Genomic DNA, 115343 nt, shown 5'->3' with positions numbered 1-115343 from the left:
TTTGGATGATATTTCGCAGCTTCTGCACTGCCGGATCGTTATTCAGCTCATCCTTTCCCAGCAGGACGGTAACAGACGTGATCAGATACGCTACACTCTTCTGCACAATGGCAGGAATGGAAATCCGCCCGGCAGGACCTTGTGTCCCAAAGCTTCCGAATACACCCGCGAGAAGACTAAACTGCTGCGTAAGCTTGTCGGCCTGCCGTTTATTCTCCTCCTGGAGTCCTGCGACTCCTTTCAGGGCAGTTCGGATAATATCCTCCAATTTCTCCGCTTCTACGGTTAATTCATTGATCATGACCTGGGCCTTCACGAGGTGGTCTCCCAGGGGAATCCCGCCCCAGCCGCTGGACTGGCCCTTCAGCTGCAAATACAGCCGGTTGGTGTCCTGGCTTACCTGGCCTACTCTGGTCTGCAGGCGCTGGACTTCATCTCCGTTAAAGATAAGCTTCCTGGAAGACAATATCATCCCTGCTTCCTTATCAATATGGGGATGGTAAACACTTCGGCTATTGATCTATTGACGCAGACAGTACTTTTTGCTGATTACGGTATTCTACCGGACTCACGCCTTCACTTTCTTTAAATACGCGGTTGAAGTTCTTGGTGTTCTCGAACCCGGATTTCTTGGCGATCTCGTAAATCATATCATCTGTGGTTTGGAGCAGCTGCTTGGCCTTACCGATCCGGTACTTCTTCAAGTAGGTTACAAAGTTCTCTCCCGTGTAATCCCGGAAGGCCTGGCTGAAATAAGAATAGTTATAGGACACTAGATTAGAAATAATGGTCATATTAATATTCTGCGCATAGTTCTCATGAATGTACTGGATCGCCTTCTTCATTTCTTTATTATCGATCTGCACGGATTTCAAGGTTTGGAGGTTGCCATCCAGCAGCAGGAGCAAGCTCTCTACTTCACGGTAATAGTCTTGGAAACAGCTGAACTGATATAAATCGCTAACCTTGCTGTACTGTTGGAGTATTTCTGATGATTCTTCTTTACCATAAGATTGCTTGATTTGATCAAATACAATTTCGTTCAAGGCTCTGCTGATTTCCTCAAGATACCCGATATTCTTCGGGCTAATATCCGCAGCGTCTAATATCTCATGCAGCAGGCCCAGCATCTCCTTCTCCCGCCCTGAACCCAGCATATTCGCAACCCTTTTGATTGTATCTGCCGGCACCTGATAGCCGTTATCCTTAAGGCAAACCTCTTCGAATGTTACGATACCGGGTGCGGGCAGCATGAAAGTATGCTTCAAAGAAACAACCGCCTCCTCATAAGCAGAGTACAGCTTCTCCATCCCATAATTCAGCCCGCTTACGGCGATGTTCAGGTGAGAATCTGCCTGCGTCAGCAGTCCGGTTACTATCCGGGCAGCATGCATCCCTTCCGTCAGGATAACAGCCTGCGTATTCCGGTCAAAAAAACGTACAAAGCGAAAATGAAATGAAGGCTGAAGCTGTTCTATTAACGCTTGAAACTGCGCCTTAAAGGTCATCGACCCTAGTGCCTGCAAATCCCCGGCGTAATTAATCATCACTGCATGAAAACCGTGATCCATCCAGTCCAGCTCCAGCTGGGTCAGCCGCTCTCTAACCTCTTCCGGCTCCGCTGATGGATAGCCCGCGTAGTAATTCAGCTGGCTCTCCATGTACTCCTCCCGCTGCTCAGAGGACGCGGACAGTGCATCTATCAATTCTTCTCTTCGTCCAAGCTCCTCTTCAGCGCGCTTAATTGCAGCAGCCAATTCCTCGCGGATCACCGGTTTGAGCAGATATTCCTTCACTTCATAGCGGATAGCCGCTTTGGCATAAGAGAAATCATCATAGCCGCTGACTATTACAATTACAGGCTTCAGATGGAAGTCTTGAATCGATTTTATTAATCCGATCCCATCCATCTCCGGCATACGAATATCTGTAATCAGAAGGTCTATATGCACAGCTTTCAGTATATCCAGCGCCTCAAAAGCATCGCAAGCCAAGTGAATGTCATATACATCTGTATATTCCCGCTCAATCATGGCCTGAAGCCCGCGGCGGATATTCTTTTCATCATCCACAATCAGGAGCTTTCTCATATAATCTGCGTTCCTCCTCTATCTGATGTTAATAAAGGCAGCTTAACGGTCACTTGGGTATAGCTTCCCCGCTTGCTCTCTATCCGGAGTCCATGTTCATTACCGTACACCATCTGAATCCGCTGATTCACATTTCGCAGCCCGATGCCGCTGCCCTTATTCAGCTCCGTTATTTCCGCCGTCTCCGGGGGCAATGCATTGAATTCCTCTTCACTCATAATCAGCTTACGATTCAGCTCCTGCAGCTTATCCTCTGCAATTCCGATACCGTTGTCAGTCACCTCAATATAGAAGAACCCCCCGTCTTCGAAAGCATGGATAGCCACAATCAGGCCGTCACTTTTCATCAGAGCGGAATAAACCCCGTGCTTCAAGGCATTCTCCACAATAGGCTGCAGCGACATCTTCAATATCTCGTGATCCCAAAATCTGTCCTCCACCTCAATCTCCAGTTTCAGCTTCTCATCATAACGGATGCTCATAATTGCTATGTAATGCTGAATATGCCCCATTTCATCTCTCAACTGCACCCGGTCACCTGACCATCGGAGATTGTAACGCATCATGCTGCCCAGGGAAGTGAGCGCATCCGATACCGTATATTGTCCCTCAACCTCTGCAAGCATCTTCAAATTTTCCAGAGTGTTGTATAAAAAATGGGCATCAATCTGATTGTGCAACGCCTGGAGCTCGGCTTCTTTCGTGGCTGCGCTGCGCTTCACCGCATCGGCGATCATTCCATTGATCGTGTTCAGCATCTGCCGGAAATGGTGGGCCAGCTCTCCGATCTCATCGCCGCCTGTGACATCAATATCTACGCCAAAGTCACCACTGCGCACTTGCTTCATGGAATCCCGCAGAATATTCAGTTTGTTCAGTATGATGGACTGCATGAAGAAGGTTGTAATGGCCAGAAGTATCAGCAGGATTAGAATGACCACAATGACGGTGTTTCGGGTTTGATCTATCTTCGAATATGTAGTGTGTAATGAAATCACATTGATAAGCTCTGCATTTATTTTATCGATATGTTCAACAAGGTATATGAAATCCTCCCCTTTGTGGGAGAGCAGCAATGATGACTTGCCTGCTTGCTTGTACTTAGCGACGGCCTGCTGAATATCAGCTTCATCCAATCCCGGTAGCGGGTCTGTGCTGTTGGCATGCAGATTGCCCTGCTGATCAAGTATGTAGAACCGGGAATCACGGTCACTGCTGTTGTTATAAGCCTTTTTGAAGAAATTCCCGATGGGCATATCGACTTTGACGATTCCAAGATGCTGGATAAGATTCTGGCTGTTCATTTGATTAACTCCCGCCATCAAGGAGACTATAGAGCTTGAGCTTGGGTTCACAGCATCGTTGCTGTCCTGTAATAGTGCATCTTCAGATTGAATCTCCCATAGATCGTTTCTGGTTTGATTCATCATTTTAGTATAAAATGACTTGTCCTTAATCCTTTCTTCATGATAAATGATTGGCCAGAGCTCACTAATCCATGGATTGTTCACGAAAAAGTGAATATTTGCGATATCCGAATTATTGAACAACACGGTTTGTAAATAGGTGAAGGAGTATTCCTGAAACCGCTTGATATCGTTCAACCCGGGCTCCGATTCAACGGTTACATACTCCCTCAGCTGCCGATCCGAAACCAGTAATCCGATTGACTGCTCCATGACTCCAATCTTGCTCATAATCTCTTGTTTCTCATTATCGGTCTGGTAACGATTCTCCTTGATGATGTCTTGGATCGTATTCTGATAGAACCCGGTAAACAAATAGTTGGAAATCACAATAACCGGAACCAGAATAATCACGATATAAGCCCCAATCAGCTTGATTTGGATGGATAGATCCGCAAACCACCTCTTAAGCTGCTCTGCTGTGCTCCTAACCCTGGCCATCTCCCGCCCCTTTTCTTCAACAGCTTCCGTTCTCTCAATTATATTTCATCATGTTTGAATTCATAAGGCAGCAAATTTCAGTCAGGGTTGCAGAATTTTAGTTATATTCGTTTAATGCTGGCACCAATCACGGCTCTTTCCTTCCCCACCTGTAAAAAACGCAACGTTTCCTGCAGATTTAACGCCTAGCTGTTCATTAGGAGCAATTCCGCTAACATGTGCGGTGCTGTCATCCACTTATAACCTTTAACTGAGTAGCTTGATTGCCCCGAACAAAGCAAGATCTGCGTTATCTGATTGTCGCGCCAGCCGTAATCGTTTTATCATAGTTGTATTTCATTTCTTCGCCCAGATATTCTTCAGCCTCTGAAATTTTGTTAAAATATACTAATTAATCATTGCTATATATTGGAATATATGATTCAATATATAAGTAAAATGAATTATTTTCCATTAATATATTTTAAGAAATTAGGAGGAGTTTTCATGAGGTTAAAATCATTTGTTTCTGGCGTTTTAATGGTAACGATTTTATCTTTTGGTCCAAACGCATCTGCTGCTTCAGAACAATCAGTTTATGAAGGGGTTGCCTACAGTAAAGTTGATTTAAGTGAGGTTGGAAGCTTATCTAAGATTGCACTCATCCAAGAGAAAGAAAAGTTATCTGTAAGCTTCGAGCTAAACGGTAAAGAATACGATATTGATGCTGTAAGCTTCGGGAAGGATGAAAATGGAAGGAAATATGCTACAACTGAAACTGCAGATGGTGTTTCTTTTAACCTTCTCGAATCTAATGGTTCTGTTACAGGTGTAATTTCAAATACAAAAATATCACCAATTAATCAAACAGTTGAAGAAAGTTTTGGTTTTGTTATTTCTAAAAGTGTGAGCCAAGCGGAACTGGAACAAACAATACAACAAGCACAAATCGAAAACAGCGAAATTCTAGAATCATCCGTACAGAGTATTCATACATTGCCAGCAAAGAAGTCTTTTAGCGACTCTCGTCTTCTAGCGAGTGATCTTCATGTTTTAGCAAGCGGGACTAGCATTCCTTTCTTACTATCTAGCGGAATGTCGGAAGGATGGGTTTTCTCTACACATACAACGCAACAATACTTTAGAGTGAGTAACCTACGTTATAATATCGCTTACAACTGGCCTTCTGATGGCGTTTCGTTATGGTATGACTATATGAACAGTACTCAAGCATATCATTCACCAGCATGGCCTGCAGCCGGTCAAACGAGCGTTAGTGGACAATGGGATATTGATGCGACCAAAGGTAAATTTGTAGCTCAAACTTCCGTGACAGCCCTTGTAAAAAATGTACCATTGGGCTATACGGTATATGATACAGTTGATGTTGGTAACTAATCACTCTTAGAAAATTCCAAATTAACCCCCTTTGTATTAGGTCAACTAGAAATTACTAGTGGGCCTTTTTTTATATCTGTTTTGAATAATTTCACTGAATGAGGTTCCAATCCACTGCGACGAGCGCCCTATTGGGAGATGACATGAGCGTTTAGGGGAGAACTTATCCTCGGACATAGTGTTTTATGGCAGAAGAAAAGAGTGAAGGAAATCCCGATAAAATAACCGTAATTCCTTGTTTCAAGAAATCACACCATCACGTGTACGGCTATAATTATAAGAGGGGGAATCTTCACTCTTTAATTGAATCCAATTACCTCCATTTTAGTGGAGGTTTAATAGCGTGTTTTTTAAGTATTCCTAATGGATACGATCGGCTTTCGTTAGAGAACTTTCGATAGCAACACAATACCAATTACAAGAAAGATAAACCCTCCCAATCGATAAAAAATCAAAGAGCCAGCACTTGGTTCAACCTCTCCTTCAAACCTCCACCAGTTTGACATATACCATGAACTTCGCGGGCTAATAAGAGCTACAATCCCCAACACTGTGAATACAACTATGAAAATCCACATTATACACCTCCATAATTATATATATATTCCCATATTTCCCTGGTTATTTATATTGTAACGTAAAAGAATTAATTTTGTATGTTTCTGTTTCATGTAACTGATCCTTTTCCATAATTCCCGCCGTTTGTTCCTTCAAGTGAACTGGTAAACCTCCTCCTTAAGGGATTAACCCCCTGGTGAAGGTCTGTACACTCTCCTTAATGAATGCATCAAGTGAGATTGTGCCAATATCCAGATTGTTGGCGAAAACCCCGTAATTCATCGAGATGAAGGAATAGGCCTGAATCTCCGGATTGACATCGGTCAGCTTCCCCTTGCCGGCCATCACCGTGAAATAATTCGTCAAAATACTTATAAATTGTCTGGGATGCTTCAAAGTTCTTTCACTGAACCCCGGTAAATTATCCGCTTCCTTCACGCTGATCATAATCATCTTCCGGTTGCGGTTCATGATTTCATGGTAGGTCCGGCTGATCAGCAGCAAGTCTGTCTGCAAATCCCAGATCAGTTTCTCATCAAACAGCCTGGTCATTTCTTCAGCATAATGAAAACGGTCAAAGGCAGCTTCGAGCAGGTTCTGTTTACTTCCAAAGTGGCGGAACAATGTTTTCTCACTGAATCCGGCTGCGGCAGCTATTTCCTGGGTAGTTACCCCTTTATACCCCTTGCTTGCAATTAAATCGATTGCTGCGAGCAGCAATTTGTCACTGTTGCTTATACTGCTGTCTTCGCTCACTTAATCCACCTCCGCTTTGTATTTTAGCACTGCGCCCGAATTGAAGGAAGAAGAGCAAGACCATTACAGCAACCAATAACGCGAGCGCCAGGAAAATATTGCTGTATACGAAGGCAGTGCTATTGTGCGGGAACGGGTTCAGATGAATAGCAGTTGTGCCCATATCAAGGATCTTCCCGAAGACAGCGGCAGAGACCGCCCCGGCAATGAAATTAAACATGGACAAGAGGCCCATCCCAATTCCGATCTGCTCCTTCGGCAGCGTCCGTGAAACGGTGTTCGTCAAAGCAATCTGCATCAAAGATTGACCGAGCACACTGAAGATAAGAAAGACCGAGATAAAGACCGGTGACATCCCCACAACAGAAGACAAGCATAAGAAACCAAAGATAAGAATGCTGGCCGCTGTATATAGAAGAAAAGGATTGCCTTTCTCATCCGCCAGCTTGCCCCCTTTGCGTCCCATAAATGCAGTGACAAGAGCCGACGGCAGCATAATGATCCCCGTAACGGCTGGTGAGAGCTGGTTTACCTGGGATAACATTTGAGGTGTAGTGAACGGAGTCCCGAAGCCTATAGCCGCCGTTACAAAGTATATTGCTAAACCGAAGGTAAACGGTCTGTTGCGGAACACAGCAGGTTTGACGAACGGATCAGCAGCATAGCGGATACGCACCATGAACAGGATCAGCATAACAACCCCTGTCACAGCATACCCCTTCCCTCCGTTAGTCAACGCAAGCAATAAGGCAGCAATCGTTCCTGCCAACAGAACTCCGCCGATGAAGTCGATTGTGCTGTCACTGCCTTTCTCATCATCCAGATATTTGCGGTACAACGGCAGTGTAAACAGCGACAATAGAGGAATCACAAACAGCACCTGCCAGTTCCAGGCAGTGGACACGAAGCCGGCAATAATCGGGCCTAGTGCAGCGCCAAGAGAAGTCCCGATTACGTTGGTGCCTAACATCCGGCCGCGCTTTTCCGGTGCAAAATAACGGATGGGAATGATCATGGCCAGCGCAGGAATGACCGATGCTCCAACAGCCTGCAGAATACGGGCGGCGATCATCATCCAATACTCGGTAGCCAGGAGCCCCACTATGGAGCCGGCAGAAAGGAACAATAGACCGAATGTCAGCAGATTCTTCAAGCTGTATTTGTCCGTCAGTTTGCCGAAGGTCACTGTGCCAATGGCGTATACAATCAGATAACCGGTCACGATCCAGCTCACCTGCGATGGCGAAAGCTGAAACTGTCTGCTGATCACCGGAAGAACCACATTGAACATCGTTCCATTCATCACGGAGATGATCAGTGTGAAAACAAGAATACGCATTAATGGCATACCATGATTGGTCCGCATACTATCCTTTGATTGAACGTTATCGTCCATTACATTCATTCGCCTCGTTTCTACTTTCATTAATGACTGTCAGTGCTTACTGACATTTAAATAGATAATAGCTTACTTTTTTATAAATTGTCAACGGATAGCGGCTAGTTCAAGAATATCAACTTAAAAAGGCATACGATGGAATCATCGCATGCCTTCGCACAGTAACTGTTATTCTGCCGGTACAGCAGACACCTGTTCACTTGTGACAGGCCTTCTGGATGGCAGTTTTAATAGAAGAGAAACCAGGAATCCCAGGAATATAATTGACCCCAAAATCCCGAAGGAAAGCGGGTAGTTCTCCGTCTTTAATAATTTCAGGGCTAACAAGGGTCCCGTGCTGGCGCCTAAGAACAAAATAAAAGCGTTAAATGAAATTGCCGATCCGCGCGCACTCCCGCCCAGCTGGCTGACGATGGAAATAACCACGGGTGTTACCAGGGCAATCCCCGCCACAAAAACAACACTCATCAGGACAATAACCGGCAGGCCCGGGTTTAAGGCTAAAGCAAGCAGCCCTGCTGAAGCTAAAGCTAATCCGCCCCGCAGAACGGCAACCATCCCCAGCCGCCCGGCAATTCTTCCCGAGAAGGGTGACAACAGCATTCCGGCGATGCCCGCTGCACGAATCGAAAGGATTGCCTGTGCGGAGAGTCCAAACTTGGCTGAGCTTAAATAACTTCCTAATACGGTATACATCCCGACCAAGGCTAACAACAGCACAAAGGTTATGGCGAAAGCCAGCAGCAGCTGTGTTTGTTTGAGCAGCCCGGCCATCTGCTTGAACTTTAGCAGCACATTTTCTTTCGGGCGGTGCAATTCATCCTTCGGGAGAAAGCGAATGACAATGACTGCCGTAATCCCGTACACCCCTCCGAGAATGAAGAAAATTTCGTGCCAGCCCCAATATTCGTTAACCAGCCCGCTGAACACCTGGCCTACAATGCCTGCCATCAGCAGCCCGGAGCTTATAAATCCGAGAGCTGTGAGTCTTTTATGGGGAGGAAACATTTCCCCGGCATACACGAGTGAAATCGGCGCGAATGCAGCGGCAATAAGCCCCTGAACCCCTCTGAGGACAATAAGCCCGTAGAAGCTATCCACAAATCCGATCGCAACGGTGACTAAAGTTAACCCGATAATACTTGCCGCCAGGAATATTTTACGTCCGTATCTGTCTGAGAACGGTCCATAGAGCAGACAGCCCAGCGCATAACAGAGTGAGAACGAGCTTCCGATCCAGGCGGCCTCACCCGGGCTGATCTGAAAGGCCTGCGTAAATACATCGGCCAAAGGAATTGTGATATACATGCTGGTTAAGATGACCAATCCGCACCAGAATAATATGACCGTCATTAAAGAGTAGCTTGAATTGCCGCTCTGCTTGCTTATCGTCTGATTCATGAAGTAAAGCTCCCCCGGTTTTAATAGTTTGTTTAATTTGCCGTAGCAGCAGCGATTCCATTCATCACATGGATCAGCAGATCGTTGATGTAATCCTCATCCGGGATTTTTTTATAGATCAGAATCTGAAAGTAAATGGGACCATAGAGCAGATCCAGGACGACATCCAGGTTAAGCGCCGACTTCACTTCACCTTTATCGATGGCTGCCTGAAGCGCTTGTTTGGCTGTATTTCGCTTAGTGATCAAGAATAGGTTGTAAAAATCTTTCGCAATCTCATCATTCTCCGTAACGATGGTTAAGGTGGACTTCCCGATCGGGCTGTTCAGAATACGCGCCAAAGCTTCAAGCTGCTGCCTGAAGTTATCCTGAACCGGTTTATCGGCGTCAAAATCAAACTCGGATTCCGCGGTCATAAGAAACGCATCCAGTACAAGACGCGCTTTATTGTTCCACCATCTGTAAATGGTTGATTTGCCTACTCCGGCCTGTGACGCCACTGCCTCAATAGTTAAAGAGGAATAATTGTTTGCAGCGAGCATCTCAATCGTCGCCTCCAGAATCCCCTGTTTGCTGCGGGCTTCCTTGTGCTTCACATTTATGTGTATGTCCGTGTTCAATGGTTCACCCCCTGAATCGCTGTTATTGCCTATGAATAAACGATACGATACGTTTCGTTATATTATCTAATAAAAATTCATATTTGTAAATTTAAAATAATATTCATGAGGAGTAGAATAGCCGGCGGAGTGCAAACGAACGCGTCCTCCCGCAGAGCTATCCGGAATCAGATGACCTTTTTTCGAGGAAAAACCTGTTTCACTGCCTGTTGCGGACTCAGGAGCCGTTATATTGCTCTCTCGGGCTTAAAATGAGGGAAGCCGAGCTCTGATAAGTGAGTCCGCATAACCTGCAAAAAGGCCTGGTTTGGTGAAATAACGGCCCTTCAGTCCGCAAAGGTTCTGCCGCTGATGGACCGCAGGGAGTGTGAGGGGTACCCATACACAAAGAGATGCCCCGGCCAGCCATGCAACGGCTCGGAGGACACCTCTGATTACTCTGATTACTCTGATTACTCTGGTTACTCTATTAAGCTACACCGTTAAATTCTGTTCTACAGCAGCAGGAATAGTATATCCACTTATCTGCCAGCTTCCTCCTCAACCCAGACGGACATTTCACCAGCTCCGCGGTTGGCCCAGGCAAAGTAAGGGATGAATTTCAGCTGCACCTCCCGGCCGGTCCAGGAGGCTCCGCTGCTGTACAATCCCTCCGCTGCCCACTCCCCCTCCGGCTGTGCCCTGATCCCCGGGACGCTCAGCGTCTGAATGTCCGCCGGGAATCCCGGTTCTTCGGCAAGAGTATAGGCTTGCCCGGCAGGCAGACGCAGCTGGTACAGCCGCTTTCCGTTATCTGCCTCCTCCAGACAATAGACGAACGGACCGCGCTGCAGGGCGACTTTGGAGAAAATCTGGCGGATATGCGGATGTCCCTTCATCCGGTGCACCGGCATCGCGAAGCACACCTCAATGGCGTCGCCGGACGCCCAGCTGCGGGTGAGATGAATATACCCGTCAGCACTTCCGCCGCTGTATGTACGGGCCTGGCCTTGTATGGATACTATCGCCTCATTGCTCCACTCCGGCATGCGCAGGGCTATGGTGAATTCCCGCTCCTGCTCCGGATCGACCACAAAGCGGACCTTGCCATCCGTAACGTAACTGGAATGCTGTTCGAGCCTTAACGGCAGCCCGTTCACCACCGTTTCCAGCTGTCCGCCGATATAGAGCTCCACGTATAAGGTATCCCCTTGCGCAGAATACATGTAATCTCCCAGCGAAGCCAGCAGACGCGCGACATTGGGCGGGCAGCAGGCGCAGGTGAACCAGCCCTGGCGCTCTGCTTGTATATGCTTATAATTCTTGTTCTTGCCCAGAACATCCGGGTACACCTCCAGCGGATTCACATAGAAGAACTTGGTCCCATCCAGCGACATGCCGCTGATTACGGTATTGTAGAGGGCTCTCTCCAGCACATCCGCATATTTGCGGTGATGATCCAGGGCCAGCATACGCCGGGCAAAAAAGATCAGCCCTACAGATGCACAGGTCTCGGCATAAGCCAGATCAGGCGGTAAATCATAATCGGCCGTAAAGGATTCCCCTTGTTCCATGGACCCGATGCCGCCCGTAATATACATCCTTCTATTCACGATGTTATCCCACAGCTTCCGGCAGGCGGCAAGCAGTCCCGCGTCCTTCGTCTCCAGGGCGATATCAGCCATCGCTGTACACATATACACCAGGCGGACCGCGTGTCCCTCTGCAGTGGCTTGCTCCCTGACCGGAACATGGGATTGGTTGTAGAGGGGATCATGCACTATGTCGAGTTCCGGGAAATGCAAGGTACGGCCGCGCCGCTCCCATTCCTCTTCGAAATAAGATGGCTGCTGCCCCCGCTGCTCCAGGAAATAACGCCCCAGCTCCAAATACTCCCGCTTCCCTGTCGCATGGAATAATTTCACGAGTGCCAGCTCGATCTCCTGATGCCCGTCATACCCGTGCAGCTTGCCGGGTCCGGTTCCGAATACGGAAGCTATGTAATCGGCATAGCGGCTGACCGCATCCAGCAGCTTTCTTTTCCCCGTAGCCCGGTAGTAAGCTGTTGCCGCTTCAATCAGATGTCCGGCGCAATATAATTCATGGCATTCCGCCAGATTGCTCCATTCCTGCCCCGGTTCCTTCAGCAGAAAGTAGGTGTTCAGATAGCCATCAGCCCGCTGGGCGGCAATCAGGAGTTCAATCACCTCATCGGCAATGTCCTCAAGCGCGGAATCCCGCCGGGTCTCCAGCAGATAAGCAACCGCTTCGAGCCATTTGCCGACATCGCTGTCCTGAAAGACCATTCCGTTGAACCCGCCCTCCTCCCGTCCGGCAGCAATCTTGAAATTGCGGATCGCATGGCTGGGAACAGCCCCCTCAATACGGTCATTCAGCGCTTCCCACTGATAAGGAACCATAACTTCGCGGACCAGACGGATATATTCGGACCAGAACACATCTTGGATCTGAACCTTGCCGGATGCGGCTGTAGTAATTTCATTCATTATATGGAACGCTCCTCTCAGGATTCATCAATTATTGCCGAGCCCTTTCCTTTCATCTTTCCAACTTCAAAGAAAGCGCTTTATTAATAATAATACATGTTGTATCATGAGAAAAAACGAGGATTTCCAACCTTATTTTTCATCATTTCAACCTACTGGAGGCTTATCAAATGCTCTCACCGATACTCCATTTCATTTCCCCGCCGATTCCTTACTTCATAGATTGCGGACACGCCACTTATACGGCTGGTGATTATCACATCGACCGCAACTGCATCGGGGTATTCGATTTGATTGTTGTGCTGAAGGGAACCCTGCCGGTCGTTGAGGACGGGAAGGAGTGGCAGCTGAAGGAAGGCGAGATCCTCATTCTCCGTCCGGACGGGCATCATTACGGCAGCGCTCCCTGCACCGGGGATACGAAGATTATCTGGATTCATTTCCAGACCTTTGGCAGCTGGAAGGAATGTGAGAGCATGGATGAATGTCTCGACAACCAGAGTGCCTTAATTGAGAGCCATAAGCAGAAGGCCTACCTCAATCATGCCGATGTCTGTTCCATTTACATCCCCAAGCATATGAAGATTACAGCCAAGGCAATGGAGGTGCTGAACCTGTTCTTCGAGCAGGAGCATGAGCCGCAGTCCCTGCGGAACTGGAAGCGCCAGGCTTCCTTTCAGTCCTTCCTCCAGCATCTGGACCGTGACCTCGCCTCCCCCTCTGATGCTACCGCCATCCAGCTTGCCGAACGCATTGAGCTCTATATCCGCCGCAATTATACCCAGGACATCAACAATCCGCTGCTGCAGAAGGAATTGAATTACCACTCCAACTATCTGGCCAAAAGCATGCTGAAAGCTTACGGCATGACGCCTATGGCTTATCTCCAGAACTACCGGGTCGAGCAATCGAAGCGTCTGCTGCTGCAGACCTCCTGGTCTGTGACCCGGATTGCCGAAGAGGTCGGCTTCCATCATGTCTCCCATTTCTCCTCCTGCTTCTCCAAGAAGGAAGGCCTGTCCCCGTCGGACTTCCGCAGCAGGTTTATCCGGAAACGCTGAGCGTGCACAGACGGCCCCATTCCAGGACAGCCGTTCAGTCCGCCTCATAAACACCAAAGAGGGAGTCCCCTATCTCAAGGGTTCTCCCTCTTTGCGATATGCATTTCTCCTGGAAGACTTCCGTAGATCAGCTTACAGGCACTTCAGGTGTTACCGGTGCTTCAGGTGTCACAGGAACCTCCGGTGCACCTGGATCAGGAGCACTGCTATCCGGCAGCGGAGTGACTTCGCCGTCCGGCTGCTGTCCATCCGCTTCGTCAAGCGGCGGCAGGGCAAGCCCGGAATCCGGCTGCAGCGCATCCAGTTCCTCCATGGAAGCGGAAGCCGACAGCGCAGGCATCGTCCCTCCGAAGAGTGCGGTAATCTCCGAAGCACTGAGGGCACGGTTAAAGATGATGAAATCATCGACAGCGCCGTTCAGATTCGGATCACCGTATTGTGATCTGCCGATATAATTCTGCGTGGTATTGCCCAGGCTGGAAGGCTTCAGTGTCATGCCCGTGTTGACGGCAACCTGTACGCCGTCCAGGTAGAGACGGCCTGTCGTGCCGGACAGGCTCACAACGACATGCTTCCATGCTCCGGTGGCCAGCGGTGCAGTTGCTGTAAGCTGCTGCTCGGTGCTGTTGCCGCCGGTGGTGATGGCAAAGCGCATCCCGCCGCCGCCAATCTGGGGTGCCAGGAACATATTAGCGGTTGTTCCCGTGCCGAAATCAAAGATTCGCGCCCAGTCACTATTAGACGTAATCTTAACCCAGGCGGAGATTGTAAAGTCGTTCAGCTGGCTGACCACGCCTGCCGGCAGTGAGGCATAAGCGCTGGTTCCGCTGAGATTCAGCGCGTTGCCTGCGCCTGTGCGGCCGGTAACCCAGGTGGAAGTTCCGGTCAGCACCGCATGGTTCAAGCCGTAAGAGGAATCCGTAACCGTTGTTCCGGAGGACTGGTTCATGTTGTAGTTGACAACGATGGAGGAGACCGGGGCGGCAGTTCCCTGCTGGATCTTCACTTCATAGGAAGACCCCGTGCCGATATTCAGGCTGGCGGTTGCAGTCTGCCCGTTCACTGCCGTGAAGCTGCCGGATGCCACATTGTTCACCGTTACGTTATAAGTTCCGGGGGCAAATCCGTTAAAGGCCACCTTCGTAACATGTGCGGTCCCCGGTGTTGCATTGCTGAGCGTGAAGCTGGCACTGGTCTTCGCCTTAGCGACGGTTGCCAAAGTGTATTTGTCCCGCTCCAGGCTCATGCCCCATTTCTCCGTGATCAGATTCAGGCGCTGGTATACGCCGTCCTTGGGTGTAACGATGTAGTTCCCGCCGCTCTCCGTAACCTCGCAGCCGTAGCCGTACAGCCCGAAGATCGGGTCTACTGCCACATCGGAGCTAAGCAGCTTGATCGCGCCGAACAGGCCGAGATCTGCTTCGCCGGACATGCCGCGCCAGCCATTGAACAGCGGTCCGCCGTCAAGGCCCAGTGCGCCGTTGTTGCCCTTCATCGCCTGATACGTCCACGATACGGCCCCGATATCTGCCGGATCGGAGCTGATCTGCCCCGAGTTGATCGCGGTCAGATTCGCGAGCTTGGCGGCATAGGTTAAGCGCTGCTCTACTTCCGGAGCAGTGGAATTATTTCGCACCCAGTCATCCATTGCCGTTCCGGCAAGCGCTGCGGTGTATTGGAATTGCCACCATGGCTCTCCGTTGATCGTTACCGGATCGGAGTAGAAGTACCATACCGGCATTTTTCCGCGGACGGCACGGGTTTTGGTGTTGATTTTACTCTTAATTGTATTGTTGTTATTCATCTTCGCCAGCATGTACACGGCTTCTTCGCCGGTATTGTCATAGTTGTATTCGGAGCCGTAAGGATAGGTTGTGCTGGCAAAGTTGTTGTATTTGGTGTTCATTTTGGCAATGATATCGTTGGCCTGGGTAGTATAGCCCTCTGCCTGCAGAGCCTTGATGATCTCCGGAGTAGTCACCTCTCCCATGAGGCCCGTGTTCCAGTTGTAAGCTACAGGACCGTCATAGAGCGCTTTCATAATGTTATATGCCCGCAGCAGATAAGTATTGCTGGGCTGCGTATAGGTGATCAGGCCGGGGTACAGCCTGGAAATCTTGTACATGCTGAAATACGTATTGTAGATATGCGGGTAAGCGTACCCCCGGTAGGTCGGTGTAGTGTTCGGCGCGGCCATGAGGAAGTCAGGCACCAGGTAATCGGTATGATGGCCGGCCATCAGGTTCGTCCAGATCGTGGTCTCCAGATACTGGTCGAGTGCGGTTATTTCTGAGGTTACAGGCTTCTGGACGTTCTTCTCGGCGAGGAATTGGGCATGTGTATATCCCCAGTCATCCCCCCAGCCCCAGTACCCGGCAAAATTATTGCGTTTGCTATTGGTCTGCATCATCCAGTCATCGAAGGCCTTGTCCCGGATATCCCCAGGCACGTTCCACTGCTGATTGTTCACCATGAAGGTGGCATGGCGCTGGAGCGCCGTATCTACCGGTTCAATGGCGTAGAACTGCAGGGTCGTCTTTTCTCCGCTGCCATAATTGACTGTGATGTTGTTAGGGCCCAGATGATTCATCTGCAGGGAGTACAGCTTGTGATCCCCCGCCGTTGTTCCCAGGGAAGTCACCGTCGTTTCGGACGGATACTGCGCAGTTACGGAAGTGATAGTCTTGGACGTGCGGAGGTCGAATTTGGCCGTCTGGTTAGTTGGCACGACTAAGCTCGGTACTACCGTGGTATCAATCAGCCCTTCCGAGTACAGCCGGTCCTTGGTAGCCTGCTCACTGGCTGATTTGAAGAATTTGAAGGCATAGGTTTTGCTTGCTCCCGGGGCAAGTGTCAGGCTGCTGTTCGGCAGGTAGCCGCGCCCCGTACTCTTAATCACATTAGAGTGGATGTAGTAGACCGAGAGACCTTCCACCCAGCCGCCCTGATCGCCCGCCCATTTGCTGCCCGCATGATCCTGGATGCGCCAGTTATCCATATACTCGAAGCCTGCGCCGGTGGTGGCATCCGGCACCAGCAGGAGGGAAGGGCCAATGCCGCTTGGGCGCTGTGCAGTCACATAGGAGCTGTTATTGCCGATGAAGGATTGGGTAACTACCCTGGATTCATAAATCTGCTCATTGCCTCCGCCGGTCCAGAATTCGTTGAAGGGCAGCGGCAGGCCGAAATCACCGATCTCCAGAGTCTGTGTGCTGGTGTTGGTCACTTGAATCTGCCACAGCAAGTAATCGCTTAAGAGAGAATAGCTTTCATTCACCCGGAAATTACGGATGCCCTCGGCATTCGCGGAATTCTGGTAGATGATGTTGACCGTATTGCCGGTCTGGCTCTGCGTGCGGCCGTCGGCTGATTTATTGGTTAAGGCTTTGGTCCAGGCGCCATTGTTCAGCCGGTAAGTGAACATCAGCTCTCCGAGCCACTGGTGGTCTGCCGTATTCTGGTTGGGGGCATTGGTGGCATTCATGACATAGTTTGTGGGGAAGTTATCTCCGGTCAGCTTCAGGCTGGTAATGTCGCCGTTGGTACCGGTACTGACCTGAAAATTGCTGTTCGACAGATCATAAGCAAAGGCGGGCTGGGCAAACCACAGTAAACTTAAGGCTGCTGTGGTGAATACGGCGCTTAGCAGCGTCTTTTTCACGAATGGGGATTTCATTCTTCCCGGCATTGCGGTTCCTCCTTGAAAAGCGGAATGTACAGTATGTCTCTTCCTCCACTTTACTGGAATTCCTCTATTAATCTTCGAATTTGCGGACTCTTCCTCCCCTCCCGGCCAGGCCTTGCACCCGTCGATGTATTTCAAAATTATAGTAATTCACCTACAATAATACATGCTATCCGGCGAAAAAAAATCGCGGATTACAACCTCATTTTTAACCATTTCAACCTGCTTCACAGGGATTGACGGCCGTTACCGTAGTTCCCGTTCCCACCCTCCGGCTGAATCTGCAGTAAGGGGAAACGCTGATTTCCTCAAATTCCATAAATGAAGACAATAAAAACCAAATAGATTACATATATTGGTTTACAGTTTGCAGATATACTCTTATGTAAGCGTTAACAATTATAGTCTGACGGAGGGGATTGTATTCGTGTATACCCGTATCATCACCCTGATGAACAATCTGAAGCTCAGGACCAAGCTCTTTCTATCCTTTGGCTGTGTGGTCCTGATTCCGGTGCTGATTGTGGGGGTGTTCCTGACGAGTGAACTGCGGAATATGGCTCTGGACAACGCACTGGAGCAGATTACAGCCAATGTAGACCGGGTGAAAAAAAGAACCGGCGAGATGCTGAATGTCCCGCTCGATATCGCCTACCGGCTGTCCAATGACAGCCGGCTGGAGGAAGCCGCCAACCACCGTTATGAATCGGTCTATGATGTGGTGCAGGCTTACTGGGACTATCCGGACTTCCGGGAATTCGTCCGGCTATACAAAGAAATCTCGAGCATCCGGCTGTACATTGACAACCCGACGGTGCTGGACAACTGGGAGTTCCTCCAGGCAGATGCCGCAGTAACGCAGGAGTCCTGGTATCAGACCGCCCTTGCCCAGAAAGGGCTGGTCTGCTGGAATTATATCCGCGACAACCGTAACGGCAAGTATTATCTCAGCCTGATCCGCAAGATCGATTTCCTGAAGCAGCGGACGACCGGCGTGCTGATTGTGAATGTGAATACGGAGAGGCTCAACTCCATTCTGGATCAGGAGACCTTCGAGACAATTATCGTTGATGAGAACGACAACATTGTTGCCTCGAACCGTGCAGATACGCTGGGCAAGACGCTGGAGGACATCGACTTCAAACCGCTGTCTCCCCTTCCCGGACAAGGGCCGGCCGATGTAAGAATTGACGGCAAGCCCTCCAAAATGCTGATCGATGACTGGCATCCCGGGGGCAGCCTGAACAGCCTGCGGATTATCTCCATCTTCTCGGTAGAGAGCATTGTGGGTGAGCCCAACCGGATTATCTCACTGGCGTCTATGGTCATTATCTCGGCTCTGATTCTGGCAATTATCCTGATCTATTACTTCTCACGGCTGCTCACCGGACGCATGCTGCACTTAAGCAAGCATATCTCCAAGGTCGCGTCCGGGAATCTGGAGGCGAGGCTGGTGATAGACGGCAAGGATGAGATCGGCCAGCTGGCAAGGCAATTCAATCATATGGTAAGGAATATCAACGATCTGATGAGCGAGGTGCAGGAATCGAACCGCCAGAAGAACGCCACCCTGCTGAAGCAGAATGAGATTAAATTCAAGATGATGGCCAGCCAGATCAACCCTCATTTTCTGTTCAACGCCCTGGAATCGATCCGGATGAAAGCCCATTCCCGGGGCCAGACCGACATCTCCCAGGTGGTAAGGCTGCTGGGTAAGATGATGCGCAAGAATCTGGAGGTAGGCAACGGGAGAATAGCGCTGCAAAGTGAGCTGGAGACCGTAAGCTGCTACCTAATCATCCAGAAATTCCGCTATAATGACCGGCTCGCCTATGAGCTGTATGTAGATCCGGCAGCGAATGCCATACAAATACCTCCGCTGATTATTCAGCCGCTGGTAGAGAACTGCGTCATTCACGGACTGGAAAACCGGATGGACGGCGGAATGGTCAGAGTAGACATCAGGGTCGAGAATGCCCTGCTCAAGGTTGAGGTATCGGATAACGGAATAGGGATCTCAGCTGCCCGGATCGCTGAAATCCGGCAAATGCTGGACAACAAGGATGATTATGAAACCAATAATATCGGAATGCGCAATATCCACCTGCGTCTTCAGCTGACCTATGGCCCGGAATGCGGCCTGAACCTGGCCAGTCAGAGCGGATACGGCACGCAGATCAGCTTCGCCATCCCCCTAAGGAGTGATTCTTATGTATAGTGTATTAATTGTTGATGATGAATTGTCTATCCGTGAAGGGCTTGTCACGCTGCTGGACTGGGAGAGCCTTGGCTACCGGGTGGTGGATACGGCGGCCAACGCGATTGAAGCGCGGTATAAGGTTGAGCTGTATTCCCCGGATCTGATGATTATCGATATACGCATGCCCGGGAAGGACGGACTGGAGCTGATCCGGGAGCTGCGGGAGGATGACGAGGCGGATATGCATATGGTCATCCTGAGCGGCTATGCCGACTTCAGCTATGCCAAGCGTGCGCTGTCTTACGGCATCGATAACTATCTGCTTAAGCCTGTCGATGAAGATGAACTGCAGCAGTATCTGTCCAGCCTGTCTGACGTGCTGAATGCACGGACTATAGACCGCAGGAATCATGCCGCCGTCAAGGTATGGAGCCGGGAGATGCTCGTCCAGTCCCTGCTGATGGAGAGCCGCCTGCACCCAGCAGCGCCAGCACTGATGGACCCGGCAATGGAATCCGGCCTGCTCTGGGATTCCTATCAGGTAGTCCTGATCCGGCTGCTGCTCCAGGATCATGCGGATAACGGACCTTCCACCGCCGTCAAGGCCAGGCTGACGGCAAGCTTCGAGAACAACAGCTGGGGCATTGTCTTCTCGCTGGATTCTTATCTGGGCGTGCTGCTGCAGCCCTCTTATCAGAAGGAGCTGGTCCGCAAATTAATCGTGCAGAATATCCGCGAAGCATCCGCCGCCGAGGGACTGGAATGTATTATTACCGCCGGAGACATGGTGGACAGCCTGGATGAGCTCTCCGTCTCCCATCAATCGGCGCTGGCCCGGATGAAGGATCATTTCTTCTATGATGAGCCGGGGATGATCGGTCCGGACTCGCTGAAGATGAAGACGGGACTTCCGGCTAAGCTCCCGGATGCGGAGAGCAGCCTCGCACCGGTGATGGACCGGCTGTATTTTGCCATGGATACCGGGAACCTCACCGTAATCCCTTCCCTGATCCAGGAAGCCGGGGATATCATGACTGCCGCAGGCTTATCGGAGATGGCTGTGAAATCCTATTACGTCCGGACGGTTACGGCACTTTTCAATAAGCTCTCTCTGGAATTTAAGGAGCTGGGCCAGGCGCAGAGCCGGGTGGACGGGCAAATCCAGCAAATCTACAGGCATACCTCGCTTCCCCAATTGCAGCGCTATATCACGGATCTGCTGGAGCAATATGCAGGCGGAATTATCCGCGATGAGATGGATGTATTAATGAAGCGGATGCTGGACCTCATTCACCGGCATTATGACGAGAATCTGAAGCTGGAAACCCTGGCTGACGTGTTCTCTTACAGCAGTGCGTACCTCGGCAAGCTATTCAAGAGCAGTACAGGCAGCTCCTTCAACAGTTATCTGGACAAAGTACGCATCGGGAGAGCCAAGGAACTGCTGGATCAGGGCTGCAAAATCCATCAGGCCGCAAGCGAAGTCGGGTTCAGCGATGTGGATTATTTCCGTGAGAAGTTCAAAAAAATCACAGGCCTCTCCCCCTCTGTCTACCGCCGGAAGGATTCACTGCAGGAGGATGATTTTTCAGAAAGCGCTTACGAAAAGAACTGATTTCCCCCTGTTTTCCCGCTTAAATCTTCGGGTGTTTCCCCGTTTCCCGGAAGATTATGATAAAGCCATATCGAAGGAGGGACATAAATGAAAGCGATTACCCCCGCAATGAAGCCGGAGCTCAAGAAACCCGCTTCACGCTTCTGGGCCAAATTCCGGCAGCAGAAATATCTCTATATGATGGCGGTTCCTTTTGTCCTGTGGGCCTTTGTCTTCAGCTATCTGCCGTTATGGGGATGGATGATGGCCTTCCAGAAGTACAAGCCGGGCAAATCTTTTTTTGAGCAGAAATGGGTCGGCCTGCAGTATTTCAGGGAGCTCTTCCAGGATGAGCAATTCTTCAATGCCCTGCGCAACACTCTGGCGATGAGCCTCATGGGGCTGCTGGCCGGATTCATCATTCCTATCCTGTTCGCCATTCTCCTGAATGAGGTCAGATTGCAGGTGCTGAAACGGTTCGTCCAGACGGTGTCTTATCTGCCCCACTTTGTGTCCTGGGTGGTAGCCGCCGGGATCATTACCAAGATGCTCTCCACCGACAACGGCGCAGTGAATGACCTGCTGCTGAGTCTCCATATTATTAGTGAACCGGTCCAGTTCATGGCCAAAGGCAATCTGTTCTGGGGAATCGTGACCGCCTCTGATGTCTGGAAGGAAACGGGCTGGAACACAATCATCTATCTCGCCGCAATATCGGGGATCGGCCCTGAGCTGTATGAAGCCGCCAGAGTGGACGGGGCAAGCCGGCTGCAGCAGGTGCGGAACATTACACTGCCGGGCATCCGGGCGACGATCGTCATCCTGCTGATCATTTCCATCGGCCATCTCATCAGCATCGGGTTCGAGAAGCAATTCCTGCTCGGCAACAATCTGGTACGCGACTATTCGCAGACACTGGATTTATATGCGCTGAACTACGGGCTCGGTATGGGACGGTTCTCCTTCGGGACGGCCATTAATATTTTCAACTCGGTGGTCAGTGTGATTCTGCTGTTTACGGCCAATGGTATCTTCAAAAAAATAACCAAGGAAAGCATCATTTAGGAGGCCCTTATGCTGATCAAAAAACTGGCCGCCGCGTCCTGGTCGGACCGCATCTTCGATTTGGTAGTCTATATTGCGATTACGGTGGTGACTGTGGCCACACTGTACCCTTTTCTCAATGTGCTGGCGATTTCATTCAATGACTCCACGGATAGCATCAAGGGCGGGATTACGGTCTACCCCCGGATGTTCACCTTCAAGAACTATGAGACGATCTTCGCCTTCTCCGGTCTCATTACCGGATTCAAGATCTCTGTCCTGCGTACCCTTATCGGGACCCTGCTCGGACTGATTAGCGCCTCGATGCTGGCCTTCACCTTAAGCCGGGCGGACTTTCAGGGCCGCAGGTTCGTCTCCACCTTTCTGGCGCTGACGATGTACGTATCCGGTGGACTGATTCCCTTCTATATTCTGATCAAGAATCTGCATATGATGGGCACCTTCGGCGTGTATGTCCTGCCTGGCCTGGTCAGCGCGTTTAACGTGTTCGTCATCCGCTCCTTCATCGACGGCCTGCCTTACGCCCTGCAGGAATCTGCCAAGCTGGACGGGGCCAATGACTTCACCATCTACTGGCGGGTGATTCTGCCGCTGACCAAACCTGCGCTGGCAACCATCGCCCTGTTCCTGGCTGTCGGCCAGTGGAATGCCTGGATTGACACCTACCTGTATAACGGCTCGAATGACGCACTGACGACGCTGCAGTTTGAGCTGATGAAGGTCATTCAGAGCACCACCACCAATGCGGATAACTTCCGTGGCCGGAATATGACCGAAGTGATGGCGCAGATCTCCCCGGAATCGGTCAAAATGGCAATCACGATTGTTGTCACCGTACCTATTCTGATTGTTTATCCGTTCCTGCAGCGCTACTTCGTCAAAGGCATGACGCTGGGCTCGGTCAAAAGCTAGTCCGCTCACCGGTATCATCAGGCTGACGCCTGTGTATACAATATGTTCTCACCAGACAAAGGGAGGGTTTCTATTCATGACAAGAAAGACAGCGAAACCGTATGTGGCGCTAATGGTCTTGACCTTGCTGCTCAGTGTACTGGCCGGCTGCGGCGGGGGCAATAATAACAGCAAGAATACGGCTGGGAATACCGGTACTGAAGCTACCAATAGCACTAATGCGGCGGCCACAGCAGAAGCTACGGCAGCAGCCGAAGATTTAAGTCCATTGACACTTTCCTTCTTCGCGGAAGATCCCAATCCGAACTGGAATAATATGAAGGATGAAGTCAGTACCGTCCTTACGGAGAAAACAGGCGTCACTCTCGATGCCGAATTCGCCGTAGGCGATCCGCAGCAGAAGATCGCGCTGATTGCTGCCGGCGGGGAATATCCCGACATCATCTCGGCCAAAGCGGATATCGGGAAGCTGGTGGATGCCGGCGCTGTCATTGACCTGACCGAACTGATCGACAAATACGCGCCTAATATCAAGCGGGTGCTTGGAGACAATCTGGCCCGGGCCAAATACACGAACGAAGACCAGTCCATCTATGCCATCCCTACCTGGGCTGCTGTGAATGAGAAGAAATTCGTTGCCGGCGGAGGCTTTGAGCTGCAGCACAGGGTGCTGAAGGAAGCCGGATATCCGGAGATCAAGACGGTACAGGATTATGAGAATGTAATCAAGGCCTACCTGGAGAAACACCCGACCGATGAGAACGGCAACAAGAATATCGGCGTATCGCTGAACGCAGATGACTGGCATATGTACATTTCCGTAACCAATCCTGCAGTGGCGACTACCGGCGGTTCCGATGACGGGGAATATTTCATTGATCAGGAGACGCATGAAGCGATCTACCACTTCCGCCGTCCCGAAGAGAAAGAATATTTCCGCTGGCTGAACCATATGAATGACATTGGCCTGCTGGATAAAGAAAGCTTCGTGCAGAAATACGACCAGTACAAAGCGAAAGTGGCCACTGGACGTGTGCTTGGCCTGATTGACCAGGATTGGGACTACAATGACGCGCAGCAGGCTCTGAAGACTGCCGGTAAATTCGATCAAACCTACGGCCATTATCCTGTGACCTTGACCAGTGAATACAAAGAAACCAGCTTCTGGCCTACCGGCTTCATGGGCGGCTACGGAATCTCCATCTCGACCACCAACCCTGATCCGGTCCGGACGATTAAGTTCCTGGATTACCTGGCTTCCGATGAAGGACAGATCCTGAACAACTGGGGCATTGAGGGCAAACATTATGTAGTAGAGAACGGCAAACGCGTTGTCCCTGCCGAAGTGCAGGACCGCATTAACAATGATAACACGGCCTTCACGAAGGAGACCGGCATCGGCTTCTACTGGAATATGATGGTTCACTATGGCGACGGAGCCCAGGATTCTACCGGCAATTATTACACCAAGAACTTCCCTGAGCAGCTGGTGCTCGGTTACAGCGACGTCGAGAAAGAAACGCTGGCAGCTTACAATGCCACTACCTGGAAGGATCTGTTCCCTAAAGAGGAGGAGTTCGCTGAGAAAGCGTACGGGGCAGCCTGGAACATTGCCCTCCCCGGTGAAGATGAAGTCTCCATTCTGGGCAATAAAATGAGAGATATTACGTGGAAACGCATCCCGCAGGCTATTCTGGCCAAACCGGCTGAATTCGATAAAATCTGGGATGACTACATGGCCGACCTCGAGAAAGCCGGCGTTAAGAAAATGGAAGCAGGCTACACCAAATACGTGCAGGACCGCGTGGAGCTGTGGAGTGCCAAATAGGGTGTTCATTATTGCTTGACCTTAAGTTTGTTAGAAAAAGAAAGTGTCGCTGCTGCGGGAATTTTGGACTTCCGGCCGCTGTTGTTCCCAGATTTCTTGATTTAGACCGCTACTCGCAGTGGAAATCCGGTAACTGCTTATGCTTACGATGCGAGCTTTCCTACGGAAAGCTTTCGGGCGGACGCTGACGCTCCTACAGTTCCAAAATCCCCTCCGCTACTCCTTCTTTTTGCTAAAGAATTAAAGTCCAACCAATAGTTCACAAGCAAAACCAACCGTGCGGGAAGCTGCACGGTTGGTTTTTTACTGGGCATTATACAGCTCGTGGTAGGTCTGTCTAATTAAGTCCGCATATTCGGAAGGCGGATAATCCTTCACCTGATCATAGGCAAGCTCTACCTCATAGCGGGCTTCCTCCATCAGGCCTTGCTTCGCGAATATCTTCGCTTTGTATGCATAGGCAGTGAGCAGGTCGACCCGGTCAAGCGGATGATAGACCTGGTCGTTCAAGACTACTTTGGACAAGTCCGCCAGTGCCTCTTCATCCCTCTCCAGATGGTAGAGCGCGGTCCCCGTCATCATATGGACAAAAGGCATGAACTGGCTGTCTTTCGCCGGATAATTCTCCGCCAACGTCAGCACTTCCCCGTAACTCTGCTTGGCAAGAGCCAGTCTGATTTCGCCCAGGTGTACCAGCTCCAGTGATTCCGCAGCTTCTGTGAACTGTGCGAACAGCTTTGCCTTGCTTAAATATGCCTCTGCCTGCTCAAGATCATTGTGAAGCAGGGCCAGATGGGAGAGTAGACGGTACAGATGATCAGACAATGAGTAGACTCCTTCTTCGTGCGACAGCTTAAGTGCCGCCAAGGCAGCTTCCCGGCTGCCGGAGTAATCTGCCAGTGCAGACAACGTAACACTTTCCGCATAATAAAGATCGATTTCAAATAAAAAATCGTTGCCTACCTTATTGCTCACATATTCCTTACGGACACGGCGAATCAGCTCCAGGCCATCCTGGTATCTGCTCTTGGCAAACATTAAAGCATATGCCAAATACTGAATCTTGGCACGCTCTACAAATAAACCGAAACGCTCATAGATTTCAACGGCCCGTTCAATACCTTCTTCTCCGCCCTCTGTTCCGGTGTGGTAACAGGAGCCCACATAAAACTCCATCAGCCGTGCGGCATCCACTGCCATCGGAAGCGTGTCCTTCATCAGCGGCTGGATTTCCGCGACAATCTCCTTATACTGCTTCGCCTTGTACTGCTGCTCGATCTTACGGACCAGCGGGCCCAACTCCGCTTCGTGCTCGCCCTCCAGGAAATAACCCGCATCTGTGCCCAGCCGCCCGGCAAGGAATTGCAGCGTATTCATCGAAGGCAACGCCCGTCCGTTCTCGATTTGGCTGAGCATGCTCTTGGTCATATGTTCTCCGGCCAGGTCAGTCTGCGTAAGGCCCTTGGCTTTACGCATTTGTTTGACTTTGTCACCGATTGTCAGTTTAGTCGTCATCTGCTGTGCCAACTTTCTTTGGTTGCTTTTCTTCCAGTATAGCCTAATATTCAAGCGAGAAAAAGCCGCATCATGGCAAAAGTTAAATATAATTAAACTTTTTGTTGCAATAATCAGATCCAGCCTCTACAATAAGTTTAATATAATTTAACTTTCGGAAAAGGGAGTGCTTGTAATGTCTGAACCAACGCCGGTGTCAGCAGCATCCAACCGCAATATCATTCTTTTCTTCAGCGGAAAATTCGCTTCTGTTCTCGGCTCGAGTATGTACACCTTTGTTGTCGGCCTGTATATTCTGCAGCTCACCGGTTCAGGAAGCAGCTTTGCGGTTACGTTGCTGTGCGGTATGCTGCCCAGTATTATTCTGTCGCCCTTCGCCGGCGTGGTGGCCGATATGGTGAACCGCCGCAAGCTGCTGATCGGCTCAGATGCTGCAAGTGTCTTAATTATGCTGCTTTCCTTTGCCGCCGTCTCCATTGAGGGTATGTCCCTCTTACCGATTTATATCTCACTGATCCTTCTGTCAATCTGCGCTACCTTCTACAGTATCTCCGCCTCCTCTTCCATGATGATGCTCGTTGACCGTGATTCCATCCAACGTACCGGGTCCCTGAATCAAATTGCCAGTTCTGTCGGCCACCTGCTGGCTCCCATTCTCGCCGGTATGCTCTACGCCTTCCTCCCGCTTGAAGAATTCATGCTGCTGAACGCGGCAGGGCTTACCATCTCGACCGTGATGGGCTGCATGCTGAAGTTTAAACCTGCTCCGGAAGCCTTATCTGAAGCTAGGCTTACAGATGGGCCTGCCGAAACCGGGAATCCGCCCTTTCGCGAACGCCTGGGCAACGTTGCTGCTGAGGTCCGTACGAATCTGAAAGAAGGCTTCTCCTATGTAATCCGCCGTCCCGTTATCCGCTCCCTCCTAATTATCGTGTTCTGGATTAATTTCTTTGTAGTCGCGCTGAATATTGTGCTGCCCTTTGTGGCCGTACAGACCCTGGGGCTGTCTTCGAAGCAATACGGTATACTTGAAGCCATGCTGGCAGCGGGCATGCTGCTGATGTCCCTGCTCCTCACCGTTCTCCGCCAGAGCAACAATCCGGTAAATACAATTATCGGAGGTCTAGGCGCACTGGGGCTGCTGTTCCTTGCGATGGCGCTTCCGCTGCTGCTTCATTTCACCGCTGCCGTTACCTTCTTTTTCTTCCTGCCGCTATTGATTCTGGTCGGTGTCGTCATTATGATCATCAATATTCCGATTCAAGTGTACTTACAGCAGAGTATAGAAGAAGAGTATCGCGGGCGGGTATTCGGGCTGGTTGAAGGTATCGCCGGTTCCATCGCTCCGCTGGGCATGCTGCTCTATGGAGTGCTGCTTGACTGGATTCCAGGGTCCATTATTCTGCTGGCCTCCGGAGCGGCTATTCTGGCGGTAACTCTGATCGGGCGGAGAGGCTTAATCAGCAGTAATGCTGATGAGCAGCAAGGAATTCATGCAGAGGTGGAGCAGGCCGGGGCGTAACTCCTTGAGGAGACATAGCAGGTATAGTAACTTGTACCATCAATGATGCTACCTTTCCAGAGATAAAGAAACATTTTTAGACAATAAAATACTAAATTTTCATTTTATTGTTATAAAAGATTGGAAATTTTCGAAATTAATAGGAAAATAATATCATATATATATTATTTTAGGATGATATACTTGATTTACAGCGCTGTTAGTTTTCTTAAGCTACCACATAATAAAAGGAGAAATAGAATATGAAAAAAATAGCTCCAATAGTGTGTACCCTTCTCATATTTTTTGCAGTATTACCATCCAGCACTTTTGCTTATACCTATTCTGCTAATGCAAACCCGTTTCCGGATATGAACTTTACGTATTATTCGATATTATCGGCTAATTATAGTGGTCCAGCTGCAGCAGCAATGAACGACTGGGCTGGTGCCGTGGGAGCCTCATATACCGCTGTTGCACCCACCTATAATGAAATACAGTTCTCAGATAATGATTACGGTAATACAGGCTGGAATGCTGAGACGTCTCATCATCATGTCAATTTTAGCAGTTACGACTATTTAGATGAGGTAAGAGCAAACAGATATTACATGGGTAGTATGAGTGCAGTGACACGAGAAGGAGTCTTTGGACATGAATTAGGACATGTCTTTGGATTAGGTCATACTACAAACACCTGGACTTTAATGTGCACATTCGAAGATGGAAGAGTAGTTGTAACTCCACAGCTTGACGATATTCAAGGGGTTCAGTCCCTATATTAATGGAGGTTATTATGAGAAAATTCAGAAACAAATATTTTTATTCAATAATTACAGTTGTATTATTATTGGGAGTTGTAATGGTTGTTAACGATAACAAAACGCTTACTAACGCAGAGTCGAGTTACAATAAAACAGATAATGTAACGGATAAAGTAACTTCTACAGCTTCCCCAAAAGAGGTTGTAGAATATCATGGAGACCTGGCCGAAAATTTCAATACAGTGTCTAAACTCACTTATGGTTCAGATGCTATTTATGAAGTTGAGGTGAATGATTCTAAATCTTTTGAATATGAGGGTGTAATATTTACCGTATCAAATGCCAATGTAAATGAACATTATAAAGGCGGTTCCATTGACACAGTGAATATTCTGGAAACTGGTGGTAATTACAACAATACGGAATATGTGTTCGAGGATTCAAGTGTTTTGAAAATTGGAGATAAAGCTATAGTTTATTTGGAGAAATATGAAGGACCCATCCCCGAAGCACAAGGAACATATGTAGTTACAGGTGCCTATCAAGGGAAATTTGAAATTGATGAAGCTAATGGTTCATTGATTCCTGCTGCCGTAGATCAAGAGGAACTAAAAGAAGTCAGAGCACTAACAGATTTGAATTTGGAATAGGATAAATTAGTACAATTTTACGGTAGAACGTCAGAAACATTCTTTGACGTTCTATCGTCTTTTTGTTAAACGGTTTAATGGAGGGCTACAGAATGAAGATGTTAAGAGTATGTATATATATGTTGCTGATGTCGTTAATTATAGTAGCTTGCTCAAATTCAATGCATTATGAAGCGGCTGCAAAGAAAGGTTATGTTGTATATGTTCAAGGTGAGATTATTAACTATACGTATTTCGAACAATTCGTGGAAAATTACAACAATGGTCAGGATGCCACTGTTAAAATCGCAAAATATACAGATGAAGGAGATCCTATCTTCCACACGCTTGAATATAAACGGGATCAGAAAAAAATCAGTTATACCTATGACAACAGCGAGGATGAAAATGGAGATAAATTGCAGGCAAATACTCTGTGCAGCAGTATCACAAATGTCGATGGTGTCTATCACTTAGCCGATTGCGCTGACGATGAAACGGGTAAGTGGTTTAGTGCAAAGCAGCCATCTAAGTAAGCCATGCAAGTGCTGGAGGCATGGACTAAGACAAAGGGACTGACCCGTATTCCTATGGGCAGTCCCTTTGCAGCTATATCATGCTATTTCTGCACCGAGAGCACGAACCTCTCCAGCGAGCTTATATTGGTGATACTCTGATTACATCCATGATTATCTATGCAGACGTATTGCCCCACCGAAGCTATGTTATCTGCTGAAGCAAGTTCAGGCTTGGTCTTGACCGTCAGGAAGGCAAGCTCCTGCTGGCGGTTGCAGAACAGGCAATAGCCTTTCTTGTGGGTCGGTATTATTCTGCCCTCTACACCGATGAATTGTCCTTCGTACGGATAGACAATGAACAGCTTATTCGTGGCAATGTCTGCCCAGGCCAGATACGTTACATAACGGAAATCAAACGATGCAAGATCAGGTAGCTTCATCTTCTTATTCTTGGGAAACAGCTTCTGAATCTGCTTCAGTGTAATCGGCGGAAATGGCTCCAGATAAGGCTCGAAGCCGCTGATATACTGCTGGAAATCCTCGGCTTTCTCCAGGGTGGAGATAGGCTTCAGCATCTGCTCCTGCTCGGTAGTCAGCGAAGAAAATGCCTCCGTCACATTCACCTCAGCACTGTACCTTACGGTCTCCAGGACACGGCGATCTGCTACAGACCGCAGTGTTTTGAGCACGAAATCCGATTGTTTCTTAATATAATTATATTGATGGTTTCTAATAAATGTTGTAGTCACAGCTCTTCAGCCCCTTATTCATATTGGTCAATCCAATAAGGTGCAGAGCCTGCTAATTAGAAACGATAAAATCAGTTTGGGCGATCAAGATCTTCCTGCCGCACCCCACGCAAAGTATCGCCCCAGATCAGGCTCTGCATGAGGACTTCCTAGCTAATGAGCAATTCGTTGCCATCAGTGTAACCCCCTATCCAATAACATGCAAAAAGTATAGCAGGAAATTGCGGAGCCTACAATTGATAATCTCTTATCTATCATTCCCCTTGATACACCGCACCAGCATATTGTACCCGATACCATTTGGAGTTTTGTGATCTTAAGCATCCTGCTTACATCACTCTTAAGTTCAGCTTATAAAGATGATAAGATAGGTTGGTGTTTATCAGCGCTTCAGCTGCAAGGAAGGAGGATCGTCATGGACATCCACAAATACGAGCACCTTGTGCCGGATGTCTTTCTGTTTGTGGACCGCAGATCCTTTGCCGACTGGGAGATTATCAGCAGCACCATAGATTTCCATGATCTGTCGTTCATTGTGGAAGGCAAAGCGGATTACTTCATTAACGGGGAGAAATTCACTGTAGAAGCCGGGGATATGCTCTATGTCCCTTCCGGCAGTGTCCGGGAGGCCCATACCTTTGCCGAGGCACCCATGCATTCCTTTGCGTTCAACTTCTTCTGGACGGGGGCGGATAATCATGTACACCTGCCGTTTGAGACCGTAACCAAGCACCGGATGACCAAGGAGATCCTCGATGATATCAGGGAGTTCTCGCATAACTGGATGGGCGGCCAGCCTTTTTATAGAATGAAGGCCCGGGCCATCTTCCAGCTGATTGTCTACCGCCTTCTTAATATTACCCATCATCAGGAAACGCCGCTGCTTGATCCGAGAATCCATAAAGTCATGGCTTATATCATGGATCACTATGCGGAGGAGGTTACGATTAAAGCTCTGGCGGAGTGGATCGGACTGAATCCCGTCTACCTGGGTAAGCTGTTCAAACAGAATACCGGCTCCACCTGCAAAGAATTCCTGAACAGGGTCAGGGTCAATAATGCCGAGATGATTCTGTCTGCGGGCGGGTTCAATGTGTCTGAGGTGGCGGAGCACTGCGGGTATCATAATGTGGCGTACTTCAGCAATGTGTTCAAAAGCATGAAGGGGTATCCGCCGTCAGCTGCTTTGAAATGACGGCGGATGGAGTCATGTTAGTCTATTTTACAGAATAATGTATTAAAAGATTCCGCATCCAGCATCAGCTTATAATGCGTCTCATCGTTAGCCAAAAGAATCGTTCTTGCTTCCTTGAACGGATTCGCGATCACCAGCACCCGTCTGCCTTCCGGCGTTCCGAATGCCAGTGCATTGCCTGTCCATCTGCCCTTCAGTCCGATTCTGCGGGAGCCGGGACCAATGAAATGAGCGAAATGCTTCATGACGTAGAACTCGGGATTATGCACGGCCTTCGGTTCATCCGGATCTACAGTAATCATGGAGTTCTGCTCCCATCCCCAGGTACTGCGCCCCTTCGGCTGAAGCACCATGTTCCAGTAGATATAGGCGTTCACGCCATTGGTGAAGTAATGCTGATACAGGTTAAACACATATTTAGCATAAAACCAGGTGTTCTCTCCATCCCCGCACTCATTCTCCGTCTGCATGTAGCGCAGTTCAGGATAAGCCTGCACGGTGCGCTGAATGCCATATTTGCCCGCCCACTGATAGCCAACGCCTTGCACATATTTGTATGCTTCAGGATCGCTTAACACCGTGTGCGCATAAGCATCGAATCCGCTGTCCTTCTGCTTCATCCATTCATCCCAGGGCTCCGGCGCATTAATCGTACCCAGCCAAATCTCCGTATCCAGTCCATGCTGTTCAAAAGCCGGTCCCAGATAGTCACGGATGAATTCACGCAATTGCTCGCCCGTCCATACGCAGGAGGGGAATTTCTGATCCGCAACCACTTCGTTCTGCACATGAACCTGATGGATGGTGATGCCTTCCCCGGCATACGCCTGTACAAACTTCACAAAGTATAAAGCATACGCCTCCAGAATCTCCTTCTCCCAGCGCAGCGTGCCGTAATTATAAGCCCGGGGGAACTTCATCCAGGTGGGCGGACTCCAGGGCGAGGCGAATAATTTCAGCTCCGGATTCAGCTTCAGCGCCTCCCGGATGTACGGAATCAGGTACTTGCGGTCCCGTTCGATGGAGAAATGCTCCATGGCGTAATCGCCGTCGGTTTCATTCAGGCTGTACCATTCAAGCGCATAGTCACTCGCCCCGATCGGCAGCCGGCAAATGCTGAACTTATGATCCCCTTCGGGATGGAAAAGCGAGTGCAGCACCGCGCTTCTGTCTTCTTCAGCCAGCAGGTTCAGCGCCTCGAACCCAAGCTCGTTGAAGCAGCCGCCGAACCCTTCAATGTTCTGATGGATTTCTCCGGTGAACGCCAGATCCGCCGCGCCTTCTGCTGCTGCACTTTCCACGCTTCGGGACACCCAAGGCTCACTCTCTGTACTCGATACCCAGACTATATCTTTAACGTCCATATTGCTGCCTCCTCATCCTATCTCCCTATGGGGAGGATCGTTACTTACTCCTCATAGTTAAAGCAATTTATTAACCTTCACTAATAATAAATACGCCCCAAGCCTCCAGCTTCAGCTCCTCAGCATGCGCTACGGGATTCCCGGATAGAAGCTCTTGCCCCGCGCCATGCGGATACTGGAATGTCACGGACTCCGCCGAATAATTGTAGTAGTAGCGGATGGTACTGCCATGCCGGTTCACACCGGATTTCACGATTAACGGGAACGACAGCTGCTGGTCTTCGCCCCATAATCCGGCTACCTGGAGCGTATCCCGCAGGATTACCGCCAGCGCGGCAGGCTCCGTCATACATCCGATATAGGTGGCCGTACCGTCACCGAAAGAGTTTCTGGTGACAGCCGCATATTCGCCCCACTGGGGATGATTGTAGCTGGCAAGCACTTCCGCTGAATCTGGAACAAGCATTTCCATCCATGTTCTGACGGTATGAACGCCTGCTTCCGTTCCCTCCGGGAACAGCTTGCCGGTAAGTCCGGCAGAGGCATTAGGCGTGGCAAAATGGCTGTAAGCCACTCCGCAGGCCTCATGAATTACGCCCGGCTGCGCCGTATGCCGCACCTTCACCTGCTCATCGGTGAATCCGCTTTTGAAGGAATAGACGGCATGACCACCACTGCGCACATACTCATTCAGCCGCTGCAGCGCCTCGTCAGAGACGGCGTACAGGGCAGGCACGACTATCAGCTCATAGTCGCTCAAACGTGTGCAGGACGGCTGGATGAAATCGCAGGCGATATTCATCTTGTACAATTCGTCATACATCCAGCGGACCACATCGTTGTAAATCACGCCGCCGGGCAGCTTGAACCACTCGATCGCCGACATTGCTTCGTTGCTGACCATAACAGCCACTTTGCTGGTCTTCTTGAGCCCAATCAGCCGATCACTCAGCCGCTTGAAGTCAGCACCAATCGTCCGGGCTTCCTTATACACCGGATTAGGCAGGAAGTCGTGACTAAGCAGCCCTTTCCAGTAGGTCTCGAACGAATTATGAATTGAATGCCAATGCCAGTAGGCAACCATGGAGGCACCCGAGCCTATATGACTGAAGGCTTGCAAACGCAGCTGCCCTGGATAAGGCGTCCACTCAGGAAAAGCCTGCGCCTGTGTCTCAAGGACAAAGTAGTTGTCCTGCTTCAGCGAACGGGTCATATCTCCCCCGAACGAAATCTCCGTACCGGTAAGGTTGTCCTGCGACGGATGATAGATATCTACACCGGCAATGTCGAACGGAGCGGCTGCGGCAAAGTGATCCACTGATGGCTGCACCCCAAACGAATGCCCTCTCCATTCAAAATCAAAATTATGTGTCGTGAACTGCCCCGGCTGCTTATACTCCCCGACAATTCCAATCTGCCACGCCAGAAATTCATTCACCAGCCCGCGCTGGAACCTGGCAAATTCCGCACCCAGACTGCCGTTAATCGTGCCAACCATCGACGGGAAGTCCTCCCAGCTGTCGATCCGGTTGCTCCAGTAATCCAGGCCAAACTGATGGTTGATTGCCTCAAGGGTTCCATAGGTTTCTCTCATGTATTTGACGAACTTAAGCTGGACATTCGCTCCGGCGGTCTCATAATGCTTCGTTTCATTATCAATCTGATAACCGATAACTGCCGGATGCTTGTGGACCACGGCCATCAGCTTGCGGATGATCCGTTCGGCGTAGAACAGATACACGGGATGGGTAATGTCCATAATCTGACGCGCGCCATACCGGCCTTCCCCCTTGGCAGTTACAGCCAGCACATCCGGATGCTCTTTGACCATCCACGCAGGAATGGCGTAAGTCGGCGTGCCCACAATGACATGAATTCCGGCAGCATGCATCGCATCCAGCACTCTTGTCACCGGACTGAAATTAAATACGCCGTTCTGGGGTTCATGGGTGCTCCAGGTGGACTCGGCAATACGCACGGTATTGATTCCCGCTTCCTGCATCATCCGGATGTCTTCATCCAGACGGTCATAAGGCATGTATTCGTCGTAATAAGCAACACCGTATAGCAAGTGATCCATTGTTGTCCTCCTAAAAGCTTTGTGAGTATCTACTTCCCTGTGATTGCTTCGTACAAAACTCGCTTCGAAAGCATATGCTTAAGTTTTGATAGCATAACCTTCCTAATTTGCTTCGTACAAAACTCGCTTCGGAAGCATACGCAGGGTGATATTAACCTTTTACAGCACCGGCAGTAACGCCCTTCGTAATCTGCTCATTAAAGATCGCATAGATGACAATCGCAGGGATGGAGGTCAGCACCATGACGGCAAACTGTGAGCCATAATCAGAGGAATACTGGCCGGCGAAATTCATGACCGAGAAAGGCAGCGTTTTCAGTGCATCCTTGCTGAGGAAGGTCGAAGCCATAATGAACTCATTCCAGCAGTTCAGGAAAGTCGTTACGACTACTGTTACCAGAGCAGGTGCGGTAAGCGGTGCGATGATCTGGAACACAATCCGGTAAATATTCGCCCCGTCCACAATCGCCGACTCTTCCAGCGCTTTGGGGATACTCCGCAGGAACCCGGTCAGGATGAACGTCCCCATGGGCACGGACACCGCAGTGTAGGGTAGAATCAGCCCCAGATAGGAATCGGTCAAGCCCAGCGCTTTGAAGATCGCGAAGTTGGGCAGCAGGGTGGCATGGATCGGAATCATAATCCCGAGCAGGATGATGGTGAAAAATACCGAACGGAACTTCCAGTCCATCCGTGTAAACGCATACCCTAACGTCAAGGATAGCACAACGGTCAGGAGGATGGTAACCGTAGTAATGAACGCACTATTAATGAAATAGCGCAGGAATTTGCCGTCTACCCAGGCATTGATATAATTCTGCCACTGGGGTGCGCTTGGCCATTTCAGGATGCTGGAAGAATAGAATTCATTGCTGCTGAGGAATGAGAAATCCAACAGCCAGATTAACGGGAACAGTTGAACCAGGGCGACAACAAGGAAGAACACCCATAGTATGGTTTTAGTGCTTTTGGTCATGGTGTATCCTCCTTAGAATTCCGTAGCATCACTGCGGGTAAGTTTGTTGCTGAGATAGGTGGCCAGCAGGCAGACAACGATGAAGAGAATCGAAATGGCATTGGCATAGCCGTACTGGCTGGCCGAGAATGCTTTGTTATAGAGATACACAGCCAGGAATTGGGTGGAATCGCCGGGACCGCCGTTGGTGGTCAGGAACACGGTTTCCATCTGCTTCAAGGCGGTAATCATAGCCAGTGTGATCTGCACCGTAATGACCGGTGACAGCAGCGGAACGGTGATCCGCAGGTGCAGCTTGAAGCCCGAAGCTCCATCGAGGGAAGCGGCTTCATACATTTCATCCGGGATTCCTTTGAGGCCGGCATAATAGAACAGCAGCCCCCAGCCGAATCCGGCCCAGATTAGAATGAACAGCATCGTAACAAGTGCCGTACTGCTGTCCCCCAGCCAGGCATGCTTCAGGAACCCAAGGCCCAGTGTATCCAGCAGTTTGTTGAATGCACCGAAGGTAGGGTCGAGCAGCGACAGCCACATTTTGGAGATAACCACTACTGAAATCACGCATGGAATGAAAAAGATCGTTCTGAACCACTTCTCCGCTTTCCCGCCCAGGCGGTCCAGCATAATGGCAAAGAAGATGGCAATCGGATGCTGAATGAAGATGAAGCCCAGACCCAGCAGGACGGCATTTCTCAGCGCCAGCCAGAAACGGGTATCGTGAAACAGCAGCTCCGTATAGTTAGCGAACCCTATGAATGCAGATGGTGTGCCTGGTGCCAGGGTATCCCGGAACGAATAATATCCGCTGAGTACAATCGGGACCAGAAAGGTAAGGGAGAATAAGAGAATTCCCGGAAAGACGAACAGGAAGATGGCCATTTTATTGTTGAATACTTTTTGCATGGAAGTCTCACTCCATCCTTAAGATTGGAGAAGGGCAAGAAGATTCCTGCCCCGTCCCCTTTCACTCTCTATATTTGTTATTGGGATTCCGCTGCTTTCTGCAGGTCTGCGAGCAGCTCTTCAGGTGTCGATCCGCCGGCGAAGAACTTGCCGAACGCATTCTGGCCGTCATCTTTGAACTTCGGAGTTCCGTAATCAAGACCCAGTGAACCTGCAGTAGTGGTTGCTCCGGTAAGAACATCTGTCAGCTGTTTCTGCAGCCCGCTCTCCGTGCCGGTCAGCTCATACTTCTGTGCAGGAACAGCCGCGCCGGTATCCCAGACGGTTTTGGCCCATTGATCTGCTCTCATCAGATAGTCGAAGAATTTCTTGGCTTCTTCCGGATGCTTCGAGCTGCTGACCAGTGAATAGCCGCCGCCGTTCCAGGCCAGAAGATCTGTATCCTTGCCTTTGCCGCCATCCACTACCGGGAATTTCAGCACAGCCACATTATTGCGGAAGTCTTCGGACAGACTTTCATTCGTAGCCATTCCCGCCTCCCAGGAGCCCATGTACCACATTGCCGCTTTTCCCTGAGTGAATAAATTCTGGGATGCGCCGTAGTCTGCGGTCATGAATGATTCCTGGAACAGCTTGGCATCTCTTGCCTCACCCAGCAGCTTGGCCGCCGTGATGAAGCTCTCGTCGGTTGTGAAGTTCTTCTTCTGCTCCACCGCATCCAGCATCAGACTCTGATCTCCGCTCACCCGAATGACCAGGTCCTGGAAGAATGCCGCGAAGCTCCACAGGTCTTTACCGTTCACCGACATTGGCTCAATGCCTTTATCGCGGAATTGTTTAGCTGCATCCAGCAGCTCCGCGTAGGTAGCGGGTACATTTACGCCATTGTCTGCAAATATTTTTTGGTTATAGTAGATAACCTCATAGTCGCTGTTCCGGGGCAGACCATACAATTTGTCGTTGAAGGTGAAAGACTTATATACGCCCGGGAGGAAGTTGTAGGTCTCCCCTTCGTACCCGGCCGGGTCCAGCTCTTTCACATAACCAGCCTGAACCAGTGTATTAAGCTCCGCTCCCCCGTGCACCATAGTGATGTCCAGCGCTTCATTTGAGGCCATATAGGCTTTCAATTTGTTCTTAAAAGGCTCTTCGGCCAGCGTTTCGAGTTCAATTTTCACATTAGGGTTCTCTTTGGTATAGTTGTCGATCACCATTTGCTCGGCCAGGCCCTGGCCCGATTTACGGTCCGGAAGGTTGGAGAACACGCGCAGTGTGACTTGTTCAGCGGCGGGATCGGCTGCGTTGCCGTTTGTACTGCCTGCACTCTCATTCTGATCGTTGCCTCCGCATGCACTGAGTACCGAGACAGCTGCCAGCGCTGTAATCAGCAGTAGATTCCGTGTAGCTTTTGTATTCATAACCATTTAATCTCCCCCTAGTTGTTGTTGATTGTGCTCGCCTTCTTTGTTGTGACCACATCGTAACAGAGAACCTGATCCGGGGTCAGTAGAGAAAAAGAGAGTAAAGTTTAAAATTGTCGACTCCTCTTCCGGCACCCTTGTTTAAATGCAGCAATACGCATAAGATAAGTGGAAACGGCTTCGCCGTCCTTTTTAAGGGCGGTACCGTTTCAGCGAGAAAGATAAGGAATATTTAATGCGCGAAGCATATAAATTCTTATCTTTTAAAAAACAAAAAGGTTAGTGATCCCGTGCTGCGTTTCTATTTAAATATGAATCTGCGATATAAGATAACAATTCTTATCTTCCTTCTGATCACCGCAGTAACTTTTGCTATAGGCGGATATTCGTATACCATCTCAAAAAAACAGATCATTAACAAAGTAAGCAACTCCAATCAGAGCGTGCTTAAGCAGATTGACAGCAATCTCTCCAGGATGCAGAAGACGATTGCCGACTGGGTTACGGTATTCAGCCTGGCTTCCGTTGTACAGGAGACGTTAAGAAGCAATACCCCCGACTCTGTCGAGATCGAGGATCAGTTCTATAACGGACCAACCGCGTCCATGATGAACCAGATGCTTGTGACCGGTAATTTCGATTATCTGGCGCTGTACGGCAGCCTGTCTGCACCCATGTTTCAGGTTGCCACCGATGACAGCAGCGGGGCCTACAGCCTGGACAAGATCACTCCGCACAATATTTATAAGGAATCCGTTGCCCTGAACGGCGCCTCCTACTGGTTCCCGCTGACGGAAGAGAATAATGTCTTCATTCAGAGCAACCGCAATGACAAGCTCGGCATGACCCGGATTATCCGCGATATTGTAAACGGAAACAGAATCGGCTTTGTATTTGTCGGCATTAATCTGGAGACGATCCGCAGAACCTATCTGACAGATCTCTATGATCAGGACCACGGCATTCTTATTCTGAATGAGAGCGGTAAGCAGCTCCTGGCCGCAGGTAAAGAAACGTATGACAAGAAGGCAGTAGACTTCGTGATGAAGCAGGCTGAAGCCGGCATTCTGTCCGGTTATACCATCGTGAACCTGCAAGGCGGAGATACGCTGCTGAACTATAATATCAATGCCAATGGCTGGATTACACTGTACAGTGTGCCGCTCAGTTCGTTGACCGAGGAGCTTAACTCGATAAAGTCGGCTGTGCTGATCATGATTCTGGCCAGTTTACTCCTTAGTATACCCCTGCTGATGTTTTTCTCCTCATTCCTGACTGCACCGATCAAGACCCTTCTGCTGTCGATGCGCCGCTTCCAGAACGGTCAGTTCGAAGAGAAGGTTAACATTAAATATTGGGATGAGATCGGCCAGTTAAGCCGGGGGTACAACAACATGGTCGCCAATATTAAGGCGCTGGTGGACGATGCTTATCTGCTCAAGCTTAAAGAGCAGGAAGCGGAGCTCAAGGCGCTGCAGTCCCAGATCAACCCCCATTTTCTGTACAACATGCTGGATACGATTTTCTGGGAAGCCGAAGCTGCGGGCCAGGACAAGATCAGTGAGATGGTGATCAACCTCTCCAGATTGTTCAGATTAAGTCTTAACCAGGGCAAGAGCTTCACCAGCGTAGCCAAGGAAAAGGAGCTTATCGAGCTCTATCTGTCCCTGCAGAAAATGAGATTTAAAGACTCTCTGGATTTCGTGATCGATATCCCTGATGAGCTGCACCCCTATGTCATTCTGAAGCTCAGCCTGCAGCCTTTTATTGAGAACGCGCTGATTCATGGGATTGAACGTAAACGCGGCGGCGGCTGTGTGAGTATCAGCGGACAACGGACCGGAGATCAACTGATGTTCGTGATTGAAGATAACGGGGGCGGCATGAGCAGCGAGACCCTGCAGAAGATTCTCACCCTGCCGGATGAATCGGATATCTATACGGCCCGGGATACCGGAGGTTATGCAGTGCAGAATGTACAAGCCAGACTGAAGCATTTCTATAAAGGGGATTTCACACTGCATTACACCAGCGTTCCGGGAGAGGGTACACGCGTGGAGATCATAATTCCGGCTATCTTGAATGATATTTAGGCTGAATATAAGAAGAAACGGCTTCGCCGTCCTCTGAAAGAGGCGGCATCCGTTTCTCCAAAAATAGAAGGATAAGTTATCATGCAAAGCATATAAATTCTTATAGTTTAAGAATATAACAAGAAGCGCAGAGGACCGGAGGGATTATCACTTGTTTAATATGATTATCGTGGACGATGAAGAACGGGCCCGTGTCGGGATCAGGACCTTAATCGACTGGCAGGCGCACGGAATTACTATTGTTGCCGAGGCTAGAGACGGCCAGGAAGCGCTGGATATTCTGAGTATCCACCCTGTCGACATCATGCTGACGGATATCCGGATGCCGCAAATGGACGGTCTGGAGTTAATCTCCATTGTCTCCGGGAAGTATCCCCATATCAAATCGGTGATTATGAGCGGGTATGATGATTTCGCCTATGCCCAACAAGCCATTAGAGTCGGAGCCAGCAACTATCTGCTGAAACCAAGCCGGAGACAGGAGATTCTTAATACAATACTGGACATCACCGAGCAGATTCAATCGGAGAAGCTGGAGATCAAATCGCTGGAGCATCTGCGGCAGGGCTTCCGGGAGAGTCTGCCCCTGCTGAAGGAGAAGACCTTAAGCCAGCTGGTTCTCACCGAGAGTCCTGCATATCCGCAGCTGCTGGCCAACCTGAAGATGAACAATCTAATATTTCCTTATCTGCTGTATGGCGTGATTCTGCTGCGGATTGATAATTTCCGGCAGCTGCACCAGAAATATCTGCATGAGGATACGGAGCTGCTGAAATACGGACTGAAGAATATTTGCGAGGAATCCCTTCCGGAGACAATAGTATGTATCGCCTTTGAACATCAGGATGATATTGTCCTGATCCTTAATACGGATGAGCTGCTGGATCATGAGGAATTAAGCGGATATATCCGGATCATTCAGGATAATATCCTGAGTTATCTCCGGTTCACGGTCTCTGCCGGAATCGGAAGTATAGATAAGAATCTTCAGCATTTACGGCGTTCTTTTCTGGAGGCATCCCAGGCGCTGAATACGAGAAACTACACAGGCACCGGCAAAATCGTGGAGTTCAGCGGGGAATTTGATGATGAAGCCTCCCAATCCTCCTACCCTTTGCATGAGGAGCAGGAGGTGCTTAAGGCTGTCCGGAACGGCTCCCCCGAAGAAATTACCGGGAAGCTTACCCTGTTCAACGTGGCCCTGCAGCCCGAAACGGTATCCAGGGACCAGGTGATCAAGTCGAGCTTCGCCCTGTTCTTCGCCCTGTATAAATTATGCATTGAGAATAACGTCAACGTGAACAAGGTGTTCGGACAAAATCTGACCGAGCTGATCCAGGTTCTGTCCCGCTCCAGTCTGGATCATATCTTTCAGTCTCTGCTTGAGACTGCCCTTCTGGTCAGTGAGCATTTGACCTCCAAGAAGAACAGCAACAAATTGCTGGAAGCAGCCAAGCTCTATATCGGGCAAAATTACATGAAGGATATCAACCGCGAGATTGTCGCCCGGGAAATCTATATTACACCCGGCTATTTAAGCCTGCTGTTCAAGCAGCAGCTCAAAATCAGCTTCACCGATTACCTGCATAAGATACGCATAGAGCATGCCTGCCTGCTATTCAAAGATCCCGGAATGCGGATCGAGGACATCGCTCTGCAGTCCGGGTATAATGATACGAAATATTTCTATCAGGTGTTCAAAAAGTATAAGGGGATTACTCCGAATCAGTTCCGCAGCAATACGGAGTAACGTGGAGGATGCGGAGGGACGGAGAGTGATGAGGAGTTATGGGGAGTTGTGGGGAGTGACGCGGAGTAATGGAGAGTTATGGGGAGTTACGGGGAGTTACGGGGAGTAACGCGGAGTAATGGAGAGTAACGTGGAGTGACGGGGAGTAAGGGTAGTGCGCATAGTGTTGCGGGTTTCCGCCGCCATCTGCTTGACGATGGCGGCGGTCCCGGCAACCCGCCGGAAGTCAGCTGTGATAGCTCTCCACCGGCCCCAGATAGGAATACGGCAGCGGTCCGGCAGACAATACCAGCTTCTGCAGGACAAGTCCGGCATCCAGTCCGTAAAAGCGCAGCGTATGCTGCCCCTTGGCCAGAACATGACGGGTAACCTGCATATGAATATTGTCCATCACCGCACGGCACCACGGCTCATTGTCATGGTTGCCGCCTTCATAACCCGGAGGCAGCGCATCTGCGGTGACCGGCGGTTCTCCGTCGAATCCGGCGGCATACTTCAGGCCGCGGACTGGAGACAACTGGTTAGTCGGCGCAATATAGGCGGTCAGGCTGTATTCCCCGTCCTGATGGACGAGCAGCCGGTACTCCAGACAAGGCGCTTCCTCCGGCTGATCAAAGGAGCTGCCGGCGGGGAACATTTTGACCGAAGACAAGGTCCGTCCGTAGTTGTTAATAGTCTTCCACTCGGCTCCGGATTTCGCCACGCGGTTTAGAGTATGCTCCGCTTCGATAGAAACGGTATTTTGCGTCTCGATGAAGGTCATCGGCGGCACATTAGTAATGTCAGTCCACTCCACTTCTACTTGAACGGTTACGATTGTACCGGCACCTGAAAGGGTAATATGGCCTGAAGCCGCCCCCTGCACCTTCTCCCAATCTACTGAAACCCGGATCGCCGCTCCAGTATCCACCCAGCCTTGGGTCCGGTCCAGCCTGATCCATTCCGCACTTCTGACTGCCTTATATTCGAACCCGGCTCCGCCGCTGCTGACCGTAATCTCATAAGTCTCCTGCTGAAGATTCGTAAACGGAGTGAGACCCGCTGTCCCTGCTGTGTAACCCTGCTCCGTTCCCTCTACACCAACAATCATGATGGCTTCCTTGGCAGGGGTCACTCTGCTGACCTCCGGATAACTCCAGCCGTCCGCGTTCCAGTTCACATAGCCGACATGCGGGGAGCTCATCATGCCCTGCCATTTGCCGTCCGAGATGCCGGTATTGTAGTGCTGCTCCAGCTGCTTATCCCGCTCAATAGACTCCAGTACCAGATCGGCATAGGTATTGGCAAGTACACTGCCGCGTCCGGCATGCAGCCTGTTCAGTCCGGCGTAGATTTGCATCTTGACCACATTCGCCGAGGCCACTGCCGGATAATAGACCAGCTGGTAATAGGCATCCTTGAGCGCCGCTGGGAGCTCAGACTCATACCTGGCCGCCGCCTGCTCCGGGCTGAGCGCTTGTTCCAGCACTCTTTGCGCCTCTTGATGATGCAGCAGGCTGAAGGTGCCCGCTCTGATAATTTCCAGCTTGCGCCGCCCGTTCATCCGGGTGTAATCCGCTAACACCTGCGCAATTTCGTCAACCGTCCCAGGTGTAAGGTCTGATCCAAACTGTTGCTCCACCCAACGCCGGGTGTACTCCTCTGTCTGGTTAATCGCTCCGGTTCCCCAGGCTTCAAAGTCATAGGCTAAATCCATGAAGTAGGATAGCGGCAGCTCCATCGGCTTCAAGTCGCCGGCATTTACCACCCAAATATCGCGGATGCCGTAATCGAACGCCATGGTCATCTGCTCCCAGACCTTCTCCAGCGGAGTCACATTCACCCACTCGTAGGAATGCGGGCCTCCGTGGTAGTCAAAATGGTAGTAAATTCCCCAGCCGGCCTCCCGCTGCTGCTCATGTTTTTCCGGGATTTTGCGGAGATTGCCGAAATTGTCATCCGAGAGCAGAATCGTCACATCCTGCAGCACCTCCCAATCCTTCAGCCCTTCTGCTTCCGCCGTACCGTACCAATACTTCTCGACCTCCTTGTACACAGCCAGAACCTGCGGCATATGCTCCAGATTGTATTTCTTCAGCAGGGCCTTCTGGGTAAGGATAATCTGCTTCAGCAGCTCAATATTCTCCTGGTCTGAGCCTTCGAGGGCAGAGTCACTCTCTCCGCGCATGCCGAGTGTAACCAGATTATCATAGTGTCGGTTGCGCTTAATTCCGTCTTCCCAGAAGGCGGTAATCGCCTGCGGGTTGCGGGCGAAATCCCACAGATTGCTTGTCCCGTACTGCGCATACACTTTCTGCCATTCGCTGCCGGCCCGGAACAACGGCTCATGATGCGACGTTCCCATAACAATGCCGTATTCATCGGCATGAACCGCGTTAGCAATCGGACTGCTTGTACCATTCAGACTGAATTCTGCACTCCACATCGCCGGCCACAGAAAGTTCCCCTTCAGTCTCAGGACCAGCTCGAACACTTTGTCGTAGAAATCCTCATTGAAATCGCCAAAAGCATGCGTGACCCAGGAGCCGAGCGACGGCCAGTCATCATTCAGGAAGAACCCCCTGTATTTAACGGAGGGTTCTCTGGAGCTGCGATTCAGTCTGCTTACTGGAATGGACAGTGTGGTGTTCTGCTCCGGAATCACATCGGCAAAATACACCCACGGGCTGACCCCAATCAGCTCAGATATGGAGTAAATGCCATAGATTGTCCCGCGTTTATCGCTGCCCGCAATGACAAGCGCCCGGCCCACGCCAGGCATTGGAGCCTCAACCAGCTGCAGCCGGTAGCATTCCCGCTTGCCTTGAATCGACGTGACGTCGAGGGCGCCTTCTGTAATCAGCCTGTCGATCAGCTCATTTCCGCCTATGGGTCCGGCGATGACGACGGTTTCTGAGAGCTGTTCTTTTCGTGTCAGAATCACAGGTGCTATACCGCTCACCAGCTCGATATCCGCGCCGAAAGACTCCGCCACCCTGCGCAGTCCGTTATAATCTGTCCCCTTCGGGTCCAGATAAATATGAACCGCCTGGTCTGGTGCGGCAAGTATAAAGTCCTCATTCGATTTCATGGAATAGCTTCCTCCCGGATTGTCCGATTTCGTATGCCTACGCACATTATAGCGGGAAAGCGGTTACAGGCTCCATGGTCTAACTAGCAAGTTTTTGTAATTAGTAAAGGAGGCGCTAAGCCGTCACCAGCTTATAGCCCGTTGAACTGCTTGAGCATGTGAATGAACTGATGCAGCTCGTCGTCTTTCCATGCCGCAGTCCGCCCGAAGAACACGGAACCCTTCTCGTTAAGGGCAGCTATTGTCTGCTGCTGTCCCTGCTCTGTAAGTGAGAGGAGGATGGCCCGCCCGTCATCGGGTGAGGCTTCCCGGCTCACATAGCCCAGAGACTCCAGCTGTTTGATCAGACGGCTGACCGCGCTGCGATCCATAGCTGTTGCTTCCGCAATGGCGGCAGCACTAGCCGGCCCATAGGAATAGAGCCAGCGGACAATATGGAAGGCAGCCGGCTGCAACGAGGAATCGAACCGCGCGGCGGCTTTGACATTCAGCGCATGGGCTGCGCTGATCAGTGCGTTAAGCTGCTCTCCCAGCGCCAGCTCCAGCTGTTCTCTTGAGTCAAGCCTTGATTGATCAATGTTTATTGGTTCATTGTTTACTTGGATATCGTTTATTGGGTTCTGCTTCATATTCATTCACCAGTCCTTTGCTTTATAGATAACTGCCGCAAATATAGTTGACATATATCCATCATATAATTATAGTGGACATATATCAATTATACATTACTTAAAGGAGAATAACCATGCCTAAACAACCAACCGTTGTCATCACCGGAGCCACTAGCGGACTGGGACAGCTTGTAGCCATCCATTTGGCGGAAAGAGGCTATGCGCTTGTCCTGACTGCCCGCAGTGAAGAACGTGCTGCGGCTACCAGAACCATCATCGAGGCCCGTCAGCCTGCTGCAAATATCCGTTTTGTCTATGGAGACCTGTCGCTGATGCAGGATGTGAACCGGGTTGGCGCTGAAATTGCTGCCGCCTGCCCTTCTATCGACGTGCTTTTGAACAATGCTGGAATCCACGCCTTCGAGCCCCGCACCACTGCCGAAGGTTTGCCGGAGATGATGGCTGTGAACTATCTGGCACCATGGCTGCTGACGCATAGACTGGAGACTTCACTGCGCAATGCAGGCCAGGCCAGAGTAGTCAACGTAGCCTCTGAGGCATCGCGCCGTCATGGTGTACTCCGCCTGCCCGGGGACTTAACGGATACTGCTGCTTTTACTGCCCGGGGCTCCTCTCCTGTCTACGGCAAAACCAAACTGCTAAACATCATGTTCACGGCAGAACTGGCCCGGCAATGGGCAGACAGCGGAATAACCGTCAATGCCCTGAATCCGGGCTTCAATGTAACCGGACTGGGACGCGAGCTGCGGTTCGCTTCTGTGATCGAACGGATCCTGAAGATTGTCCGGCTCGGAGACCCGCGAAGAGGAGCAGAGATTATCACCCGGTTAATCGTGGACCCGCATTATGGGACAGTAACCGGAGGTTATTTTAACGTGGGCACAGGAAAGTCCATTGTACCGGTATCCCCTGGCGGCGATGAAGCGATGCAGCGCAGGTTGTGGGCAGATACACGGGAGTTGCTGGGGGAGATACTGGGAGAAAACCGGGATTAGGATGAATAGATTGACTTTATATTCCATTGTTGATAATGTGAAGGGGCCAAATGGTTGTAAATACCATACGGAGGATTCAATCATAATTTTTGTCTTTACCTGTGTGGTTCAGAGTTGTTAACTTAATGTATCTTGCTCAACACTCGGGATGAATACTAGGAATATAAATTAGAGTTTACTCATGGACAATCAGTTTTCCATATTGTGCATGAGTTATTTTACGTGGAGATATATCCTAACCCTACTCTTACTATATAAATGATAGAAATTGAGGTATGAGATGAAAAACACAAAAAAAATTATTATTGGATTCATTTCCTTAATAATAGTATTAGCAGTATTTTACGGAGGTTATTTCAAAAATAATAAAGAGATTGAATTTTTCCACGATAAGTTTGGAATACCGCTCCCAAAAGAAAGCAAAATTATATACAGTTATAAATCATATGGAGCATTGGGCGATGGATACCGGTTATATATCTATCAGGTCACTTCTAAGAGCATGATTGATATAGTAAAAAAGGGCTACGCAAATCATTGGTCTGAACTTCCTCTTCCGTCAGATTTCACAGCTTCATTCTCCAAGAAAATTAGGGCGATCACAGACGAGACAACATCGAAGCTAATAACGCTTGATGCTGCACGGGGGTACTATATGATTAGAAATAACCAAACGAATGCTTCTATTACAGGAACTAATGTATTTAATTCCAGCTTCGACAACGTAATGATCGGAATTATGAATCTTGATAATAATAGAATTTATTTATTATCGTATAACATGTGAGGTTAGTGGATAAGGATCAGTCAGCCGGGTTTTCATTTGTTTCATTTGTGAGTAACGCACTGGGATACAATTTATCTAATATTGATTCATCTACTTTTAAGAAGAACTTGTTTTCAAAAATTAGTTGATTCGTATTAGATCCGATTTGATCTAACTTTCTTGCTAGCTCAGATTCCTTGAATATACTTTGTTCATTACTGGCACGAAAATGCCATAAGGTGTATAGAGTTGACTAAAATACATTTTTGCGAGTCTTGATTCTACGGATTTCATCGTTTTTACTGATTCTACGGATTTCACTGATTCTACAGATTTCACGTTATTCTGAAAAATTAGTGTTAACAGGATTTTTATCTGTCTTATTTGCGGTTACCATTTCTGGATAGGAGCCTGCTTTTGAATTGGATATTAATGCCACTCCTGAAATAATAGTCAATGCAAGGGCTATTAAGTATATTTTTTTAAACATATTATTTCCATCCTTTCTATACCAACGATTATTTCCTACTTTAAAATACTATATTCACTATATTCACTAAAAATACTATATAACTTGAACTCATAAAATGGATCCTTCGCGAGTTCAGCGAGAAATATGCCCTATAAGGAATCTCTAAAATGCTGAATCGGCTTGGTTTTAGCTACACAAAAGCCACCTATACGCTGGTACGAGCCAACAAAGAGGAACAAAAACAATTCCGCGAGGTCACTTTACCTGAGCTGAAGGAGAAACTGAACCAAGGAAAAATTGACCATCTTTTATTTGAAGATGAATCATGGTGTTAGACAACGCTCACACTCATCATGCAGATGCAATTCCGCCGTTTCTGCGAGAGAATCCGAGACTTCAGCTTGTTTTTCTACCCAAATATAGCCCTGAACTTAATCCTGTTGAATGATTGTGGAAATGGCTAAAACACAAAGTAATAAACAATGTCTTTTTTCATAAGTATTACGTCATCCGTACTCATGTCGCAGCTTTCATGAAACGGATCCATAAGAGCCCTCTTGAATTGATTGATCGGCTACTGGTCCGGACGTAAAGATTTGCGGTTCAATCTATATAGTTTCCGCGTGATGAATAAGGATTAGCCGATTTCCAAACACGTTAGATGAGGTCATATGGGATGCATATAATCAAAAACGGCCGCACCCTCACAATCACGTGAAGATGCAGCCTTTTTCTATTGTATCGGGATAAAAATTTCCGTTCCGCCCGTAGTTTGAACCGTGATGCCATTCTCAGCAAAAGTAACCTTCAGCAAGGACTCGGGAGATTGCTCCAGAATATTACTGACTCCGTTCGCCTGATGAGCTGAAGAATCAGCCAAAGGATCACCGTATACAGCCGAAGCCAGCCAGTGAATTCCGGGCTCAAGCGTAGCCGTCAATGTTGGCAGTACCGTCCGGGGACGCAGCAGGTTCGTGTTGGCATTGGGCCAAATGAGCTCCGCCTTCCCGTAACCCGTCAGTCCCTTGATTCCGCTGGTTCCCCAAGCTGTAGATACTGCTATGCCTGAGTTGTCGGTCTGCTGCGCAAGCTCCGTTTCCTGGCCCAGGGCGAACCCGCCTTCAGCGGCGTCAAGTGCCCGGCCCGTCTCAATCCGGTGAATCCGGATATGCCAGGGAAGCCCTGCTACCACCCAGGTACGGACTTCCACATTAGTCCATGGCTTCCAGACCGACCGGAGGACGTTGTCCGTGATCTCGGATTCCACATTCCGGCGCCGCACGCGGTACAGATTGTCCCCGCCTTCGCTGAGCGCAAGCATGGAGTCGAATGCCCCCTGCGACAGCCCCCACTCAGAACGGGGTACGCTGAACCCAAAGCCTGTGGAATAGACGAATTTCTCGTATTTGGCCGAGGTATGGGTATGCTCATTCGTGTACAGGTGGCCGCTGTTGAACGCCGCCACATGACCGGAGGCCGGCTCGCGGACCAGAACAAGATGTGCAGGCTTCTGAACCATAACTGCCGGGATTTCCGGCAGGGGAAGCTCCTCTTCGCTCCAGAACGGATGCTCTTCACCAAGTGCGAGCGGCAGGAAAGTCTTCAGCGCCCAGTAGGGTGAGCCGGGTGCATTATAATTCTCCGCCATGACCAGATTCGGATACGTATATCCAATGGTCAATACGCCTGCTGCATCAAAGATGGGCTGGCTGAACCACCAGCGCAGATTGCGCAGAACGATGCCTTTCACCACACCGGCAGGGAAGCCTTCAACATCCGCATAAGCCAAGGCACTCCAGAACGCCGATTGGGCGAATCGGTATGCCAGGCTGCGCCCGTAAGGAAGCGCGGAGCCGTCCGGGGCGAACCAGCCCAGGAATTCAGCGGCGAACAGCCGGGCGCGTTCTTTGAACAACCGGGAACGCTCTGGGTCCTCCTTCTCCATCAGCTTCGCATAGAGCAGCGAATAGTAATGGATCGCAAACGGTCCATAATAATCGCAGTGCCCGTCAACACCGTCACTGTACCAGCCCTCTCCCAGATAGAATGCATCCATCCGCTGCAGGTTGTTCTCCAGCTGCACCGCATCATACGGACGGCCGATGGTGCGGAACCCAACATTAACAAGTACATTGAAGAACAGCCAGTTGCAATCATAGCAGGGATGGGAGTTAATCTGATTCAGCCAGTTGTACAGGTGATCCTGCTCCTGAAGAGCAAGCGGTGACCAGATCTGCTCCGGAACCGCAGCAAGCGCGAAGCCGAAGGCCGCCATCTCGACCAGACGCTGGTCGTAATCCCGTACATCTCCCCAATATTCTTCGTGAGCAGGGTCGGTGCCATGCCGAATGCCATTCAGCACGATGTCCCAATTTTCACTGCTTCCGCCTCCAGCGAGCAAGGGGACCAGCCCCCATAATACCCGGGAAAAACCCTCCATCCCGGCAGTTGCTGCCGGATAGCTCGCTCCGGTTCTGCCGATCTCAAGTCTTGCGCCGCCTTTGCTGTAGAGCAGACGTAGCAGACCCGTTAGCTGTTCAAGAGCGGTCACAAGGTCCGCCCGCGTCTTCAGCGGATTGTCTGCAATCCGCAAGGATAATTTGTCTGATGCTGCTCTCCCGTTAGTCATCATATCCCCCTACTCCCAGTAGAACGGGCCGGCTTCTTTGATCCGCGCCAGCGCTTCAACATAGAAGAAATCACCGTAGATCAGAGGAACATCGATATTCCGGTTCTCCGGGTAGTTGCTTGTACCGTGAAGCAGCAGCCCTTCTTCCTCCGCATTATCCCAGGTCCCATAATTCCGGTAGAGGGATTCCGTAATTCTAAGCGCGCCGTTCCGGTAGACATGTGCCTCCGATTCATCCACCTGGCTCGCCAGCAGCAGCAGGCCGCTCGCCGCGCAAGAACCGGCGGAGCTGTCACGAATCTCGCCGATCTCACCGGGAGCCCGGAAATCCCAATGCGGAACCTGATCCTCCGGCAGACGGGTCAGGAAGAAATGGGCAACCTGCTTGGATGCATCAAGGTAGCTCTGCTTGCCGGTATGATGATAGGCCAGCGACAACCCGTAAAGTGCCCAAGCCGCGCCGCGCGACCAGGCCGACTCCGGTGCATAACCCTGTCCGCCGCGCTTCTCTACCACTTCACCCGTTTCCGGGTTGAAATTGACAATGTGATAGACAGAGCCGTCCGGCCGGATGAAATGCTCCAGCACCGTATCCATATGGGCCTCGGCGATATGCCGGTAACGCGGGTCTCCGGTTACTTCAGAAGCCCAGAAGAGCAGACTGGTATTCATGCTGCAGTCGATAATAGCGACCCCGCTGTTGTCCTCGCCTTCTCTCCATGGATTCCAGGCGCGGATATAGCGGCCTTTGAGATTGAAGCGGGCGGCCAGATAGTTGGCAGCCTTAAGCGCCCGGACCCGTGATTCCTCTGCGCCCGTGAGCTTGAAGTTGGCTACGCTGGTCAGCAGCCACATGAAGCCTAAGTCATGATCCAGCTTCACATAACCATCCAGCACCTCGTCCAGCCGCTGCTCGCAGCGTTCGGCAATCGCCTTCAGGCTCTCGTCCCCGCTCCCGGCATAGAGCTGCCAGAGCATACCCGGCCAGAAGCCGGCTGTCCACCAGCTCGGTGTCTCCAGTACGTACTTGCCGCCTTGGCTGGCATGGGGGAATTCCGCGCCGATTCTCAAGCTGTTTGCTCGCGTTTTCTCCAGTGCCTTGCTCCAGGCCTCTTCTACCCATGCCTGCTGTATTGTTCCACTCATCTGAATCCCGCCTTTGTTTGAATGATAAGTTCTGATCTATATAAGCTGAACGAAAGATTTCTACGAAAAATTTGCTTTAAATGCGGTAAATGTGGGGATTCTGGGCGGCGTACGCAGCAGTTTCCAGGCGGCGTGCGCAGCAGCTTTCCAGGCGCTGCTATCGCCGCAGAAGTTCCGAGTTTCTCCGCTCTGTTGTTAAATCCTGCATAAAATACAACATTTCCCACAATAAACCGGCCCAAATCCAAAATTGTTGTACAAAAGGCAACATTTCTTCTCATCCAGGCAGTTTAATGAAGAAATTGTTGTATTTCCTACAACAATCCTCCTACACATCCCGGTATAGCAGCACCTAAGTTGTATTTCATACAACATTTTGCCGGATTCCGTCTGAACACCCGCGCTGGACCGGCCGTTTTGTTGGAATCGTCTACTATGCGGGTTATATGCCCTCAATATTTAGTTTAGATTAGAGCTTCCCCCAGCAGAGAAGCAGTAACTCCGGCGGATGAGATTACCTGGAATTCGGGCCGCCTGTTCAATCTTCACAGAAATTGAAAAGTGAATGCTAATGTTCCCTCCGCCTCCGGCTGAAGAACATGGAAGTCCAGACTATGCCACAGTGTCTCCTGGCCATAATGATCCCGGTACACCTGCGCGGTAATCTCCGGCCGGACTGCCTCAGGATCATAAGTGACCTCGACACCGTGACCCGCCGCAGTGCCCGGCAGCAGTACGCTGCCCGGGTGAAGAAGCTTAGGCCTGCGCCAGGTTACAAACCGTTCCGTCCAGCTCGCCGGAGCTCCCTCATACCGGTAGGTGTCTGTCAATTCCAGACGTGGCAGCTCCTCTTTGTGCCAGACCAGCGAACGCACCAAGGACTGCAAGCCTGACACCGGATAAGCCTGCGCCATCTCCAGCGTCAGCTCATCCTTCTCCGCCGCCGCAGATGCATGCAGTACTGCCGTGCTGAACTCCCGCCCTGCGCCCTGGTACTGGCCGTTGATGATCGGCACTGAATGTCCCTGTGATCCATTGCAGTCATAGCTGTAACGTCCGGCACCGAAATAATCAGCGGTATATTCTCCGCTGCCCAGATCGGAAGCGTAGATCTCTCCCCGGCCGCTAAGAATGAAGTGGCCCAGATCATTATGATTGTGCGGCTCATCATTGTGGCCGGCTTTGGCGGCGAACCCGAAGGAGCCTGCTGCCGGCACATGACGCGAGACAATCCAAGCGGCATCGGGAAGATAGCAGCTCGCAGCCTCCCAAGCCACATTCTCCCGGCCGGCTCTGGTCCAGATCAAATTACGCAGCGCCGGTGCGAAGCGGCTGCAGTGATCTTCAGTGAACGGCGCACGCAGAGCGGACGGCGGCCGCAGGACATCCGCATAGGCATCCGCCAGATAATGGGACAAGCCCATATGCACACGTACCTGAGGCACCGAATCCGAGAAATTGGCGACATGACTTTCGTCAATGAAGCATTGTTGCTGGAAACGGGCAATCTGCGATACCTTCTCCCGCTTGAACCAGTCCAGCCTGCCTCCGGTTCTTGCCCGGAGCAGATCGCTATAATAAGTGAAATAGCCAAAGCCATAATTCCAGTAGCCCAGCCCCTCCAGACAAGCGCCGTCGTCCCCGAAGCCTTCCAGATAATAGCTCATGCTGCTCTCTGTCTTCAGCAGAATATCCGTCAGCATGGCCGGTTCCTTCACCAGCAGCAGCGCAGCTGCCCCAATCGAGCCCGCACAGACTGCCGCCCAGTTATGGCGTGATGTCTCCCAGAAATATGGCCCCTGCTCAAGAAAAGGCCGGAAGATTCTGCGCTCTACCTCATGCCGTATCCGGGACTGGAGCAGCAGCGGAAGCCGGTCCCCCAGCAGCAGTAACACTTCACTTAAGGTGAATCCCGTCTCGGAGGAGAACAGGTCAATATGCCGGCTGATCTCAGCAGCGTCATGGTCTGCGGGAAGATGGGCCGGAAGACACCAGGTGTACTCATCGCAGATGACCCAGAGGATATCCTCCAGCTTCTCCAGAGCCCCCGTATTATCCGGCTCCAGCAGGCTTAGGAATGCATAGGTATTCAGTCTTCTTCTCCGTTCGAAATAGACCCGTTCATATTCCAGTCTCGAGCCTGTACGCGCAAAAATAGAAAATAGCGTATACGTCAGCGCGGATATAGGCTGACCGTCCAGCCTCTGCGCCTCTGCGCGAATCTCGCTAATGTCTGCCTGTAATCCTCCGGATGATAACGCCCGGGTCCAAAAACCCGCCGAATCTCCCTGCGGATAATATAAGCTCCAGTCCGCCGGTTTCATGTCCTGCACAATACCGGCAAGCTCCTGTCTGTTCATGCCCTCTTCTTCCTCCTTATCGGTGCTCCACCCTGATTAGTGCCGCACCTCATAATCGTTAAAGCGGCTGAACACCCGCTATTCCAGCGCATGATCCCGCATGACATTCTCACCGTCTGCTATCCTCAGCGCAGTCCATTTCAGCTCTTCTCCCGACCAGAAGGGATCGGACGGAAGCAGCCCCAGCGGAAGGAATACGGCAGCGCATAAATAGAGGCTGCCCGTATTGATGTAGCTCTCCGCAAGCTCCGGCTGATAGCCATAGATCCCCGGCCGCAGCCAGCCTTTCTCATCCAGCGTACCCGGAGCATTCATGATCCGCTCTATCACGGCAGTCAAAGCGCAGCGTACCTGTGCCGGAGGCAGTGCCTCCTCCAGGAAATGCTGCAGCGCCGCCTGCGACAGCAGCTGAAACGCACCGAAACGGTACACAATCGAGCGCCCGAGGAACGGATAGGTGCCGTCCGGTGCAATGCTGCGTTCAAGCACTGAGGCATATCTCTGTGCCCGTTCCATAATCACCGGCTTAAGTGCAGCATATTGCTCCGACTCCTGTTCAAAGATGGCCACGACATCAACCAGCATCGGCTGGATCACGAAGCTGTTGTAATAATCCCAGTGAAAATCCTTGCCATCCCCGTAGACACCATCGCCCTTATACCAGTCCATGAACATATGAACCGCATAACCGACACGCATCCGGTCATAGTCGGCATCGCCCAGTATATATAAAGCCGCTTCCACCATTGCACTGAACAGCAGCCAGTTGCTGCCGCTTGGAGCCGTCCGGCGCGTCTGCTTCAGCGCTGCAATTAAATGGCCTTTGACCCGCTCATCCAGCCGGCCTGTAATCGCTTTCGGTGCGCGCACCAGCGCGTGGGCCAGGAAGGCGGCATCGACCAGCGGCTGCCCTTCCGTCTTGAACTCCATATAGTCAGGCGACTGCGGATCGACAGCTGCACCGATAGCCTCCAGCATCAGCGCGGCATAACGGGCTCTAAGCTGTTCTTCTTCTCCTTCAAGTCCTTCAAGCTCCAGCCAGGGGGCCATCCCGCAGGCCAGTCTCGCAAAAGCTTCCAGATGGGCAAACCGGCTCCGGTCACTATGAAACTCCGTAGGCAGCTGCTCTTTCAGCTGCCGCTTCGCTAAAGCCTCCAGCACCGGTCCCCCGATCAGCAGCATCGTATCCAGCCAGTATTTTCGCTGTTCCTTACCCTTCATCTACAATTCCACCCTTTCAGGTATTCTTCTTCTCTAGTGTAGTGTGGTATTATTGCAATGTCTTTGCGAATAATGATGTTTTATTGCGTTTGTTGCGATCAATCTGAAAGGGGCAATGACTATGAAACATGCCCGTTATCATCAAACATTCAACGGCGATATTCTGGCTGGTATCGGCAATTCCCCAATCTCACCGACAAGGGATTTCCATATTCATGACCACTACGAAATCTTCCTGTTCCTCGGCGGGAGTGTGAACGGATTCGTCGACCAATACAGCTATCCGCTGGAGCGGGGCAATGTGCTCCTGTTCAACAATCACGAGATTCACAAAATCATCAATTTGTCCCCGGAGCCTTACGAACGGTTGACGATTCATTTCAAGGCGCCGCTTATCTATCCTTTCTGCACAGCCACCACCAATCTGCTCGCCTGTTTCCAGAACCGTCAGCCCGGTGAGCATAATCTGGCCCGCATGGATGAGCCGCTGCTTACCGAGTATATGACACTAGCTTCACTTCTGATTGTGGCACTGGAGAGTGAGCAATACGGCAGCGAAGTGCTGGCTCTGACTTACCTGATTCAAATTCTGGTGATCGTCAATGAGCTGTACAGCCGGACCCGCTCCGCCGTGCCCAGCATTATTTCCTCGCATATTCAATCGGCTATGAGTTACATCGACAACCACCTGCATCTGAACCTCTCGCTCGAGCACATAGCCGGGGAGCTGAACGTTGATAAATACTATCTCAGTCACCTGTTCAAGCAGCAGACCGGCGGAACCATCTACCGTTATGTCCTGCTCAAAAAAATAGCCTTATCCAAGCAGCTCTTGGCCGCCGGAAACTCCGTATCCGATACCTGCTACCTGTCCGGCTTCAATGACTACGCCAACTTCATCCGCACCTTCAAGAACATCACCGGCATCCCGCCCGGCAAATATGGTAAAAAAAGCTGAGGCCCCCCTTATGACGGAGCGCTCTATTGAACTAAGGGTACGCTGGCTGGCGGAATTAGAGGGATTTATCCCTCTGATTTCCTCGTTCTGCCCACTTCTGGTGGATTTAGTGGGATTTATCCCTCTGATTTCCTCGTTCTGCCCACTTCCGGTGGATTTAGTGGGATTAATCCCTCTAATATCCTCGTTCTGCCCACTTCCGGTGGTTTTAGTGGGATTTATCCCTCTAATATCCTCGTTCTGCCCACTTCCGGTGGTTTTAGTGGGATTTATCCCTCTGATTTCCTCGTTCTGCCCACTTCCGGTGGATTCAGTGGGATTTATCCCTTCCATTTCCTCATTTCCGGCCAACCAGGCCGAATCTGATGGATTTATCCCTCTAATCCAGGGGTGTCTAGAAATTGAGGGCAAATTTCACATTCGTATAAAAAACCTGACAGCCCGCTACGCGCAGCTGCCAGGTTCTTTGAGTACCTCTTACAACTGTCCCAGCAGATTAGCGATGACTTGCGCACTCTCGGCGCGGGTCATGCTCTCCTGCGGAGCGAATTGCTGATTGCCGCGGCCCTTGATCAACCCCGCCTGTCCGGCGATGCCGGCTGCGTTCTTCGCCCAGTCATGAATCAGGGCGTAGTCACTGAACGCTCCGGCAGCTATATCCTGGCTTGCATTGCTTGCATTGCTTGCATTGCTTGCATTGCTTGCCTGGCTTCCCTGCAAGTACTCATAAGCGCGGACGATCATGACCGCCATTTCCTCACGGGTAATGCGCTCATCCGGAGCGAAGGCATCCTTGCTGCGTCCGAGTACGATCCCCGCTTCATTTACAGCCGCAACAGCTCCGGCATACCAGGACTTGGAATCCACATCAGCAAATGCCGGTGTGCTTCCCGCCTTAAGGCCAAGCGCACGTGTAATCATAGCGGCGAATTGCACCCTGGTTACTTCACCTTGCGGATTGAATTCTGTAGCCGAAATGCCCTCGATAATATGCTTCGCAGCCATGGACTTAATGACACCGGCCGCCCAGCTGCTGCTGCTGACATCCGAGAAGCTCTTGTCATACTCCAGCACTGCATACTGGCTGAAATGCTGTACATCGGCGGTAAATTTACCGTCAGCCAGTGTACCGCCCATGTATTCAAGGGCACCGCTGGCAGCAATATAGTAGACGCCGAGCAAGCTGCGGTTCGCATTAGGGTCTACAGTGAATGTAAGGGTCAGCGGCTTGTCAAAAGCAGTTACCGGCACGGCCGTGCCGTCCGCAGCAACTACCTCCAGACTGAAGCTGATTACATCACTTGCCGCCGATAGCTGAACAGAACTGTTGACAGCCGGATTGTTCATCAGCTGCTCCGCAGCAGCCTTCGCAGTCTTCACGGCTGAAAGCTTAATTCTCGCCCCCTCCGGTTGTCCTCCGGCACCCGCAACCTTCTCCTGAATGCTCTTCAGCAGTTCCGGAGTCAGATCGACCGCAACCGTACTCCAGGCGAGACGCAGGGTATTCTCTCCTGTAATTCCCGATATTCCTGCCGGAAGCAGCACGGATTCTGTAGCATCACTGAGCTGAACCGTTATTGTCCCGCCTGCCGGAGCCGCGAAATCACCAGGGGCAAGAACCTTCTCGGTCTGTGGCTGGGGCGCCGGTGACGGTGTAGCCGCTGGTGTTGGTGCTACCGTAGACACTGGCGCATCCGTAGGGGCCGGTGTTGCCGTTGGTGCAGTTGTCGGCTCCGGTTCCGGCGTCGGCGTAGGTGTTGGTGTCACCGGCGGCTGTTCTGCTTCGCCTACAGTCACCGTTCGGGTCACCTCAGCAGCTGCGTTGCCTGCTGTATCCGTCACATTATAATGGTACAAATAGGTGCCAGCAGCCGATGTATCCAGCGTCAATACTGACTCCCCATCCTTCGTAATCGCCGCCACGATGCGCTCCGTAATGTCGCCGTCGCGGTCATCTGCCGCAGTAGCTCCGGCATCGGTATAGCTTGCGCCATTCTCCAGTTGAACGGATTCTTCCCCAAGCAGGGTTATCACCGGCTTCGTTACATCCGGATCAATGGCAACCACTACGGTTCTTGTTACTTCCTCCGCTGCATTCCCTGCGGTATCACTGACATTATAATGGAAGGTATAAATATCCTCTACCGCCGTATCCAGCTCTGTCAGGCCGTATACTTCACTGGTCACTGTTGTAACGATACGGCCAGTTATATCGCCGTCCTGATCATCAGCAGCCGTTGCACCGGCATCCGTATATTCCGAGCCAACCGGCAGATTAACTCTCGCCTCGCCATTCAGGGTAATCACCGGCAGATCGGTATCCGGTACCGGCAGCGTAATTGCTCCGCTGGCCGAGCTATCCGCCTTCGCCTCTCCCTTGCTCAGCGTAACCGAGAAGGTGAAGCTGCCATCCTTGTCGTCTGCTGCTTGCTGGAAAGGCGACAAGGTAATGTCACCCATGGTAACCCCGGTTTCACTGAAGCCGGGCAAACCGCCGATGGTCTGCTCCAGCCAGGCCTGAACAGCCTCTTCGCTGTTTGCCGTTTCCTTCCCTACATTGTAGGCTGCGCCTTCAATAATGCTCTTGGCTTCATTGACTGCCTGCTCATTGGCAACGCTAACCTTATCTCTGGCTACAGCTACATAGCTGATTACTGCAGCCTGACTGAACGTATTGTACACTGAATAGGTCACGGTACCGCTCACCGGCAGCGTGAAGTCATGATTGACCGCCGTACCCGCAGAACCTGCAACCAGGCCGGTACGAACCTTCTCAGATACGGCTTTCCCCTCAGCATCAGAATAGCTAAGTGTAACATCCATCGTCCGGCTGCTGTTGCTCCACCAGTCCAGATGATAGGACGTAATCGTATATTTCCCTGCATTCAGAGGCAGCTTGTAGACCAGAGGTGTATTCTTCGTATTGGAGCTGTATACTCCAGTCTGGGCTTTGTCTGTAGCAACTACTGCTCCGCCAAGTCCCTTTGGACTGTAGTTAGCCGTAATGTTGGTATGTCCCCAGACCGTATCCCCTGTCGACAACTGATCCGCCTTGTCATTCAGCAGGCTGTCCCCGACGAAATTCCTGATGGTTGTAAATGGCGGTGTTACCCCGTCAGCGGAGACACCAGGGTCCAGGAAATATACGAGACCAGCAGGCACCACTTCCACATACGCTATTGTCTTCAAATTTCCGAAAGTACCGGTTACAGCTACCCGCTCATATGGAGTGTCGAAGCTGACTGCGTCTACATTCCATTTCACAGCCACCTGCACCTTGCTGCCGTCAGCGCGCGTTGCTTCCAGCTTGGCCGGCAGGTTAGGCTTCTTCCCGGCATAAGTAGCCGTATCCTGAGGAGCGGCAAGTTCCCTCACATCGCCTACAACCAGCCCGATATAGGCAGATGTCAATCGCGCTTCCAGCTGCGCTGCTCCTTCCTGGTCCAATCTGTACAGCACGGGATTATTCAGTGCTGCCTCAGCTGCACCTAGCGCATCTGAGAATAACTTCCAGTCATTCTCCGGGAATACATCCTGCCGTGTGATTTCCTGCGCGTCCTTCACGGCCTGCTGAAGCGCAGCAGTGTTCACGTTACCTGCAGCTCCAACGGCGATAACCCCCACAGAATCCACAGCTAATGTCCCGCTCAGCACCTTGATCTGGACCGTGTGCTCTCCGTATTCCAGCCCGCGGAGCATGAAGGTCTGGTACAGCTCCTTCGCTGCTGCAGCAGCGCCCGAGAGCACTACAGTCCGGCCGTCCACGCTCGCTTCCAGCTTGGCTGAGCCGTCGTTCTGGCCCAGAATATCGAGTCCGGTGCCGGTAAATGTGTATTTCAGTACCGCACCCGCAGCCTGACTGGTCGAAAGGGAACGCTGGTACACATACATCCCTTTGCCATTCTCATGGGCCCATGCACCCTCGTAAACCAGCTTGGATTGCGGAACCGCAGCCAGATCGTACATCTCCAGATTATCCAGCAGCTCTGAATAATAAGGAGTATAGCCGTCTACCTTCTCCACCTTCAGATTGTCGAAGCGGACATGATAGAAGCCGCTTGCCAGCTGTACACGTCCTGACAGCTTCGGATTCGGGTCCGTATAGGTTGTAAGCTCAACATTATCCAGATAGGCAGTGATTCTATCACCTGCAACCTGAAGAGCAATGTTATGCCATGCGTTATGTGCGGTATCGTAACCCTCAAGCTTCACACCGCCGGTGCCTGTAGCGGCATTGCCGCTGGCGACAACAGTACCGCTGGACAGCAGCTGCCAGCCGCCGTCGAACCAGAACTTCAGTGCGTATGGCGTTCCGCTTAGCGTCTGTGACCCGCCCTGATAGCGGGCTCCGACTGCTGCGTAATTGTTGCCGCTGTAAGTGCTGTTCTGCTCAAAAGACACATCGGCACTGACCTTATAGTTGGTCCAGCGGTTATCACCGATTGCTGTGACCGGGTCTCCACCGTTCCAGGCACCGCCAACTCCTGTAGTAATCTGGTCCAGCTGCTGGCGCAGGACATAATTATCCGTATCGCCGATACGATACCCCTCGAAGGCACCGTTAAGGTCCTGGGTATAACGCGGAATGACGCTCTGCTCACCGCCGCGGGAGCTGACATAGCTCTGCTCGCCGGCAATCACTCCGTCTTTGCCGATGACGGGAACGGTTTTGCTGCCGTAATTGAAGTCATCCGCATACAGAATTCCGTCTTCCGTATTCTGTACGGAACCTGTTGCATCGGTATCAAGCACCGTACGTTCTCCCTCAACCGGAAGCGGTGCGGGTGACTCTGCTGTAGCGTGATTATCCAGTGTGCTTACAGTTACAATCGAGAACGGCTTCACTCTCACCGTGTATACACCGCTGCCGTCTGCAGCCGCATCGCCTAGATATTTCATATAATTGCTGTTAAAAGCCTGACCCTCATCAGCTGCACGGGTCTCCCATACTTCAAGGGAAGGGTTTCCTGTATAGCCCATGTTCACCGCCTGAAGCTTGAAGATCTTCTCATACTCGCTGTCATTGATGATGACTGTCGAGAAATCCTGCTTGCCCGGAGCAGCAAGTGTCATGTAGCTCGGAGTCCCGTTCCGTCCGCTGACCGGGTTCGTGCCGGATGCTCCGGTGTAGCTGGCCTTGGGCACCGCTCTCCAGACTCCTGCTGTATTATCCCCATTCTCCCAGCCCGTCTTGGCAAAACCGTTGAAATGCTGGAGAATAACCAGCCCTGCGTCATAGTGTATGAAGCCCGACCACGGGTCCCGCGCGCTGACCAGCTCCTTGAAGGAATACTGTCCGCCTTCATAGAAAGAGCCGATCGCCGGCTGGTAGATGAAGTGTGTCCGGCGGGAATTCACGAAGCCCTTAATGATGGTATTGCCCATCTCCAGCGGACCGCCGGTGCCTCCGATCCCCGTTCCGGCCGCTGACGGGTCCTTCATATTGTTGTTCGGGCGGAAGGCCGAGTTGCTGAAGGTCGCCTGCGCCTCACTGTTCCAGATTTCCTTGTCGAATTCTTCGGCCAGCCGTTTGAAGTTGCCTTTGCTGTCATCATCGGTGTTGTAATGATATCCGGCGGCCGTTACCGCCTCCCGCAGCGAAAGATCGCTGACCATAGCATCGCCGAAGGTGCCGATTCCGACCTCGTCGGAAATAATCAGCTTGATGTTGTGATACAGCGCTTCCTCCTCAGTGCTCTCGAAGCCTACAGTATCCGCTTTAACCTTGGCGCTGTATTGCTTGATCCAGTTCAAATCTGATGCATGCTCATTGACATCGGGATTGACGTAATCGACCATATAACCGTATTCACGGTAAGCGGCCAGAATCGTATTTTTGTACCATGTATAAATTTTATCGTTGTTATTATTGGCCCAGGCTGGAGCATTCCAGCGCAGGAAGCTTACCTTAACCGCAGGATTGATGGCCTTGGCATCGGCCGCAAGCTGGAAGCCGGGATGCCGGGTAACATTGGCCTCTTCATTCTCCGTACGCATCGTCGAAGGGTCGGGACCTGTCGAGTTATTGCGGTCATTCCCCATCTCAATCTTGACATGGTCGATCAGCGGACGGTCGCCGCCGAACAGGACCTGCAGCAGCTGCGCATAAGCCTCTGGCTGCTCAGACTTATAGTCCATCAGCAGGGCGCTGGTACTGTTGCCGCTCAGCACGCCGAAGCCTTTGAACGTCAGGCCGTTAACATTGTCTTCCTTAATATCGTTGCCGTCGAGCAGAACTTTGACCGTAGAGGCTGCGGTCTGCCGGGCATCATCAAGCTCTTGCTTGATCGCACCTTCGGCAATAGCGAACCAGCTCAGGATCGGCTTCTCACCGGATACAGAAGCATAGGTCAAGGTCATAGGACTGTTAGTATCAATATCCCCGGGAATGGTGAATTCACCGGAAATAAACTTGGTCGTAGAGGTGTCAAATTGCGTGAACGTGATCGTCTTGCTGTCCCCGGCGGTATTCTTATACTCCAGGTGCGGCTCTATCCCGCGGTTGCGCGTGCCGGAGTACCATTCATAGAAACCGCTGCTGAGTGTATAAGTGCCCGCATTAAGCGCTTTCAATTTATAAACGATATGACTGCCGGACGGATCTGCCCGCAGGCCAACCTTCCATATGGACGGTTCCGTCGCCGGATCGGCAAGTCCCCCGTCTTTGGAGTTCTTTACCTTATTGCCGGTATCATCGAAGCCCCAATCCGTTGTTCCGCTGACATATTTCTGATCCGGTAACCCGTTAAGCAGGCTGCCGCCGGATAATATTTTGACCGCTTCGTACAGGGGAGAAGCTCCAGGAGGATTCCCCAAGGAATCGCCGCCTCTGCCGCTGTCCACGAAGTAGACGAGCGGACTATCAGCCGGCGGAATCACTTCCACATTCGCCACCACCGGCCCGCCGTTCGCGGTTCCGTTCACGGTTACGGTGTCATACGGCACATCAAAGGTATCTTCGCCAATGCTCCAGTTCACAAGTGCACTCTGGCCGCCAACATCGACGCTTGCCGGCAGAGTCGTACCTGCCGTTGTCTTTGCCCCCATATAGGCCGCTGCATAGACCGTATTTACAGTAGCAGCAGATGCGGCCGGCATACCTAGTGCCGGAAACATTCCGGCTACAAGCGCTCCTGACATCAACACTGAGAATAGCCTTTTCTTGACACGGGTTGTGCTGTTCATTCATTCATCCTCCTCTTGTTCAAATGAGTAAGCGCATTTACTACGTTGTTATAAGAATAATTCCTTGGACAGACCTTTGCCTTACCTCCATGATTGGTTATAAAAAACCCGGCAGCCACGAAAAGATGCAACTGCCAGGCGCGTTACTTGTTCTAGCCTTTAATCCCCGATGCTGCAACACCTTGCACGAAGTACTTCTGCAGGGCCAGGAATACAATTACTACCGGAATGATAGAAACTACGCTTGCTGCCATGATCAGCCCGTACTCCGCAGAATATTGCGAGATGAACATCCGCAGACCGATCTGAATGGTCTTAAGCTTCGTATCTGTCAGATAAATCATTGGCCCCAGGAAGTCATTCCAGGTGGCAACGAAGGTGAAGATGGTGAGTGTGGATAACGCCGGCTTGGACAGCGGCAGCATGATTCTTGCCCAGATGCCGTATTCACTGAGTCCGTCGATCCGGGCGGCTTCACATAATTCATCAGGTACTCCCTGATAGAACTGGCGCATCATGAACACACCGAATGCCGAGAACGCCTGCAGCAGAATGATCGCCAGGTGGGTATTGTTCAGTCCCATGTAACGCATCAGGATGAACTGCGGTACCATGTAGGCCTGCCAAGGGATTGCAATCGTTGCGATATATCCCAGGAAGATAAAGTTCTTGCCCCGGAAATGCAGCTTCGAGAACGCATAGGCCGCGAAGCTTGAAGTCAGCAATTGCAGAATCGTTACGATAATCGATAATTTCGCAGTGTTAAAAATAAACCGTCCGAGCGGAATCCGCGTCCAGATATCCGTGAAATTCTCCCAGCGCGGATTCGCCGGAATCCACTGCATCGGGAAGGAGAAGACATCCTTGTTAAGCTTGAGCGAGGAGGACAGCATCCATATATACGGAACCAGCATCGCCAGCACGGTCGCAAACAACAAAATATACACAAGAACCATAAGGCTGATTCTAAGTCCTTTACTTTTTCCAACCATATCTTTTGAATCCTCCTATTGTCCGTATTTCTTCTCGCCGCGGAACTGGACGATGGTGATGCCAAGTACCAGCAGAAAGAGTACAATCGCCATTGCGCTGGCATATCCGTAATCAAGTGAACGGAATGCCGTATTGTAGATTTGATAGACCATAACCCTCGTAGAGTCGTTGAGCTGGTTATCGGCGCCGGCAAATAGGTTGATAAAGATATCGTAGACCTTGAACGAGTTAATGACCAGAATCATCAGAACAAAGAAGGTTGTAGGTGCCAGCTGTGGCACGGTGACATTGCGGAATCTTCTCCACGGGCCTGCGCCGTCCAGCTCAGCAGCCTCGTACAGCTCAGGGTTAATTCCCTGGAGTCCTGCCAGATAGATAACCATGTAATAACCCATATTTTTCCACACTGTGAAAAGAACTACGGTAAACATGGCCCACTGTTTATCTGCCGCCCAGCGGGGAAGATCCTCCAGCGGGATACCGGTAATGGTATGCAGAATGTTGTTGATCGGCCCCATGGTAGGACTGAAGATGAAGTTCCATACCGCCGCAACGGCTACCAGCGATGCTACATAAGGGAAGAAGAACACGGTTCTCATGAAATTACGGCCCATAATTTTCTGGTTCAGCAGAATAGCCAGCGCCAGCGCCACAATCATGGTCAGCGGTACAACTCCGATGGTGTAGACAATGGTGTTCCACAAGGCTTTGTGGAAGGTTGAATCTTTGAGCAGCCGGGTGAAATTGTCCAGCCCGATGAACTTCATCGGATTGGCCCCGTCCCATTTCACAAACGCAAGGACAAAGGCAAATATCATGGGTACCAGTGTAAACAGGGCAAATCCGATAAAGTTCGGCGCAATGAAGCTGTAGGCAATCAGGTTATCTTTAACCCCTCTTGACATACGTCTTTTTGGGCTCTTATTTGTATGCAATATGGTTTCGTTCTGCATTGTTTCTCCTCCAAACCTTCTAAAGCTTTCCCAAATCTATTATGCGAAGCAGATAGATACTTATATTTTATAAAAGGCGGGCCTTCGCCCGCCCTTATATCCACCGCCCTACTCAGAACGGTTAATTGTTCAAGAGCTCTCCTACACGTTTGTTCATATCCTTCAGGCCTTCATCAATCGAAGCGTTCTTCGTCATGATGTTATCGTGGGCTTCATTCAGGATAACCTCGATATCTGCACTCTTTTCATGTATAGGCATTTCCAGATAAGTCTGAACAGTATTTAGTGCAGCCTTACTGTTCTCGTCTGCAGGGAAACCGTCGATGGAAGTAATGGAATTGATAACTTCATCGTTCTTGATGGCCGGAATGGTTCCGGTAGAAGCAATAACCTTCGCGCCTTCTTCACCGGTTACGAAGTTCATGAACTCCAGTGCGGCTTCTTTGTGCTTCGATTTCTGGTTTACAGCCAGGGAAGTAATCGTACCCAGAGTTGTACCGGCTTCTACACCGTCAGGATGAGGGTATTTCACAATGCCCCATTCTGTTGATTGGGATTCGCCGCTCTTCACTTTCTCGATCTGGGTGGCAATGAACCAGCTGCCCATGTTCATCATGGCAACGGAGTTGTTATAGAATACGCCGGAATAATGCGTGCTGGAGGTCTTCAATGTAGCGTAATCCATCACGATGCCGTCTTCCTGCTCTTTCAGAATCCGCTCATAGGTAGGCTTCAGGAAGTCATAGTTGCCGCCGACCACTGTGTTCTTGCCGTCAAGAATACCGAACAGTTGAACCGCGCTCCGCCAAGTGTGGTAGTGGGCACCGTATACTTTTTCGGAACCGCTGCCGGAGGTCATCTTGCGGGCCAGCTCATCATATTGGTCGAAGGTCATATCGTTGCTCGGGTATTCCACGCCTGCTTTGTCGAACAAAGCTTTGTTGTAATAGACCACCCAGAAGTCACTGCGGAAAGGAAGCGCATACACCTCGCCGCCCACTTCAATCTGCTCTACAGTACCGCCGTATACGGAAGGATCAATGGAATTCGTGCTCATGAAGCTCTTAAGCGGCTCCAGATGATTCTGCTTCACCAGGTTCGAGTAGCCGGGAATATCTTTAATGGTAAGAACGTCCAGGTCTGCACCGCCGGAGAGCTGTGTGCTGAGCATGGTCATATAGTCCGTGGAGCCAAGGTCTACATATTCAATCGTTACATTCGGATGTGCAGCTTTATAAGCATCGATCAGCGGTTTGTAGTAAGCGGTTGCTTCCCAGTCCCACAGCGCCCATTTCAGAGTCACAGGCTCCTGGCTTGGTTCAGCGGAAGCGTTTGCAGCGTTACCCGCCGCAGGTGCGGTTGTTGCAGCAGCTTCATTATTGGCGTTGTTCCCGGAACATCCGGCCAGCATGCTCACGGAGAGCGCTGTGGCAAGGGTCATGCCATAGAATCTTTTTAAGTTCATTTAAATATCCCCTTTTCCTTCTATTGTTCTAGCGGCGACCGGCTTATCCGGCCTTAGTTCAAAGTGTAAGCCTTTTCAGGCGGGATTGGGATGCAATATCAAACACAGATCATTCACTTTTCTGTGCTCTTCTCCCCCTCGTCCGGGTTAAACCTGTAATATCCTATCCGAAACATGTAAAATTCTCAGCTTATACTCCTTGCCCTGTATTGAAACGCAGGAATATGATAAGGTAGATGAAAACGCTTAATATGTTTTCACCATTTACAAAGGAGTGTTCACGACGGTAAGAAAATCTACTATTAAAAGCCGCATCATTCTGCTCATGGCCGTATTCGCACTGCTGATTGCAACGCTGCTGTCTTTTTTCAGCTATGAATTGATTACTTATTATCAGCGTAAAACAACCATACAGGCGACCGAGTTCAACCTGCAGCTGGTATCCCATATTATAGAACAGGATTTGATTGACCTGACGGCCCTGGCCATGACCTGCAGTACGAACTCTTCTACTAATACCCTGCTTACGGAATATTTCGGATCACCGCAGGCAAGCCCTAAGCAAGCTGTTAATGTCTTCAACTCGATGCAGCAGGAATTCCTGAACAACCGCTCCAACAGCTACGCCCGCCGCCTGATTGTTACGGATAGCCACGGAAAGTTTCTTCAGGTGGATAAAACCGGCACCTCCGTTCCGCTTACGATACACAATATCGGGCAGATTACCGGCCTTAGCGAGGATGCCGAGGAGAAATGGGACCGGGTGATCAAGGACCCGCTTTCCACCTCGAATGGAATCCCCTTTGTGTTTCCGATTTACGGCAAAGGGGCAACCCGGGTTGGGACGGTATACCTGTTAGCGAATACCTCTGTCATTACCGACAAACTGAAGGGATACTCCCTGCCGAAGAATTCCCGGCTGCTGCTGACACTCGGCAATCATCATTATCAGCTCATCGGCGACCAGGTCACCGCCATTACGGAACCGTATGAACCGGTGGCCTATACCAATGAAAAACCTGTCGGCCCGCAGACCGAGCTGTCCATGGTCAAGCTGACAAACGATGAAGAAAGCCATATCGTGGTATCTTATCCCGTACGCAGCGGGGTCATACTATCGCAGACTCTTTCGAACGACCTGTTCGCACCTAAGGCAAATATCTGGATTCTGGTCATGCTTGGCGTCGTCCTGCTCGTTATTGTCTTAAGCGCTATCATTACGCTGTATTTGACCCGTACAATCAGTCTTCCGGTGGAGAAGCTCAAGAAGCGCATCGATAAGATTGCCCAGGGTAATTTCCTGATAGACCGCAATATTGAGTGGAAAAGCGAGCTTGGCGACGTCGGACGCGGCATTAACCGCCTGTCTCAGGATATCGTGGCCCTCATGGACAGCCGGCTCGCGGACGAAAAGCAGAAGCAGGAGCTGGAATACCGGATGCTGCAGAGCCAGATCAATCCGCATTTCCTCTACAATACACTGAATTCGATCAAATGGATGGCCACGATCCAGAATGCTACAGGCATTGCGGAGATGACGACCTCCTTGTCCAGACTCCTCCGCAGTATTGCCAAGGACAACCGGCGGCTGATGCCGCTGAAGGATGAGCTAAGCCTGCTGGATGACTATTTCCTGATCCAGAAATACCGCTATGGCAGCACGGTCACCATGGTCAAAGACATTGAGAATGAAGAGCTGCTCACCGGCCTGATTCCGCGCTTCACGCTTCAGCCGCTGGTGGAGAACGCGATCTTCCATGGCATTGAGCCCAAGGGCCGAGGCGATATTGTCATCACGGTCTCCAAAAGCGGATTCGCCGATATCCTGGTCATGATCGAAGACAATGGTGTCGGCATGAAGGAAGAGCAAATCTCCACAATTCTATCCGTTCCTGAGGACGAATCCAAGGGAATGCTGGAGAATGTCGGACTGCGCAGCGTGAATGAACGTTTGCAGCTGGCTTTTGGCGGGAATTACGGCTTGTCTATTGAGAGTGAACTTGGACAATATACCATCATGAAGCTGCTCCTGCCCTTCCTGCAGAGAGAGTAGCTAAGTACAAACTGCGTTACAGTCCCTTTTAGGACTATACCTTATCCGCTCGACGTTGCCCAGTAACAGTAACTGTATATAAAAGTGCTGCTATGCTTAAGCAGAACCGCCCTGGCTGTGAAGCTGGGGAGCTGCTGTAGATTAGGGAACTAGCGGCTGGAGCTGACTGAAGAGCTGACTGCTGACTAAGAGCTGACTGCTGACTAAGAGCTGACTGCTGACTGAAGAGCCGGAAACCAGCGGTTCCCTCAAGCAAGTGGAAAAATGCATCTTAATTGTTCGATTTCGCAGGTTTAGGGGCAATTAAGTGGAAAAATGACATCTACTACTTGAGGTTTCAGCTACTTTGAATGAAATGAGATCATTTAAGTGCTTTTTATCCAACTGCTGTTATTGCAAGGCTCCCTCGCTCATCAGCAAGTGGAGAAAATCCAACTGCTATCATTCCATTCTGGTGTTTACATCAAAGAGTAACAGCTTTGACGTCCCAGTTATCATATGACATATATAAACTCTTATATTTAGCAAACTTAGCAAGGATGTGATGAACGTGATCAAATTATTAATCGCAGATGATGAAGCCCTGGTCTGTATCGGCCTGCAGTCCATGCTGAAATGGGAGCAGTTCAATATTGAGATTGTCGGCATTGCCCACAACGGCGCACAGGAAGAAGAGATGATCGACACGCTCCGTCCGGACATCGTCATCAGCGATATCAAAATGCCGATTAAAAGCGGTCTTGAGGTAGCCGGTTCGGTACGCAAAAAGTACGGCCGGCTGCCGCTTTTCATTATGCTGACCAGCTATGAAGAATTCCAATACGCCCGCGGAGCGATTGAAGTGCAGGCCACGGATTATCTGGTCAAGCTGGAGCTGACCCCGGAGGCGCTGTCTGAATCCATCCGCAGAGCGATTGGCATACTTGAGACTTACCAGGCGATGGAGAGCTACCCGAAGCTGGTCCACCGCGGGAATATCCAGGCCCAGCGCGATAAATTCTTCATCCGCCTGTTCAATAACCTGTTCGAGAACAAGAACCAGTATCTCCTGCAGAAAGAGGATCTGGACCTGGATTTGCCAGGGGCTGCCTATCTCGTCTGCACCTGCCGCATTCTGGGCCCGGATACGGTTCCGCCGCGCGGGGATAAGCTGGTTGCCTTATGCTCCAGCACCGTACAGATGGCTAAGGATACGCTCTCTTCCGTCAGCCCGTGTTATGTAACCAGTCTGGATCTGCGCAATTTCGCCGTGGCGCTGCCGGTCCCGGGCACCGATCCGCGGCTCTGGATGCCTGACATCCAGAAGCTGCTTGGGGACATGGCCTCCGTGCTGCACAACTACTTCAATGTGACGATCATTGGAGCCATCGGGTTCGCCGTCGAAGATCCGTATCTGCTGCGGGAGAGCTATCTTGCCGCCCGGAAGGCGCTGCCGGCCGCGGTTAAAGAGCGCTCCTTCGTCTTCTTCACAGAGGGCGAGGCACTGGCGCAGGAGCATCTGCTGTTCGATTTCTCCGAATCACGTTCGGAGATCCGCCGGGCTTTTGAAGAGATGGATACCCGGGCCTTGTACACCATTATCTCCAGAATGATCGAAATCTTCGACGGCCGGTCCGACCTGCTGGTCCCCGCCACCGATGCAGCCTGCAATATCCTGTATATGGCCACTTCCCTGCTTGCGGACGGGGAGAACATTGTGGAGCAGATATTTGAGAATGAGCCGGAGGGCTACCGGGCCATTTATCAGATGCATACTATAGAAGAAATCGCCGGCTGGCTGATCCAGTTCCGGGACGGATGCTCGAACATTCTTTCCACCCGCAGACAGAGCTATAAGGAGCAGGTCGTGAAGAATGTCCAGGAATATATTAAAAGAAATCTCGGCAGCAAGCTCTCGCTCAATCAGGTGGCGGATGTGTTCAATTTCAGTCCCAACTATCTGAGCCATCTGTTCTCCAAGGTCGCCAAGGTGAACTATGTAGAGTATATCACAGAGATCAAAATCACCGCCGCCAAGGAAATGATGGTCCGCGGGGAAGGCCGGATCTACGAGATCTCGCAGAAGCTCGGCTACGAGAGTGCCTTTTACTTCAGCAAGGTATTCAAGAAGGTCACCGGGCTCTCCCCCCGGGATTACATGCAGCAGATCGAATCAGGTACGGAGGATGTGCGGAGTCATTGAGCTGAACGTGGTTGGGCGGATGACGGATGCCTATATATGCGAAGAGCCCCAAGCAGCCGTTACACGGCAGCCTGAGGCTCTTTTTCACATAATACAATTATCAATATCAACCCTTCACCGCAGACCCAACGGTCATGGCACGCTCCACCTGCTCACTCAGCAGCAGATAGACCAGCACCATCGGAATCGAGGCAATGGTCATTACCGCTCCCATCGCTCCCCAGTCGGTGCTGTATGAGCCCTGGAAGAAGAGCAGGCCGAGCGGCAGTGTCTTCATGTTCTCGTCCGAGATCAGAATGTACGCCAAAGTGAATTCATTCCAGTTGTTCAGGAACTGGAAGATGGCTATCGTAGCGATGGCTGGCAGAGCCAGCGGCAGGATAACCCCGCCGAACAGGCGGTAGATGCTCGCCCCATCAATACAGGCTGCCTCTTCAATTTCCCGGGGAATGCTGACCAGGAAACCATAGAATACCATCGTGGAGAATGGAAGGCCAATAGCAATGTACGGGATAATGAGCGCGCCGAAGGTGTTGGTCAGATGGAAGTCGCGGACCAGGATAGCCAGCGGAATCATAATGACCTGCAGCGGCATGAACATCCCGACAATCATATACGTCCGGACAGCCGAGCGGAATTTCCACTGCATCCGTGCCACGGCGAAGGCGAACATTAGCGCCAGTAAAAGAATGCACAGCGTAGAGATGGTAGAAACGACGAAGCTGTTCATGAAATACCGCGGAATATTGAACTGTGTCCAGGCATTCACGTAGTTCTCGAAACGGAAGTGTGTCGGGAAGCCGAACGGATTGGTCACGAAGATTTCGTCATTATTTTTCAGGGAATAGGAGATCATCCAGAACAGTGGATAAATGGATACGATAAAATACAGCCATAGCGGTATTTGCAGCAGGATTTGGCCGATGGACCGGAATGTAGTTTTTGAATTCATGTCGTTCTCCTTTCCTTACGCGTTCTGTCCACGGTCGAATACCTTGTTAATGACAAGCGTAGCCACAAGTGAGATCATCACAAGCAGAACGGATACTGCGCAGGCATATCCATAATTGCTCTCCATAAAAGCATAACGGTAAATCATGAAGGTCAGCGTATAATTGGTGGTCCCCGGACCCCCATTGGTCATAATTAGCATCTGCACGAATGCCCCGATCCCGGAGGTAATGGCGATGGTGAAGCAGAATTTGAAGGTCTCGCGCATCAGCGGCAGTGTTACATGCAGGTGGGCCCGCCATTTACCGCAGCCGTCAATGGTAGCAGCCTCGAAGTAATCCTCAGGCACAGCCTTAACTCCGGCATACAGCAGGGAGAACTGATAGCCCATGAACTGCCAGGCATTGACAAAAGCAATAGCAATAATAGACTGGGTCGGTGAGCTAAGCCAGTTCTGGCGGTAAGGGATATTCAGCAGCTCGAACAGCTTGTTCACCAGGCCGTTCGTCGGATCGTACATCGCAATCCACAGCTGGCACACTACAGTAACAGACAGCACTACCGGGATGAAATACGCCGTCTTCAGCAGCTTGCGGCCGCGGATCTGCGGATTGGCACAGACGAGCGCCAGGATTGTCCCCAGACCAATCTGGAATACGGCCAGCACAATGGCGAACAGCAGCCCGTTCTTCAGTGAAGTGGATAACAGCGGATCGCTGAACAGCTCGCGGTAATTAGCCAGACCCGTGAAGGCAGCCGTACTCAGCCCATCCCAGTCGTAGAAGCTCCGCAGGACCGTCTGCAGGACCGGATAGATAAGGATGACACTGTATAACAACAGGGCAGGGAGCAGAAACAGCGCCAGCGCCGGTTTGTTTCCCAAGTATTTATTCATGCGGTTCTTCTCCTCCTTGCATCATTACAGCCGGGCCCCGGGGCGAAGGCCACAGAGTCCGGCTGCTACCCTCTATTTATTTTCCTTATCCAGCGTACGGTTCAAATTCTCTACGAACTGATCTGTAGTGAATCCGTCTACCAGCATGTTCTGTGCGTTGTCATTAATCGCATTCTGAATTTGTGTATTGCTCAGCAGCTTCGCGTATTCCTTGGCATTAGGCAGCAGTTCATTGGCAACCCGCTGCATCATGACAGGCACGTCTGAAGCGATTGGCTTGTCGGTTTTTGGTGAAATAATCGGGCTGCCCAGCTGTGTGTATTTATATTCGGCTGATTTCGCTGCCAGGAATGCTGCTACCTTGACAGCCGTTTCTTTGTTGGCACTAGCCGGAGATACGGCATAGCCCTGCGGTGAGCCTGCACCATCAATATAATATTTGGACGCTTCATAGGTCGCTTCGTCCTTAGCCGGCCAGTACATCCAGTCCACCTGGTCGCCCAGCTTCTCCGCTGCGCTGTAGATTTCCCATTGGCCGTTCACGAACATCGCGGACTTGGCTTGATAGAACTGCGAGGAAGCCTGATCATAGTTCGTGTTCGTGGCGTTGGCGTCGAAGAGCTTGGCCTGCTGAAGCTGTTCAAGCTGCTCCGCTGCGGTAACGAACGGCTGCGACAGCTCTGTCATTCCCTGTTCACCCAGTGCACCGAAGCCCTGAGACTCTTCACGGGTCACGAGTCCGTTATAGAAGGCGGCGCTGATCCACTTTTCCTTGGCGAAAATCGACATGGGCACATACCCTGCTGCGTTCAATTTCGCGGCGGCAGCTGCCAGCTCATCAATCGTCTTGATCGGTGTGGCGATACCAACCTCATCGAAGATGGTTTTGTTATAATAGATCAGCTGGAACTCGATGCCGGTATCGGGATAGGCATAAACATGGCCGTCCGGTGCGACAAGGCGCGATTCTACACCCGGATTAAGATTTTTCTTGTACTCCGCAGTAGTCTCATAGTCATCCAGAAGCTCTACATTTTTCGATTTGGCAAAGGTCTGCAGGGTGGCCCAGTCTGTGAAGTAAATATCCGGCATGTTCCCTGTAGCAGCGTAAGTTTTAAGCTTCTGATAGCCATCCTGCACCGCAGGATCAAGCTCAATCTCAACCTCAGGCATTTCCTTCTTCAGCTCTTCCACCGCATAGTCGAAAGGGCCTTTGGTATCATCGTCAAAATGCTGGGCGTATACCTTAATTTTGACTGTACCTCCCTCTGCGGCTGTGTCCGCAGCAGGCGTGTTGTCCGAAGCTGTATTTCCGCCGCCGCAGGCAGACAGCAGTAAAGCCATGGAAAGCGTTATCATTAGTGCGCTTAAACGTTTGTGCTGGACTTTCATAATGTGAATCCCCCTCATGCGAGTATGTTGTCCTAAGACTCTGATCTGCTTGCTACTTTCACATTATATCTTCCCGGCAACGCTTATCTTAAGGCATAAAACGGGCCTTACCCGTAAAAAACGGGACAAAAGCAGCAGAGGCTTGGCCCTCTTCTATAAGGACGGCGCTGTTTCTGCGAGCGGGTGCTTGGTCTGCGGGACTGGCGGGACTGGCGGGAACCTTGGCAGGACTTTGGCGGAGCCCTGGTGAAATTTTGTATAAGCTGGCTGCCAATGGAGCGGACTCAGATTCCGTTAATGGGCCAATCACACCCCATTTCGGGCTCATATGAACAAGATAACGGAATCTCAGTCCGCTTCACTCGGCTTACGACCTATCCCGAACGGCATGCGCATCTTATCCACATTAGAGTAAGATCACAACTCCCCTTCATGCGGAAACGGCTACACCATCCTCCAAGGGGCGGTATCCATTCAGCGTGAAACATATGAATACTGACACGCCAATTACAAAATAACCCCACAACAAATTAATTCTTATATTTGAGAAAAAGCGGTCCCCTGCCGGGAACCGCCTCTGCCGCCCAGCCGGGGCATCCGGCTTAAACGGATAAGAAATTTCGGCCGCCATGGTTTCACAGCTTCCGGTGCACGATTACTTTTTGACCAGCTGCTCGTATTCCGTGGGTGTCACGCCGAAGCGCTTTTTGAAGCTTTTGCTGAAATAATTCGGATCTGCGTATCCGACACTCTCCGAAATATCCGCCAGCTTGCGGTTGCCTTCCAGCAGCAGTATCCGGGCTTTTTTCATCCGGATATGGGTAATATGGTCAACAATCGAATAGCCGGATTCCTTGCGGAAGACACGGCGCAGATAGCTGGAATCCACGTATACACCGCGCGCCACCTGTTCGGCTGACAGATTCTCATCCGCGTAATGCTGTTCAATATAGCTGATCGCTGCGGCAAACAGACTCGACGCCTTGGTCGGCTTCACATCCTCCGTCAGTTGAATCACTCGGCGGTACAGGCCAATCAGCCATTCCTCGGCCTTATCCCAGGAGCCGCATTCCTTCAGCCTGTCATAAGGTGCCTTCTCCTCATCGTTGTTCCATACCCGGTGAAAAGGAAACCCCCGTTCACCCGCGAAGGTTAACACCAGGGACAGAAGCCCCATCATCATCGCATCGGGATATTCGTCTCCCCACTTGCTGCCGCGGAGCTGGCGGATGGCCTTGCGCACCTCCTCCAGGATATCCGCGTCTTTCATCCGCAGTCCCAGCACAATGGTATCACGGATGGAGCTGAGATCTGCCGCCTCTTGTCCCGTCTGGCCTGCCGCCGTTCCGCCTCCTTCAGCCGCCTGCTGCTCAGCCTCCCGCTCACGGGACAGCCCGGGCAGCTTCGTCCGGACACGGGTCAGCATCTCCAGCATTTCCTCTTCGTTGAACGGCTTCAGCAGATAATCCTGCACGCCCGTACGCACCGCCTTCTGCAAATATTCAAATTCGTTATGTCCTGAAACAAATACAATGACAATCCGCTCGAAGCGGTCCTTCAGCTTGCCCGCCAGCTCAATGCCGTCCATAAACGGCATATTAATATCGACCAGCGCCAGATGGGGCTGATGCTTCTCCGCTTCAAGCAGCGCTTCCTGGCCGTCCCTGGCTTCACAGCATACGCGGAACCCGTGCCGCTGCCAGTCCATCTTAAGCCGCAGATAATCGCGGAACAGCGGCTCATCATCAACAATCATCACCTTGTACATCCTGCTCATCCCTCTTTTCATTTGCAAGCATTGGCAGTGACAGCTCTACTACAGTACCTTCACCGGCAGTGCTTCGGACCGTTAAGCCATATTCCTCGCCGAAATACAGGCTTAGCCGCTGGCGGACACTATACGTGCCGATCGACCGGGCCTCGTCCTCCTGCGAACTTCCGGACATGATGGCTGCGGTTCGTTCCCCGTCCATGCCTACCCCGTTATCCGTTACTTGAACAATGACCTTGCCTGCTATAATGCCGGCCTGGATGCGGATGAAGCCCTTGCTCCCTTTTTTCTTCAAGCCATGATATATCGCATTCTCCACAAGCGGCTGCAGCGACAGCTTCGGAATTGGTGTACCGGACAGCTCAGGCGGAATATCGATCTCGTAGCGGAATACATCAGGGTAACGGATCTGCATAATCGCCAGATAATCATCCGTAATCCGCGCCTCCTTTTCCAGAATGATAAGCTCCCTGCCCTTGTTAAGCACCATCCGGTAGAAATCTGCCAGCGCCTTGGTCGTATCCCGTGCTTCCTCATTGCGGTCAAGCTCGTTCAGGACATAAATGGTATCCAGTGTGTTATACAGAAAATGCGGTTTGATCTGCGCGCTGATCAGGGCGAGCTCATACTCCCGCTTGCGGTTCTGTTCCTCAGTCACCTCGTCCAGAAGCTCTCCTACCCGGCCGACCATGAAATTGAACGCCTCGGCAATCGTACCGATCTCATCCTCCGTTCTCGCTGCCGCAACAGGCCGGAGATCACCGCTCACCACCTGGCGCATCGCCCGTGTCAGCCTCTCCAGGGGACTTGCCACCATCCGTGACAGAATGTTGGCCCCGAACAGGGAGAAGACCAGGCACAAGGCTCCGACCAGCGCTGTCAGTCTGACATTCTGCCGTACATCAGCTGTCAGCAGCTTCAGCGAGACGACATTGATCAGCTCCCAGTCCATCCGGCCGTAATGGCTGACCGTGACCAGATTGCCGTTGTCCTTGTACGAGAAGCTTGCCGCGTCCGGCAGACGGCCGTCCTCCCCGATTTCGGCTGCTATCCCCGGCTCCACCGGCTGCAGCAGACTGCTCTTGTCCGCCGCTGCCACAACCCGCTTTTGTCCATCTATGAAATAATAGGCCTTCGGTGCAGCCGGATCGCTGGACTGCAGGAATGCCGACAGCTGTTCCTCTTTTATCATCAGAAACAGGGTGCCCAAGGGCTCGCCGCTGTCAATATTGATGACCATCTTCCCCAGGGTGAGCACTGCTGCAGCCGGATCAGGCGTCAGATAGCTCCGCTTGTCCATATCGAACCAATGCGAGATACCGTAGCTGTCCGCTCCCTTAACCCGCTCCAGCATGCCGCTTGACGCGATGCCTCCCTCATCCCCTCCGGAAGTATAAGAAGGATATACCGTCCCGTCCGTGCCGACGAATACGGCTGCATACACCTCCCGGAAGATTGACAGGTCTGTGGATAGACGGCTCTGCATCAGATTGGCAAAACGCACCCTCTCCAGCGGCAGGGCCTGATCGCCCGGATAAGACTCGTAGAGGCGGTTGATGTTGGTAACCATAATATTGGCCGCAGTCTCTGCGCTGCGGAGGATATAGTCCGTCCGGGAGAGAATCAGCTGGGATTCATCGGCCACATTGCGTGTAGTCCGGTCAATCAGGGAGCGGCTGAATAAATGGCTGGACAGTACGCCCAGAATAAGCAGAGACAGTATAAGCAGCGGCAGAAATATGGCAATTACCTTGCTTTTGAAGCGCAGCCGGCCAAACCATTTCCTGATGAATGCGGTATATTTCAAGCTTGTTCTCCTCCGCCCTCGAATGAATATTCAACATGGTAACATAATCACCACAGGTTTAGAAGCTGTAAGATTCAGCTAAATATCCGGGTTGTAAGCGCCTCTAAAAAGCCACTTGAAAGAAAAGGACGCAGGTGGTAGGATAAAAGCGAAGTTTTAGTAAATATATTAACTAAAAAGGCGTGAAGCAGCTTGGCAACGATTAAAGACATCGCCCGTGAGGCCGGCGTATCCGCCGCCACCGTATCGAGAGTGCTAAATAATGACCTGTCCCTGGCTGTCAGTGACGATACGCGGAGCCGGGTATTTGCGGTTGCAGAGCAGCTTGGCTACAAGCCCTCCCGGTTAAGGCAGCTGAAGCGGGAGACCGAGCTGAGCAGCAAGGCCATTACGCTTCTGCTCTGGTGCTCGGCGGAAGAAGAACGGGAAGATCCGTATTACGGCTCAATCCGCCGCGGGGTTGAGCTGCGCTGCGAGGAGCTCGGGATTGTGCTCGGCCAGACGCTGCGCGGACGTAACCCGCTGCCCCCGCTCCGGGCCGATGATGGACTTATCGTCGTAGGCGGCTTCGACCCCAAGGAATTCGAGAGACTGCATGCCGACAAAAGCACGACCGTGCTGGTTGACCAGTACGAGGAACGCCTGGAGTACGACTCCGTGCGGACGCATTTCCGTCAGGCTGTCGGTCAGGCGCTTACTCATCTGCTAGACCTTGGCCACCGGGATATTGCCTTCATCGGCGGCGGCGGTGAAGGCGAGCGCCGGGCGCATCACTTCAGCCGTATCATGCAGAGCCGGGGGTGTTACGATCCGGGGCTGGTCCTCAAGGGCAGCTGGAGCAGTGCTGACGGTTACCGGATGATGGACGAGCTGCTGGCCGGTGGCAAGCGGCCGACAGCCTGCTTCGCGGCCAGTGATCCGCTGGCGGTCGGCGCCCTCCGCGCCCTGCACGACCACGGCGTGCAGGTGCCTGCAGAGATGGCCATTGTCGGCTTCGATGACATCGAGATGGCCGCCTACGTCCAGCCTCCGCTGACAACGGTGCGCGCCTATCCCGAGCAGATGGGCAAAGCGGCCGTCCAGCTGCTCGCCGAGCGGTTCGAAGGACGCGAAGTGCCATCGCATACGATTATCGGCACGAAGCTGATCGTCAGGGAGACCAGCGGTGGAAGCGCCTGACTAAATTGGCAGGCTGAATCTATGTAAACAGAAACTATATATTGCAGCTGCAATAACGGACCGGATCACCGGCCGCATCACATCCGACAAGGAGAGTTATGAATATGAACATTATCGCAGATGAAACGTCAGGCCTGTTCCACCTTCAGTCCAAAGATACCAGCTATATTATCCAACTGGTGGACGGCTATCCTGCCCATGTATACTGGGGTGCACGGCTCCGCCATGACAACAGCCTGACCGGGGCGCTTGAGCTGCGCGAGCGCGCATCCTTCTCTCCAACCCCGCTGCTGCAGAAGCCTACCCTCTCTCTGGATGCTCTGCCCCAGGAATATCCTCAGTATGGAACAAGTGATTTCCGCCGGCCTGCCTATCAGGTTCAGCTGGCTGACGGCACGCGGATCTCTGAACTCCAATATGCCGGCTACACAATCACAGCGGGCAAGCCGGCCCTTGAAGGGCTGCCTTCGGTCTATGTAGAGAATGAAGCGGAAGCCCAGACACTGGAGCTTACACTGAAGGATGATTACGCGGGTCTGACCGTTAAGCTGATGTATACCGTCTTCGCGGGCCATAGTGCAGTCACCCGTTCTGTCCGCTTTGAGCATAACGGTAAGGCACCGCTGCGGCTGGAACAGGCGCTTAGCGCATCCGTTGATTTCGCAGATTCCTCCTACGATACCCTGCACCTGAGCGGTGCATGGGCGAGAGAACGCCATGTTCAGCGCCGTCCGCTTACCCCGGGCGCAGCCTTGTCCCTGGAAAGCCGCCGCGGCTCAAGCAGCCATCAGACCAACCCGTTTCTTGCCCTGCTCCGTCCGGGCGCGGATGAAGACCAGGGTGATGTATTCGGCTTCAATCTGGTCTACAGCGGCAGCTTCGCCGCAACTGCAGAGGTTGAACAGTTCGGACAGACCCGGGTAAGCATCGGAATTAACCCGTTCGACTTCTCCTGGCTGCTGGAACCGGGCCAATCGTTCCAGACCCCGGAGGCTGTGCTCGTCTATTCCAGTGAAGGACTCGGCGGCATGTCGCGCACCTATCACCGGCTGTACCGGACCCGGCTGTGCCGCGGCGTTCACCGCGACCAGGCCCGTCCGATTCTCGTCAATAACTGGGAAGCGACCTATTTCGATTTCGACGCCGACAAAATCGCTGCGATCGCCAAGGAAGCTGGCCCGCTCGGGATTGAACTGTTCGTACTTGACGACGGCTGGTTCGGCAAGCGCGACAAAGACAACAGCTCGCTGGGCGACTGGTTCGAAGACCGCCGCAAGCTGCCGGAAGGTCTGGCCGATCTCGCTGGCAGAGTCAACAAGGAAGGTCTGCAGTTTGGTCTCTGGGTTGAGCCGGAGATGGTATCCCCGGACAGCGATTTATACCGTAAGCATCCGGACTGGTGCCTGCACGCCGAAGGACGCCGCCGCACTGAGGCCCGCAACCAGCTCATTCTGGATCTCTCCCGCCCGGAAGTATGCGATTATCTGTACGAGACACTCAGCGCAGTCTTCTCCAGCGCACCCATAACCTATGTCAAATGGGATATGAACCGCAACATGACGGAGATTGCCTCTGCCAACGCCAGCCCTGAGCGGCAAAAAGAAACCGCCCACCGCTATATGCTCGGCCTGTACAACCTGCTGGAGCGCCTGACCTCGCGTTTCCCTGATATCCTGTTCGAGAGCTGCTCCGGCGGCGGCGGCCGGTTCGATCCGGGAATGCTTTTCTACATGCCGCAGACCTGGACCAGTGATGACACCGATGCGATTGAACGCCTGGCAATTCAATATGGTACTAGTATTGTCTATCCGGCCAGCAGCATGGGGGCTCACGTGTCGGCGGTACCGAACCATCAGGTTGACCGCATCACTTCCCTTGCCACCCGCGGGGATGTAGCGATGAGCGGCAACTTCGGCTACGAGATGGATCTTACCAAGTTCACGGAAGCCGAGAAGGATCTGGCTGCCCGGCAGATTGCACAGTACAAGGAGATCCGCACGCTGGTGCAGCAGGGCGATATGTACCGTCTGCAGAGTCCGTTTGAAGGTAACGGCGACACAGCCTGGATGTTCGTCAGCGAAGATAAGACGGAAGCCTTTGTTGCCTACTTCCGGGTGCTGGCTAAGCCCAATGCACCAATCTCGCGTCTTACGCTCAAGGGGCTCGATCCTGAGCTGGATTATGTGATTGAGACTGGCGCAGCCGGTGTTACCACAAACGGCCACGGCGGCGGGGAAGCTTCTGCATCTGTTGATGGGCAGAGCTCCACTCCGTTCCAGACGGCCTTTGACGGCACCCCTCTCGGCGGCGACCGCCTGATGCGTATCGGCCTGGTCGTTTCCGATCTGCGCGGCGATTACGCGAGCTGCACCTATCGCCTGAGAGCAGTACAGCGTTAATCCTTAACTATTGAGAAGGCTTCAGTCTCCCCGGGGACTGGAGCCTTTTTGTTATATGGATCGGCGAGGCTATATAGATAAAGAATGGCTATTCATTTAGTGAAAAGTTGGCTTCAGCTGAGTTTGCGATTGCGGTTGTGGTTGCTGCTTGCTGCTGAGACTGTTGTTACTGCTGCGTTTGATGTTGCGGTTGTTGCTATTGCTGCTTGCTGTTGATGCTGCTGTTGATGCTGCTGCTGTTACGGTAAATTCCCGGTTTAAGCGGCTGCTTTTAAAAATCCTGCACCAAATACAACATTTTCCTCGATATCTCGGCCATAATCTGAAATTGTTGTACAAATTGCAATATTTCTGCCCTCCCAGGCGGCTAAGCCGGATAATTCCTGCATTTAGTACAACAATCTGCCTGAACAGCCGGATATATGCGGATCAATGTTGTAATATGTACAACATTTCTCATTCTCCAAGCCAGCAAGGTTCCTCCGGCAACCAACCACCAGCTACGGAAACTGAATTATTCAGTTAAATTTTAAATATTCACGTTTCAGACACTAATTGCACATTGTGCAATCTTGCTCTTTGAGCAATAATATAGACTGTAGATTACAATTTGGCGTTCATCCTATACATAAGAAAGGAGGAAGCATACAACTTGAATCCCAAACTGACACTGCGGGACCAAAAAAAAGAAGCCACCGCCTTCGCTTTGGCCGTAGCCGCCTTCGAGCTTGCACTGGAGCAAGGCATGGACGGCTTCATCGTCGATGACATTGTCCAGAAGGCCGGTTATTCGCGGCGGACCTTTGCCAACTATTTCTCATGCAAGGAGGAAGCGGTGGCGGCGTATTTCATCAGCAGCGCTGCAAATGAAGATAAGAATATGCTGCTTGCTGTTCTGCCTCAGGATGCTACACCGCTGGAAGCCTTGTATAACCTGCTCAAGCTGCAGTTCACATCAGAGTTTCTGCATAAATTGCGGCAGTTCGTATCGCTCGCGAATCAGTATCCGTCGCTGGAGCCATATATCCTCAGCGTATTCCGCCGCCTTCAGATTGCCGCCCAGGAAGTACTCGAACAGTTCTCCCATGGACGCTATGACGATGGATATACCCACCTTCTCGCCGGTGCCGTCTACGGGGCATTTATCCCTATACTGGACGGACGCCTCAACGTCATGCTGCCGGGCGAAACACAGGATGAACCCTCCAGCGCCATGCCGTTTGATCAATATTTGAATTCCATGTTTGCTTACTTACGCAACGGCTTCTAATAATAAATTCAGAGATAAAGAGGAGAAACCATTACATGTCAACATTTCTATACCGCTTAGGGAAGTCGGCTTATTCCAAGCCCTGGTATTTCATCGCGGCGTGGATCGTCGTGCTCGGTGTGATTGGGGCCCTGCTTGGTGTCAATGGCATCCAGTCCAGCTCCGAAATGAAAATTGAAGGCACCGAATCGCAAAAAGTGCTGGATAAGCTGACCCAGGAGCTTCCTGCTGCTGCCGGCGGCCAGGCGAGCGTCGCCTTCACCGCACCAGACGGGGAACGTCTGGATACGCCGGAGCGTGTAGCGCTGCTCCAGAAAGCTATCAATGACGTCTACAATATGGAATACGTCATCAATCCTATGGAACTGGCAGCACAGGCTGCCGCTGCAGCTCAAGCCGCCGGCGCTGATCCTTCCGCTGCTGCCGGTCAAGCCGCCGCTGCCGATCCTTCCGCTGCTGCCGGCCAAGCCGCCGCTGCCGATCCTTCCGCTGCTGCCGGCCAAGCCGCCGCTGCTGATCCTTCCGCTGCTGCTGGCCAAGCCGCCGCTGCTGATCCTTCCGCTGCTGCTGGCCAAGCCGCCGCTGCTGATCCTTCCGCTGCTGCTGGCCAAGCCGAAGCTGCCGATCCTTCCGCTGCTGCTGGCCAAGCCGCCGCTGCTGATCCTTCCGCTGCTGATCCTTCTGCCGCTGCTGGCCAAGCCGCCGCTGCCGATCCTTCCGCTACTGATCCTTCTGCCGCTGCTGGCCAAGCCGCTGCAGCACAGTCAGCTCCTTACGGTCCGCTGATGGCTGACGGCGCTCCGGTTCCCGGCGTTATGCTGTCTGCCGACGGCAATATTGCCCTGTTTCAGTTCCAGTTCACGGTTCAGCAGACATCCCTTCCATCGGATGTACCTGATAATATCATCGATACCGTGACTGAAGTCGAGCAGGCAGGCTCCGGCATCACTGCGATTCCGAGTGATTCCCTGAAGAGCATCCCGGCCATCGGCTCAACCGAAGCAGTCGGTGTTGTCGTCGCTGCGGTCGTACTGTTCATGACGCTAGGCTCGGTCGTTGCTGCCGGTCTGCCGCTGATCACTGCACTCCTCGGCGTCGGAATCAGTGTCGGAGGTGCGTTTGCCCTCGGCAGTCTGATCCAAATGAATGACATTACACCGGTTCTCGCCGTGATGATCGGTCTGGCTGTAGGTATCGACTACTCCTTGTTCATTGTTAACCGCCAGCGCCGTCTGATTCTCGATGAGAAGCTAAGTGCCGGCGAATCCGCCAGCCGGGCACTGGGCACCGCCGGCAGCGCCGTATTCTTCGCCGGTCTGACTGTTATCATCGCCCTGTGCGGCATGCTCGTTATCGGCATCGGCTTCCTGTCGACCATGGCACTTGTTGCCGCAGCCAGCGTTCTGATCAACGTTCTGCTGGCGCTGACCCTGTTGCCTGCACTGCTCGGACTGGTCGGTGAGAAGATCGTCACCGCCAAAGCCCGGACGAAGAACACCGCTGCCGCTAAAAAAGCACAGCACGGCTTCTCGCACCGCTGGGCAAATGCCACAGTGAAATATCGCTGGGTGATCATTATTCTCGTTGTACTCGTTCTTGGAACAGCAGCGATTCCTGTAACCAAAATGGAGCTGGGCATTCCTTCGGGCGCCTCGGCGAACCTGGATACTCCGGCCCGCCAGAGCTATGATGTGATCTCCAAGGGATTCGGCGAGGGCTTCAACGGACCGCTGCTGCTGGTAGCGGAGCCGAAAAACCCGTCCGACAAAATTTCGATGGAGCTGCTGGGCAAGCTGACTCAAGAGCTGCAAATGCATGATAATGTTACACAGGTGTCTCCGATGGGCGTGAATGCCACCGGCGATATTGCCATCATCAGCCTGATCCCGAAAACGGGTCCGACAGATACAGCCACAAGAGATCTCGTGCAGGAACTGCGCGATCCGTCTTCCAGCCTAACCTCAGGGAATAATATTAATCTTGGTGTGACCGGCTTCACCGCCATCAATATTGATATGTCCTCCAAGCTGTCTGATGCCTTCCCTGTCTACATCGGTATCATTGTTATTCTCTCGCTGATCATCCTGCTGCTGGTCTTCCGGTCGATTATCGTACCAATCAAGGCAACCATCGGTTTTGTTCTCAGTATCCTTGCCACCTTCGGTGTGACCACCGCTGTCTATCAGTGGGGATGGCTGCATTCCTTGTTCGGCTTCGATACAGGAGGACCGCTGCTCAGCTTCATGCCGATTCTGGTCACCGGCATTCTGTACGGTCTGGCTATGGATTATCAGGTGTTCCTGGTCAGCTCCATGCGTGAAGCTTATGTCCACGGCCGCCGCGGCAATGACAGCGTCGTTCACGGCTATGATCTCGCCAGCCGCGTTGTGCTTGCCGCAGGCGTAATCATGGTTTCCGTCTTCTTCGGCTTCATCTTCGCCCCTGATGCGATGATTAAGCAGATCGGCTTCGCACTTGCCTTCGGCATCCTGATCGATGCCTTCATCATCCGCATGACGCTCGTTCCGGCCGTCATGGCCGTCTTCGGCGACAAAGCCTGGTGGCTGCCGAAATGGCTGGACCGCCTGCTGCCGAATCTCGATGTTGAAGGCGATAAGCTAATCGCCAAGCTGAATGCCGAGAGCGGACAGAAGCACTAGAACAACCCCACAAAACGGAGCCTTAGCTTCGATAATTACTCAGTTAATTTGCGGGGACCCCAGCATATTTTAATTCATCTAAAACAATGGACGGCATCTCCGCCGTCCGCCCCCAAACAAAAGAGGGCCTGCAGACATTGTCCGCAGGCCCTCTTTTCTATACAACAGCTCTTCTCAAGCTACACTGAAAACCACATGCTTCCCAGCTGCCAGCGCCTTATCGTAAAAAACCAGAAGAAGACCTACAATTCACCCTTTAATTCCTGTCTCAGCATTTCCGTTCCGTAACCCGGCACCAGCGTACCCATCAGCTCTGCTCCATCCATCGCCATTATGCCCTCCAAGGTATCTCATCTAACATTACATATTGACCAAGCATCCCCATCTGCATCTCCTCCTAAGTTACCTGCACGGTATATCACTAATATCACTAATATCACTATTACACTAGTACAACATCAGAACTATAGAAGTGAGTTCAGTAAACAATGCAGCAATTGACGGATTCAGTTCCAAGTGGGAATTCAATAATAGTTGTATACTGTACAATTAAAAACAGTGAAAAGGCAGGCTTGAGTCTTATAACTGTAGTCTGTACAACTAAATTTGCCCGAATGGGTGAGAATCAGGCCGTAATCGCAGTTTAATTGTACGAATTACAACTAAACGGAGAATCGGTTGAAAAACATAACTTTTAGTTGTACAAAGTGCAATTAAGCATACTGCGTATACCGTAATCGGGTCACTGCAAACCCTCAGTTAGCGATATATCAATGTGGTATTCAATAGTATCCTTACACCGTCTTCTATAGAATAGGCGACAGCAACCGCGAGATTCCCTCCTTCAGCTTAATCATAAGCGAACGCTCCTTGTACCGCTCGGGCGTAAGCCCAGAGCTTAACAGGCTGTCCTGCAGAAACAGGTCCTCAAGCTGTGCGGCGACCTGCCGGTCATACACAATGGCATTGACTTCGAAGTTCAACCGGAAGCTGCGGGAGTCGATATTCATCGTCCCTACGGAGGCGACCTCCCCGTCTGCCACAATGGTCTTGGCGTGCAGGAAGCCGTTCTCATAGAGCAGGATTTTGGCTCCATAATTGAGTAAATCTCCGGCATACGCCCAGGTAGCCCAATACACGAACGGGTGGTCAGGTTTGTTCGGGATCATGATGCGCAGATCTACCCCTGAGAGCAGGGCGATTTTGCAGGCATCCATGAAGCTGGTGTCCGGAATGAAGTAGGGCGTCTGGATATATACACTTTTTCTGGCCGATAAAATAAGCTTGATGTACATATTCTTCAGATGCTCAGTCTCCGAATTGGGACCGCTGGTGATGATCTGAACCGGGCTTGTCCCCGTATGTCCCCCTGTGTAAAAGGAGAATTCCTCGTAATCCCCGCGCTTATGCTTCCCGGCCTGATGCCAGTCCAGAATAAATCTGCCTTGAATATGATTAACAGCATTCCCTGTGATCCTGAGGTGGGTGTCCCGCCAATAGCCGAATTTCTTATCCAGCCCGAGGTATTCATCTCCGACATTGAACCCGCCGATATAGGCGGTCATGCCATCAATTATGCACAGCTTGCGGTGATTCCGGTTGTTGATCCGGAAGTTCAGCGGTCTGAGCAGAGACGGGAAGAACACCTCCACCTCTCCTCCTGCTGCACGTAATTCTTTGAAGAACCCGGGGGCAATCCGTTTGGAGCCGACTTCATCGTAGAGCAGCCGCACCTTCACGCCTTCCTCTGCTTTGCGGGTTAATGCATCCCTCAGCTTCTTCCCCAGCGTGTCCGGCTGAATGATGTAATACTGAATATTGATCTCTGTCCGGGCAGACCGGATATCCTCGAATAATGCGTCGAATTTCTGGTGTCCGTCACTGTAGATAACGATGTCATTATCACTGGATAAAAGACCATGCGACGATCTGATATTCATCGTGATGAGCTCTGTGTATTTCTGCAGCCAGGGAGATATCTCCTGGACTTCATCCTGCAGCGAAGCCAGCTGCCGGTCTGTCTCAGCCTGGACAAATTCCTGCTCTTCAATGAACAAATGATAGAAATTCTTCTTCTTCAGATTCCGCCCGAAAAAGATATACAGAACGAACCCCAGGATAGGAATGAAGAACAGAACCATCAGCCAGGCCCAGGTATACCCCGCCTCTCTTCGCTCAATGAACAGGAAACCCAGCGCCAGCAGAATATTTATGAATGTGATGCTTGAAATAATAAGTGTCGTTATACTTGCTAATTCCATGCCCTGTCCCCCTCTCGTGCGTAAGCCTCAAACCCTCCCGTGACTAATACTGCCACCTTACGGGCGACTTCCTCTTTGTCCATGCGGATCTCCCCGGCCACCCATTGAACAGCTCCTTCATGGATAGCCTGGGCAGCAAAAGAAGCCATTATTTTCCGCTCATCTGCCGTATAGAGCCTATCCAGACCGTCCAGCAAATAAGCCTTGAGCGCAGTTAGCATCTTATCTCTGAGCTGCGGTACGACGAATGCTACATAGCTGCTGCGGCAGTTCATCTCCGGCTGGTCATAGAAATCGCACACGGCCAGAACAAGCTGCCCGATGCTGTCCGGATCAACCTTCACTTGCCCTGCAGTGTATTGTCTGATAGCTGCCGATGCGGAGTCCCCCATCATATAGTCCAGTAATTCGTATTTGTCATTAAAATGTGCATAAAAGGTAGCCCGGTTCACTTTAGCCCGTTGGGTGATATCGGCAATCGTGATTTTCTCGAAATCCTTCACGGACACCAGCTCGATAAAAGCACCCGCCAAAGACTCCTTCGTATGCGTCACCCGTACATTCATTACTTTATTCGCCATAGCATCCTCCCGCCCGACAATAGGTACGTCTTGTTGCTATAGCAACATCTGCACCTGTTTTGTTGATTGTTGCGCTGCCTGATCAGCGGTATATTCTGATTAAAGCAACACGCGTTAATTTAATATATCACAACGAGGGAGAGTTTAAACCATAGAACTATTGTTATCGTCGGTGCAGGACCCGGATTAGGTCTGTCGTTAGCCAAAAAAATTCGGGGAGAACGGATTCAGGGTAGCCGTAACAGAAATAAGCGGTAAGACATCCCTTGACAGGGTAATCTCTTATCGCTTTTTTCTAATAATTATATTCAGACAACTAAGTATAATAATAGCTATATTTGCTATCAGCACGCCAGTATAAGCATCCGATAAACGGGTCCGGTGTACCCATAGCTTAACAATTTCACCCGACACCCCCATTTTCATTAAATAGGGTTCCAATCCCTTTGTAGTAAGCTTATCACCGTAGACCAGCGGTATATCAATAATATCGTTGGTTCCTATTTCGGGAGTGAATTCAGCCCATAATTGTTTGGCCCATCTGTCATATTTATAGCTGAATACTTCGTCTGATTCACGGTATTCCCACCTGTAATTCCACGCAACAACTAATATCCCCAGTGTAAGGATGCTGATTAATAGAATTTTAAATTTCAATAGGCCGCCTGCTTTCAGGACAATAAGTCTATCCGTTGGATAGGCTTATGTCCGTTATTATTCACTCACCCGCTCACTCCGGCAGCTGAATCAGCTCATCACGCAGCTGACGATAAGCATCATCCCAGCCCATTTTGGCATAAAAGCGGAGCGCATCCAGCCCTTTGAAATACCGCGCACCGGTCAGCCGTTCATGAAAGTCCGGGATGATGATCCCCTCCCTGTTCTGGTAATCCCGATAAGCCTGAACCACATCAAGCTCTCCCAAGGTCCCATTCAGCGTAGCGAGATCGATCAGGAAATCCCCATAGGCAAAATTGCCGTCGATGATTCCGGTGATCTGCGAGCCATCCGACAGGATGTTCCAGGGCTGAAAATCCCCGTGGATAAAATAGCGGTGCGGCTCGTTGTATTTGGCATACGCCAGCAGGCGGTGGTAACATTCTTCGAATACATCCTTTTCCAGACAGGTCGACTGAAATAAGCCGTGCCAGCCTTCCCAGAAGGTTCCACTCTGATCCCGGGCGAAGAATGAAGTGATATATTCCCGCCATGACGGGTAAGCGCCGGCTCCGCTGGGCTGTATCCATCCGTAGCCGCTTGTATCGCCCAGCTCGGCGTAATTCATCCGGGTCAGTATTTCGATAAGCTCAGGGAGCTGGCTCTGCTTCTCATGATCAGAACAATCGGTCAGATTGCCGCCACGAATCCGTTCAGAGATGGAATAGCTCAATGTCCCCGATTTACCCTGCCCAAGACATTTGGCAAACGGGATGCCCTGGCTGGTCAGCAGATTCGCAACATAACCTTCTGTATCGTAGGCTCCGTCCATGTCACTCAACTTAATGATGCATCCCCGGCCTTCATATTCAAAGGAGAATACGCTGCTCAGGTTCCCCCCTTCTACGGGCATTACCCCGGCCGGACTTGAACCAAAATGCTGCTTCAATATATCTTCTACCCCGCCAATTTCTAATCTTGCTTTCTCGTATGCAGTCATTGCGGCATCCGTCCTCACATATCTTTTGTGAATTCAACCTCAACCTTCAACATCATTAACGTAATGGAGCACAGTTCCGTAGTATTTCATGAACCGCCGATAATCGTCACTGCCATTCATCCCGATGACCGCCGGATAAGCATTTACCTTACGCTGCTTAAGTGCAGCCAGTATTTCCTGTTGGACAGGGCAATGAAATTTGCCTTCTGTATACTCGATCACCAGCGGAGGGAATGCTGCTGCATCCTCATCTTGTACATGAGCCGGGTCATTATTGCTGCCCGTAAGCTCATCACGCCCTATAAGCCGCAGCGGAAATTTAACGACTCCGAAGTACAGCTTCTCTTGCTTCTCTTGCTTCTCTTGCTTTCCGGATTCTTCCTGCCCGGTTAAGGCCTTGCGGGTGAGCAGCAAATAACACTGAATCCATTCTTCGATCATTCCGGCATCCATGTACCGTACAGCCGACTCCACAGTCGGAGCATACGTTAAGTGCCGGTCGTTTTTCTTCGAGTAGATGATCTTCTTGACCGTATCCAGGGATAAATAATACTCGTCGGCAATTTCCGCAATCGTCACTCCATGCGCATACTTGCTCGCGAATCATCAGATTACGCTTTTGCAGCCGCTCTCTGTATCCGGTCGACTCGCCCCAGGTCTTCTTCTCATCCCCTGCCGGGAAATACAGCAGCCTTCCTGCCGCATATTTCTGGACTTCTTTTAATAGCGCCTCCGGGATCACATCGCCGGCATGCTCATATTTCATACCTTCATTCACCTTCTGCAGGGCTAAAGGGCATAGATGCGTCCCTTCAGCTCACTTATGGATTTGACTATGGACTTGCAGGAGCACTCATCATCGATAGAGGCATGCCAGCGCAAGGTATCGATTCCTCTGTAATACGCCATGCATAAGAACCGTTCCTTGAAATCCGGGATGATGATATCCCTTGACTTGCAGTATTCATTGAACAGCTCCGGGATCTTGAAGTAAGGCTTATTCAGATCCATATTAGCGATATCTACCAGACAATCGAAAATCCCGCACTTGCTCCAATCCGGGAAACCAAGCACTGCCCGGCCGTCTGTGATCATATTTTTGAAGTACGCATTATTATAAACCAGGTAGCGCTGGCCTTCGCAATAATGGATTCGGTCCTCCATTTCCTTATAGTACTTCTCGAAAAAGTCACGGTCCAGCACGGTGGTCTCGAACATCTCCCGCCAGTTGAACCAGTAGCCCTCTCTCTTCTCCGAGAATGTCTCTGTCAGGAACTCCCGGCAGGTGGCAAATTCCGTCTTGCCCTCCTCATCCAGCCAGCCGTAGCCTGCTATGCCCGATATATCAGATGAAGAAATCTCCAGCAACTGGTCAAAAAATAACTCATGGCATTCCGCGAACTCCGCCGCACTTAGCTGCTCGGCAACAAACCCCTTCGGTGTCATATTCACCTTGTCAGACAGCAGCGATTTAAGAAAATTATCTTTCCCCATGTTCATCTCACCTTTTCCCATACACTAGAATATACCAGCTGCGCATCTGATAATAGAATCATACACCCTGAAATTCCAGGGAGATAGGCAATGAATTCCTTAAGGTAACTTTGCATAGGCTGCCATACCGGTCACGAGCTAATAGAAAAACCGCCATCCCCTTATCAGGTCTGACGGTCCTCCCCTCACACAGCTTAAAACTCTTCCAAGACCTTGGATTTATCACCATAAACCTTGTCCAGGTGATCCTCTCCCCAGTAACATAAAAGGTCCAGCGCGGGCTTTAATCCCCATCCGTAGGCCGTTAATTCATACTCCACTCTAGGCGGGATTTCTTTAAATATTTTCCGGGCAATAATCTCATCCTTTTCCAGGCCTCTTAGCTGGGTGGTCAGCATTTTTTGTGTAATGCCGGGGATTAGCCGCCGCAGCTCGGATGTTCGTTTGCAGCCTGTCATCAAATGATAGATGATTAGAGGCTTCCATTTCCCGCCCATGACTTCTAATGCCACTTCTACTCCGACTTTATATTTCTTTGGAGTGCTATTATCACTCTGTTCTGTCATTACTTATTCCTCCGTCAAAAGGCTGTGTATATACCGGAAATATACTATCGGGTGTAGGGCACTTCAATGTACCTATGGTACCTTTCTCATCCTATAGAACATGAAAGTGCGTACTTCCAGACTCTTTTATTCCTGTTTATAATAGCATCAGCCACTGATCATGGCTACAAATTGGCGGTTCAGAAAGGTAGTGAAGATACTAGCATGAACGTATTAATCGTTGTATCGCATCCAAGACAAGATTCCCTGACCTTTGCGGCTGCCCGCCGTTTTGCACAAGGTCTTACGGAGGCCGGACATAGCTATGAGATATTGGATTTGTACGGGATTGGCTTTGATCCTCTTTTGCAAGGAGTAGATGAGCCTGACATGTCCCTTGAGGAGCAATCCTTCTCACCTGAGGTGGAGAGGGAAATGAAGCGGATGAAGGAGCATGATGCCCTGGCCTTTATTTTCCCCGTCTGGTGGTGGCATTTGCCGGCCATGCTGAAAGGTTATATCGACCGGGTGTGGAACAACGGATTTGCATATGGCAAGAACCAGCTTCATCATCAGCAGGTGTTGTGGATGGGTCTGGCCGGCGTTTCGCGGGAACAGATGCGCAAGCGCAACTATGATGAAACAATTGCCCACCTGCTCAATGTAGGAATCGCTGATTATTGCGGTATCTCCAATTCCAGGGTTGAGTTTCTATACGAGACAACCTTAGATTCTAATCCCCGGCATTATGAGCTGCTGCTTAACCAGGCCTATCAATTAGGCTTGAATTATGCGGAGGAACAATGACCTGTTTGGTGAACAAGGTGAGCCCACCGGTATTCATTTTCCCAATTGATACTTGGCGTACTCATTATGACTCCGACTCCACAGCCAGCTAGGAGGACTGAGAATCCGCTATTGGAGCAAATCAGGCGGATTCAGTAGCTAAACGGACTCAGAATCGCTTATATGGACGAATCCCCTCTATTTCAGGCTCGAATAAACAAGATAAGCGATTCTCCGGTTCACCCAGATTTTAAGGCTTTTGAGAGATATAACGGATTCTCAGTCCGCTTCACTCGAGGGTTTGAGTCCTCGACGGAATTTCATAGTGCGGTTTCTCAACCAGTATCATTCCCCCAACAGTGTAGTTTCTCAACAATGAAAAAAGCTGCCCCAACTAGCCTTTCGGCTTTGGGACAGCACTTTTTTTCAACTATTGACTTCGTTCGCTACCCTCCGCGTAACCGGCCAGCTTCTGCTTCCCCAGCCACGCTCTCTCCGCCATAGCGCTAAGCGGCCCGCGGATTCCGACTGCCACTTCTGCTTCGGTCTGCGCTTCCGGCTTGTCGCTCCAGATGGAGAAGGAACAGCCGATTAACTCACGCGGATAAGAACCCGCGGGATATTCCTGCTTCGCTCCGCCGGACCGCTGCGGGAACAACCCCGGATGCCATGAATTGCAGATTTTCACTCCTGTTGGATACGTATAGCCTGCATGCTCACCCAGTACGTAATAAAAGTAGGCATCGTTGAAATTAATCACCTGATGTCCCTGCGCAATGATCTCTTCAACCGGGGCCATCATTTCATGCCATTTCGTCCAATACGTAATTTGGATGGAGGATTTAGGCGTTATTCTCTGGATCTGATCCCCACGGTACAGTCCATCGTTCCAGGCGCGGACGATCCACCCCTTGGACTCCAGATGTTCAGCCACACCGTTAAGGTAGTCAATATAAGTGTCCACACCCGTCCCGCCGCCGATGTTCAGAACATCCCGGGCATACTGCTCAAGCTGGGGATATTCCCCGAACTGCCCGAAGTTGATAAACTCATCGCCGCCGATATGAAAATGCGTGCTTCCGGCAAATAACTCCGCGTATTCGTCGATCAGCTCCAGCACGAATTGCCGCGCAGCGGCATTCGTAATATCCAGCGCGCCCGGGGCAACGGCTCCCGCTGAATTCTTAAGCAGCCAGTCCGGATGTGTCCGCAGGGCTTGTCCCAGATGGCCCGGCGAATCCAATGAAGGAATAACAGCAATATGATATCTTGCGGCCGTATGAATAATCGCCTTCATTTCCTGCTTGGTTAAATATTCGTCCGACATTACCTCAGGATGGCTCTCGCTCATCAGCCTGAAGCCTTCATTCTCGGAGAAATGCAGCTGCAGCGTATTCAGTCTAAGCCGGGACATCTCCCTGATCCTCTCCATGATCCATTCGGCGGTATAGAACTTCCGCCCGATGTCAATATGCAGCGCCCGCTCCGGCATCACAGGGTAATCGGTGATTCTACCGTACGGCATGAAGCCGTCAGCCAACAGCAGCTGTATCACCGTCCGCAATCCATACATCACAGCAGTTTCGCTTGGGGCCGTGATGTGGACAAACTCACCGATTTCAATGACATAACCTTCCCGGCTGTCCATACCACCGCCCGCTCCGCTGTCGTTCAATTCAATGACAATATCTCCAGAAGACGGTGTCTCACACTCTCCATAAAGTACAGACAGGAGATGGCCGGATGGAGCCAGACTGTCTGCATATTCCGATAGAACAATGAAAATCGTATCATTCAGAACCCTGTTTCCCTCTGATCTGATATTGTCTACAATCCTAACCCGGGATTGCGCTGACAGTCTCCATTGCCCCTGAGAGGCCTTCATATACTGCTGCACACCCGGGAACGGACTCTGATCACTGCTTAGCCTATCCATCTGAGGGTCACCTCCTGCTTCTGCTTCTACTTCTACTTCTACTTCTACTTCTGCTTCTACTTCTACTTCTACCTCATCCTTGGTCAGTCAAGCCGGATGCCAACGGTTAGTATTTCATGTCCGTCGAGCTGAAGCCGAAGCGTATTTGCTCCGCCTTGCTCCAGCCGCCCAGTCTCAGCCGCAATATCCGCAACCTTAGCTTCCAGCACATTCGATGTGTAGAAGCCCGTTGCCGGCAGGTCTGTTTCCAGCTTCAGTTCACAAGGCTGGCCCGTCATGTTGAACCAGCGGAGCAGCAGATCCCCGCTCTCTTCGTTCATCTTGAGCGAAGAGAAGGCGGCAGCCGTGCCGCTCCAGCGGACAGCCGAGTACACGGCTGGAATGGTTCCTGTATGAACCTCCGCCTGGGCGCAGGTCCAGGGAATCTGGAACTGGTAGGCCGCAGCCGCGGCACCAAAAGCTACCGCGTCCCCGCTGTGCGGAATAAGCAGCAGCTCCGCCGTATGTTCCCCCTGGCACTGGGCTTCCGGCGTAGGGAACCAGCCCCAGTCGCCCATCTCCCCGACGCAGCGGAGCAGGGTAATGGCGATGGTGTTGCGGCCGTCACGCAGTATTTCATATTCATGGAGTCCGAGATTAGCGACCGTAAGCCCCGCATGCTCCTCCGCCACATCCACAAAACTCTGCTGATGCTGCGCATTGCTCGGGTTCAGCCACTCCGGCGCCGGTTCATTCGGCCGCTCCGCCAGCTCGAACATCGAGTCTACACGGTGGGAAGCTGCGGCCAGATCTGCAGGGAACAGCATCCGCAGACGGTGATCCTTCGCCGTATTATGGATATAACTTTTGACTTCCAGGCCTTTGCCGCTGCGTTCCAGCCTTAACACTGTCCGTAGCTTAAGCAGAACCTTGTCCGCTGAGCGCTGCGCCTGCCGCTCCGGATAATAGACCAGCGCACGCTGTTCTTCTTCCAGCACGGCATCGGCGGAAGCCGGAATCTCCCATTCATGGACGATCTCTATAGATGCCCGGTATGGCGCATCTTCTATGATGCGGATATCAGCCGTCAGCCCCCGGGTAGTCAGCGGAACTTCCCCCGCAGGCTGTCTGTACATATATTCGTTGCCGATGTCCCCGGTATTCTCATAGACACCGAGATCACGGTATACTTTGCCGCTTGGCTTATGCTCCAGCGTGAAGGAACCGTCGGCCATAATCTCAACCCGCAGCGATTCGTTCTCCAGTATCCGTCCGCCGTGGACAAGCGACGCTGAGGCCCCGGCACCTGCCCGAGGCTCCGTCCCGTTCGTTGCGGCACCACCCGCTGCGGCGGACCCTGCTATGCCTTGGCCGGATTGACCGGCAGCGGCCCCAGCCAGCGGGCGGACCCAGGCATAAGTGCGCAGCCCCAGCGCTGGCACATCCGCCGCTTCGAAGATCAGCTGCACCTTGCGGCAGCTGTACGGCTGCCGGAACCGGTCATCCGGCAGATCATAGCCGAATGACAGCCCCAGGTCCTGAATCGTACAAGGCACTTCGTTGCCTAGTTCATCCACCAGGACCCGTCCGCCCAGGTCAACCGCCTTCATCCGGCGGGCGGTCTCTTCAAGCGTGTGGCCTTCGCGCAGATACAGCCGGGCTGCGTCCAGCTCCACGCTGACTGTACCCGTGCGGCTCCAGCCGCTTGTATTCATCACAACGAGCGGAATAGCAGCTTCACCATACGCGGCGAAGCCCAATGTGTCCACCGCTCCGGTGATCGCCTGCATGCTGTCCGCCACGATGCCTTCGGCGGTGTGACGGCTCTTGTCGAACCGGGTTACCATCTCCCGGTGCACTTCATCCACACTGCAGCCGCAGATGGAATCATGCGGATGGTTCTGCAGCAGTGTCTTCCACGCGTAGGTCAACAAATGCTGCGGATACTCCCCGCCGTGCAGCCTGGCGATAACGGCCAGCGGCTCGGCTACCTTCTCCAGCAGCGCCTGGCCCCGCTGGTTCAGCTGCTTCAGGTACACCCGGGCGGACGCTGTATTAACCAGTGTCCCCCAGCCGTCAGTACGCTGGCTTCGCAGCTCGCCCTTAACCGTGGAGAGGCTGCGGCCGGCAAGAGAGTGCTGCACAGCCTTAATATAATCGGCAAAGTTTGAATGAACGAAGGATATCTCCGGGTACAGCTGCTCCGCGGTGCGGATGGCCTCCGGCAGATCGGTCTGCAGCGGCTGATGATCGCAGCCGTTCATGAACAGCAGCTGATCCGTGGCCGCATACTGCCTCGCATCTGCCAGCTTGCGCTCCCAGAAGGTCTTCGCCTCCTCCTCCCCGGCTGGGATCTCATTGCCGTTCGAATACCAGTTGGCGAACAGGATGCCCAGCACCTTGGAGCCGTCCGGCCCTTCCCAGACCAGCTCCGAGAACGAGGATTCATAGCCGTCGCTAGAGACCGTATTGTTGAAGCCTGTCGGCTTCACCCCGCGCCCGAAGAAGGCATTGGTGATTCCGGCCTGTACCATAAGCTGCGGAATTTGTCCGGTCAGGCCGAAGGTGTCGGGGAAATAGCCGATCTTCGATACCTCCCCGTAGACTCCCGCGTCCTGATGCCCGATCTGCAGATTGCGCACATTGGCTTCCGGACTGGTCAGGAAGGCATCCTGCAGGATATACCAAGGCCCGATATAGATCCGTCCTTCACGGATATGGCGTTCCAGCCGTTCCCAGTTCTCCGGGCGGACCTGCAAATAATCTTCGATAATGATCGTCTGTCCGTCGAAGAAGAAGCTCCGGAATCCCGGATTCTGCTCCAGCGTGTCCAGCAGGCTGTCGACCAGCCGGATCAGCCGGAGATGATGGCGTTCATAAGGAAGATACCATTCCCTGTCCCAGTGCGTATGGGAGATGATATGCGCCGTTTGTTGTTTGTCCATGGCTGTTACACCTCAGTCTCCAGAGGATATTCCTCCATATAGTTAAGCAATTCGTCCACGGTGGTGAAGGCCAGACCCGTAACCGTATCTGCACAACCGTAGTAGATGGCAATCCGTCCTGTAGCCGCATCCGTCAAAGCCGCGCAGGGGAAGGTCACATTCGGCACATCGCCCACACATTCGTACAAGGTTTCAGGACCGAGAATATAGTTGCGTGAGCGGGCTTTCACCTTCCATGGCTGATCCAGATCGAGCAGCGCGCAGCCCATGCGGTAGACAAACCCGTTGCAGGTGTTGATTACGCCGTGGTAGATCAGCAGCCAGCCCTTATCGGTCTCAATCGGAATCGGACCCGGGCCAATCTTCTTGGACTGCCAGGCGGAGGCATCGCCGTTCACCGTGCCCATCACATAGCGGTGCTTGCCCCAGAAGGTAAGGTCAGGACTCTCGCTGTAAAAGATATCGCCAAACGGAGTATGCCCGGTATCGCTTGGACGGCTGAGCATAGCATAATTGCCGCCGATCTTGCGCGGAAGCAGCACCCCGTTCCGGTTATACGGCAGGAAGGCATTCTCTATCTGATGAAAGGTTTGGAAATCAAAGGTATAAGCGAGTCCGATCGTCGGCCCGTGATAGCCGTTGCACCAGGAAATATAGTAACGGTCATCGATCTTGCATACCCGGGGATCGTAGCGGTATTCCCGCTTGATGATTTCCTCATCGCCCTGGAAGACGATAGGTTCATGATTAATCTTCCAGTTCACCCCGTCCTCGCTGAACCCGGCAAAGATATCCATGCTGACCGATTTGGAATCACAGCGGAACACGCCGGCGAAGCCGCCCTCAAAGGGAATGACTGCCGAATTAAACACACTGTTCGAGTTCGGGATCGCATCCCGCTTAATGATCGGGTTGGCGGAATATCTCCATACAGGCGCATTGCTGTCCGCCGGTTTCTCCTGCCAAGGGATATTTGACAATGTTTCTCCAATAATTGTACTCATGCTCAGGTCTCCTTTGTATATGAAAAAGTGCTTTACACAATCATAATTAGCTTCCTGTATTCTGTATCCATGCAGGCCGGACCTAGAGAATCCCTTCCTGCAGCGCCCGCCAGACCAGCTGGGAGAACAGGCTATTCGACCAGGCGAACCACTTGCGGGTGAACACCGACGGATCGTCGGCCAGGAAGCCTTCATGCATATAGCCGGTATCCGCGTCCGTTGCTTCAAGCATGGCAATCACCGCCAGCTTCTCTTCTTTACTATTTGCCGTGATTCCCTGCATGGACAGCGCCATATGCCAGATATAACCCGGAGGGGTATGCGGACTGCCGATGCCCTTGGCGGCTTGGCCTTCGTAATAGAACGGATTCTCGCTGCTCAGCGCAAAACGTCTAGTATTCTGATAGATGGGATCGTCATTCTTCAAATACCCGAGGTACGGAATGGACATCAGGCCCGGTGTTCCGGCGTCATCCATCAGGCAGTAATTGCCGTAGCCGTCTGTTTCGTACGCATAGATCGGCCCGAATTCAGGGTGGCGATAGATACCGTACAGCTTGATGCCGTGATCCACCTCTTGCTCCAGCGCCTTCAGCTCGGCCAGGAAATCCAGATCGCGGAACACCCACTCGGCGAAATCCTGCATCTGGCGCAGAGCCACCACAGCGAACATATTCCCCGGAATGTTGTAATGGAAATCGCAGGCATCGTCGCTGGAGCGGAAGCCGGACCAGATCATCCCTGTGTAGTTGACCGGCATGCCGAGACCGCCGCCCCGGATCGAATCTTCCATAATCCCGTTGTTCCGGGTGAAGCGGTACGGGGATTGTTCCGCATGATGCTGCTCCCGCTTGAAGAGATCGGTAATGGAGCGCAGCATTTTTTTGAAATCAGCCGTGAAGATATCCGTTCGCTTCGTCTCCTCCCAATAGGCATGGGCCAGCCGGATCACGAAGCACAGCGAGTCAATCTCGAACTTGCGCTCCCACACCCAGGGCGACATCTCCGTCACATCCCCGGCATTCCAGTGCCAGTCGTTAGCCGTTTCGTTGAACGCGTTGGCGTAAGGATCAATCAGCACGTACTGCGTATGGCGCTTGATCAGCCCGCCGATCATACGCTGCAGATCAGCATCTTTGGCGGCAAAAGGCACATATTGAATCACCTGCTCGACCGAATCGCGGAGCCAACAGGCCGGGATATCGCCCGTAATGACAAACGTGGTTCCATCGTCAAGCAGCTTGGTAGTAGTCTCCAGTGTGTTCGGGAAGCAGTTCCGGAACAGGCGCTGCAGCTTGGGCCGGTGGGCCAGCTTCTCTTCGGCCTCGGCCAATACGGCCTGAATGGATGACGGGAGCGGCAGCTCCGGCATTTGAATCTGGGGAAGTCTGAATTGTTCCAAGGTGATAGTCTCCTTCGGCTTAATCTATAGGGTAGCTGAACTGAAGCTATATAGATTGTACTTGTAAGTTTTCTGTTCTGGAATTGCCGTGACTCCAGAGAATGTTTGGCCCTCCGGCCGCTGTTGTCCCCAGATTTCTTGATTTTTAACCGCTAATCGCGGTGGAAATCCGGTGACAAAGGCGGACGCTGACGCTCCTACAGTGCCAAAATTCTCCTCCGCCACTTTTCCCTGTCTGTATTTTTCAAGTTCAATCTATTTAGAATGAACAATTTTGATGGTCTTGATCTCGAACGGGTGGAAGTCTAGCGTCAGCTCTCCCGCCTCTTCCGCCAGCAGCTCTGCCTCTTCTTCCAGTGCATTGGACAGGTATACCGCTGAATGCGGCAGCGGCCAGCCGAGCTTGACGGTCTCGCGTCCGCCAGCGGATTCATACAGCCGCAGAATACTGCCGCTTCCGTCTTCCGCCAATTTGACTGTATCCAGGATAACCTGCTTCCCGTCATAGGGGAGGAATGAGCCTGAAGGCGGCAGCTGTCCTGCACTTGAATTACAGGCAACCGCATAGGAAGTGTGATTCAGCTCAGCGGCTTTGCGGAGGGTATGCGCCCCGCGCCAGTCTCCGGTATGCGGATACAGTGAATACGTGAATGCATGTGTGCCCAGATCCGCGGAATGATCCGGCCAGCGCGGCGCGCGCAGCAGCGACAGACGGATCGTGCTGCCCTGCGTATCATAGCCGTATTTGCAGTCATTCAGCAGGCTGACACCATAGTCATGCTCAGACACATCGGCATAGCGGTGCCCGCAGACTTCATATTGCGCCTGCTCCCAGCTGGTGTTGCGGTGCGTTGACCGTTCCAGCGCGCCGAACGGGATCTCATAGGTCGCCTTGCTGGTTACTACATCTACCGGGAAGCCGACCTTCAGCAGCTTATGGGCTTCATTCCATTGGACCTTCGTCTTGAAGTCAATCCGCCGGTCACTGTGATACAGGATCAGCTCCTGCTCTATTTCGGATTGGCCGATGCTCCAGCGGAAGTACAGCACATCGCAGACAGGGCCTGAGGACAGCAGCTTCTGCTCCAGCAGAACAGCTTCTCCGGCAGGCTGCTCCTCATACCGGCTGTCTATATCCCAGGCATCCCATAGGATAGGGCGGTCATGGAAGAAATGCAGCCGGTTCAGCCGCTCTCCGGCCTTGACAATCTCACGCCCGGCTTCCTTATCGTACAGGCTGATGATCTCGCCCTGTTCATTGAACCGGAGCCGGTAATATTCCGTCTCCCAGTCCTGGCCGAACGAAGCTGCAACCGAAGCTTCATTAGATGCTTCAATCGGTGTCGGCATATCTCCGCTATCTCTGCCAACCCCGCCGCTACCGTCAACTCCGCCATCTTCGCGCAACGCTGGCTGTTCCTCATCTCTCAGCCACACGGTAACATACCCGAATGCCGGAACCTCCGGCACCCGCACGCGGAGAGCAGCTGGCCCGTCTGCTGTAACCGGCTCCGCGGTCAGCCGCATTCCTTTCCGGTCATATACGGCGGCAGCAGTGTTATCCGCTCCGTCTCCGGCAGCCGGGAGCTCAACCACCATATCCCGGGCCCAGCCCAGACCGTTCAGGACGACATAAGGCTGGCCCTCTCCACGGGTATCGATATCCGATACGGCGGCCTCCATGACCGACTTTAGGCTGCTATCTCCAAGAGCGAAGATGCTCTGATACTCCTTGTCCGAGGTCTGATAGACCTCGGGAATCGACGAGCCGGGAATAATATCATGGAACTGGTTAAGCAGAATCAGCTTCCAGCCTTCATTCAGGTCCTCCCCGATCTCTTCCCGCTGCTGCGGCTGCAGCTGGTGTCCGGCCAGCGTCTGCCATAGTTCCGCTTCCCTGTACAGAATCTCGGCCTTGCGGTTATTGCGCTTGTTCCGGGCATGTGTGGTATAGGTTCCCCGGTGCAGCTCCAGATAGAGGTCGCCCTGCCAGACCGGCAGCTCAGGCTTCGCCTGCTCGATGCCTGCGAAGAAATCTGCCGCCGTACTGTAGCCGGAGGCTGGCTGGCCCACCATGAGCTCGGAGCGCGAGAGATATTCAAGCATCTCCCGGGTCACTCCGCCGCCCCCGTCCCCGTGTCCGTACAGCAGCATTTGTTCGCTGTGCACGGCTTTTTCACGGTAAGACTGCCAGTGCTCATGAATATCCTTCGGCAGCGTACTCTCATTCACTCCGTGGTTCATATAAGACAGAAGTGCCGTTCCGTCGATGCCTACCCAGTGGAACAAATCATAAGGGAACAGATTCGTATCATTCCAGCCGAGTTTGGTCGTCATGAAATAGCGGACCTTGCCATGCTTCAGAATCTGCGGCAGGGAAGCGCAATACCCGAAGGTGTCCGGCAGCCATTCAATCTCGGATTGCCGTCCGAATTCCTCCTGATAGAACCGCTGCCCATACAGCATCTGCCGCATCAGGGATTCCCCGCTTGGAATATTCAGATCCGGCTCCACCCACATACCGCCAACAAGCTCCCAGCGCCCTTCAAGAATCCGCGCCTTCACCTTCGCGTACAATTCAGGATCATTATCCTTCAGATAAGCGAACAGCTGGGGCTGGCTCTGGGCGTAGCGGTACTCCGGGTATTCCTCCATCAGCGCATGAACCGTCGAGAAGGTCCGGCTGGTCTTGCGAACAGTTTCCCTCGTGGGCCATAACCAGGCAATATCGATATGCGACTGCCCGACCATATGGATGAAGCCTTCGCTGTTGCCGCCGATTTCCCGGACTTTCCCGGTCAGCGCCTGCTCAATGTCTCTGATCCTGCCGCCGTCCCGTCCATTCTCAGGTCCCATAGACACATACGCATCCATCGCCTGATACAGCGCCTCCAGGATACGGACACGCCGGAAATCCTGTTCTGGCAGCAGCAGCGCCGAATCACGGATCACAGTAACGGTATACATCAGCGACTGCACCGGCAGGTTAACCCTGACGAGCGCAGCGGTTATAGACCGGACCGGCGGCTGAATCACCGCCTGCTTGTTCAGCGGATCATCCGGCTCGGGAACCGGATCGTAGAGTTCGATCTCAAGCTCCGGGTTTCTTCCGTCGGCAACAGGGTCAAGTGAAACGAAGGTATGATTGCGGTCCAGCCCCTGCCGGGAAGCTCCGCCTACACGCAGCAGCCCTTCTCCGCCGGAGTGGAAGATGATCCCTGTGTCCGCACCCGTCCAGTCCGCCGGAATATCAAGCGCCGTGCGGAACATATAAGTCGTTCCCTGTACGCTCGGGAACAATCCGAAGGCTTCGCTGCCCGAATACGGCTGTAATTCGTCATACTGCCCCGGCTGCCGATAGGTTGTGGAGAAGACCTTCCAGTCTTCAATCGCCCGATATTCCAGCCATTGCGCTTGTGAACATTCACGGATAAACCTGTCTATTCGTTCCGTATTTAATCGTTCCATCCCTAATCCTCCATGACGGCAAGCTCTATATCGAGCGTATCGTTGACGTTCCTTCCTACTCCGATCCGGAAGCTCCCCGGTTCAACGACCCGCTTGTACTCCGCCCCGATATAGCTCAAGTGTTCTGCACTGAGCCTGAAAGTGACCGTCTGCTTCTCTCCCGGTTCCAGGTAAATCTTCCGGAAGCCCTTCAATTCCTTGGCCGGTCTGGTCACCTTACTGACCCGGTCGGAAATATATAACTGAACGACCTCCGCGCCTCCGCGTAAGCCTGTATTCTCCACTTCCACCGTAACTTCAGCACTTCCGTCCGCCTGGATTTCAGCAGGCTCTACCTGCAGCCCGCTATAGCTGAATTCGGTATAGCTGAGCCCGAAGCCGAAGGGATAACGCGGCTGCGAATCCCCTTCAAGATAACGTACACCCCGTGAACGTTTGCCCAGATAATAGACGGGCAGTTGTCCTACGTCCACCGGGAGCGAGAGGGTCAGCCTACCGGACGGATTCACATCGCCGAACAGAATGTCCGCAATGGCATGGCCGCCCTCCTGCCCGGGATACCAGGCTTCCAGAATGGCATCCGCCTGCTCATCGATCCAGGGCTCGGCAATAGGACGGCCGTTGATATATACGACTACCACCGGCTTGCCGAGTGTCTTCAGCTCCTTCAGCAGCTCCAGCTGAACGCCGGACAGATGAAGCGACATCCGGTCGATGCCCTCGCCGCAATCCATATCGCTAAGCCCATTCCCTGTTACCTTCGAGGCACCGGTCCGCAGATCAATGCTGCCCTCGCCAAAGTCTCTGGCGCTCGACCCGCCCAGTGCGAGTACGATCGTATCCGCCCAAGCCGCTGCCTGGAGCGCAGATTCGAACCCCTCGGTGGAACCGTCTTTGATCCGGCAGCCGGGCGCATAACGTACCCGCTCCGGCTCAGCGGAGAGCTTGGCCCGTATTCCGGCCAGCACCGTCGCCACCCGGTCACGCGGCTGCGGGGAGGTGTAATCCCCGAGCTGATTATAGCCGGTATCCGCATTGGGTCCGATGACAGCCACTTTTCCTGTGGCCGCAGACAAGGGGAGGATACCGTTATTCTTCAGCAGTACAATTCCTTCTGCCGCAATGCTCCGTGCCAGCTCCGCATGTTCCGGGCTGCCGATCACCTGCTCTGCCCGGTCCGGATCGGCAAACGGCTGTTCGAACAGGCCCAGCCGGAACTTCAGCTCCAGCACACGTGCAGCCGCTTGATCCACCAGCTTCTCATCCAGCCGCCCGGAACGGAGCGCCTCCAGCAGATAGCCTCCGAACATGACGCCCGACATCTCCATATCTATCCCGGCCTGGAGCGCCTGCACAGCCGCGTCTTCCCCGCCGTCCGCTGTATCATGGCCCGAGGCCAGCATGTCGATAGCGCCGCAATCGGTAATGACCATGCCCTTGAAGCCCCATTCGCCGCGCAGGATATCCTCCAGCAGCTCCTGATTGGTTGTGCAAGGCACTCCGTCAATCTCGTTATAGGCTGGCATGATGGATACCGCACCGGCTTCCACCGCTTTGCGGAACGGGTACATATCGACCTCCAGCAGCTCCCGCTTGCCGATATGCGCCGGACCTGCATTCCTGCCGCCTTCCGAGCTGCCGTAAGCGACAAAATGCTTCAGTGTCGCCCCGACACTGGACCCGCTGTCAAGCCGGTCGCCCTGTAGTCCCTCCACAGAAGCTACGGCGAATTCGCCTATGAGATACGGGTCTTCCCCGTAGCATTCCTCGGTCCGGCCCCAGCGCGGATCACGCACCACATCAAGCACAGGCGAATACGTAACTGCACCGCCTTGAGCCCGGGTCTCCAAAGCTACTGCCCGGCACATCTCCCGGTACAGATCGACATTCCAAGTGCTGCCAATCAGCAGGGGAACCGGAAATACCGTCGCCCCGATCGCCATATGCCCATGCGAGCATTCTTCACCGATCAGCAGCGGGATGCCCAGCCTGGAATGCTCCAGCACATAACGCTGGATGGTATTCACCGCTTCGGCTCCGGCCCGCGCCCCAAGTCCGCTCTCCAGGGTGACCCCTGTCCAGGGATCTGCCCGCAGTGTGCCATATAATGCGCCGATGCCGCCTTCGCGGATCTGGCGTTTGAAGTCTTCTGTCAGTTCTATCGTTCCTTCTGTATGATCATAGGTCTGCCACCCGAATAGCTGAACGAGCTGGCCAACCTTCTCTTCCGGCGTCATCAGCCCCAGCAGATGTTCAGTCCGCTCCTTGACGGGCTTCGCAGAGTCTTTATATAACATTTTGGCTCCCACACCCTTTCTCCTGTTGTACTCTTACTCTTTAACGGCACCCACGGTAAGACCCTGGATGAAGTAACGCTGGAAGAACGGATACGCAAAAATAATCGGCCCGGTAGCCAGTACCACCATCGCCATACGCGAGGTATCCTGCGGCATGTTGCGGAGGGCTTCCAGACTTAATGAACTGTTCTGCGAATTCTGCATAATGAACTGCATACTGGTCTCAATCCGCATCAGCATCGACTGCAGCGGCACCAGATTCGGATTATCAATATAGAGCAGGGCATTGAACCAGTCATTCCAGTACCCCAGGGTGCTGAACAGCCCGATCGTAGCGAGGCCCGGCAAGGACAGCGGCAGCACGATTCCCAGGAAGGTGCGGAACTCTCCGGCGCCGTCAATTTTGGCCGACTCAATCAGGGCATCCGGCACGCTGGTAATGTAGAAGGTCCGCAGGATCATAATGTAAAAAGCATTAACGGCTAGCGGCAGCACCAGCGCCCAAATGGTGTCCTTTAGACCCAGCATCTGTGTCACCACAATATAGGTAGGAACCAGCCCGCCGTTAAACAGCATGGTGAAAAACGCAAAAAACGCGAAGAAATTGCGGTATTTGAAGCTTTTACGTGAAATGGCATAGGCATAAAGTGAAATAATGATCAGGCTGACAAGCGTGCCAATAACCGTTACGGCAATGGTTACCCCATAGGAACGGAGCAGCGTGTCCCCTGAGCCAAATACATATTTGTAGGCTTCCAGACTCCATTTGGCCGGGATTAACTGATAGCCGTCCCGCGCAAGCGCCCCTTCGTCAGTGAAGGAGATGAGGACTACGAACAGGAACGGGAAGATACACAGTAAGGCAAAGCCTCCGGCGATACAGTTGAAGATGATATTCCACACGGACGACAGCCGGTGGAAATCGCGCGATTTCACAGGATTAGCATTAGCAGACATTTGGATGACCTCACTTTCCTTCTTTTTCCCTAGAATAATGCACTGTCCTTATCGAATTTACGCACGATGTAATTGGAGGTAAGCACCAGAACGAACCCAACCACCGATTGATATAAGCCCGCAGCCGTACTCATTCCAATCTCGCCGGTAGTCTTGAGTCCACGGTACACATACGTATCGATTACATTAGTCACACTGTAGAGCGTCCCCGAATCTCTCGGCACCTGATAGAACAGCCCGAAGTCGGCATAAAATATCTTCCCTATAGCAAGCAATGTCATAATGGTGATGATCGGCTTCAGCATTGGCAGCGTAATACCGCGGATCTGCTGGAATTTGCTCGCTCCGTCGATCATGGCCGCTTCATAGAGGGACTTGTCTATACCCATAATTGCGGCGAGATAGACCACGCTGTTATAACCGACGGCCTTCCATAGAAACACGAATATAATAATGAACGGCCAGTATTTCGATTCCGAGTACCAGGAAATATTGCTGCCGAACATTGCGTTGAGCAGCCCCCGCTCCGAGCTAAGGAAGCTGAACGCGAAGTATCCCACAACGACCCAGGACAGAAAGTATGGCAGGAACATGCCTGTTTGATAGAGCTTGGCAAGCTTCTTGTTGGCTATCTCGGACAGCACCACCGCCAGCAGCACTGACAGGATCAAGCCAAGGACAATGAAGGCTATATTGTATAAAAGAGTATTGCGTGTGATCAGATAGGCATCATTGGTGCTGAACAGAAACTTGAAATTATCCCAGCCGACCCATTTGCTGTTGATGATGCTGGCCCAGAAGCCATCCCGGCTGAAGCGGTACTCCTTAAATGCAATTACCGTACCCACCATCGGCAGGTAGGAGAAGAATAAAAACCACAGCGTGCCCGGGAGAACCATAAACAGCAGCACTTTATTTTTCAACACATCTTTGGCGGACTTCCCTATTTTCCCCATACTCTTAGTTCCTCCTATGCCGGAAAGTTCTTCCGTTGATACAAAAAGACCAGGCCAAGTCTAATCACCCGCCCGGTCTTGAATTGAATGCTACTTATTGTTCGCTGCTTTCCAGGCGTCGATCTGTGATTGGGCTTCTGCGATGATTTTATCCAAACCGGCGGCTTTTAATTTCTCATTGGCCTTGGTCAGGTACTCTTCCGAATCTACAGATCCGGTCATCAGCGGTGCCCAGAATTCTTCCTTCACGTTCTGAACGGCGGCGATTTCGTTCGTCACCTTGGAAGTATCGAAGTTGAAGCCAAGCAGTGGTGCATTGATACCGGCATCATTGAACTTCTTGAATTCTTCCCATTTGTTCTCAGGGTCGCCTTCATTCAGATAGTTGATCATAATGTTGCCCAGGGAGAACGTCGGCATATCGTAGTTCTTCGCATCCGGGAGATTCTTGATCATGTTGTCGCTGATTTTCTCGTAATGTACGCCCTCGATGCCTGAGTCAATCATGTTGCGCAATACAGGGTCTGTATTCAGCAGGTTCAGGAATTCCATGGCTTTCTCAGGATACTCAGAGTTGGCGGAGATCGCCTGCATGGAGCCCATGACGGACCAGTTGTAGATATAAGGCTGACTGGCTGGTGTCGACACAACCGGATACCCGTAGCTTACTGACCACAGATTGTCGGCCATCGGCTGGGTGGAGGCACGGTCAGTAAACCATTTGCCGGCTTTGTACAAGTCATCCACCGAAGATGTAGTGGCTACTTCAGGAGAGATGTAACCCGCCTGATAGAATTTGCGGACGGTCTTAAGCGCTTCCTTGATTTCAGGAGTCTCAAGGATGTTGATGACCTTGTAGTCCTTGGTGTCCATATATACAGCCATCGGCATCTTCTCGATCACATAGTCAAATGGCATAATCGGCATGAAGTCCTTGACCATAGCGTACGGGGTCACTCCAGGCTCGTTTTCCTTGATGGTTTTGAGCAGCGGCTCCAGATCGGCCATCGTTTTCACGCTGGTCAGATCCAGCTTGTATTTGTCCAGCAGCTCTTTGTTGAAGCGGAAGACTTCTTGAGCCGGAAGCTCTTTATTGGCAGGAATGGCATAGTTATGGCCGTCCACCTTGGAGCCTTCCAGGAACGCCGGATCAATAGTGTCCACAATTCCCTTGCCCTGGTTCTTCAGCAGATCATCGAGCTGCAGGAACGCGCCCTTACGTGCATTCTGCACATAATCGAAGGCCCAGGAAGAGGTGAACAGGATGTCCATAGGCTCGCCCGAAGCAGCCATGACCTGCATTTTTTGCGTATAGTCCCCGAAGTCGAGCATTTTGATATCGAGTGTTGCGTTAATTTTTTCAAGCGTGTATTTATTGACTTCTGTGAGCACCTTATCCATATCCTTCTGCGGTGGCCCGATAGTGTACCAGATCAGCTCTACAGGTTTCTCCGTAGACTCGGCAGCTTTGTTGCCTCCTGAAGCCGCTTCCCCGCCTGCATTGTTCTTACTGTCCCCCCCACATGCGCTAAGCGCCAGTGAAACGGTTAAAAGCGTTGTCAACAACAAGGAGAAGTGTTTCTTTTTCTTACTCATTTGCCGTACCCCCTTTTAATTAGCCGTCCGGAAATCCAGGCCTGCCGGGCCTTCCCGGCTGCAGGTTTCCATGAGCTATACCTTTACTTTATAAGATGAAAGCATTTTCAAATAGAAGAGAAACTATATATATTCAGGTATGAAATAAAGAAATTAACCCCAAAACATAACATATATCTATCAATAAGGAGCTGCTTAGAGCAGCCCCTTGAATTCTGTCGGTGAGATGCCAACGTATTTCTTAAATTGTTTATAAAAATAGCCCATTTCCCAGTAGCCGACACTGCGTGCGATCTCATGTACCTTGTTGTTTGTCGAACGAAGCTGCTCTTTTGCTTTCTCAATCCGGTAACGGTTCAAATATTCTGCAAAGGAATCACCGGTCATTTTGTGAAACAGCTGGCCCAGATACACGGGGTGAATATTAAACATGAAGCCCAGCTTCTTCAGTGACAGATCCTCACTGTAGGATTTCTCAATGTAATTCAGCACCTGGTTCACAACCGGACTCTTCAGCTCACGGTCCAGCAGTTCGATGATGCTTCCGGCCGTCTGCATGACTGCGGCGGACAGACCCGGCAGCGAATTCGCCCTGTGGATCTCGTTCAGCCCCTGCGCAATAAGCTCCCGCTCCATTTCACTGCGGATCTCTTTAATCAGCATGCGGAAATACAGAATCCATTCCAGGGAAATCTCCCGGAGCAGCTCAGGGGTCAACCCTTCCATACATTTCGCAGAGAAATACAATTCGAGCCGCTCGGTCAGCGCCGGAAGATTCTTGGCCATAATTAATTTCGAATACTCGCTCCAGTCCTCCGGCAAAGCGGCTTCAATATCCTCCTTGCGCTCCTTCAGCTGTTCATAATAGATCAGGCTGCGCTCCGGGTAGATCTCCAGGAATTCCTGAGCCTGCTTCGCCTGCTCATAGCTGGCCGGAGCAGCCTGCACCCCGTCCATGACGGCTCCAACCGCAGCGCGCAGCCGCTGGCCGGGAGAGCCCAGGCCGGTGATTTCCTCCAGAATGGAAGCCATCTCTTCCTTCCCTTTGCGTTCGTCCGCGAAATTATGTATGAGCACCAGATCATTGTCCGAGTCCCAGAACATGAAGAACGAAGCGCGGGTACCGAGGAGAGCGGCGGCATTCTTCCGGAAGGCTTCCGTTTCCGGGTCTGCCTGGACCAGAGCAACCTCCACATACCGGCTGCTGATTGACAAGCCCAGGAGATTCAGCCGTTCGGACAGTTCGTCCGGGTCAATCTGCTTCCGCAGCCAGCGGAGCAGCACATTATCCTTCAGTACGGAGTTCGTATACTCCGACCACTCTGTATCCAGCCTGGAGACATTCAGCTTCTCGGCAATCGTCTCCAGCGTGCTCTGGAATTCCTCCAGATTGATCGGCTTGAGCAGATAATTCTCAATCCCGAGAGCCAGGCCTTCTTTGACATACATGAATTCATCATATCCGCTCAGCACAACCACCTTCAGCTCCGGACGGAATTCCTGGACCGCACGGATCAGCTCCAGGCCGGTCATCACGGGCATGGAAATGTCGGTTATGAGAATATCCGCAGGCACCTCCCGCAGCTGCTCCAGCGCCTCCTGCCCGTTCTCGGCTTGTCCCACAATCGTAAGGCCCAGCTGCTCCCAGTCCAATATATCCTGCAGGCCGCTAAGAATGAACGGCTCATCATCGACAATAAACACCTTATACATGATCTGTCTCCTCCTTGACGGGATATGGAAAAGTAATAGTGACCTCGGTTCCGGCCCCCGCTTCACTGGCCAGCTCAACCCCGTACGGCTTGCCGTACATCAGCCTTAACCGCTCATGAATGCTCCGCAGCCCGAACGACTCTGATCCGGACAATTCCCGGTTATCCTCCAGTCCCAGCCGGAGCTGGTTCAGCTTCTCCCCGGCAATCCCCAGGCCGTTGTCCGTGACAACAACCCGTATATTGTTGTGATCATCCGGATGGACCCTGATGCTGATCACGTTGCCGGTTTGTCCGGTGCGCATGCCGTGCAGAATATAATTTTCGATCACGGGCTGAAGGGACATTTTGAGTACAGGAATAGGCTCCAGCTCTTTACTGCATTCAATGGTATAGGAGAACCGGTCCTTGTAACGGATCCGGAACAGCTCCAGGTACATGCGGCAGGCTTCCAGCTCATCCTTGAACGTATACTTCACCTTCGGACGGACATACGATTTGAACAGCACAGACAGGCTGTAGATCATCTCGCCCACATCCTTCGCGCCGCTCGAAATAGCCCGCATCCGTATAACCTCCAGCGTATTATAGAGAAAATGCGGATTCACCCTTGCCTCCAGGGTAGCGATTTCCGTATGCTTCTGCTTGATTTCAGCTTTGTACACCTGATCAATGTACTGGTTCAGTTCATCCAGCATGCTGTTGAAGCTCTTGGCAATCTGGCCCAGTTCATCCTCACGGTTGTCTATAATCCGGGTGTTCAAATCCCCGTTTTTCACTTTGCGGGTGAAGCGGATAATGCGGTGCGTCCGTTTGGCAAAATTCGAAATAAACATCGCCGGCAGCAGCACGGCGAACAGAATACAGACGAGGGCAATCGTAACAATAGTATTGCGTGCGCTGCTATAGGTTTCGGCAAGCTCCTTCTTGGAGATCAGGCTGACCACCGTGTAGCCGGCCTGGCTCTGGGTCAGGCTGGTGACCAGCATTCCGCCCATGGAGATTTCCTCCCCGGAGTTCGCCCCTTGCAGCTGCAAATATTTGCGGCCGTACCCTTGACCCGAAGTGTCAAAGATGACTTCATTCTGGGCAGAGAGCACAAGAATCTCGCCTTTGAAATCCTGCTTATAATTATTCATCGCCTGCCAGATCGATTCGGAATCGAAGTAGACCAGCAGCTGGCCGATATTGAGCAGCGATGACTTATTGGTAATGGGAATCTTCACCGAGAACATAGGGGTTCTCTGCATGCCGATGCTCTTCAGCACCCAAATATTCGGCACGGACACCAGGCTCTCCTCATCCAGAACCATCGAATCCGGGACAAAGGAATGGGCCGCGTTGGTGGATACCCGTTCAAACTGCCTGCGGTTGTCATAATAGTACATCACCTGCTGATTGGCACTGTACAGCATCAGGCTGCGGATATCGGGATCATCGTCGATCTTGTTCTGGAAATACTGTACGGCGTTAGAGGTAGTCTGATCCCCGAGCAGATAGCGGTCCAGCCGGTGCTCGACATATTCGCCGAAGGGATGCTCCAGCAGAAATGTGGTGTTGCTCGCCAGACTCCCGTCCCGGTAGACATCACGCATCATATCCTGGACGGACTGGTATTTGTTCTCCACATAGTTGCTGATGCTCTCCATCGTCTTGCGCTGGATATCCATCTGCCGCTGCACCGCAGAATCCGAGATCAGCATCAGCACCAGATACGAGAAGGCAATAATCGTTGCAATGAAGATACAGGAGACAATAAGGGTGAAGCGCATAAACATATTATCTTTAAAATACTTGCGGTACAGGGAATTACTCCGCATAGTCCACCTCCCTAAAGTTTGTTAGCCTACTCTTCCGTGAAACCACTTCGTACAAACTCACTTCGGAAGCATTGGCTTCAAGTTTGTCAGCCTACGCTTATCATTATGATACACAAGAAGCGCTCCCCCCTAAATACTGTTCAGGGGGTGAGCGCCTTGTTTATGGCTTGAGCCGGCGGTCTTTCCTTACCGCCCGTCAGGCTTATTTCAAATAATTCAGCAGCATCTGCGCAGCTTCTGCCCGGGTGGCGGGAGCTTTGGGCGCGAAGGTTCCGTCAGCCCGCCCTTTCACGAGGCCAAGCGCAGCGGCTTCAGCCACCTGATCCGCTGCCCAGCCGGAGATGTCTCCAGCATCCTTAATAGACAGGCTGCCCGTTGCGGCCGGGATTGAACCCTGCTGCAGCCGGTAAGCGCGCATCAGAATGACGGTCATCTCCTCCCGGCTGATTGCTGCGGCCGGCTGGAAGGACTCCGGCGTACGGCCGGTAATCAGACCGGCCTGAACCATGCCGGAGAGTGCCTGCTGATACCAGGCGCCTGCCGGAACATCACTGAAGGAAGTGGTGCCGCTGCCGCTTAGCTGCAGCGTGCCGGCCATCAGCTGCACGAATTCAGCCCGGGTAATATCCCGGCCCGGCTGATAAGCCTGCTCCGATATCCCCTTGATCAGATGCTTCGCAGACAGCTCACGCAAGGCTTCGAAGGCCCAGTGCGTAACCGGAACATCGTTGAACTGCTTCGTATACTCCAGCAGTGCGTAAGTGCCGTTGCCGTCAAGTTCGGCTGTAAGACTGCCGGCCGCAGCAGATCCTCCCAGATAAGTGAGTGTACCGTCACTGCCTACACGGTACAAGCCAAGCAGCTTCGGATGAAGTCCTTCACCAGCCGGCCAGCTTATACTAACAGGAGAAGCGTAACTGCCGGGACGCTTAACGGTTCCATCTGCCAGGGACAGTCTCAGATCATAGTCCAGGAATTGTCCCTTAAGCGATACACCGGCTTCCGTCTTCAGCGAAGCTTGCTCAAGTGTCTTGAATTCTGCTTGCAGCACGATCTTTGCACCGCTGCCCTGGGCAGCAGGCACGGCTTCGGCCAGCTGCTTCAGCAGCTCCGGTGCCAGTACCAGCCCGATTCTGTCTCCTTGCACACGCAGGGAATTCGTTCCCAGCAGCTCACCGGCGTTAACCGGAAGCTCAATTGTGACCGCTTGCTGTACCTGCACGGTAACTACACCGTTCACGGCCGGACTGCCCAGCTGTGCGGCTGATATCACTGCAGCTGCAGTCGCAGGCGCCGGTGTTGCAGCCGGTACAGGTGTTGCTGTTGGCAGAGCAGCCACCGGAGGATTGGTTGCTGTCAACGGAGGATTAGTTGGCGTCACCGGCTGTCGGTTTACATTCAGAGTAATAACCTCTGTATCCGCAGTATCCACATAAGGGCGGCCGCCAACGATGCGGGTATTCTCTACACGCGCCTTATAAACGCCCGTATCAGAAAGTTGCGCCTTGGCAATGGTCAGGCTGCTGCCAAGAGCATCCTCTATAACCAGATCATCTTTGAACCAGCTGTAGCCCAGTTCACCATATACAGAATCGGCAACAACTGTAAAGGTCACATCGTTACCTTCCATTACCGATTGGCTTGTCGCTGTAAATGAAGCAATCGCCGGAGCTTCATGCTGCGGATAGACCTTCAGTGCCAGTGGGGAGCCAACAATACGCACCGGGTCTGTGGCCTCTTTGCCGGTCAGCACAACACGATAATTCGTTCCATCCTCTTCGAATAATGGATTGAACCGGTATACCGCGCCGGTAACGTTCGGAACCGTCTGCCATTCCTCATCGGCAGCACGCTTCCTTTCCCACTCAATCGAGGCAATATCTCCTGATGTATCGACGGCAAGCGCGATCGGCTCCCCGGCAACCGTCTCAAGTACCGATGGCAAGTCCATCACAAAGGCCGGGGTCATCCATTGGATTTCCGCCGGAAAGACCTGCAGGTTATATTCCTTCTCTGCGGTTAAGCCGCCTTCGCCGGTCACAATGACCTTATAGCGGTAACCGCTCATATCTTCTGTCAGATCTGTAAGTGTCAGCGTATCGCCAGCGGCAATAACTTCACCGTATCCTTCTCCCTGATCGGCATA

General features: G+C 51.9%; 80 protein-coding genes (2 of these 80 cut by a window edge). 26 read left to right on the top strand and 54 right to left on the bottom strand.

Going from position 1 to position 115343, the window contains the following annotated elements; all coding sequences use genetic code 11:
- The 3 genes from NYE33_RS15760 to NYE33_RS15750 all read right to left on the bottom strand — a co-directional run.
- Nucleotides 1-301, bottom strand: partial view of a hypothetical protein gene (locus NYE33_RS15760; RefSeq protein ID WP_445669782.1) — the 5' portion only. 1298 nt of this gene lie to the left of the window's left edge; only the first 301 of its 1599 coding nucleotides appear in the window; the start codon lies at nt 299-301; its stop codon lies beyond the left edge, outside the window.
- Nucleotides 302-512: 211 nt separating this feature from the next.
- Nucleotides 513-2090 carry a response regulator transcription factor gene (locus tag NYE33_RS15755; RefSeq protein ID WP_341066539.1) on the bottom strand — a complete coding sequence of 526 codons (1578 nt, stop codon included), beginning with the start codon at nt 2088-2090 and terminating at the stop codon, nt 513-515.
- Nucleotides 2087-3997, bottom strand: coding sequence for a sensor histidine kinase (locus NYE33_RS15750; protein ID WP_341066535.1), 1911 nt, complete (start codon nt 3995-3997; stop codon nt 2087-2089). Before NYE33_RS15750 ends, NYE33_RS15755 begins: the two co-directional genes overlap by 4 nt.
- 486 nt (nt 3998-4483) lie before the next feature.
- On the opposite strand from NYE33_RS15750, the gene NYE33_RS15745 reads away from it, so the two are divergent.
- Nucleotides 4484-5374, top strand: coding sequence for a hypothetical protein (locus NYE33_RS15745; protein ID WP_076244651.1), 891 nt, complete (start codon nt 4484-4486; stop codon nt 5372-5374).
- Nucleotides 5375-5757: 383 nt separating this feature from the next.
- Here the strand turns inward: NYE33_RS15745 and NYE33_RS36535 are convergent, their stop codons facing one another.
- From NYE33_RS36535 to NYE33_RS15720, 6 genes are all read right to left on the bottom strand, one after another.
- Complete coding sequence (locus NYE33_RS36535) at nt 5758-5952, bottom strand: DUF6199 family natural product biosynthesis protein (RefSeq protein WP_039306418.1); 195 nt, start codon at nt 5950-5952, stop codon at nt 5758-5760.
- A 157-nt stretch (nt 5953-6109) separates the two neighbouring features.
- Entirely contained in the window at nt 6110-6688 is a 579-nt protein-coding gene (locus tag NYE33_RS15740; protein WP_042138887.1) for a TetR/AcrR family transcriptional regulator, read from the bottom strand.
- A complete protein-coding gene (locus NYE33_RS15735) occupies nt 6657-8036 on the bottom strand; it encodes an MFS transporter (protein ID WP_341066533.1) in 1380 nt (459 codons plus the stop codon). Before NYE33_RS15735 ends, NYE33_RS15740 begins: the two co-directional genes overlap by 32 nt.
- Nucleotides 8037-8255: 219 nt before the next feature.
- A complete protein-coding gene (locus NYE33_RS15730) occupies nt 8256-9488 on the bottom strand; it encodes an MFS transporter (RefSeq protein WP_341066530.1) in 1233 nt (410 codons plus the stop codon).
- A gap of 32 nt (nt 9489-9520) precedes the next feature.
- On the bottom strand, nt 9521-10108 hold the full coding sequence (locus NYE33_RS15725) for a TetR/AcrR family transcriptional regulator (RefSeq protein WP_336101499.1): 588 nt from the start codon (nt 10106-10108) through the stop codon (nt 9521-9523).
- Nucleotides 10109-10629: 521 nt separating this feature from the next.
- Nucleotides 10630-12594, bottom strand: a complete 1965-nt coding sequence (locus NYE33_RS15720) for a glycoside hydrolase family 127 protein (RefSeq protein ID WP_341066527.1) — start codon at nt 12592-12594, stop codon at nt 10630-10632.
- Between the two features lie 170 nt (nt 12595-12764).
- Here NYE33_RS15720 and NYE33_RS15715 point away from each other — a divergent pair, with 170 nt between their 5' ends.
- Complete coding sequence (locus tag NYE33_RS15715) at nt 12765-13655, top strand: AraC family transcriptional regulator (protein WP_076244642.1); 891 nt, start codon at nt 12765-12767, stop codon at nt 13653-13655.
- 127 nt (nt 13656-13782) lie between these two features.
- On the opposite strand, the gene NYE33_RS15710 is transcribed toward NYE33_RS15715, so the two are convergent.
- A complete protein-coding gene (locus NYE33_RS15710) occupies nt 13783-17343 on the bottom strand; it encodes a DUF5695 domain-containing protein (RefSeq protein WP_341066524.1) in 3561 nt (1186 codons plus the stop codon).
- Between the two features lie 424 nt (nt 17344-17767).
- Between NYE33_RS15710 and NYE33_RS15705 the strand changes: the two genes are divergently transcribed.
- From NYE33_RS15705 to NYE33_RS15685, 5 genes are all read left to right on the top strand, one after another.
- Nucleotides 17768-19558: a cache domain-containing sensor histidine kinase gene (locus tag NYE33_RS15705; protein ID WP_052421979.1), complete on the top strand. Its 1791-nt coding sequence runs from the start codon at nt 17768-17770 to the stop codon at nt 19556-19558.
- The gene (locus NYE33_RS15700; protein ID WP_341066521.1) at nt 19551-21155 is read left to right on the top strand and encodes a response regulator transcription factor; all 1605 of its coding nucleotides are present in this window, start codon (nt 19551-19553) and stop codon (nt 21153-21155) included. Before NYE33_RS15705 ends, NYE33_RS15700 begins: the two co-directional genes overlap by 8 nt.
- 87 nt (nt 21156-21242) lie before the next feature.
- The gene (locus tag NYE33_RS15695; protein ID WP_039306445.1) at nt 21243-22199 is read left to right on the top strand and encodes an ABC transporter permease; all 957 of its coding nucleotides are present in this window, start codon (nt 21243-21245) and stop codon (nt 22197-22199) included.
- Between the two features lie 9 nt (nt 22200-22208).
- Nucleotides 22209-23111, top strand: a complete 903-nt coding sequence (locus tag NYE33_RS15690) for a carbohydrate ABC transporter permease (RefSeq protein ID WP_039306448.1) — start codon at nt 22209-22211, stop codon at nt 23109-23111.
- 76 nt (nt 23112-23187) lie between these two features.
- Nucleotides 23188-24939, top strand: a complete 1752-nt coding sequence (locus tag NYE33_RS15685; RefSeq protein WP_341066518.1) for an ABC transporter substrate-binding protein — start codon at nt 23188-23190, stop codon at nt 24937-24939.
- A gap of 303 nt (nt 24940-25242) precedes the next feature.
- On the opposite strand, the gene NYE33_RS15680 is transcribed toward NYE33_RS15685, so the two are convergent.
- Nucleotides 25243-26466, bottom strand: coding sequence for a helix-turn-helix domain-containing protein (locus NYE33_RS15680; RefSeq protein WP_341066517.1), 1224 nt, complete (start codon nt 26464-26466; stop codon nt 25243-25245).
- Between the two features lie 163 nt (nt 26467-26629).
- Here NYE33_RS15680 and NYE33_RS15675 point away from each other — a divergent pair, with 163 nt between their 5' ends.
- The 4 genes from NYE33_RS15675 to NYE33_RS15660 all read left to right on the top strand — a co-directional run bounded on the left by NYE33_RS15675 (nt 26630) and on the right by NYE33_RS15660 (nt 29884).
- On the top strand, nt 26630-27976 hold the full coding sequence (locus NYE33_RS15675; protein ID WP_042138894.1) for an MFS transporter: 1347 nt from the start codon (nt 26630-26632) through the stop codon (nt 27974-27976).
- A gap of 242 nt (nt 27977-28218) precedes the next feature.
- Nucleotides 28219-28740 carry a matrixin family metalloprotease gene (locus tag NYE33_RS15670; RefSeq protein ID WP_042138895.1) on the top strand — a complete coding sequence of 174 codons (522 nt, stop codon included), beginning with the start codon at nt 28219-28221 and terminating at the stop codon, nt 28738-28740.
- A gap of 11 nt (nt 28741-28751) precedes the next feature.
- Entirely contained in the window at nt 28752-29369 is a 618-nt protein-coding gene (locus NYE33_RS15665) for a hypothetical protein (protein ID WP_042138896.1), read from the top strand.
- A gap of 92 nt (nt 29370-29461) precedes the next feature.
- Entirely contained in the window at nt 29462-29884 is a 423-nt protein-coding gene (locus NYE33_RS15660) for a DUF4362 domain-containing protein (protein WP_052421980.1), read from the top strand.
- Between the two features lie 83 nt (nt 29885-29967).
- Here the strand turns inward: NYE33_RS15660 and NYE33_RS15655 are convergent, their stop codons facing one another.
- The gene (locus tag NYE33_RS15655) at nt 29968-30615 is read right to left on the bottom strand and encodes an FBP domain-containing protein (protein ID WP_171718097.1); all 648 of its coding nucleotides are present in this window, start codon (nt 30613-30615) and stop codon (nt 29968-29970) included.
- Between the two features lie 415 nt (nt 30616-31030).
- Between NYE33_RS15655 and NYE33_RS15650 the strand changes: the two genes are divergently transcribed.
- Entirely contained in the window at nt 31031-31810 is a 780-nt protein-coding gene (locus NYE33_RS15650) for a helix-turn-helix domain-containing protein (protein ID WP_341066512.1), read from the top strand.
- 17 nt (nt 31811-31827) lie between these two features.
- Here the strand turns inward: NYE33_RS15650 and NYE33_RS15645 are convergent, their stop codons facing one another.
- From NYE33_RS15645 to NYE33_RS15625, 5 genes are all read right to left on the bottom strand, one after another.
- Entirely contained in the window at nt 31828-33174 is a 1347-nt protein-coding gene (locus NYE33_RS15645) for a glycoside hydrolase family 30 protein (protein ID WP_336101508.1), read from the bottom strand.
- Nucleotides 33175-33244: 70 nt separating this feature from the next.
- Nucleotides 33245-35254, bottom strand: coding sequence for a beta-galactosidase (locus tag NYE33_RS15640; RefSeq protein WP_341066509.1), 2010 nt, complete (start codon nt 35252-35254; stop codon nt 33245-33247).
- A gap of 151 nt (nt 35255-35405) precedes the next feature.
- A complete protein-coding gene (locus NYE33_RS15635) occupies nt 35406-36230 on the bottom strand; it encodes a carbohydrate ABC transporter permease (protein WP_336103482.1) in 825 nt (274 codons plus the stop codon).
- A 12-nt stretch (nt 36231-36242) separates the two neighbouring features.
- Nucleotides 36243-37133 (bottom strand): carbohydrate ABC transporter permease, encoded by an 891-nt coding sequence (locus NYE33_RS15630; protein WP_039306468.1) that lies wholly within the window; start codon nt 37131-37133, stop codon nt 36243-36245.
- Nucleotides 37134-37210: 77 nt separating this feature from the next.
- Nucleotides 37211-38557 carry an ABC transporter substrate-binding protein gene (locus tag NYE33_RS15625; protein WP_052421982.1) on the bottom strand — a complete coding sequence of 449 codons (1347 nt, stop codon included), beginning with the start codon at nt 38555-38557 and terminating at the stop codon, nt 37211-37213.
- 308 nt (nt 38558-38865) lie between these two features.
- Here NYE33_RS15625 and NYE33_RS15620 point away from each other — a divergent pair, with 308 nt between their 5' ends.
- Nucleotides 38866-40647, top strand: coding sequence for a sensor histidine kinase (locus NYE33_RS15620; RefSeq protein ID WP_179093530.1), 1782 nt, complete (start codon nt 38866-38868; stop codon nt 40645-40647).
- Between the two features lie 160 nt (nt 40648-40807).
- Nucleotides 40808-42397 (top strand): response regulator transcription factor, encoded by a 1590-nt coding sequence (locus tag NYE33_RS15615; protein ID WP_341068680.1) that lies wholly within the window; start codon nt 40808-40810, stop codon nt 42395-42397.
- A 226-nt stretch (nt 42398-42623) separates the two neighbouring features.
- Here the strand turns inward: NYE33_RS15615 and NYE33_RS15610 are convergent, their stop codons facing one another.
- Together NYE33_RS15610 and NYE33_RS15605 are read right to left on the bottom strand one after the other, a co-directional pair.
- Nucleotides 42624-45467, bottom strand: a complete 2844-nt coding sequence (locus NYE33_RS15610; RefSeq protein WP_336101734.1) for a glycosyl hydrolase 115 family protein — start codon at nt 45465-45467, stop codon at nt 42624-42626.
- A 131-nt stretch (nt 45468-45598) separates the two neighbouring features.
- Nucleotides 45599-46096: a MarR family winged helix-turn-helix transcriptional regulator gene (locus NYE33_RS15605; protein WP_336101733.1), complete on the bottom strand. Its 498-nt coding sequence runs from the start codon at nt 46094-46096 to the stop codon at nt 45599-45601.
- A 116-nt stretch (nt 46097-46212) separates the two neighbouring features.
- Between NYE33_RS15605 and NYE33_RS15600 the strand changes: the two genes are divergently transcribed.
- Both NYE33_RS15600 and NYE33_RS15595 read left to right on the top strand, forming a co-directional pair.
- The gene (locus NYE33_RS15600; protein ID WP_336101732.1) at nt 46213-47094 is read left to right on the top strand and encodes an SDR family NAD(P)-dependent oxidoreductase; all 882 of its coding nucleotides are present in this window, start codon (nt 46213-46215) and stop codon (nt 47092-47094) included.
- 280 nt (nt 47095-47374) lie between these two features.
- Entirely contained in the window at nt 47375-47881 is a 507-nt protein-coding gene (locus NYE33_RS15595; protein WP_341066504.1) for a hypothetical protein, read from the top strand.
- A 319-nt stretch (nt 47882-48200) separates the two neighbouring features.
- Here the strand turns inward: NYE33_RS15595 and NYE33_RS15590 are convergent, their stop codons facing one another.
- Nucleotides 48201-48350, bottom strand: coding sequence for a hypothetical protein (locus tag NYE33_RS15590; protein WP_156118682.1), 150 nt, complete (start codon nt 48348-48350; stop codon nt 48201-48203).
- Between the two features lie 149 nt (nt 48351-48499).
- Between NYE33_RS15590 and NYE33_RS15585 the strand changes: the two genes are divergently transcribed.
- On the top strand, nt 48500-48667 hold the full coding sequence (locus NYE33_RS15585) for a winged helix-turn-helix domain-containing protein (RefSeq protein WP_083705558.1): 168 nt from the start codon (nt 48500-48502) through the stop codon (nt 48665-48667).
- The gene (locus NYE33_RS15580; RefSeq protein WP_076244614.1) at nt 48658-48780 is read left to right on the top strand and encodes a transposase; all 123 of its coding nucleotides are present in this window, start codon (nt 48658-48660) and stop codon (nt 48778-48780) included. Before NYE33_RS15585 ends, NYE33_RS15580 begins: the two co-directional genes overlap by 10 nt.
- A 285-nt stretch (nt 48781-49065) precedes the next feature.
- On the opposite strand, the gene NYE33_RS15575 is transcribed toward NYE33_RS15580, so the two are convergent.
- From NYE33_RS15575 to NYE33_RS15560, 4 genes are all read right to left on the bottom strand, one after another.
- A complete protein-coding gene (locus NYE33_RS15575) occupies nt 49066-50964 on the bottom strand; it encodes a DUF2264 domain-containing protein (RefSeq protein ID WP_341066501.1) in 1899 nt (632 codons plus the stop codon).
- Between the two features lie 6 nt (nt 50965-50970).
- On the bottom strand, nt 50971-52107 hold the full coding sequence (locus NYE33_RS15570) for a glycoside hydrolase family 88 protein (protein WP_042138905.1): 1137 nt from the start codon (nt 52105-52107) through the stop codon (nt 50971-50973).
- 545 nt (nt 52108-52652) lie between these two features.
- The gene (locus NYE33_RS15565) at nt 52653-54467 is read right to left on the bottom strand and encodes a heparinase II/III family protein (RefSeq protein ID WP_341066499.1); all 1815 of its coding nucleotides are present in this window, start codon (nt 54465-54467) and stop codon (nt 52653-52655) included.
- Between the two features lie 78 nt (nt 54468-54545).
- Nucleotides 54546-55688: a DUF2264 domain-containing protein gene (locus tag NYE33_RS15560; protein ID WP_042138908.1), complete on the bottom strand. Its 1143-nt coding sequence runs from the start codon at nt 55686-55688 to the stop codon at nt 54546-54548.
- A 121-nt stretch (nt 55689-55809) separates the two neighbouring features.
- Here NYE33_RS15560 and NYE33_RS15555 point away from each other — a divergent pair, with 121 nt between their 5' ends.
- The gene (locus NYE33_RS15555; protein WP_341066497.1) at nt 55810-56646 is read left to right on the top strand and encodes a helix-turn-helix domain-containing protein; all 837 of its coding nucleotides are present in this window, start codon (nt 55810-55812) and stop codon (nt 56644-56646) included.
- Nucleotides 56647-57123: 477 nt separating this feature from the next.
- Here the strand turns inward: NYE33_RS15555 and NYE33_RS15550 are convergent, their stop codons facing one another.
- The 4 genes from NYE33_RS15550 to NYE33_RS15535 form a co-directional block, all read right to left on the bottom strand.
- Nucleotides 57124-63831, bottom strand: a complete 6708-nt coding sequence (locus NYE33_RS15550; RefSeq protein WP_341066494.1) for an immunoglobulin-like domain-containing protein — start codon at nt 63829-63831, stop codon at nt 57124-57126.
- A 152-nt stretch (nt 63832-63983) separates the two neighbouring features.
- Nucleotides 63984-64823: a carbohydrate ABC transporter permease gene (locus tag NYE33_RS15545; RefSeq protein ID WP_081970085.1), complete on the bottom strand. Its 840-nt coding sequence runs from the start codon at nt 64821-64823 to the stop codon at nt 63984-63986.
- A gap of 15 nt (nt 64824-64838) precedes the next feature.
- Complete coding sequence (locus NYE33_RS15540; RefSeq protein WP_231575186.1) at nt 64839-65729, bottom strand: carbohydrate ABC transporter permease; 891 nt, start codon at nt 65727-65729, stop codon at nt 64839-64841.
- A gap of 169 nt (nt 65730-65898) precedes the next feature.
- A complete protein-coding gene (locus NYE33_RS15535) occupies nt 65899-67242 on the bottom strand; it encodes an ABC transporter substrate-binding protein (protein ID WP_076244606.1) in 1344 nt (447 codons plus the stop codon).
- Nucleotides 67243-67516: 274 nt separating this feature from the next.
- Here NYE33_RS15535 and NYE33_RS15530 point away from each other — a divergent pair, with 274 nt between their 5' ends.
- Together NYE33_RS15530 and NYE33_RS15525 are read left to right on the top strand one after the other, a co-directional pair.
- Nucleotides 67517-69295: a sensor histidine kinase gene (locus tag NYE33_RS15530; protein ID WP_341066492.1), complete on the top strand. Its 1779-nt coding sequence runs from the start codon at nt 67517-67519 to the stop codon at nt 69293-69295.
- A gap of 550 nt (nt 69296-69845) precedes the next feature.
- The gene (locus NYE33_RS15525) at nt 69846-71477 is read left to right on the top strand and encodes a helix-turn-helix domain-containing protein (RefSeq protein WP_336100019.1); all 1632 of its coding nucleotides are present in this window, start codon (nt 69846-69848) and stop codon (nt 71475-71477) included.
- A gap of 106 nt (nt 71478-71583) precedes the next feature.
- Here the strand turns inward: NYE33_RS15525 and NYE33_RS15520 are convergent, their stop codons facing one another.
- The 5 genes from NYE33_RS15520 to NYE33_RS15500 form a co-directional block, all read right to left on the bottom strand.
- Nucleotides 71584-72429 carry a carbohydrate ABC transporter permease gene (locus NYE33_RS15520; RefSeq protein WP_042138912.1) on the bottom strand — a complete coding sequence of 282 codons (846 nt, stop codon included), beginning with the start codon at nt 72427-72429 and terminating at the stop codon, nt 71584-71586.
- Nucleotides 72430-72444: 15 nt separating this feature from the next.
- Nucleotides 72445-73323, bottom strand: a complete 879-nt coding sequence (locus NYE33_RS15515) for a carbohydrate ABC transporter permease (protein ID WP_042138913.1) — start codon at nt 73321-73323, stop codon at nt 72445-72447.
- A gap of 72 nt (nt 73324-73395) precedes the next feature.
- Nucleotides 73396-74715 (bottom strand): ABC transporter substrate-binding protein, encoded by a 1320-nt coding sequence (locus tag NYE33_RS15510; protein ID WP_042138914.1) that lies wholly within the window; start codon nt 74713-74715, stop codon nt 73396-73398.
- A 655-nt stretch (nt 74716-75370) separates the two neighbouring features.
- Nucleotides 75371-76483 (bottom strand): response regulator, encoded by a 1113-nt coding sequence (locus tag NYE33_RS15505; protein ID WP_042138915.1) that lies wholly within the window; start codon nt 76481-76483, stop codon nt 75371-75373.
- Nucleotides 76461-78293, bottom strand: a complete 1833-nt coding sequence (locus tag NYE33_RS15500; RefSeq protein WP_341066488.1) for a sensor histidine kinase — start codon at nt 78291-78293, stop codon at nt 76461-76463. Before NYE33_RS15500 ends, NYE33_RS15505 begins: the two co-directional genes overlap by 23 nt.
- Before the next feature lie 192 nt (nt 78294-78485).
- On the opposite strand from NYE33_RS15500, the gene NYE33_RS15495 reads away from it, so the two are divergent.
- Nucleotides 78486-79472, top strand: coding sequence for a LacI family DNA-binding transcriptional regulator (locus NYE33_RS15495; RefSeq protein ID WP_341066486.1), 987 nt, complete (start codon nt 78486-78488; stop codon nt 79470-79472).
- Nucleotides 79473-79576: 104 nt separating this feature from the next.
- Nucleotides 79577-81871: an alpha-galactosidase gene (locus tag NYE33_RS15490; RefSeq protein ID WP_336100013.1), complete on the top strand. Its 2295-nt coding sequence runs from the start codon at nt 79577-79579 to the stop codon at nt 81869-81871.
- A gap of 257 nt (nt 81872-82128) precedes the next feature.
- Here NYE33_RS15490 and NYE33_RS15485 read toward each other — a convergent pair whose 3' ends face one another.
- On the bottom strand, nt 82129-82260 hold the full coding sequence (locus NYE33_RS15485; protein ID WP_256703893.1) for a hypothetical protein: 132 nt from the start codon (nt 82258-82260) through the stop codon (nt 82129-82131).
- 263 nt (nt 82261-82523) lie between these two features.
- Between NYE33_RS15485 and NYE33_RS15480 the strand changes: the two genes are divergently transcribed.
- A complete protein-coding gene (locus NYE33_RS15480) occupies nt 82524-83141 on the top strand; it encodes a TetR/AcrR family transcriptional regulator (protein ID WP_076244594.1) in 618 nt (205 codons plus the stop codon).
- A 70-nt stretch (nt 83142-83211) separates the two neighbouring features.
- On the opposite strand, the gene NYE33_RS15475 is transcribed toward NYE33_RS15480, so the two are convergent.
- The gene (locus NYE33_RS15475; RefSeq protein ID WP_341068771.1) at nt 83212-83466 is read right to left on the bottom strand and encodes a hypothetical protein; all 255 of its coding nucleotides are present in this window, start codon (nt 83464-83466) and stop codon (nt 83212-83214) included.
- Nucleotides 83467-83479: 13 nt separating this feature from the next.
- Here NYE33_RS15475 and NYE33_RS15470 point away from each other — a divergent pair, with 13 nt between their 5' ends.
- A complete protein-coding gene (locus NYE33_RS15470) occupies nt 83480-85801 on the top strand; it encodes an MMPL family transporter (RefSeq protein WP_341068678.1) in 2322 nt (773 codons plus the stop codon).
- 806 nt (nt 85802-86607) lie between these two features.
- Here the strand turns inward: NYE33_RS15470 and cls are convergent.
- The 7 genes from cls to NYE33_RS15435 all read right to left on the bottom strand — a co-directional run bounded on the left by cls (nt 86608) and on the right by NYE33_RS15435 (nt 92360).
- Nucleotides 86608-88062 carry a cardiolipin synthase gene (cls, locus tag NYE33_RS15465; RefSeq protein WP_341066482.1) on the bottom strand — a complete coding sequence of 485 codons (1455 nt, stop codon included), beginning with the start codon at nt 88060-88062 and terminating at the stop codon, nt 86608-86610.
- Nucleotides 88053-88643, bottom strand: a complete 591-nt coding sequence (locus tag NYE33_RS15460; protein WP_341066479.1) for a TetR family transcriptional regulator — start codon at nt 88641-88643, stop codon at nt 88053-88055. The genes cls and NYE33_RS15460 overlap by 10 nt, the downstream gene beginning before the upstream one ends.
- A 282-nt stretch (nt 88644-88925) precedes the next feature.
- Complete coding sequence (locus tag NYE33_RS15455; protein WP_042138925.1) at nt 88926-89300, bottom strand: hypothetical protein; 375 nt, start codon at nt 89298-89300, stop codon at nt 88926-88928.
- A gap of 73 nt (nt 89301-89373) precedes the next feature.
- Nucleotides 89374-90300, bottom strand: coding sequence for a phosphotransferase family protein (locus tag NYE33_RS15450; RefSeq protein ID WP_341066478.1), 927 nt, complete (start codon nt 90298-90300; stop codon nt 89374-89376).
- A 39-nt stretch (nt 90301-90339) separates the two neighbouring features.
- Nucleotides 90340-90879 carry a hypothetical protein gene (locus NYE33_RS15445; protein ID WP_341066475.1) on the bottom strand — a complete coding sequence of 180 codons (540 nt, stop codon included), beginning with the start codon at nt 90877-90879 and terminating at the stop codon, nt 90340-90342.
- Between the two features lie 210 nt (nt 90880-91089).
- The gene (locus NYE33_RS15440; protein ID WP_341066473.1) at nt 91090-91794 is read right to left on the bottom strand and encodes a hypothetical protein; all 705 of its coding nucleotides are present in this window, start codon (nt 91792-91794) and stop codon (nt 91090-91092) included.
- A gap of 194 nt (nt 91795-91988) precedes the next feature.
- Nucleotides 91989-92360, bottom strand: coding sequence for a winged helix-turn-helix transcriptional regulator (locus NYE33_RS15435; RefSeq protein WP_076244580.1), 372 nt, complete (start codon nt 92358-92360; stop codon nt 91989-91991).
- A 204-nt stretch (nt 92361-92564) separates the two neighbouring features.
- Here NYE33_RS15435 and NYE33_RS15430 point away from each other — a divergent pair, with 204 nt between their 5' ends.
- Complete coding sequence (locus NYE33_RS15430) at nt 92565-93146, top strand: NAD(P)H oxidoreductase (RefSeq protein ID WP_341066471.1); 582 nt, start codon at nt 92565-92567, stop codon at nt 93144-93146.
- Nucleotides 93147-93555: 409 nt separating this feature from the next.
- On the opposite strand, the gene NYE33_RS15425 is transcribed toward NYE33_RS15430, so the two are convergent.
- From NYE33_RS15425 to NYE33_RS15370, 12 genes are all read right to left on the bottom strand, one after another.
- The gene (locus tag NYE33_RS15425; protein WP_341066469.1) at nt 93556-95061 is read right to left on the bottom strand and encodes a beta-N-acetylhexosaminidase; all 1506 of its coding nucleotides are present in this window, start codon (nt 95059-95061) and stop codon (nt 93556-93558) included.
- Nucleotides 95062-95144: 83 nt separating this feature from the next.
- Nucleotides 95145-97985 (bottom strand): alpha-mannosidase, encoded by a 2841-nt coding sequence (locus NYE33_RS15420; RefSeq protein ID WP_341066467.1) that lies wholly within the window; start codon nt 97983-97985, stop codon nt 95145-95147.
- 5 nt (nt 97986-97990) lie between these two features.
- Nucleotides 97991-98989, bottom strand: coding sequence for a glycoside hydrolase family 130 protein (locus tag NYE33_RS15415; protein WP_341066465.1), 999 nt, complete (start codon nt 98987-98989; stop codon nt 97991-97993).
- 82 nt (nt 98990-99071) lie between these two features.
- On the bottom strand, nt 99072-100391 hold the full coding sequence (locus NYE33_RS15410) for a glycoside hydrolase family 125 protein (protein WP_341066463.1): 1320 nt from the start codon (nt 100389-100391) through the stop codon (nt 99072-99074).
- Between the two features lie 255 nt (nt 100392-100646).
- On the bottom strand, nt 100647-103859 hold the full coding sequence (locus NYE33_RS15405) for an alpha-mannosidase (protein ID WP_341066460.1): 3213 nt from the start codon (nt 103857-103859) through the stop codon (nt 100647-100649).
- Between the two features lie 2 nt (nt 103860-103861).
- Nucleotides 103862-106156 (bottom strand): glycoside hydrolase family 3 N-terminal domain-containing protein, encoded by a 2295-nt coding sequence (locus NYE33_RS15400; RefSeq protein WP_341068677.1) that lies wholly within the window; start codon nt 106154-106156, stop codon nt 103862-103864.
- 33 nt (nt 106157-106189) lie between these two features.
- Nucleotides 106190-107113, bottom strand: a complete 924-nt coding sequence (locus NYE33_RS15395; protein ID WP_171717238.1) for a carbohydrate ABC transporter permease — start codon at nt 107111-107113, stop codon at nt 106190-106192.
- A 29-nt stretch (nt 107114-107142) separates the two neighbouring features.
- Complete coding sequence (locus NYE33_RS15390; RefSeq protein WP_042138936.1) at nt 107143-108069, bottom strand: ABC transporter permease; 927 nt, start codon at nt 108067-108069, stop codon at nt 107143-107145.
- A 90-nt stretch (nt 108070-108159) separates the two neighbouring features.
- Nucleotides 108160-109665 (bottom strand): ABC transporter substrate-binding protein, encoded by a 1506-nt coding sequence (locus NYE33_RS15385; RefSeq protein WP_042138937.1) that lies wholly within the window; start codon nt 109663-109665, stop codon nt 108160-108162.
- Between the two features lie 195 nt (nt 109666-109860).
- Nucleotides 109861-111378 carry a response regulator transcription factor gene (locus NYE33_RS15380; RefSeq protein ID WP_042138938.1) on the bottom strand — a complete coding sequence of 506 codons (1518 nt, stop codon included), beginning with the start codon at nt 111376-111378 and terminating at the stop codon, nt 109861-109863.
- A complete protein-coding gene (locus NYE33_RS15375) occupies nt 111371-113197 on the bottom strand; it encodes a cache domain-containing sensor histidine kinase (RefSeq protein WP_042138939.1) in 1827 nt (608 codons plus the stop codon). Before NYE33_RS15375 ends, NYE33_RS15380 begins: the two co-directional genes overlap by 8 nt.
- A 202-nt stretch (nt 113198-113399) precedes the next feature.
- Nucleotides 113400-115343, bottom strand: partial view of an endo-beta-N-acetylglucosaminidase gene (locus tag NYE33_RS15370; protein WP_341066457.1) — the end only. Its footprint extends 3096 nt past the window's final position; the window shows 1944 of its 5040 coding nt (coding positions 3097-5040); its start codon lies off the right edge, out of view; its stop codon occupies nt 113400-113402.

Origin of the sequence: Paenibacillus sp. FSL R10-2199, from assembly GCF_038000235.1 — a bacterium.
Lineage (GTDB): Bacteria > Bacillota > Bacilli > Paenibacillales > Paenibacillaceae > Paenibacillus_AQ > Paenibacillus_AQ phytohabitans.
Note: the sequence above shows the minus strand (reverse complement) of the source record. Positions and strands in the feature narration are given on the sequence as shown.

What these genes read in the sequence shown, in the direction of transcription:
- NYE33_RS15400 (WP_341068677.1), bottom strand. Translation starts at nt 106,156, where the DNA reads ATGTTATATAAAGACTCTGCGAAGCCCGTCAAGGAGCGGACTGAACAT.
- NYE33_RS15420 (WP_341066467.1), bottom strand. Translation starts at nt 97,985, where the DNA reads ATGGACAAACAACAAACGGCGCATATCATCTCCCATACGCACTGGGAC.
- NYE33_RS15385 (WP_042138937.1), bottom strand. Translation starts at nt 109,665, where the DNA reads ATGAGTAAGAAAAAGAAACACTTCTCCTTGTTGTTGACAACGCTTTTA.
- NYE33_RS15620 (WP_179093530.1), top strand. Translation starts at nt 38,866, where the DNA reads ATGAATCTGCGATATAAGATAACAATTCTTATCTTCCTTCTGATCACC.
- NYE33_RS15430 (WP_341066471.1), top strand. Translation starts at nt 92,565, where the DNA reads ATGAACGTATTAATCGTTGTATCGCATCCAAGACAAGATTCCCTGACC.
- NYE33_RS15615 (WP_341068680.1), top strand. Translation starts at nt 40,808, where the DNA reads ATGATTATCGTGGACGATGAAGAACGGGCCCGTGTCGGGATCAGGACC.
- NYE33_RS15675 (WP_042138894.1), top strand. Translation starts at nt 26,630, where the DNA reads ATGTCTGAACCAACGCCGGTGTCAGCAGCATCCAACCGCAATATCATT.
- NYE33_RS15585 (WP_083705558.1), top strand. Translation starts at nt 48,500, where the DNA reads ATGCTGAATCGGCTTGGTTTTAGCTACACAAAAGCCACCTATACGCTG.
- NYE33_RS15515 (WP_042138913.1), bottom strand. Translation starts at nt 73,323, where the DNA reads ATGAATAAATACTTGGGAAACAAACCGGCGCTGGCGCTGTTTCTGCTC.
- NYE33_RS36535 (WP_039306418.1), bottom strand. Translation starts at nt 5,952, where the DNA reads ATGTGGATTTTCATAGTTGTATTCACAGTGTTGGGGATTGTAGCTCTT.
- NYE33_RS15635 (WP_336103482.1), bottom strand. Translation starts at nt 36,230, where the DNA reads ATGACCAAAAGCACTAAAACCATACTATGGGTGTTCTTCCTTGTTGTC.
- NYE33_RS15735 (WP_341066533.1), bottom strand. Translation starts at nt 8,036, where the DNA reads ATGCCATTAATGCGTATTCTTGTTTTCACACTGATCATCTCCGTGATG.
- NYE33_RS15485 (WP_256703893.1), bottom strand. Translation starts at nt 82,260, where the DNA reads ATGCAGGAATTATCCGGCTTAGCCGCCTGGGAGGGCAGAAATATTGCA.
- NYE33_RS15545 (WP_081970085.1), bottom strand. Translation starts at nt 64,823, where the DNA reads ATGGTTGGAAAAAGTAAAGGACTTAGAATCAGCCTTATGGTTCTTGTG.
- cls (WP_341066482.1), bottom strand. Translation starts at nt 88,062, where the DNA reads ATGGAATTAGCAAGTATAACGACACTTATTATTTCAAGCATCACATTC.
- NYE33_RS15565 (WP_341066499.1), bottom strand. Translation starts at nt 54,467, where the DNA reads ATGAACAGACAGGAGCTTGCCGGTATTGTGCAGGACATGAAACCGGCG.
- NYE33_RS15375 (WP_042138939.1), bottom strand. Translation starts at nt 113,197, where the DNA reads ATGCGGAGTAATTCCCTGTACCGCAAGTATTTTAAAGATAATATGTTT.
- NYE33_RS15575 (WP_341066501.1), bottom strand. Translation starts at nt 50,964, where the DNA reads ATGATGACTAACGGGAGAGCAGCATCAGACAAATTATCCTTGCGGATT.
- NYE33_RS15440 (WP_341066473.1), bottom strand. Translation starts at nt 91,794, where the DNA reads ATGGGGAAAGATAATTTTCTTAAATCGCTGCTGTCTGACAAGGTGAAT.
- NYE33_RS15745 (WP_076244651.1), top strand. Translation starts at nt 4,484, where the DNA reads ATGAGGTTAAAATCATTTGTTTCTGGCGTTTTAATGGTAACGATTTTA.
- NYE33_RS15380 (WP_042138938.1), bottom strand. Translation starts at nt 111,378, where the DNA reads ATGTATAAGGTGTTTATTGTCGATGATGAGCCGTTCATTCTTAGCGGC.
- NYE33_RS15570 (WP_042138905.1), bottom strand. Translation starts at nt 52,107, where the DNA reads ATGAGTGGAACAATACAGCAGGCATGGGTAGAAGAGGCCTGGAGCAAG.
- NYE33_RS15550 (WP_341066494.1), bottom strand. Translation starts at nt 63,831, where the DNA reads ATGAACAGCACAACCCGTGTCAAGAAAAGGCTATTCTCAGTGTTGATG.
- NYE33_RS15610 (WP_336101734.1), bottom strand. Translation starts at nt 45,467, where the DNA reads ATGAAATCGAATGAGGACTTTATACTTGCCGCACCAGACCAGGCGGTT.
- NYE33_RS15700 (WP_341066521.1), top strand. Translation starts at nt 19,551, where the DNA reads ATGTATAGTGTATTAATTGTTGATGATGAATTGTCTATCCGTGAAGGG.
- NYE33_RS15660 (WP_052421980.1), top strand. Translation starts at nt 29,462, where the DNA reads ATGAAGATGTTAAGAGTATGTATATATATGTTGCTGATGTCGTTAATT.
- NYE33_RS15405 (WP_341066460.1), bottom strand. Translation starts at nt 103,859, where the DNA reads ATGGAACGATTAAATACGGAACGAATAGACAGGTTTATCCGTGAATGT.
- NYE33_RS15715 (WP_076244642.1), top strand. Translation starts at nt 12,765, where the DNA reads ATGCTCTCACCGATACTCCATTTCATTTCCCCGCCGATTCCTTACTTC.
- NYE33_RS15510 (WP_042138914.1), bottom strand. Translation starts at nt 74,715, where the DNA reads ATGAAAGTCCAGCACAAACGTTTAAGCGCACTAATGATAACGCTTTCC.
- NYE33_RS15470 (WP_341068678.1), top strand. Translation starts at nt 83,480, where the DNA reads ATGGAATACGTCATCAATCCTATGGAACTGGCAGCACAGGCTGCCGCT.
- NYE33_RS15645 (WP_336101508.1), bottom strand. Translation starts at nt 33,174, where the DNA reads ATGGACGTTAAAGATATAGTCTGGGTATCGAGTACAGAGAGTGAGCCT.
- NYE33_RS15555 (WP_341066497.1), top strand. Translation starts at nt 55,810, where the DNA reads ATGAAACATGCCCGTTATCATCAAACATTCAACGGCGATATTCTGGCT.
- NYE33_RS15730 (WP_341066530.1), bottom strand. Translation starts at nt 9,488, where the DNA reads ATGAATCAGACGATAAGCAAGCAGAGCGGCAATTCAAGCTACTCTTTA.
- NYE33_RS15415 (WP_341066465.1), bottom strand. Translation starts at nt 98,989, where the DNA reads ATGAGTACAATTATTGGAGAAACATTGTCAAATATCCCTTGGCAGGAG.
- NYE33_RS15590 (WP_156118682.1), bottom strand. Translation starts at nt 48,350, where the DNA reads ATGTTTAAAAAAATATACTTAATAGCCCTTGCATTGACTATTATTTCA.
- NYE33_RS15650 (WP_341066512.1), top strand. Translation starts at nt 31,031, where the DNA reads ATGGACATCCACAAATACGAGCACCTTGTGCCGGATGTCTTTCTGTTT.
- NYE33_RS15710 (WP_341066524.1), bottom strand. Translation starts at nt 17,343, where the DNA reads ATGCCGGGAAGAATGAAATCCCCATTCGTGAAAAAGACGCTGCTAAGC.
- NYE33_RS15750 (WP_341066535.1), bottom strand. Translation starts at nt 3,997, where the DNA reads ATGGCCAGGGTTAGGAGCACAGCAGAGCAGCTTAAGAGGTGGTTTGCG.
- NYE33_RS15540 (WP_231575186.1), bottom strand. Translation starts at nt 65,729, where the DNA reads ATGTCAAGAGGGGTTAAAGATAACCTGATTGCCTACAGCTTCATTGCG.
- NYE33_RS15505 (WP_042138915.1), bottom strand. Translation starts at nt 76,483, where the DNA reads ATGTACAAGGTGATGATTGTTGATGATGAGCCGCTGTTCCGCGATTAT.
- NYE33_RS15640 (WP_341066509.1), bottom strand. Translation starts at nt 35,254, where the DNA reads ATGGATCACTTGCTATACGGTGTTGCTTATTACGACGAATACATGCCT.
- NYE33_RS15395 (WP_171717238.1), bottom strand. Translation starts at nt 107,113, where the DNA reads ATGTCTGCTAATGCTAATCCTGTGAAATCGCGCGATTTCCACCGGCTG.
- NYE33_RS15625 (WP_052421982.1), bottom strand. Translation starts at nt 38,557, where the DNA reads ATGGTTATGAATACAAAAGCTACACGGAATCTACTGCTGATTACAGCG.
- NYE33_RS15670 (WP_042138895.1), top strand. Translation starts at nt 28,219, where the DNA reads ATGAAAAAAATAGCTCCAATAGTGTGTACCCTTCTCATATTTTTTGCA.
- NYE33_RS15535 (WP_076244606.1), bottom strand. Translation starts at nt 67,242, where the DNA reads ATGAACTTAAAAAGATTCTATGGCATGACCCTTGCCACAGCGCTCTCC.
- NYE33_RS15425 (WP_341066469.1), bottom strand. Translation starts at nt 95,061, where the DNA reads ATGGATAGGCTAAGCAGTGATCAGAGTCCGTTCCCGGGTGTGCAGCAG.
- NYE33_RS15695 (WP_039306445.1), top strand. Translation starts at nt 21,243, where the DNA reads ATGAAAGCGATTACCCCCGCAATGAAGCCGGAGCTCAAGAAACCCGCT.
- NYE33_RS15580 (WP_076244614.1), top strand. Translation starts at nt 48,658, where the DNA reads ATGGTGTTAGACAACGCTCACACTCATCATGCAGATGCAATTCCGCCG.
- NYE33_RS15435 (WP_076244580.1), bottom strand. Translation starts at nt 92,360, where the DNA reads ATGACAGAACAGAGTGATAATAGCACTCCAAAGAAATATAAAGTCGGA.
- NYE33_RS15600 (WP_336101732.1), top strand. Translation starts at nt 46,213, where the DNA reads ATGCCTAAACAACCAACCGTTGTCATCACCGGAGCCACTAGCGGACTG.
- NYE33_RS15595 (WP_341066504.1), top strand. Translation starts at nt 47,375, where the DNA reads ATGAAAAACACAAAAAAAATTATTATTGGATTCATTTCCTTAATAATA.
- NYE33_RS15450 (WP_341066478.1), bottom strand. Translation starts at nt 90,300, where the DNA reads ATGACTGCATACGAGAAAGCAAGATTAGAAATTGGCGGGGTAGAAGAT.
- NYE33_RS15605 (WP_336101733.1), bottom strand. Translation starts at nt 46,096, where the DNA reads ATGAAGCAGAACCCAATAAACGATATCCAAGTAAACAATGAACCAATA.
- NYE33_RS15490 (WP_336100013.1), top strand. Translation starts at nt 79,577, where the DNA reads ATGAACATTATCGCAGATGAAACGTCAGGCCTGTTCCACCTTCAGTCC.
- NYE33_RS15720 (WP_341066527.1), bottom strand. Translation starts at nt 12,594, where the DNA reads ATGAATGAAATTACTACAGCCGCATCCGGCAAGGTTCAGATCCAAGAT.
- NYE33_RS15690 (WP_039306448.1), top strand. Translation starts at nt 22,209, where the DNA reads ATGCTGATCAAAAAACTGGCCGCCGCGTCCTGGTCGGACCGCATCTTC.
- NYE33_RS15630 (WP_039306468.1), bottom strand. Translation starts at nt 37,133, where the DNA reads ATGCAAAAAGTATTCAACAATAAAATGGCCATCTTCCTGTTCGTCTTT.
- NYE33_RS15560 (WP_042138908.1), bottom strand. Translation starts at nt 55,688, where the DNA reads ATGAAGGGTAAGGAACAGCGAAAATACTGGCTGGATACGATGCTGCTG.
- NYE33_RS15665 (WP_042138896.1), top strand. Translation starts at nt 28,752, where the DNA reads ATGAGAAAATTCAGAAACAAATATTTTTATTCAATAATTACAGTTGTA.
- NYE33_RS15460 (WP_341066479.1), bottom strand. Translation starts at nt 88,643, where the DNA reads ATGGCGAATAAAGTAATGAATGTACGGGTGACGCATACGAAGGAGTCT.
- NYE33_RS15390 (WP_042138936.1), bottom strand. Translation starts at nt 108,069, where the DNA reads ATGGGGAAAATAGGGAAGTCCGCCAAAGATGTGTTGAAAAATAAAGTG.
- NYE33_RS15755 (WP_341066539.1), bottom strand. Translation starts at nt 2,090, where the DNA reads ATGAGAAAGCTCCTGATTGTGGATGATGAAAAGAATATCCGCCGCGGG.
- NYE33_RS15685 (WP_341066518.1), top strand. Translation starts at nt 23,188, where the DNA reads ATGACAAGAAAGACAGCGAAACCGTATGTGGCGCTAATGGTCTTGACC.
- NYE33_RS15520 (WP_042138912.1), bottom strand. Translation starts at nt 72,429, where the DNA reads ATGAATTCAAAAACTACATTCCGGTCCATCGGCCAAATCCTGCTGCAA.